Genomic DNA, 114,021 nt, shown 5'->3' on the forward strand with positions numbered 1-114,021 from the left:
AGCCCACACGGCCCATATTGGGAAGAAGGTCAGAAAGTCGGTTATCAGGATGTTGGCTCTTGGACCTTCCTGAAATCCACGCCTTCTGATCGTGCACAAGCGGCATGGCTGTATGCTCAATTCGTGACATCCAAAACCGTTGATGTGAAGAAATCTCATGTCGGTCTGACGTTCATTCGCAATAGCTCGGTGAACCATGACTCCTTCAGCGAGCGCGCTGCTAACCTTGGTGGTTTGGTTGAATTCTACCGCTCACCTGATCGTGTGGCATGGTCTCCAACAGGTGTGAACGTTCCTGATTATCCAAAGCTGGCTCAAATCTGGTGGCAGCAAATTGGTGACGTGAACTCTGGTGCCTTCACTCCACAAGAGGCAATGGATCGTCTTGCTGAAGAAATGGACATCACAATGTCTCGGATGCAGCGCGCAGATGAGCAGGCCAATGTTTACGGCGGCTGTGGTCCTCGTTTGAACGAAGAGCAAGATGCTGAATATTGGTTCGCCAATGGCGGTGCAAAACCAAAGCTCGATAACGAAAAGCCTGCGGGCCAAACCGTTAACTACGATGAGCTGATTGCGCGCTGGGCGGCAAACTAAGCCTCAAGTTCACTACACTTCCCCATGGCCCGCTACTACCTCGGCGGGCCAAAACTTACCCCGGCGTCTTGCCTATTGGATGCCGGGGCCCTTACGGAAAAGCAAATCCATGTCTCTTGAACTAAAGAATGTGTCCAAGCGCGTTGGCGCGCAGGTACACATCAAAGACACAAGCTTGCGGCTAGAAACGGGGCATTTCAATGTTCTGCTGGGTGCAACCGGATCAGGTAAAACCTCTCTGATCAAATTGATGGCGGGCCTTGATCCGTTGGCGTCTGGCCAAGTGATCATTAACGGCAACGACGTCACCAACCTAAGCACCCAAAAGCGAAACATCAGCTTGGTGCATCAGTTTTTCATCAACTATCCGCATATGACGGTTTACGACAACATTGCCTCTCCATTGCGGGTTGCAGGAATGGCAAAGTCGGAAATCCAAGGTCGGGTCGAAGATGCCGCCGATATTCTAAAGCTGCGCCCTATGCTACATCGTCGGCCGCACGAATTATCTGGTGGTCAGCAACAGCGAACCGCTTTGGCGCGCGCGATTGCGAAAGAAAGCCAAGCGGTCTTTCTAGACGAACCGCTGGCCAACCTAGACTACAAATTACGCGAAGAATTGCGTGACCAGCTTCCCGAACTATTCGCCGATCGTGGTGCCGTTGTTGTTTATGCCACGTCAGAACCTGAAGAGGCACTTTTGTTAGGCGGTAAAACCGCGTTGATGGATGATGGTCGTGTCACCCAGTTTGGCGATACTGCCGAGATTTACCGCAACCCAGAAAACGTTTCTGCGGCCAGCGTGTTTTCCGACCCACCGATCAACACTGCTGAGGTTGTGAAACAGGGCGATAGCATCCGTCTAAATGCAGGTGTGGTTTGGCAGGCGTCTGAAGATGCTGCTGGATTGCAAGATGGCCCTTACACAATCGCCTTGCGGCCACACCACGTGATGCCGGTCGCACACTCCGACAGCCAAGTTCGTTTGTCAGGGCAGGTACAGGTTACCGAGCTTTCTGGCTCAGAAAGCAGCGCGCATTTCGACATGGGCGTGGGCAGTTGGGTCTCTCTTAGTGCTGGGGTGCATCCCTATCGCGTTGGCGAAGTGCACGATTTCTTCTTCGATCCACAAGCCTGCTACTTCTTTGCGCCCGATGGCGCTCGCGTTGCGTGAGGACACAATGGCTAAAATAACACTCTCAAAATTACGTCACAGCTATTATCCGAACCCTAAATCGCCCTCCGACTACGCGTTGAAAGAGATTGATTTGGATTGGAAAGATGGCGGTGCATACGCTTTGCTTGGTCCATCCGGCTGCGGTAAATCCACCTTGTTGAATATCATCTCTGGTCTGTTGATCCCGTCAGAGGGGCGCATCCTTTTTGACGGTGATGATGTTACTGAATTGACCCCGGACAAGCGCAACATCGCGCAGGTTTTCCAGTTCCCCGTCATCTACGACACGATGACCGTCTACGATAACTTGGCTTTCCCGCTACGCAATCGCGGCCGGTCTGAGGATGTCGTGCATCAACGCGTTACTGAGATCGCAGAGATGTTGGAGATCAGCGATATGCTGCAAACTCGGGCCGCTAGCCTAAGCCCTGACAACAAGCAAAAGATCTCGATGGGCCGCGGGTTGGTCCGCGAGGACGTGAACGTTGTCATGTTTGATGAACCGCTGACCGTGATTGATCCACATCTGAAGTGGAAACTTCGGTCTAAGCTGAAAGAGCTGCATCAGCGTGTGAATGCCACGATGATTTACGTGACACACGACCAAACAGAGGCGCTGACATTTGCTGATCAAGTTGTGGTTATGCAGGCAGGTGAGGTCGTGCAAATCGGGACGCCGGTTGAGCTATTTGAACGTCCTGCGCATACCTTTGTTGGCCATTTCATTGGCTCACCGGGTATGAACGTATTGCCATGCGAGTTGCGAAACGGAGCGGCCTATTTTGGCGATACTGCTATTCCACTTGAGGGCGCGATAACTGGCTCTCCATCCGGAAAGACCGAGATTGGCGTGCGCCCGGAGTTCGTATCCATTGCCGCTCAGGGACTGCCGGCGAAGGTCACCAAAGTGTCAGACGTCGGCAAGCACATTGTTGTTGAATGTCAAGCCAACGGACAACGGATCAGCGCCGTGACGCATGGCTCAGCACCAGAGAAAGGTGCTGATGTGTTCCTTAACTTCCAGCAAGACCAAACTCGGCTTTATGTCGATGGTTGGCTGGCCACTCAAATTCAGGAGGCCGCAGTATGAAGACGGTCAACCATAAGGGCTGGTTCTTTGTCTTGCCCGTGCTCTTACTCGTGGCATTTAACGCGTTGATTCCAATGATGACGGTGGTCAACTACTCGGTGCAAGAAACCTTTGGGAACAACCAGTTTTTCTGGCAAGGTCTTGATTGGTTTGAGCAAATTCTCCGCTCTGATCGCTTTCACGCGGCACTCGGCCGTCAGTTCCTCTTCACCTTCCTGATCTTGATCATCGAAATCCCGCTAGGTATCGCCATTGCGTTGTCTATGCCGCGCAAAGGGTTCTGGGTGCCGGTATGCCTTGTCACCATGGCATTGCCGATGCTGATCCCGTGGAACGTTGTCGGCGCAATGTGGAATATCTTTACGCTGCCAGACATCGGCCTGCTGGGCTATTTCCTGAACCACACTCTGGGCATTAACTACGATATGACCCAAGATCCATTGGCCGCTTGGATCACGATTATCACGATGGACGTCTGGCATTGGACTTCGCTTGTCGTCTTGCTTAGTTACGCTGGCCTCGTGTCTATCCCAGATGCCTATTATCAGGCTGCCAAGATTGATGGCGCGTCTAACTGGTCTGTGTTTAGGCATATCCAATTGCCCAAGATGAAAACTGTCTTAACCATCGCGATCCTGTTGCGGTTTATGGACAGCTTTAACATCTACACAGAGCCGTTTGTTCTCACAGGTGGTGGTCCAGGCAACTCAACAACGTTGTTGTCTATCGACCTTGTGAAAATTGCTCTTGGTCAATTTGATCTTGGCCCAGCTGCCGCAATGTCGCTCATCTATTTCGCAATCACGCTTTTGGTCTCTTGGCTGTTCTACACGCTGATGACCAAAGACGATTTGAACTAAGGAGACGGTTTGATGCAAAAACGAACCCTCGTCCCGATACTCTACATCTTGTTCTTGCTACTGCCGATCTATTGGCTGGTCGCGATGAGCTTTAAGACAACCAATGAGATCCTTTCAGGCTTCTCGTTGTTTCCTCAGACCTTTACGCTTGAGAACTACACGACAATCTTTACCGATCCGACGTGGTACTGGGGCTATATCAACTCGATCATCTACGTTTCGATCAACACGGTGATCTCTGTCCTCGTGGCGCTGCCAGCAGCCTATGCGTTTAGTCGCTATCGGTTCCTTGGCGACAAGCAGTTGTTCTTTTGGTTGCTGACCAACAGAATGGCACCAGCCGCGGTTTTCGCGCTGCCCTTCTTCCAACTGTATTCAGCAGTAGGCTTATTCGACACCCACTTGGCCGTTGCTTTGGCGCATTGCCTTTTCAACATTCCGCTGGCCGTCTGGATCCTCGAGGGCTTCATGGGTGGTATCCCGAAAGAGCTCGATGAAACGGCTTTCGTCGATGGGTATTCGTTCCCGCGATTCTTTACGACGATTTTTGTGCCGACCATCAAGGCAGGCGTCGGAGTGGCTGCTTTCTTCTGCTTCATGTTCTCTTGGGTGGAATTGCTGCTTGCGAAAACGCTGACCGCCGTTGCCGCAAAGCCAATCGCTGCGACCATGACGAAAACAGCTTCGAGCGCCGGTTACGAGCTGGGCTTACTTGCCGCTGCCGGTACCTTAACAATCATTCCGGGCGCGATCGTGATCTACTTTGTCCGTAACTACATCGCCAAAGGTTTCGCGATGGGGAGGGTGTAATGCTAAGTTGGATGGCATGGACTTGGCCGACGGCCTTGGTTTTTATCGGAATTTTCACTGCAATTGGCGTGTTAACCTACATTGAAATTCGCGACCCCGGTGGGGATGAACGCAAAGGCGTATTGGGGTTAACCACGACACGCGGCGACAGGCTGTTCATCAGCTTACTGGGATCAAGCTATATCTTCTTGGCGTGGCTCGGGTTCGTTGGGACACCACTTTGGGTGCCACTTGGACTGGCAATCGCTTGGGGCATATTTACGTTTCGAAAGGTATAAGACCCAACAAAATAGCATCCTGCGCGATCTAACGCGCAGGATTATGTGATTTAATTTGGACTTACGATAGTTTTAGTATTAAAGCTTTTGAGAGGCCAAAAGTGAAAGTGTGCAACCGTGGTACGGCAAAAGAAAAAAAGCGAATTTCTGACCGAGGTTGAACTCGAATTCATGAGCGTTGTCTGGGAAACCGGCGGCGGCACAGTGCGGGATATTCTGGCAGAGCTGAACAAGGCGCAAGAACGCGCCTATACGTCAGTCGCCACTGTGCTGAAAATCATGGAACAAAAAGGGTTTCTGACAAGCGAGCGCCAAGAGCGTTCGCTGGTGTATCGACCATCTATTCGTAAGGTCGATTATCAGAAAACGTCACTGCGGAACCTATCAAGCAAACTGTTCAACGATACGCCTGCGGCATTAGTGGCGCGCCTTGTGGAGGACGAGGACGTCACAAACGAGATGCTGGAGGAAATCAAAGCACTTCTTGATGAAAGGTTGGGGGAGGAAAATGGAAGCTGATGTACTGCTTAATGCCTATATCGACTTAAATCTTCTATTGGCCGTCTGTGCCGTAATGTGGCTGGGCCTACGCTGGAGTCTGTCTCGCGTTGGTTTGGGGGCCGCTTTCACACAGCAATTGCGCCTGTTGAAAGCCCTGTCGTCCATGCTGTTTGTCGGCCCGATTGTCGCAATCGTGCTGACAACCTGGGTCTGGTCGAATACGCCGAACATTTCTGATATGCTTGTCACACAATTCCTACATGGCAGCATTCAAATGAGCGCGAGTAATTTTGAAACTCTGATCGGTGCACGTGACGCCATTGTACGTGATGCGGTATCACAACAATCAATCTGGTCGCAGTTGGCGTTCGGCTTGTTCGCCGTCGGTCTTGTGGTCGCCGCTGCGCGGGTGACACTGGCCGCTGTACGCCTTAAATCCATACTGAAAGGGGCGCATCCATGGAAGCGTTCCGGCAATCTGCACATTCTAATCAGTGATGTCGCGCGCGTGGCCTTTTCGACCCGTGATTTACGCAACCGCTACGTCATTTTGCCTTCCCATCTATTAACCTCTCCACGTGATTTGCGGTTAACAGTAGCCCATGAAATTCAACATTTCCGTCAACGCGATATTGAATTCGAGTTTCTTCAAGAGGCTCTGCACCCGCTGCTGTTCTGGAACCCGGCTTATTATTTCTGGCGAAACGAAATGCGGCGCCTGCGCGAATATGCGTGCGATCAGTCTGTATTGAAACGTGGTTGGATACAGGCGCGTGCCTATTGCGAGTGTCTGATCCGTGCGAGCCAATTTGCAGCGCAACGCCCTGTGTTATTCGAGGCACGTATCCCCGTCGTTGCCATGGTTGAACGCCGCGGCCGCCGCAGCGGTCTTGCACTACGGAAACGCATTCTTTCGGTTGCAGCTCTGACAGATCGTAACGGTCCGGCTATTCTATGGGCAACGGCTGCGAGTTTTGCGATGGTATCCGTCGTCGCGTCGGCGATCGCTATTCAGCGTCCAGCAGACTGGAGTCATGACCGCATCATGTTATCAACTGTGGTTAACCTCGAACGCCTGGCGAACCGTAACGCGACCCTATTACCACAAAGCCCATTCCAGGGCGGCTTCGTCGCTGCGAACTAAGACTAGCCTGCCCAGTTGCGTGCCACGCGAAAGGGCCGTGTCCAAAAGGCCGATCAGCTTACCCGAAGGCTACGTTTGCGTGCCGCCAAGGACATAGGGAATTGACGAATTTCTGCGAAATTTGCCAACGCATCGCGATTCTAGTTTAGTCTGGGATCGAATTTATCCGATACAAAGGTGAGCCATGCGGAAATTTGGCGCGAGTTTTGCGACAGCGGTATTGATGTCTTCGGTTGCTGCTTGGGCTGAAATCCCTGTTCCAAGTGGAAGCAATCTCTTCCAAGTTGTCAACGACGCGCCAAGTGGTGAAACCCTTGTTCTACAGGGGGGGGGCTTTCCACAATCGGTTGAAGTGATTGGGAAAACACTAACTGTTCAGGGCGCGGAAACCGGCACGTCCATCGGCGGTCCAAACGGCACAAGTATGCTGTATTTGGACAAAGCGTCAGACGTTACACTAAGCGACATTACCTTTAGTTGGGATGATCCAGAACGGGCTGGGATATTCGTCGACGGGGGCACCTTACGCATGACGCGCGGCGGTCTAAACGGCGATTTTCGATTTGCGATCTACGCCACCGCAGGTGCTTCGATCTACATTGACGACGTCAAATTCGAAGGGATGAACAACGGCATCTACCTACTAGATAACGGCACGATCACTGTATCTAACGCCGATTTCACGAACCTCTATGGCCCCTCTATTTCCGGCTTCGGCGCGCCGATCACGGCGGATCTGCAAAATATCACGGTCCAAACGGGTGAAACCACGCCTGACGTATCGGCAATCGTCTTTCGCGAAGGGCCACAACTCTCGATCCGCCAAAGCACGATCCTTGGCCCAAATGCCAATGGTGTTTACGTGGATGACGGAACCCAACTGGCGATGGATGACGTCCTAATCGAAGGCGCAGCAATCGGTGTATTGGCGCTGAACGCAGGCGCGGTAGATATCAAAAACGGCACAGTCGAAGGCTTCACATCCCAAGGCATCGCGGTCGAAGGTGCAAACGATCTACGCATCGAAGGAGTGCAAATCGAAGGGAATGGTCAGGCGTTAGCGGCACGAGGCCAAATCCCGAATGCCCAATTTGACACCCTAGTACTGGCCAACTCGGATCAAGACGTCCCGACCTTTTTCATCAATTCAACAGGGGCTTTCTCGATCAAAAACACATCGGCCAGCGGTGGTTACGCTGCGCTGTATGTCCAAGGCACGGGTCAAGGTACGCGAACCGTCGAACTATCAGATTTCTCCCAAGCCTCCTTTGCAGCCGGTATTTTGCAACAAGCTGGCCCAACTGAAAGCAATCAACCGATCCTCATCCAAGGCTCTTTCTTTCAGGCAAAAGGGGACGCTATTGGCCTCGCACTTGATCAAACATCGCAAGTCAACATTGATACCAGCGCAATCATGGCCACCGATGGTCCAGCACTGTCAGTATATGAAGGGGCAATCATTACAGCTGAAAAGACCATTCTTGCCAGCGGTGGCCCAAACCCTTGGATAGGCGAGTCGTCCCACACATTTGAAAATCCAAGCCGCGCCAATGTGATCGCAACTGATGTCGATTTCACCACCCAATCGGTGGCTGAGGTGTTTGCCGCGCTTCAAACGCGCCGAAATTCCGCTGCCGAAGATGCAAAAGGGATTGGTCAAATCATCACGGTCAACAAAGACGGAATGCAGTTGTTTGGAGAGGCCGCTCAAATCACATTAACCGCCACTAACGGTAACACTTATTCCGTAAGTGCCTTAGGAACCGCGACCGAAGTGCCCTCGGGTGCCTATCAACTCACCATTGATGGCGTTGTCCAAGCACCCGTCGATATCGCTGCTGGGCAGATTGCGGAAATCGAAATACCAGACCCGGCGCACCCCTATTTCATGTTCCAAAGTAAGAATGAATTCTATCGTGGTCCTGCACTTCCGCTGTTGCCGCGCGAAAGAATCCTCAAGAACTACGCAGCGCGCGGCGTACTTCACGACCAAACTGCATTCTGGAACAAAGACATCTACGGCCCGTTGCGCACAAGCCTGACCGCAGAAGATCGCCAATCCATGCTGGATCAAACCCGGCAAATGTTTTTTGCCAACTTCCCAGCAGCTCATGCCGCCTATGCTGCGAATAACTATACGCCCGAAGCCAATCCGCCCAAGCACGTTATGAACTATTCAGCGGGTATACTGGCCGCGTTAGGAACCTTGGAAGATCGTGACCAAATCCTTGCGACGCTGCCTGCCCAATCCTCCTATGCACGCATCGTCGCAATCGAAGTCGCCACATTGATAGAGGCAAGGCTAGATGTTGTATCAGACAGCGCAGCGTTAGAGTTGGCCCGAAGCGTTCAGCAGGATAACCCCAATCTAGCCATCGGACTGGCCGCCCATGTTGGTGCTTTAGGCAACAGCGATGCAATATCGTTGATCCTGGATGCAATGGCGCAGCCCAATTACGATCCGAACGCATTTCAGTTTTCGTCCAAACAACTCATGTTCAACCTGCTGGCGCGCAGCAACGATCCACGCGTTTTAACGCATTTCCGAAAAGCGCTGACTCAATACCGTGCAATGATAGGCGCGCTGACATCCGGAAACCAAATTGCGTACAATAGCCCGGATGGCTTTAGCTACTATATGCTGCCCATCGTTATGGAATATCTGGCCGTCTTCGGAGACGATCAAGATTGGGCCAACTTGGCTATCCCAATCGCGGGTGCAATTGGCTTTCATGATTCAATCGCGGCACTTACACAAGATCCGCTACCGTTGTATTTCGACCGCATTGGCATGTCGCCACGTCCGTCGCCGGCCTACATGCATCCTTCTGATGTGTCCGGTTATGGGCGCTTGATTTGCAGCGCACTTGAGCGCCGATCAAAAACCGACCGTGATCGTATCTTGAGCACGTTAACTGAAACAACAGGCCCCCGATTAAACGCTGAATACTACGGATTACCCGAAGATCGCGCATGGATTGTCGGCGAAGCTGTAACGCTCGTAACTTCAGCCTACTGCAATCCCAACGCCCGTATCGCTAGCGCCTTCCATCGGCGTCCCCACGATTTGGAAGTCTTTCCAATTGGTGATGGCGCACTCTCTTGGGGTTCCCGCCGCGCTCTAGCGGATCAGGCAATCCAAGCCTTTTCGCCGACTGAAAACTGGACGGATATGCGCCAGATGGCCAACATCTCGGTCACTGATCTTCAGGCCGCAATAGCAAACGATTCCCGCTTCACCACCGACGCTGGCCAAGCCATGCTCTTGCATCACCAAGCGATTGATCTTCGCTACCAAGAAGCCACACCAGACTACTACCCATCTGGCACTGTAAGGCGGCTCTTTCTGACACCGCTCACAGCATCCAGAGGCGAAGCAATCCTAACCGGTCGCGTCGATCTGCGCCCAATCATTCAAAATGGCCGCCTTTTGGTCGGCCTGCGCTTGCGGGTTGCCTATGACGAAAACGGCTTTCTTTCTCCGCAAATGTCCAAACGGGATGTAATCATACCAGAGGCCTTGGCCAACGGTGCACGCAACCTCATAAAAGAGGTTCGCATGCGTGTCGGCGACACGGTCATTCCCATGGCATTTGATCAATCCGCTACTGGAAATGTGCACGTCTTTTCAGCCGAATTACCCGACACAGGCCTCGCCAATCTGATCGTGGATGTGGACCTCGAAACATTCCAAGAGACGTGGGATATGCAGTTCCCGCTCTATGCCACCGATTTCGCCTATCGTTACAGAAAGGGTCAGCTATGACGCTCCGCATCAAGCTATTCTCCGCCTTCATGCTCAGCGCGTCGCCTTTGGTGGCCCAAACGGCAGATCACTGTAAATTGGCCGGGAATTATATCGACCTTGGCAACACCACGCTGACCTATGTCCTGAACCAAGATGCCGTGAAACGTTACGCAAACGTCGATGTCGCAGACTTGTTCTTTGACGATGACATCGAAGGCGAGGGCGAAGTTGCGGCTTGCGAAGGTGGCGGCATGGCCGGCGCCATCCGTTGCCAAGTCACCACGCCAATCGAAAACCAATCCGGCACGACCTCTTCGGATGCAAACCCGCTAGAAGCCACGACATTCGCGCCTGAAACATCCCCTTTACAAGACGAAGGCGCGCGCGATCTTATTGGGTCAGACCTAACAATCACGGTGCCCATCACTCGGTTCTACAGTCCGGGCCCACCGGCGCAGGTGTTCACCGTCCCATCTGGTGCGCCGACGTTAAAATCGGACACTCCGATTACAGCAGCGGCCCGTCAGCGCCTTAAGGATGCAATTGGCCGCAACTACCAGACCTTGGCGCAGCAGGGACATCCGGTCAGCCAAATCTCGATGGATCAAATGATGAACGGCGGCACCAGCCTGCCGATCACCGTGGCCCACCAGGCCAAAGACGATCTGCTCCAGACATCGCCCGCCACACCCGGTGTCCGACTGCCAAGCGAATGCGTCTCGCTTCTTCGGCTGCAACAGGAAGAAGCCGCAGCCAAAAGCGCGCTCCAGAAAAAGAGCCGCGAATGCAACATTCTGAAATCAAACATCAAAGCGCGTGAAAAAGAAAATTCCAAAGGCGGTCTTGTTGACAGCCTCGCCGGTTTCTTCGGCCAAGACGAACGCCTGACGCGCCTCACCAATCGGCACAAAGCCTGCGTCAAAGACGCAGCCGTGCTACGAGCATCCTACAACGAACTTAAAAAGCGTGCCAAAGCCCGGCGTGATCGGTTGAACAGTGATCAACACGAGCGTGAAATCGCCGCGATCAAAGCTGATCCCAAGCGTTTGAAAGAAGAAACGAAAATCCGCGAGTCCCGTCTGATCGGCGCGCGCGCCCAATACGAAAAACAAATCGCAAAAATCCAAGACGGGATGAATGCGTATAACAAAAACCTGCTCGCGTTGGACAAGCAAATCGCGGACATGAAGGCCAGCGATGACCCGGAAAAAGAAGCCAAAGTTGCAGCACTTGAACGCGAACGCCAGCGTTACGAAGCAACGTATGACTCTTGGCTAGACCGCATGATTTCAATCAAAGATGTGCGCGAACGCGACTTCAACCGCCTCCTTAAAGAGAACGCCAAAGACGGTATTGGGGCGACATCCAACAAAGAGCTCCGCAACGCGATTTCTGCACGTGGTCTTAATCCAACCGAGGTCATCAGCGCCGAATTCGGCGAAGGTCTGGACCGCGCAGCAATCCAAGCACAGCGCGACCGCGAAACGCTTGGCGGCAGCACCACAACAGGCCAAACCAGTAATGAACTTTTGGCCGAGGTTGTCGAAGACTACTACACAATGTCCCCGGCAGAACGTGCGCGCAGGCTTTGGACCTATGGCCCGGACGCCCTAAAAGGCATCGCCGAAGGCACCTATGAGGGCGGCGAGGGGCTCTTTAAACTGGGTAAAGGCCTTGTCGATCTCGTCCCCGAAGCCGCTGGTTTCGAAGGGTTCGAAGGCAGCACCGTCGACAAACTCGTCGGTGCAGGGTCCAAGCTGTCTGATCAATTCACACGTGGCACGGATGGGCGCGCGAATGATCGCGATGTGTTTGAAAACTTTAGCGATAATATGGGCAAGTATGCTGGCAAATTGGACGACAAATTCAATCGCAGTTTTGAAACCCTTGCAGGATCAGGCGAGAAGGGGATCAAAGAAGGCGTAAAGAAATTCGCCAAGGGTGGCACAATGATTGCCGGCGGTGAAGTCGCAGCGTTACAAACCCTTTCAAAGTTCAATCAAGGTCTCAAAGCCTTACGCGGTCTGGATGCCGCCGGTGACGTTGCACGCGGTGCTGATGTTGCTGCTGATCTTAGTCGGGCCGGGGATGCAGCTACTGATCTGGCCCGCGCTGGTGATGGCCTTAACGATGCCACGCGTACTGTTGATCGCCTAAACGACGCGACGCGTACAACTGATGGATTGAATGATGCAACCCGCACGACCGATGGCTTAAATGATGCCACGCGTACGGTAGAAAACCTTGGCGAAACCGGTGGTACCTTTGGAAAGACACGCACGACCCCTCCGGGCGAAGTGGTTGATCCGAACAAATTCCGACCGATTGATGCTGGTCCGATGCGCAAGTTCCCCGAAAAGTCACCAGCCCGGGCCACCCAAGACGCCCTAGAACGCGCGGGCGTTGATCCAAGTTTCGCACGGGTCTACGGCGCTCGTGCAACAGAACGCTCCGCAGATGCCGCCATTGCTGGCGGCGCGTTCGAGGCAGGCGTATCGCCAAAAACGCTTCTTCGGAATGGATCAACTACCGAAGAGGGGCTTCGCAAAGGCATCAAGTCATATCTAAACGAACGCGGCGTACCTCCGGCTGAACAAGGCGGCATCATAGAGAAATTTATGAACCGCCCCTCGCCGGACCTGCCCTCGCCAACACCTGCAGCGGCCAAAGCGGCTGACCTTCCTAATCCGGCGACAGCTGCTACCAAAAAGCTAAGCCCTGCCGAGGGTGCTGGCCTAAAATCGCCCACTGTCCGCCAGCCCGGCCCAGTAACTAACGCCGAAAGCGCAGCGACCGCTGCCACTAAAAAGCTAAGCCCTGCCGAGGGTGCTGGCCTCAAAGCACCCACAGTCCGACAGCCTGCACCCGTCACACCAATTGGCCGCGATCCATTGTCCCGAAACGCTGGCCGGTTCAGCAAAGAAGAATTGGCAAGACGCTTGGGCGAAAAGACGGCTGAAGCAAATGCGGCAACCAAACGCTTGAGCCCCGCCGAGGGCGCAGGCCTGAAGTCACCCACAGTCCGTCAACCCGGTCCAGTCACCAACGCCGAAAGCGCCGCGACTGCAGCGACTAAGAAGTTGAGCCCCGCCGAGGGCGCAGGCCTAAAATCGCCAACCGTCCGCCAGCCTGGCCCAGTCACAAACGCCGAAAGCGCGGCAACGGCTGCCACTAAAAAGCTAAGTCCCGCCGAAGGCGCCGGCCTGAAAGCGCCCACTGTCCGCCAGCCCGGCCCGGTCACAAACGCTGAAAGCGCGGCGACCGCTGCCACTAAAAAGCTAAGCCCTGCCGAGGGTGCTGGTCTAAAATCGCCCACTGTCCGTCAGCCCGGCCCAGTGACAACCGCCGAAAGCGCCGCGACCGCTGCCACTAAAAAGCTAAGCCCCGCCGAGGGCGCTGGCCTAAAAGCGCCAACCGTCCGTCAACCCGGTCCGGTCACAAACGCCGAAAGTGCGGCGACAGCTGCCACCAAGAAACTAAGCCCAGCAGAGGGCGCGGGCCTAAAATCACCAACCGTGCGCCAACCTGCACCAGTTGCCGCTCTTGATCCGCCAACCAAGCGATTGCCAGCCCCTGTTGGACCCAACCCATCGACGATCACCCGGTCTCCAATCCGTGGTCCCGCTGTTGACCCAGTGCCTGTTGTTGCCCGACCAACACCTGATGGTGGCGTGCACCTTTCGCACAACGGCCGCGAAATCACGCTACCTAAACGACAAGAAATTGGCATCGGCCAGACATCCCGCGTGTACGGATCAGACGAAGGTATCAATGTCGTCAAACTCAGCAAAGAGGATCAAATCGCCCGCCACCTTGATGAACTCGGCCGAAGTGCGATGGAGGGCAAAGTGGCCATTCCAGAAGTTCGCGGTCGCTACAAACTAAGCGATCAGTCACGTCTGCATTCAACGGATGTCACTCCGGGTGGCACAATGACCGTGCTTGAAAAAGGTCCGCCCGTTTTTGCCAAAGCAGCAGAGGCACTACGAGCCGCCGGAAAAGGCATTGGGGCTGAACGCAAAGCTGCCCTTCAATCATTCGCAAAACGCATGAACGATGAAGGCTTCGTTGTCAGCGACCTAAAGGCGGATAACTTTGGCTTCCGCCCATCGGATAAAATGGGCGTCGACAAGGCGCTTGATTTGGTTCCGCTCGACGATGGCATTTTGATCAAGCTCAAAGCGGAATTCGCCCATCGCGCCCCTGAAATGCAAAAAATCATCATGGATCCCGGCGATCTGGCGCGATCCTTCCCTGAGGGGCTTGCCCTCAACGACATCCGTGAACGTCTCTCGCTCTTTGATCACATGGTGGATTGGAAGGCCATGAACGGAGGGCGCGCCAACGGGCCGCTAAACACACTGGGGCAGGGGGCCGGTAACGCGCTGCCCTATACTCCCACCCTTGGTTTACATTTCAAAGGGTTAGCAAACTAAATTTTCACAGGCCCTTTCATTGGGGCCAGAGGGCGCATAGCTCTATCATATGCGAGCATTTTTATTCCTAATCGCCCTTTGGCCATTCCCCGCCATTGCGCAAGACTGTGTCATCTTATTGCACGGTCTTGCCCGAACGGATGCGTCGTTCACCGTGATGGAAACGGTTCTTACGTCAGAGGGCTATCAAACCGTCAGCCCCAGCTATCCGTCTACGGTAGACACCATTGAAACCCTCGCACAAGACACACTGCCCGCAGCCTTCGAGGCCTGCCAATCCGACAGAATCCATGTCGTAACGCATTCCATGGGGGGCATTCTGTTGCGCGCTTGGTTGGCAGACAATCAGCCAGACAAACTTGGCCACGTCGTAATGCTTGGCCCACCAAATCATGGTTCTGAAATCGTGGATACATTTGCAGACATCCCATTGTTTCAAACGATCAACGGCCCCGCAGGCCTGCAACTGTCTACTACCGGATTACCGGAAAACTTGCCGCCCGTTGATTTCTCCCTCGGCGTCATAGCCGGAGACCTTTCGCTAAACCCTTACTTCTCGTCCCTGATCGAAGGCCAAGATGATGGCAAAGTCTCGGTTTCATCCACACGAGTCGAAGGCATGACTGATCACATCACAATCGCGACCAGCCATACGTTCATGATGAACAATCCACTGGTCATTGCACAGGTCAAAACCTTTCTGAAAACGGGCGCGTTTGATCATTCCCAGACGTTGTTGGATGCGGTAATAGCTCCCGTAACAAACGCCGCCAAATCCTTGGCCCAAGAAACGGATGGCACGTTGCAATGAGCATCTCTGCAAGATTAACCGCCGCAACTGTGCTTGGGCCGGATGGTATCTCATCCAGTGACATTGCAATTGCGGACGGCCTCATCACTCCCGATGCTGATGCCCGTTCTGTAGACCTTAGCGGCTATATGATCCTTCCGGCGATGGTCGATATCCATGGCGATGGGTTTGAACGCCACCTCGCCCCACGTCGCGGTGCGATGAAAGACTTGGGGCAGGGCCTTCTTTCCGCAGATGCAGAACTCGCTTCCAATGGCATCGCTACAGCGACGCTTGCGCAATTCTTCAGTTGGGAAGGCGGCATGCGCGGCCCAATCTTTGCCCAGCGCTTTCTCAAAGCGCATCGCGATACACCGTTGTTGACCGACACACTGGTGCAACTGCGGTTTGAAACACATATGCTAGAGGATTACCCAGCCTTCGAAGCGCTCGTCGCTGAATTCTCAGTGCCCTATGTCGTGTTTAACGATCACCTCCCACATGACGCGCTGGCCAAGGGCAAACGCCCCCCGCGCCTGACAGGGCAGGCGTTGAAAGGTGGCCGCAGCCCCGAAACGCATCTGGCGTTGTTGCACTCTCTCCATGACCGCAGTGGCGAGGTACAGGAACATCTCACCGCACTTGCCAGCCGTCTAAAAACGCAAAACATCCAGCTTGGCAGCCACGATGACACAACCGCTGAACAACGCGCAGCTTTCAACGCGATCGGTGCCACGCTCTCTGAATTCCCTGAAACCTACGAAGCCGCGCGCGCCGCACATGACACCGGTGGCCATGTCATCCTTGGCGCGCCAAACGTTGTGCGCGGCGGATCGCACTCTGGCAACGTCGCAGCACAGGATTTGGTTGCCGAAGGTCTGTGTGACGCGCTTGCATCCGACTACCACTATCCAGCCCTGCGTCAGGCCGCGTTTAAACTGTTTGATGACAATATCTTATCGCTGCCAAAAGCATGGCACTTGATTTCACAAGGCCCCGCAGAATTGCTCGGCTTCACAGATCGCGGCACGCTCGCCCCAGGAAAACGCGCTGACCTCATCATCGTCAACGAAAGCACGCGACGGATCGAGGCAACTCTATGCGCTGGGCGCATTACTTATCTGGCCGGTGAGGCCGCGCAACGCTTTCTCGCCTAAACTGCAACGCAAAACGCCCACCAAGCGGCGGGCGTTCTAAACGTCAGCAGGCGCAAACAGTGCCCCGCCGCTTTTCGTTAAGCTTTCGCAGGCAATACAACACGATTGATATGACCCATCTTACGGCCCGGCTTCGTTTCGGTCTTGCCATATAGATGCACAGCAACATGCGGCTCGACCAACAACTCCGGCACCCGATCCATATCGTCACCAATCAGGTTTTCCATCACCACATCCGAATGCCGTTTTCCATCACCCAATGGCAATCCAACAACCGCACGGATATGCTGCTCAAACTGATCAACGGCGCAGCCATTTTGTGTCCAGTGACCAGAGTTATGAACCCGTGGCGCGATCTCGTTCACAATCAGACCTTCAGGCGTGACAAACAATTCCACACCCATGACACCAACGTAATCCAAGGCATTCAAAATCTTAGAAGCCATCAAGACCGCATCCATGCGCAGCGACCCCGCAAGGCGCGCAGGCACAGTGGTTGTCCGCAGAATACCACCGACATGCACGTTTTCACCGGGATCAAAGCAGGCAACCTCACCAGATGCGCCGCGTACTGCAATCACAGACACCTCGTGGGAAAACTTCACAAAGCCTTCCAACACGGAAGGGGAATCCGCCATATCAGCCCAAGCCGCAGATGCATCCGCCGCCGAATTGATCCGCGCCTGCCCTTTACCGTCGTAACCAAACCGCCGTGTCTTCAGAATTGAAGGTGCCCCAATTTCTGTCAACGCAGCCTTTAGGTCATCGGCGCTATCCACCATCGCAAATGGAGCAACCTTCAGCCCCAGACCCGAAAGGAATTCCTTTTCCGTGATCCGATCTTGGCTCACCCGCAACGCTTCGCGACCCGGACGAATCTCACGGTGTGCCTCAAGGATATCCAAAGCCGATGTCGGGATATTCTCAAACTCATAGGTGATGACATCAACTGCTTCGGCAAAGGCTAGCAAAGCCGCCTCATCTTCATAAGCCGCCGTCGTAACCTGATCCGCAACTTCTGCCGCTGGTGGGTTTGCACTTGGTTCAAAAATATGGGTTTTGTACCCCAACCGAGACGCCGCAACAGACAACATCCGCCCCAGCTGACCGCCACCCAAAATGCCGATGGTGCTACCCAGTTTCAATGCGTCACTCATCGACAGGTTCATCCGCAATAGAGGCTGACAGAGCTGCACGCCACGCGTCCAACCGCTCGGCCAAGGCACTATCTTGCAATGCCAAAATACCTGCAGCCATCAAACCGCCGTTCTTAGCACCCGCAGCACCAATCGCCATGGTTGCCACCGGAAAACCGCGCGGCATTTGCAGAATGGAATACAGGCTATCTACACCAGACAACGCTTTGGTCTGTACAGGCACACCAACAACTGGCACGCGTGTCTTGCTGGCCATCATGCCCGGCAAATGCGCAGCACCACCAGCGCCCGCAATAATCACCTGCAACCCGCGGTCTGCGGCAGTCTTACCATAGTCCCACAGACGATCAGGTGTGCGATGTGCTGAAACGATTTTGGCCTCATAAGGCACGCCAAGCTCGTCCAATACGTCCGCTGCTTCTTTCATGGTGGGCCAGTCTGACTGGCTGCCCATGATGATTCCCACTTTGATGTCCGTCATAGTCTGCCTCTGAATAAGGAGCGCGCACTATACCGGTATTGCCTCCTTAGGCAATAATATCTGGGGTCAATCGGTCCTCGATATAGGCGATTTTATCCTTAAGACGCAGTTTCTGCTTCTTAAGGCGCTGAATTGTGAGCTGATCGGCCGTTCCACGCTCCACAAGGGCGCGAATGGCGTCGTCCAGATCGCGGTGTTCTTGGCGAAAAACTTCTAACTCGATGCGCAAGACATCGTCAGTTTTCATCGACAGGTCGCTATGGGCATTCATGAAAATTGGTCCCAACTTACTATTCAGACAGGATAGCCGTTAACGCTGCTTTAGCAAAGCCCTTGCGCTCGTTAGATGCTGTGCCCATATTACTTTTGATCGGGCCGCCAGAACGGGGCCCAAGACAATCACGGTCGCTTTAAGTAAAGGACGTGTCAATGAGCAAACTGACCTTGGGGTCGTACCCCCACATGCTGGGCTTTGAACAGCTAGAACGCCTTCTCGAACGCACGGCTAAAACCGGCAACGAGGGCTATCCCCCTTTTAACATTGAACAAACTTCGGACCTGTCGTACCGCATCACGCTGGCCGTCGCAGGATTCGCCGAAGAAGATTTGTCGATCACTGTTGAGGATCGTCAACTGGTGATCCGTGGTCGCCAAAGCGATGATGACGCAGAGCGCATGTTCCTCCACCGGGGAATCGCCGCACGGCAATTTCAACGATCTTTTGTCCTGGCGGAGGGCGTCGAAGTTGGCGAAGCCGCTATGGAAAACGGCCTGTTGCACGTCGACCTGACGCGCTCGCGCCCCGAAACCGTCGTTCAAACGATCCAAATCAAGAAAGGGTAAGCTATGCACAGCAAATTCGAATTTGAATCACAGGACGAGCGTCTGGTTTACGTGCGCGAAATCGCGGTGGCTGATCTTCCCAAAGACATGCAGGATCAAGCAGACGGCCAAGACACCCTCTTTGCCGTTCATGCCGCTGATGGCGAGCGTTTGGCAATCGTCAAAGAACGCGGAATGGCGTTCCACCTGGCGCGTGAGAATGACTATTCGCCAGTGACTGTACACTAAACGCAGGGGTGCCTTTTCCCTCCCCCACGGGGAGGTCGGAAAAAGGCCGTCGGACAATGCCGACAGTACGCACTCTGCAGAAACGAAAAAGGGCAACTCATAGGAGCTGCCCTTTTGTTTTGTTCTGTCCAAAACTTACGCTTTGATCAGGCCCAAACTTTCCAGCTTCAGCAGCACTTGGTGTGCGCAGTTGTCGACTTCGACGTTTTCAGTCTCAACGCTTAGCTCTGGGTTGGCAGGCACATCATATGGGTCAGAGATACCTGTGAACTCTTTGATTTTGCCTTCGCGCGCAAGCTTATACAGACCCTTGCGGTCACGGCGTTCACATTCCTCGATAGACGTTGCAACGTGAACTTCAACAAACGCGCCAAAGCTCTCAACGTCTTCACGCACCGCACGACGGGTTGTCGCATATGGCGCAATCGGCGCACAGATCGCGATACCACCGTTTTTGGTGATCTCAGAAGCCACATAGCCAATCCGGCGAATGTTCAAATCGCGGTGCTCTTTGCTAAAGCCCAGCTCGGACGACAGGTTCTTACGCACGATATCACCGTCCAACAAAGTCACCGGACGACCACCCATTTCCATCAGTTTTACCATCAAAGCATTCGCGATGGTGGATTTACCTGAGCCAGAGAAACCGGTGAAGAACACGGTGAAACCTTGCTGTGAACGCGGCGGCTTGGTGCGGCGCAGTTCTTTCACAACTTCTGGGAACGAGAACCATTCTGGGATTTCCAGACCTTCAGCCAAACGGCGGCGCAGTTCGGTGCCCGAGATGTTCAGGATCGTGACGTTCTCACGATCTTCGATCTCGTCATTTGGTTCATACTGCGCGCGCTCTTGCACATAAACCATGTGCTTAAAGTCGACCATTTCGATGCCCATTTCTTCTTGATGTTCGCGGAACAGATCCTGCGCATCATAGGCGCCATAGAAATCCTCGCCTTGGCTGTTTTTGCCGGGGCCAGCGTGGTCGCGACCAACAATAAAGTGGGTGCAGCCGTGGTTTTTACGGATCAGGCCGTGCCAAACCGCTTCGCGTGGGCCAGCCATACGCATCGCAAGGTTCAGCAAGGACATTGTGGTCGTCGCGCTTGGATACTTATCCAACACGGCCTCATAGCAGCGTACGCGCGTAAAGTGATCCACATCACCCGGTTTTGTCATGCCAACAACAGGGTGGATCAACAGGTTCGCCTGGGCTTCTTTCGCGGCGCGGAACGTCAGCTCTTGGTGCGCGCGGTGCAGCGGGTTGCGTGTTTGGAACGCAACGATTTTGCGCCAACCCAGCTTGCGGAAATAGGCACGCAATTCGTTTGGCGTGTCGCGACGTGCGCGGAAGTCATAGTGAACCGGCTGTTGAATGCCGATCACCGGGCCGCCCAGATACACTTTGCCCGCTTGGTTGTGCAGGTAGTTCACCGCCGGGTGCGCGTCGTCATCTGCGCCGAATACTTTTTCAGCTTCGCGCGCTTTGTTTGGCACCCAGTTATCTGTCACAGTCATTGTCGCCAGAATGACACCTTCTTGGTCACGCAAGGCGATGTCTTGGCCCAGTTCCAACTGTGCGGCAAATTCTTCAGACACATCCAAGTTGATTGGCATCGGCCACAAAGAGCCATCAGCCAAACGCATGTTTTCAACAACACCGTTGTAATCCTCTTCGGTCAGAAACCCTTTTAATGGGTTAAAGCCGCCGTTCATCAACAGTTCCAGATCGCAAATCTGGCGAGGCGTCAGGTCAAGGCTGATCAAATCGGCTGCCTCAACTTTTAGTTTCTGTGCAGAGTCATATGACACATACAGTTCTGGAATGGGTGCAAAGTTGTTCAACATGCTTGTTGTCCTATCTTTTAAAAGGAAATGACTGCTCGACTTTCCGGTCAGTTCCGCGTGCAACGCGTCATATTCCGCAAATTTTCGGGCTAGGAATTGGTCGGTCAGTTGACGCTTTGTGGCAGCGCCTTTTGACGTCAGTGCGTAGGCGAACCGCTGGCGCTTATCTACGCCTGACCGTTCACTAATCTTGATATATCCGGCCTCGGCCGTTGAGCGTAACAAAGAGTTGAGCCGCCCCAAAGAAATCTCGAGCGCTGACGCAGTTGATCGCTGCGAGGCGTCCGGCGCCGTATCCAGCTGGCGCAGCAGGCGAAAGAGAAGATCATCTTCCGCGATTTCTGATTTGGTCTTTAGCGACATTTCTTCGGCTCAATGTATGTTCACGAATGAACGCATTGCACGAAAAAATATCTGAGCAAAGTGTTTTCTGCATAAAATGCCTGTTTTCTAAGGCTGTGGCATTGCGATCACGCTGGTTTCCCGCGGCTATTTATTCGTAGCTTGCGACAAATAGACGAACCATTTTCTACTGAATTTCTAATAGGCACGCGTTTGTTTGCCGCTTTGCAGCGCAGCCTAAACATCATTCGGATGCAATTTTGTTGAAAATTGAGACCGATGAGCCGGGCAATCTACTGCCAGCCAGCCGCAATCTTCACCAATTCCAAGTCAACCCAGTCTAATCCCCAACTGAGTCGCTCAACAAAAAAGGCGCAGCATCTCTGCTGCGCCTTTCTAAACCTCATCGCATATTCGCGATCAGTCTTCTTGTTCTGCCAAGAAGCGCTCAGCATCCAATGCAGCCATGCAACCCATGCCCGCAGATGTCACAGCCTGACGATACACATGGTCCGTCAAATCGCCCGCAGCAAAAATGCCGGGGATAGATGTCTTGGATGTGCCAGCTTCAACTTTCACATAGCCACCCATATGGGTTTCCAGCTTGTCTTTTACCAACTCGCTGGCAGGGGCGTGGCCAATCGCAACAAAGACACCCGCACAGTCGATCTGCGTGATTTCATCTGTCTTTGTGTGTTTCACTTTGATGCCTGTCACACCCAATGGCGCTTCGGTGCCCAGCACCTCTTGCAGCTCATGGAACCAAAGCGTCTCGATCTTTTCATTTTTCTCAAGACGGTTGATCAAAATCTTCTCGGCGCGCAGCTCATCGCGACGGTGAACCAAAGTCACTTTTGAGGCAAAGTTGGTCAGGAACAGCGCTTCTTCAACAGCAGTATTGCCGCCACCGATAACCACAATCTCTTGGCCGCGATAAAAGAAGCCATCGCATGTCGCGCAAGCAGATACACCAAACCCTTTGAACTTTTCTTCGCTCTCTAGGCCCAGCCACTTTGCACGTGCGCCAGTTGCCAAAATAACCGCATCTGCCGTGTAAACAGTGCCGCTGTCACCCTTGGCCACAAACGGGCGGCTTTCGGTATCCAGCTCGGTGATAATGTCGCCAATGATCTCACAGCCCATCGCTTGCGCGTGTTCCTGCATCTTAACCATCAGGTCGGGGCCCTGAACTTCGGTAAAGCCTGGGTAGTTTTCAACTTCGGTGGTGGTAGTCAACTGACCACCAGGCTCGATACCCTGAACCAAGATAGGGCTTAACATCGCGCGGCTCGCATAAACGCCCGCAGTATAGCCAGCAGGTCCCGAACCAATAATCAGAACCTTTGTGTGTTTCGTATCGCCCATATCCCACCCATGTGCTTGCAGTTCGTTGTTAGACAGGGGATATAGCGACCCAAGGGCCACGTTAAAACCCCCGACATAGGTCATATGCATCACATACATCTGATCGTCTGAGCAAAGGGGAGGCACCGCTCGCTATTCCCCAATGTCATTTCGTGAAATATTATTGCGCATGTAGCGCTTGGTGTTATAACAAACGCAAATTTCACGGAGAATACTGAATGTCCGGCACCCGGCTTGATCCCATTGACCGCAAAATTCTTGCCGAGCTGCAAGCGGACGGTCGGATGACAAACGTTGAGTTGGCGAAACGAGTCGGGATTTCGGCACCTCCGTGCCTGCGCCGTGTGCGAACGCTGGAAGAAGCAGGCTACATTCGCGGCTATCACGCTGACGTTGATTCCCGCGAACTGGGCTTCGAAGTACAGGTCTTTGCGATGGTTGGGCTTGTCAGCCAAGCTGAATCTGATCTCTCCGCATTCGAAGATCGCTGTCGTGAATGGTCCTTAGTCCGCGAATGCCACATGTTGAACGGCGAGGTGGATTTCATCTTGAAATGCGTCGCACCTGACCTGTCTACATTCCAAAGCTTTCTAACCAATGATCTGTTAAAGGCGGACAATGTGGCAAGCGTGAAAACCTCATTGGTGATCCGCGATGCAAAGGACGAGCCGGGCGTGCCGTTCGACGTTCTCGAAGAACGCATCAACCGCATCGCCTAATCAGGCCTGCGGCATCAGCCACGCATTCAAATAAATCCGCAGCTGGTCTTGCATCAGCATTTCATTGTGCAAAGCACAATAATGCAGCGCCATGGCCTGAATTAGAAACGCACCCACGCCGTCTGCCAGCAATTCCGGTGAAATGTCCTTGCGAAATGGTCCCATGGCCAGCCAAGGCCCCAACACCATCCCGGTGCGTTGAAAATTCTGCGCAATTGGGCCAATGGTCTCTTTTGCGGCCGCACCAGAGTGGCGCAGGATCACATCAAACACATAGCGTTCGCTGGTCATGAACCCGACCAATGGCATCAAGGCCTGAACCAGCCCCTCAACATCCTTTGGGGCAGGGAGCGTTTCAATCGCATCAAGGTAGCTATCAACCTTTGGGCCGATCAACTGCTCCATCAGCGCGTCTTTGTCTTTGAAATGTGCAAAGAACGTCCCCTTTGCAACACCTGCGCTTGCGACGACTTGCTCAACCCGCAAGGCCTCATACCCAGCTTCGTCTACTACTACCTGCGCAGCTTCAATCAGCTTTGCGCGGGTTTTCAATGTGCGTGTTTGTACTTTGACCATACCCGTTTTTGGCATGCTTTATGACCGCGGTCAAATTCAATAATTGACCGTGGTCATTTTTTAGGTGTATCAAATTGACCATGGTCATTAATTGGAAAGAATCATGTCACAGAAACGTATCTTCGTCCTAAATGGACACCCCGCAGAAACCTCATTGTCTCGCACATTTGCTGAATCCTATGCCGACGCAGCGCGTGCCTCTGGTCACGACGTGCGCATCGCCCATGTCCGTGATTTAGATTTCGATATGGACTATGAATTTGGCGGCTATAAAAATTCCAAACCGCTAGAGCCTGATCTCGAAACAATCCTGCAAAACATCGAATGGTCCGAACACATGGTCCTTGCCACGCCTATGTGGTGGGGCGGCTTGCCTGCAAAGCTCAAAGGAATGATCGATCGCTCATTCCTACCGGGGCGCACGTTCGACACACGTGGAAAGATGCCAAAACCCATGCTGGGCGGCCGCACGGCGCGGGTCTTTCTAACCTCAGATTCACCAGCTTGGTATTTCCGGCTAATCTTGAAAAATGCTTTGATCTGGCAACTCCGCCGTCAGATCCTTGGCTTTATCGGCCTGAAAACAAAGGTCACAACATTTGCCCAGGCCAGCCATCCCAAAGATGGCCAAGTCGACGGTTGGGTAAAAACCGTAAACACATTCGCAAAACTGGCCGCCTAAAACCAAAAACCCCCGTCGGACATCGTCCGAGCGGGGGCTTTCCGGGGGAAGGAAATTAGATCGGCTTAAGCGGTTTGCTTCAGCGTCAGCGCTGGTTTCAGCGATACTTGGCTAAGACCCATCATCCGCTTTTTAGCCCACGGCAGCACCGGCTGCTCTGCTTTGCTGGTTGCGATGATAGATTTCAAAAAACGTTGTTTACACATGAGGTCTGCTCCGTCTTGCCCATTCGGGATTGTCCTTGGTTCCTGAACAATCTGACCCTGAATTGGGGCATAGTTGCGGCGACAATCGCAAGATTTGACGGAGTTGCAGAGGTAAAACGATGTCAGATTTACTGGGAATTACATCCGAATAACCGAAATCAAACGCCCATAATCGGCTTCTTGCGCATGGGTTGCGCGGCGATATGAAAAGAACCGTTCCGGATCACTATAGGTACAATGCCTGATCCATTCCGCCCCACCAATGCCAGTCTCGCGCAAACGATGCAGGCCAAACGCAGGCAAATCAAACATGTACCGCCCGTTCTGACCTTGGCCAAAGAAACGCGAATTCTCTGTGTCCTCAGTCATAAAGGCATCCAGAAACTCTGGCCCAACTTCATAAGCCCGCTGGCTAATGCACGGCCCAATCACCGCAAAAATCTCATCACGATCAGCACCCAATGCCACCATGCCATCAACTGTCGCATCCAAAACGCCGTCCAGCGCACCACGCCATCCCGCATGGGCCGCACCGATCACACCGTTCATCCGATCCGCAAACAGCACCGGCTGACAATCCGCCGTCAAAATCGACAACGCGATACCCGGCACATTGGTCACCATAGCGTCCGCCTTGCCATGATCTGCCGACGCATCCGTCACTGTGACCACATCCGCCGAATGCACCTGATGCACGCGCGCCAGCTCTTCAACATCCATTGCTTGCGCCACACGAGTGCGGTTGATCTCGACAATCTCGCTTTGGTCAGAGCTGCCAGTGCCGCAATTCAGCCCGTTAAACACCCCGGAAGAGGCCCCGCCTTTGCGGGTAAAGAACCCGTGGCGCACAGGGGAAAGGCTTGCAGAGGATAAAATCTCAAGGGTCATGCTTCTACTCCGGCAGGAGGGGTGGCGCCTTCTGGGTAAAAGGCAACAACTTTGAATAGATTTCCCATTTCGTCAGGGTGGGTCAAGCGCCGATGTGCTGCAATATGCTCTTCCATGGTCACAGGTTCCATCAGTGCTGCCAAGGTTTGCGCCCGCGTTGTGATCCCCAAACGCTCCAAAAACACACCCTGCGGCGTGACCCGCGAAAACTTGCTAGGCGTCGCCATACACAGCGCCTCAAAATCCACATGCGCGGTCAAATCCGCTTCTCCGGGCACATCCAACGCATCAACTTCTTGATGGGCTTTCAACGCCTGAAACGTATCCCCAAGCGAGCGCCAATCCCCGTAGTCGATGATCAAAGCCGCGCCGCCATGCTGCGAAATACGCTTGCCGATCTCGTTTACAATCGGCGCTGCCGCTTCACATATTTCAACCAAGTCACCCTCTTGGGTGTCCTGCAACCGATGCGCCAAGGCCTGCTGCGGCACCGCCGCGCTTAGCCCATAACACAACGTACCATTCTCAAACCCAACCAAGCGTTCACGCCAAACATCGCCCTCGCGAATAAACTGGCGGATCGGCAAGGCGTCAAAAAACTCGTTCGCAATGAAATACAGCGGCATTTCGGGCAGGGTATCAACCGTGTCATGCCACGTCGCATCCCCCAGCAACTCGCGCTGTTTCCGGCGTAGCGCAGGGGATGCTTCAACCAGATGCAATTCCAATGCGTCATGAAATCCCGGCACCCGTCGCGTCGCCCGCAACAGATCAGCCATCAATGTACCGCGTCCCGGACCGGCCTCTGCCAAAGCAAATCGCTTTGGCGCACCTTGATCCATCCAAGCCTGCGCCAAAGACAGCCCCAACAACTCACCAAACATCTGCGTCATTTCGGGCGCGGTGGTGAAGTCACCCTGCGCACCCAGCGGATCGCGCGTTGCGTAATACCCATACTGCGGATGCATCAAACATTCGGCCATATAGTCCGACAGCCGGATCGGCCCAACCGCGCGGATGCGGTCAATCAATACGTCTTTCAAAGGTGTCCCTGTGATCATGCCACCACCTTGGCAGCACGACGCATCAGCCACAACCCAAGGATTATCATTGGCAGGCTCAGAATTTGCCCCATGGTTAATCCAACGCCGCCCATCTGCCACGCCCAGCCAAGCGGATTGCCTTCGCTCACAAACTGCGCATCCGGCTGGCGCACAAATTCAACCATGAACCGCGCAAGACCATATCCGGCAAAGAAAATCCCCGTGATCCGCCCCGGCATCTGAAACGCATCCCGCTTCCAACCCTGCCAAAGCAGGATGGCCAACAACACAACACCTTCCAGAAACGCCTCGTACAATTGGCTTGGGTGGCGCACACAAATGCCTTCAATCTGACCGCAGCTCTGCGCATCCAACCCCGGAAAGGCCACGCCCCAAGGCAGGTCAGTGGCGCGTCCCCATAGCTCTGCATTGATGAAATTCGCAATCCGGCCCAACATCAAACCAACCGGCACGCCCACCGCAATCGCATCCGCCACCGATAGCTTCGGCAACCCGTTCCGCGCACAGTAAATCCAACCGGCCACCACAACGCCCAGCATGCCGCCATGAAACGCCATACCGCCTTGCCAGACCTGCAAAATCTCCATGGGGTGGCTCAGGTAATAGGCGGGCTGATAAAACAACACATAGCCCAACCGGCCACCCAAAATGATGCCGAGAATAACCCAGGTCAGTAAATCCTCGACCTGCACCGCTTCCATCGGCGCTTGTCCATCACGCCATAGTCGCGCGGTTCGGACCGCTCGCACAGAGATGCGCCAAGCAATCAGGATACCGACGATATACGCCATCGCATACCAGCGCAGCGCGAACTCAAAGCCGCCCAGCGATAGGGTGAATATTTCGGGTGAAATCTCGGGGAAGGGGATCAATGCCTGCATGTGCGTCTGTCTGCCTCTGCCTGTGGGGGGAAGTCAACCTTGTGACTCGCCGCATTCCACCCCATATAGGGTCTGAATGTAACGTCACCTAGCCGGAGTGCGAAAGATGCAAACCCGCAACAAAATTATGGACGACTTTTCCCAGCTGATGACCAACGCCATGGGCGTGGCTCAGGGCGCCAAGGATGAGGCAGAGAATGCCATGAAATCCTTGATGGATCGCTGGTTGGCAGATCGAGACTTCGTCACCCGCGAAGAATTCGACGCCGTCCGCGCCATGGCCCAAAAGGCCCGCGAAGAAAACGAAACCCTCAAAGCCCGCCTGGACGCGCTTGAAGGGAAGTAAGCGATTTGGGCAGGTCACAGGATCTGCCCTAAAATAATCAACCTCTGATTGCTTGGCGTTCCTTGATTCAGTCAGGGGTGGTTTATTTAGCACGCATTTCCTGGAAAAACGTCGCAAAACCTTCATGAAGCGCCCCTTTCCAATAATTGGAACGGCGAATTGGGTGCACCCTTGTCTGCATAGATAAGGGAGAAGGAAAATGACGGACAATACTCAGACCGACTACCGGGTCGGTCGCGATAATATCCAAGTCCTAGGGCTGGATATTCACAATCCGGTATTTCTTGTATCAGGCCTGACCATCGTGGCCTTTGTGTTCTTTTCACTGGTATTCAAAGAACAAGCAGCCAGCTTTTTCGGGTGGCTTCGCCCGGCTTTGACCAGTCGCTTTGATTGGGTCTTTATGTTGGCCGGGAACATTTTTGTTCTCTTTTCGCTATTTCTTGTGATTTCACCGTTTGGGTCGATCCGCTTAGGCGGGGCAGAGGCGCGCCCAGATTATGGTTATGGTGGATGGTTCGCGATGCTGTTTGCCGCAGGCATGGGCATCGGCCTTGTGTTCTGGGGTGTGGCTGAACCCATCTCTCACTACGGCGCATCAATAGGCGGCACAGTCGCCGAAGCCGGAGCGCGCACCGATTGGGCACCCCTCGCAGCAGCCGCTGGTGATCCGGCCGCAGCGCGTGATCTAGCCATGGCCGCTACGATCTTTCACTGGGGTCTGCATCCCTGGGCGATTTACGCAGTGGTTGGCCTAGCGCTGGCGTTCTTCAGCTTTAACAGAGGCCTGCCGCTCACCATGCGGTCAGTCTTTTATCCCATCCTCGGAGAGGCGACTTGGGGTCCGCTTGGTCACATCATTGATGTCCTCGCCGTATTCGCCACCATCTTCGGTTTGGCAACCTCGCTTGGTCTTGGCGCCACTCAGGCACTAGCCGGGCTGAACTACCTCTTTGATGTGCCCATCAACGACACAATGAAAGTCCTGCTGATTGTGGCAATCACCGCCTTTGCCTTGGTGTCAGTCGTGGCCGGGTTGGACAAAGGCGTCAAACGCCTCTCAGAACTGAACATGATGTTGGCTGCGGCTCTATTGGTTCTGGTGATCATCGTCGGCCCAACCATCGCAATCTTTACCGGCTTCTTTGACAACATGTGGGTTTACGCCAAAAACTTACCCGCCTTGTCCGGCGTCTTTGGCCGTGAAGATACCAACTTTATGCAAGGCTGGACTGCATTCTACTGGGCGTGGTGGATCAGCTGGTCACCTTTCGTTGGCATGTTCATTGCCCGCATTTCGCGCGGTCGCACAATCCGCGAGTTCGTGATCTGCGTTCTGTTGATACCGACCGTGGTTGGCGCTCTTTGGATGAGCGTCTTTGGAGGAGCGGCGCTTGATCAGGTGATGGCAGGCACAGGCGAGGCCCTACAAGGCGCAGCGCTTGAGCTCAAGATGTTCACCATGTTCGAAGCTTTCCCGCTGACTGGTATTCTATCCTTTGTTGGCATCATTCTAGTGGTGGTGTTCTTTGTCACATCTTCGGATTCCGGTTCGCTCGTGATCGATACGATTACTGCAGGGGGTAAAACAGATGCACCAACACCACAGCGTGTGTTCTGGTGTGTGCTCGAAGGGGCGATCGCGATTGTGCTTCTTCTCGGCGGTGGCCTGGGGGCTTTGCAAGCAGCGTCAATTGCAACAGGTTTCCCTTTTGCAATTGTTTTGGTGCTGATGTGCGGTTCGCTGGCAATTGGCCTGATGCGAGAGCGACGAGAGAACCGCTAACGCCTTCAACAAAGTCAAAGAAGCCCCGGCCATTCGGCTGGGGCTTTTTGCGTTTCTAGAGCGCTGCCAAAATGCCGCCCCGCAGCATCACTGTTTCTTACAGCTCAAAACAATCCACAGCTAATTGCGTTATCCACAAATATTTCTCTTTACTGATTCGCGGCACACCCATACCATATCTAGTATGGGTTGAAGAGTTATCCACAGCCCTTCGAGCAGGCACCAAGCGCTATGACGCTGCCACGTCAAAGCGCATAATAAGAAAGAGGTGGCGCTATGGCATTATCAGAGCAGTATCTCGAAGAAGAGATACATCCGATCGACATCGTCGAACACATTGCCGCAACCCACGACTGGACGTTTGACCGCATCGCCGAAGACCAAATCGCGATGTCCATCGAAGGCCAGTGGCGGACCTATTCTATCACCCTCGCGTGGTCAGGCTTTGACGAAACCCTCAAGATGGTTTGCTCCTTTGAAATGGAGCCTCCGGCAGACAAAATGCCAGAGCTTTACGAAACCCTCAACGCAATCAACGATCAATGCTGGGCAGGCGGCTTTACCTTCTGGGCAGAGCAACAGCTCATGATCTACCGCTACGGCCTTGTGTTGGCGGGCGGGCAGGTGGCAAGCCCAGATCAAGTCGACACCATGATCAACGTCGCGATCATGAGCGCAGAGCGGTTCTACCCTGCGATCCAATTGGCAACTTGGGGCGGTCGCACTGTCGAAGACGCCATGCAAGTCGCCATCGCCGAAGCCTACGGCCGGGCATAACAACTGCGCCCTCCGCAATGGACGGAGGGCTAAATCACCAAATCCAACGGCAAATCTGAAATGTCTTTCAGCCGTTTCCCGTCGATCATGGTTTCGACCAATTCCAAGGTCTCCCGATCCTGCTCACGCAGAACCTCTACCAATTCATGCAGCGCAAAGTGGTAAACACAGTCGATATCGCCTGTGCCAAGCGCAATCGCCGCAATCCGCGACGGTGTGGGCTCCGCCGTTACAGCCGCGATATGCGGCAAGCGCCCCTTACGATTACGGATCAAATTCAATGCCTCAGACCGCGTATTTTGCACCCGATCTGACCGGATCGTCAGCTTACAACTGATCGACGCATGCAATGTCGCCAAGGCCCCATTCGCCTGCCGCAACGACGTATGCCGCGCGACCGATGTGTCGACCAAATCGCGATGTTGGTTAATCGCAGGGTCCGAAACAGCCGTATGCGCCACAACAATATCCGGCTTAATCAGATAATCCGCACCCAAATGCGTCTTTAACGCGCGGTTCTCATTGGCCAATATGCGGATTTCATCCAAATGCGCATATTGATCAAACTGCGTAATCGGCTTGCCGCGTTCCACAGAAAACGTACCGGGCCGCAAATGCGCCAAATGTTCAAAGCTATCGGCCAGAAACTTCTGACACACACTTTCAAACATATGACCCGCCGTTTGCCCGGCTGGTTTTTCCGACATCTGCTGGGATCGCCCAATCTTGGCCACCAAACCCACCGAAATCTCTCGGCTGGCCTTGTTAGACACATCGGCAATACTGGGCACGCCTTTGGTTTCACTGATTGGGCCGTTTAGGCAATCTGCATGAAACTGGCTGCGGGCCTCAGCCAACCAGGCGGTCATCTAAGCCACCGCATAGATTTTTTGCGTGTTTTCAATGGCCGCTCGAATGTTCGTCGCAACTGCTGCCGCAACGGGCGGAGGAAAGGCATTGCCCACCTGACGATAGGCATTCGTCTTTTTCCCGGCAAAGATCCAGTCGTCTGGAAATCCCTGAACTTTCGCCGCCATCTGCACCGTCAACCGTGGCATGCCCACGAAATCGCGCTCTGGCGCCTCTTCGGCTAAGGTCATGCCGTTCACACCCAGTGCGGCCCACGCCTTCTTTGCCCGTGTTGGTCCCAAATCCGGCCCGCCATGTTTCTTTGATCCGCCCACCAATGTCGGCGCAATCTCATCTGCGCCATCGCGCCACTTGGCGGCACCCTTCCAGCCGTTCGCGGCCATCTGCGGGTACAGCAGTTGCCCAACGGTCGGCGGCGTTTCGTGCCCGCCCGTTGGCCATTTGAACGCATCTAAATAGTCATTGTGAATAGCGACAATCACAACACGCGGGCGCAGTTGTGACACGCCAAAATCGCTGGCGTTATACAGGTGCCAATCAACCAATCCGTAGCCCAGCTTTTTCAGCTGTTTCTTTAGGTTAAGCCGATAATCATGAAACACCGCATCCAAAAAGCCGCGCACGTTTTCCAACATCACAGCCTTGGGTCGCGTCTCATCAACAACACGCACTGCATCCGGGAACAAATCCCGCTCGTCATTCGCGCCCAACTGCTTGCCAGCCTTTGAAAACGGCGGGCAGGGCACGCCCCCAGCAACCAAATCAATGCCTTTATAGGGAGTGGGATCAAAGGTGGTCAGATCAGCCTGATCGCCTTCTAACACATTCCACTGCGGGCGGTTCAAATTCAGCGTTTTGCGCGCCCACGGATCGATTTCAACCAAGGCTTCGTGACCAAATCCCGCACGCTCCAGACCCAAGGCTTGCCCGCCTCCGCCTGCGCAAAGCTCAATGGAATTCAGAGAAGTCTTGGACATCAACGTGCTCGCCTATTTTTCGGAGAATAAAGCCAGAACATTGCAAAAGTGTCAACGCGATGCCACCCAATTGACCGCCCTATATGCGCGAAACTCGAAATCAATCTGCATTTCGGCCAATCCCCTCAAGGAATGGCCCTCATCACAAATTTTGCGCGGTTCCGCACTCGACGCCCCGTAAATTTCACGCCACATTGCCCCCAACAAAGAGGTGCGATTATGGACATGCAATATCTGGCCCAACAGGGCCTTGTTCTTTTGGGGTGTGGCAAGATGGGGTCGGCCATGTTGCAAGGCTGGCTGTCTGATGGCCTACCGGCAACATCGGTCTACGTCCAAGATCCCTTTCCCTCTGATTGGGTCAAATCCACCGGCGTTCACGTCAATGCAGAACTTCCGGCAAACCCGGCTATCGTCCTCATTGCCGTAAAGCCGCAAATGATGACCGAAGCCTTGCCTGTCCTACAAAAAATGGGCAACGGCAGCACGCTATTCCTATCTGTCGCCGCAGGCATTTCTATTGCGCAATACCAAGACATCCTTGGCGCGCAGACACCGATCATTCGCGCAATGCCAAACACGCCCGCCGCCGTTGGCAAAGGGATCACAGCGATTGTCGGCAATACCACCGCAACCGCGGCGCACCTTGATCTTGCATCCGACCTGCTAAACGCGGTCGGCCAAACTGTCCGCCTTGATGCAGAAACTCAAATGGATGCGGTCACCGGCCTGTCCGGCTCTGGCCCCGCCTATGTTTTTCACATGATCGAATGCATGGCCGCCGCAGGCGAGGCGCAAGGCCTCGCGCCCGATCTCGCAATGGCACTGGCCAAGGCCACCGTCGCCGGGGCAGGGGCATTGGCCGAACAAGCCGACGAAACCCCAGCGCAGTTACGCATCAATGTCACCAGCCCCAATGGCACCACCCAAGCGGGTCTTGATGTCTTGATGGCGGATCAATCCGGCCTGCCGCATCTGATCAAATCCACAGTTGCCGCCGCCACCCATCGCTCCAAGGAACTATCCAATGGCTGACATCACCTTTGACGATTTCCTAAAGGTCGACATACGCACCGGCACCATCACCGATGCCCAACCCTACCCAGAGGCGCGCAAACCCGCGATCAAACTCTGGGTCGATTTCGGCGGTGATATCGGGGTTAAGAAAAGCTCGGCCCAAATCACCAAACACTACACGCCAGAAGCGCTGATCGGGAAACAAGTGCTGGCCGTGGTCAACTTCCCACCCCGCCAGATCGGCAAATTCATGTCCGAAATCCTTGTCCTCGGCATGCCCGATGACGAAGGCGGGGTTGTCTTGATCACCCCGGATAAACCAGTCCCAAACGGAGGACGCCTGTTTTGAAAACACTGCTCATTACACGCCCGCTGCCCGAAACCGTCATCGCCGCAGCCCAAGCCCATTTCGCCGTCACCGTTCGCCAAGAGACAACGCCGCTTACCTCGGGCGAACTGCGCAGCAGCTTACGTGATTATGATGCAGTCCTGCCAACCTTGGGCGACCTCTACGACGCCCATGTCTTCGCAGATGTCGCCACCCCCCGCGCCCAAATCCTTGCGAACTTTGGTGTGGGCTATAACCACATCGACACCGATGCCGCTAAACAGGCCGGTCTCCAAGTCTCTAACACCCCCGGCGCCGTCACCGACGCCACCGCCGACATCGCAATGACGCTGATGCTCATGTCCTGCCGCCGCGCGGGCGAAGGCGAACGCATCGTCAGAGCAGGTGCGTGGCACGGCTGGCACCCCACCCAATTCCTTGGCATGCATATGTCCGGCAAAACCGTGGGCATCGTCGGCATGGGCCGCATCGGCCAAGCCATCGCCAAACGCTGCCATTTTGGCTTTGGCATGACGGTGAAATACGTGAACCGCTCCGCCAAAACGATGGACTTCCCCGCCGAGCAAATCACCACCCTGCAAGACCTCGCGGCCCAAGTCGACATCCTCGTCGTCGCCCTTCCCGGCGGCGCTGACACCCGCCACTTGATCAACGCCGACACCTTTGACGCCATGCAGCCCCACGCCCATTTCATCAACATCGCCCGGGGCGAGATCGTGGACGAGGCCGCCTTGATCACAGCCCTCCAAACCCAAAAAATCGCAGGCGCTGGGCTGGACGTTTACGAATTCGAACCCAAAGTGCCCGAGGCTCTAATCGCCATGGAAAACGTCACGCTCCTGCCGCACCTCGGCACCGCCGCGCTAGAGGTCCGCACCGACATGGGCCTCATGGCCGTCGACAACCTGATCGCCTTCACCAAGGGAGAGCCGCTACCAAACGGCGTCTAACCCTTAGCCATTTGTCCAATACTTGCGGCGTGCCTCTTCCTGAATAGCGCGCCGCATCTGCACATCCGCCAACTTGCGCATCTCTTCCTTACGCGCCACGGCATCCGTGGTCCCGGCCAGCACCTTCAGCTGGGCTTCTTCCGCCAGCTTTAGCTCCACCTCTTTCGGCAGCGCACCAGCCTCGGCCATAATCCGAAACCCGACGTTCTCGGAAAAGTCGCCGTCATCCGCACGTCCCAAAGGCTTGCCCGCACCTTTCAGATCGTCAAACTGCCCCTCGGCCTCAGCCTTACGGATTTGATACTCGCTCATTCTGGAAAACATAATAACAGCCTCCTTCAGGCCAATACGCTGCGCTCGATCTCTTCACCGACCCAGCCAAACATCTGCAACCCTTCCGGTGCGACCCGCGCAAACGCCACCAAGGACGAGGTGACCATCAACGCTGCAGCCAGTGGGTCCAACGTCGCGCGAAACACACCGTCATCCCGCCCCTTGGTCAAAATCGCGACAAACCGATCCCGCCAATCGGTCGTGAAATCCTCAATCAACGCAGCGATCACCGGGTCTTGCCCTGCCGCATTGGAAATCTCAAAAAACGCCTGCGCCTCATCGGCGTGATGCTCCAAACTGTCGCGATACGAAGCGATCTCCAGCCGCAACATGTCCATCGCATCGCCCGCCACCAGATCAAGCACCGGCAACCGCGCCTGAAAACTCGCAATCGTTTCCTTGGTGATCAACTCCAGCAAACCCGCCTTGCCTTTCACATGAAAATGCAAGGTAGAGACATTAATCCCAGCCCGCTCCGCCACCGCCCGGGTTCGCAAACCGGCCATGCCCTTTTGTGCAATCAACCCCCGCGCCGCCCGAGCAATCTGCCCCCGCCGCGTGTCACCATCACGATAAGTGTGTACTGTTTTATCCATCAATCAATCGTTTGATTGATTTTGTGGCGAGAGTCAAGGAGGCGGTGTTTTGTAGGCTTCATGCAGAGGTAGGCATCAAGAATGTTCTGAAGAAAGTGCGGCGAATGTCCGGTTTGAGTCCACTTTGCAAAATACTGCGTCGAGCGTGAATGACCGGAATGGAACAGCATCTTTTCAGCCGACTGTTGTTCACCGACGCTTTTCACAGTTATTGTTAGAAGCAGAAGTTTGTTGCACTGCGACTTTCAGGAAAGTGATCGATTTTGCGACCAATTTATCATCTGGTCCAATATTGGCACCAATGACGTTCCATCCTCTGACAGCGCGTAAACGACTTTAACCGGGACCTGAGCAATGACCTGGCGCGTGATCAATCCGTCGTCTGCCAATTCGCGCAGAGCGCGGGTCAGCATGCGGTCGGAAACTTTCGGTATGATTCGCTTTAACTCGGAAAAGCGCTTCGAGCCGTCAAAAAGGTTGAACAACACGTAGGGCTTCCATTTGCCCCCGATCAGCGCAACCGTGCTCTCGACCGGACACCGCGTCGAAAGGGGGGGAGGGGTTTTAAAGTTCTCGTCTTTCGCCATGCGCTATCATTTACGTTAGTAACGATCATATGTGCATGTAGAGCGTTTGCGCATCGGTTGCTATGAATTTGTGAAATGGAAATCGTTTTTGCGCAAAGGCTTGGTACCAAATGAACTCAAAAGTTAAGTTAATCTATGCCTATGACCCTCTATGTGGCTGGTGTTATGGACTAATCCCAGCCCTTCGCCACTTTGTCGCGCGGTTTCCTGAAGTCCAGGTCGAGGTTTTGCCTGGAGGTCTCTTTACCGGGACCCCACCCAGACCCTATGCCTCGTTGATCCCACATATCCGTCAGGCAGAAGTCCATTTGGAGCAGGTGACAGGTCGCAAACCAAGCGAGGCATTCCACAGGTTTATTGCTCAAAAGAAGACAGTGGATGCGTCTTCTGAAAGACCCGGACAGGCTGTTCTGCAGGTGAATGAGCTGTCTGTCGACCATGCGCTTGAATTTGCGCACCGGTTGCAAGAGATGCATTACGAAGAGGGTGCGGATCTCAATGAGCCAGAGGTATATGACGACATTACAGAGCAACTTGGATTGCCGAAACTGGATACTCAGAAGATTGTGAATGCAACCTTGAAGGACCCCATGATAGCGAAGGCTTATGCCCGCTGTAACAGCCTACAGCCACGAGGGTATCCCACGGTGTTTGTGGCGTCACCTGAAGACAAGGTTCTTGGCTCTATCCCGTCGACATATGAACCAGATGCATTCCTCAATGAGTTTCGAAGACTAGCGACCGAATGAATATGTGAACTAAATGGAAGCAGTCGTAGGTCCCAACACGGCCAACGGCTGCTCCGTCCACACAGCAGGCCTTGGCGTAAATGCAGAGGTTTCTCACTTTGCCAGCTGACCCAAACCTTAACGCCACCCGTCTTTGTTGCACCAAGCAACACCTAAATTAACCTTTGCCCACCAGATTTTCTCGAATCGTACGTTTCAACGCGCGAAACGTACGAATTTCCACATTTTCAGATTGTGAACTTAGCGCCCTTTGTGGGCGAAATCTCGCAACACCGCTACATGTGGTGGTCATTTTTTGCCTAACCAAGCGTAAGTCACCGGAATCCTAGGATCAGGAGGCGGGTTAACGCGCTGTGCGGTGCTATTCCACGGCCTCTGAAAGACTCGCATCCCCGACCGCCAAACGCCAATGGCGACGGCAGAGAGAGACATAGGATTCGTTGCCCCCAACCTGCACCTGCGCCCCCTCGCGCAGCACGAATCCATCTGCATCCTGACGCACAACCATGGTCGCTTTTTTCCCGCAATGACAAATGGTTCGCACCTCGCGCATTTCATCCGCCAAGGCCAACAAAGCCGCTGATCCGGGGAACAGCTCACCTTGGAAATCCACCCGTAGCCCATAGCACATGATCGGTACTTTTAGATCGTCCACGGCACGGGCGAGCTGCCACACTTGATCCTTGCTTAGGAACTGGGATTCATCAATGAAAATGCAGGCTATCTTATTGTTTTCGATGTGGTTTTTAATGCGGTTGAAGAGATCGCAATCCGGGCTAAACGTCTCGGCCGCGGCCGAAATTCCGATCCGTGAGGCAATGCGTCCTTCGCCCGCACGGTGATCTAATTTCGCTGTCAAAAGGTAACAATCCATGCCGCGTTCACGGTAATTGTGGGCAGCTTGCAGCAAGACAGTCGACTTGCCCGCATTCATGGTGGAGTAGTGAAAATAGAGTTTTGCCATGCCCTTGCTGATAGGATGAGGCAGGCAGGGAAATCAAGTGCACTTTGCATTTCCGCAAAGCCCGGACGACCTGCAGAAGGCCGCCCGGATCTGTTTGAGAACTCGTAAAATAGCGCGCGTAGTGTGGCGTAGCCTCTGGGGATACCGCGAGCCGCTTACCGTGTCCCTCCTCAAACAGAAACTCCAAATCCAAGCACCCGAGGAAGCGCTCTTCAATGTCATTCATCGCTTCAGTGTCGAATTCTGGGGTTCGAACCGAATTCCTGATCTCCGCAGGACAATTTAGAAATGACAAATGCAAAGAATATCTTTAATGGGAAAAGACTTAGTGATTTCCCCGTTTTGGGCGGGGGGCGGTATTGGGGGATGGCTATGCCTGGCAACGGCAGCTACTTGAAGAAACATACAGAAGCTCTGGTAAAAGATGTTGGCATCGAACGGGCCTGCGAACTGACTGGTAAATCAAAAGCAACTTTGGGTCGGTACTACTCTGATCACGAAGAACATGCAGACCGTTTTATGCCGGTTGACGCCGTCGCCGCACTAGAAGCTGCCTCTGGACACCCCCATGTGACCACTGCCTTGGCAGAGCTTAAGGGGATCACACTGTCCTTTGATGAGCGCCGCCGAAATACTGACTCTAAAGGTGGCGTAAATGCAGACGTGATTGCGCTGAGCCAACGGTTTGCGATGTTGATGGCCGAATATAACCAGTCCATCGAGGATGGTGTTATTACCATCAACGAAGCAAAGCGTTTGCTAAAGGAAACGCTGGCGTTGCAACAAGTTCTACTGGATATGAAACTGCATCTCGAAGAGGGACACAGCTAATCCCCGTTCCGCGTTTTTGCTGAGACCCGCGTTAGAACGGCGAATCCGGATAGATAACATCAGCCAAATACAAACCTTGCGGTGGGCTGACCGGCCCACATGCAGCACGGTCTTTGGCTTCCAAGGCGGCGGTAACGTCGTCTGGTGTCCAGTTCCCTGAACCGACACGCTCTAACGTTCCAACGAAGCTACGCACTTGGTTGTGCAAGAAGGATCGCGCCCGCACGTGAAAGTGCACTTCTGGGCCCCAAAGGGTCTCGACCCGTTCAACGCGCAGTTCATCCAATGTTTTTAGGGGGCTTGCCGCCTGACAAATCGAAGAGCGGAAAGTCGTGAAATCGTGGTGCCCCAATAACCGATTTGCGCCTTCTTGCATCGCGTCGACATCAAGTTCGTTCTTAAGGTGCCATACTAGGCCTTGTTGATGCGTGGATGGGGCGCGTCGCATGAGAATGCGAAAAAGATAGCGCCGCTCAACAGCTGAAAATCGCGCGTGCCAATCATCATTGGCAATTGCCGCATCTACAATCGAAATCGGATTGGGTTTGAGATGGTAGTTCAATGCCTCAGACAGGCGAAAAGGGGTCCAGTTCTTTTGTAAATCGCAATGCGCAACCTGCGCCAACGCATGCACACCTGCATCAGTGCGGCCTGCAGCAGCGATGGTGTGCTCGCCTGGTTCTAGCTTGGCCAAAGCGGCCTCAATCGCGCCCTGAACCGAGGGGTGCTCGACTTGGCGTTGCCAGCCCACAAAGGGCGCGCCATTGTATTCTACTTTTAATGCAATCCGGACCATGCCTCGCCATAGCGTTCGACGGGCATGTGGGCAACACTATTTAGGGGGAGGAAATTCACTTTTTCCCTGATTAAACGCGTAAAGCACCTATGGAAAACATTGATTGTCCTGCATATTTGAATGCAAGGACGAAGGGGACCAATGTGATCATCACCGATCTAGCAAACGAAGTATCACGGCGTGTCGAAGCTGTTGGCGATGGTTTGTCAGAAGCCCTGTTTGAACCAGTGATCCGCATTGGCGTTACCGGATTGGCGCGCTCTGGCAAGACAGTGTTCATCACGTCATTGGTGGCCAATCTATTGGATCGTGGCCGCATGCCGCAGGTTGCCGCAATCACCGAAGGGCGTGTCGTGGCTGCGTATCTGCAACCCCAGCCCGATGTGACCGTACCCCGTTTTGATTACGAAAACCACCGGGCTGCTTTGTTAGGCCCAAGCCCTCATTGGCCCGAAAGTACTCGGGCGGTAAGCGAGTTGCGGTTGTCACTAAAGGTGCAGCCTGCGGGCCTGTTAGCAGGCCTACAAAGGCCGCGAACGGTTCATTTGGACATTGTGGATTATCCGGGTGAGTGGCTGTTGGATTTGGGGTTGTTGGACAAAACCTATGCGCAATGGAGCCAAGAAGTTCTGGAACGTTTGGCCAAACGTGAACAGGGCAGCGCCTATTTGCAAGGCGTCGCGGATGTTGATGCCTCGGTGACCTTAGATGAGCCTTTGGCGCAGAGGCTTGCCAAGTCCTTTACGCAATATCTGAATGATGCCCGCGATGCTGGATTTTACGATTGTACGCCGGGGCGGTTCTTGCTACCGGGCGATTTGGCAGGATCGCCCGTTTTGACATTTGCGCCTTTGCCGCCGTTGGAAAAAGCGCCACGTAGATCCTTGGCACGTGAAATGGAGCGCCGCTTTGAAGCCTATAAGGCGCAGGTGATTAAGCCCTTTTTCCGTGACCATTTTGCGCGGATCGATCGGCAAGTTGTTTTGGTCGACGCTTTGGGTGCGATACACCGTGGGCCTCAGGCTGTGGATGATATGCGTTCTGCCATGGCTGAAATTTTGTCGGCGTTTCGCCCGGGTCGAAATGCGTTTCTGAACAGGCTTTTGTTGGGGAAACGGGTTGAGCGCATCCTTTTTGCAGCAACGAAGGCCGATCATATTCACCATCGTCAACACGCGCGCCTAACCAATATTATGGAGGCACTTACGCGCGAGGCGCAGGATCGTGCCAAGTTCGCAGGTGCAAAAACACATTCGCTTGCGATTGCGTCATTGCGGGCCACTGTCGAGGAAACGATGGATCACAAAGGGCGCAGTCTTGATTGCGTGCGTGGTACTTTGTTGGATAGCGGCAAGCAGGCCGCGTTTTATCCGGGCGAATTGCCTAACGATCCGATGCAATTGCTCACTCCAGCGCAACGCGGCGCGGATACATGGTTGGATGACAGCTATCAGTTTATGTCATTTGCACCATCAACTTTGACCATGAAGCCAGGGTTTGGGCCGCCGCACATTCGGCTAGATCGCGCAGCGCAGTTCTTGATTGGGGATCGGCTATGACGATCTTAGTGCGACCAGCTTTGCAGGGTGACGCCGTATGTGCGGGTCAAATTTTAGACCAGTTTATCCAAGACACGATTTGGATGCCCAAGCTACACAAGTTGGCGGAAACAATCGAGTATTGTGAAACGATGATCCGGCGCAATTGGGTGTCTGTGGTTACTGTTGGTCAAGAGGTCCAAGGCTTTTTGGCCAAGAATAATGGCTATGTACATGCACTATTTGTGTCAGAAAAGATGCGAGGTTTGGGGCTAGGTCATCGGCTTTTGCGAGGCGCGCAAATGGAAGAATACGCGTTGGATCTGTGGACCTATCAGGCCAACACCGCCGCACAGCGTTTTTATCTGCGCGAAGGTTTCTGCGAGACTGAACGATCTGATGGTGCAGGGAACGATGAGAAATTGCCGGACATTCGGTTTCAATGGAAAAGGCGGCAAATATGAGCGCGGATGATCATTTAAACGGGCCAATTTTGATTGAATTGGACGAGATCGAAACGCCAAGCGTGACAGATGCGCCCCCGGTGACGGATGAAGAAATGCCCGTCGCACAAGGAATGGCGATGCAGCACATCATGCAGATTGGTGCGCGGCGTCCATCGCGTATCGGCCGATTGTTTTGGGGGCTATTGCTGAGCCTAGTGACAGCTTTCATCTCGATCGCCGCTTGGAATTTCGTGAGTGGTCTGATCACGCAATACCCGCTGCTAGGATTTGGCGTGACGGTATTGTTGATTGCCTTTTTGGCGGTGTCTCTGGCCATCGCTGTGAAAGAGTTATTCGCCTTTTCGCGATTGCGGCGTGTTGATGCTTTGCACCGTGCGGCGGATACGGCTTTGGCCGATGATAACCTTGAAGCCGCGCGAAAGGTGGCGCGTGATCTTGCGGGGCTATATAAAAACCGCCCTGAAACCGCCTGGGGGCGGGATCGTTTGGCGGAACGGTTGCCAGATGTGTTTGACGCGGCTGATGTGTTTTCTGTGGTAGAGCAAGAGCTTTTGGCGCCGTTGGATGCGGCGGCAAAGCGCGAAGTGGAGCAGGCGGCGCGGCAAGTTGCGACGGTTACTGCCTTGGTGCCTTTGGCTTTGGCAGATGTGATTGCAGCATTGGTTTCGAACCTGCGGATGATCCGGCGGATTGCAGAGGTTTATTCTGGCCGTTCAGGAACGCTTGGCAGTTGGCGTCTGACGCGCGCTGTCATGGCCCATCTTGTGACGACAGGAGCAGTTGCCGTTGGTGATGACCTGATTGGGTCACTTGCGGGCGGTTCCGTGCTTGGAAAAATCAGCCGTCGTTTTGGCGAAGGCATGGTGAACGGTGCTTTGACGGCCCGTGTTGGCATTGCGGCGATGGAGGTGTGTCGGCCATTGACCTTTACGAAAGCGACGAAGCCTTCTGTTGGCAACATCGTAAAACGCGCGCTTACTGGGCTATTTGGCGACTAGCGCAAGATTGGGGGCACATCTTTTGGCATGCGAACGTGTTCTAGCCCCAACCGTAAACCGCGGCCGATACGGTGCGCCAATGCCGAAAACGCTTGGGCTTTGTCCGTTTCTAATTGGTCCACAAGCACGTCGTCAAAAAGCGCAAGCCAATCGGTGAAATGCCCCGGCTGCACATCAGAAGTTTGCATATGAACGCGCATAGGATTGCCTGAATAACTGCGTTCTTTCAGGATGGCATTGCGCCAAAAGCTGGCGATCTTTGCCTCGTGAGAAGGCCAGTCGGCATCTGCGATATGTGCGGAGAAAACCGGCCCCAAAACCTCGTGTTTGCGAATACGTGCATAAAACAAGCGCACGATTCGGTCGATTTCCTCGGGTGAAATCTCAAACAACTGCATTGGGTTTGCCATGGTGATATTGCCTTACATTGATAGCACTAAATTGGTCACAGATAGGCAAAGTACAACGTGCTACGACGTCACAGTGATAGGAAAGCCAGTTGCCGCTTTACGCCCATGGCTGGCAGGCCTATAACGCGCATATGACCCATGTGATGGCGATCATTATTCGAATTACCTGCCCGGCGCTCTGAGCAAATCGAGCCGCCGGGACAAGGCGTATGGACCACCGCGCCGCCCCTCACATTTCCCCAAAGATCAGATCATCAAAGGACGCCTGTGATGTGCGCCGACACTCCTGAATATAAACAAACTCTGAACCTGCCAAAAACCAACTTTCCAATGCGTGCGGGTCTGCCCAAACGCGAGCCTGAATGGCTAAAGCGTTGGGAAGAGATTGGTGTTTATGACCGCCTTCGTGAAAAAGAAGGCCGCGAGCCATTCACTTTGCACGATGGCCCTCCTTATGCGAACGGGCATTTGCACATTGGCCACGCGCTGAACAAAACCATCAAAGATATGATCGTGCGCAGCCATCAAATGATGGGCTTTGATGCACGCTATGTTCCGGGTTGGGACTGCCACGGTCTGCCAATCGAGTGGAAAATCGAAGAGCAATATCGCAAAAAAGGCAAAGACAAAGACGCCGTTGATATTGTGGAATTCCGTCAGGAATGCCGTGCATTCGCTGACAGCTGGGTGAAAATCCAGCGCGAGGAATTCAAGCGTCTGGGCATCACAGGTAACTGGGAAGATCCGTATCTGACCATGAATTTCCATGCTGAGGCGGTTATCGCCGAAGAATTCATGAAGTTCCTGATGAACGGCACGCTGTATCAAGGCTCTAAGCCCGTGATGTGGTCGCCGGTAGAAAAGACTGCACTGGCCGAAGCAGAGATCGAATACCACGATCACCAAAGCCACACGATCTGGGTTCCGTTCTCTATTGAGAATGGCACGGGCGACTTGGCCGAGGCGCGCGTTGTTATCTGGACAACCACCCCTTGGACAATCCCATCCAACAAAGCCGTCGCTTACGGCCCTAAGATTTCTTATGGTCTCTATCGTGTTGATGCGACCGAAGAGGAAAGCTGGACCAACCCTGGCGATCTGTATGTGTTTGCTGACACGTTGGCCGAGGATTGCTTGCAGAAATCTCGTGTCACCGAATTTACCCGTGTACGCGATGTTGCTGCGAACGAATTTGATGGCTTGAACTGTAAGCACCCGTTCAACGGCCTCGAAGGGGCCGACGGCTTCTGGGATTATGATGTACCGATGATCGACGGCGATCACGTTACCGATGATGCCGGTACGGGTTTTGTGCATACGGCACCGTCGCACGGTGCAGAAGACTATGAGTGCTTTGTTGCGCGCAACTGGATTGATCGCATGACGCATAACGTGGGTGAGGAATCTGAATTCCTGAATCACGTGCCGTTTTTTGCAGGCCTTCAAGTCTTTGACCGTAAGGGCAAAGAGGGCAAAGCCAACAATGCAGTGATCGCCAAGCTGGTTGAAGCAGGTGGTATCATTGCGCGGAGCCGTGTGAAGCACAGCTACCCACACTCTTGGCGCTCTAAGGCTCCGGTTATTTTCCGGAACACGCCGCAATGGTTCGCAAGTGTGGACAAAGCGGTAGGCGACGGCAAAGACGAGATGGGGACGACCATTCGCGATCGTGCTCTGAACTCGATCGACCAACAGGTAAAGTGGTGGCCTCAAACGGGTCGTAACCGTCTGTATTCCATGATCGAATCGCGCCCTGATTGGGTTCTGTCCCGTCAACGTGCTTGGGGCGTGCCGCTGACGTGCTTCACCAAAAAGGGCCTATTGCCGACTGATCCGGAATTCTTGTTGCGCGATGCGACTGTGAATGCGCGGATCGCTGAGGCGTTTGAAATCGATGGCGCAGACGTTTGGTATTCTGAGGGCTTCAAAGAGAAGATGCTCGATGGTGTTGCGAACCCTGACGATTACGATCAAGTCTTTGATGTCTTGGACGTTTGGTTTGATTCCGGCTCAACTCACTCGTTTGTTTTGCGTGATCGTGAAGATGGCACCAAAGACGGCATTGCAGATGTCTATATGGAAGGTACCGATCAACACCGCGGTTGGTTCCACTCTTCGCTTCTGCAGTCTTGTGGCACCAACGGTCGCGCGCCATACCGCAACGTTGTGACCCACGGCTTTACGCTGGACGAGAAGGGCAACAAGATGTCCAAGTCTTTGGGCAACACGATTGTTCCAGAGAAGATCGTTCAGCAATATGGTGCGGATATTCTGCGTCTTTGGGTGGCTCAGACAGACTATACCGCTGATCAGCGGATTGGCCCTGAGATCCTGAAAGGTGTGGCCGACAGCTACCGCCGTTTGCGCAATACCATGCGTTATTTGCTGGCTGCGTTGGGTGATTTCAACGATGCGGATCGAGTTGAGCCATCGGATATGCCTGAGCTCGAGCGCTGGGTATTGCATCGCATGGCCGAGCTCGATCACAAGGTTCGCGAAGGTTACAAGAGCTTTGATTTCCAAGGCGTCTTTAGCACCGTGTTCAACTTTGCAACTGTTGAACTATCGGCGTTTTACTTCGATATTCGCAAGGACGCGTTGTACTGCGACGGTGATACGCTGCGTAGCCGTGCGGCGCGTACCGTTATGGATTTGTTGTTTGAGCGTTTGACAACTTGGTTGGCTCCGATCTTGGTCTTCACAATGGAAGAAGTCTGGCTGGAGCGGTACACGGACGAAAATGCCTCGGTTCATTTGGTAGACATGCCAGATACCCCAGCGGATTGGCTGGACGAACCGTTGGCCGCGAAATGGGCAAAGGTCCGCAGCGTGCGTCGTGTTGTTACGGCGGCTCTGGAAGTTCAACGGACGGACAAAGTGATCGGTGCTTCGCTAGAGGCCGCACCTGTCGTGCATGTTCGGGATGCTGACGTGCTGGAAGCGCTTAAATCTGTTGCCTTTGATGATATCTGCATCACGTCTGACATTGTGCTTACAGGTGATCCAAGCCCAGCCGAAGCTTTCCGTTTGCCAGAAATCGAAGGCGTGGGCGTTGTGTTTGAAAAAGCTGACGGTGAGAAGTGCCAGCGTTGCTGGAAGATTTTGCCAGATGTTGGTCGTCACGCACATCCAGGTACGTGCGGACGTTGTAACGACGCACTTTCCTAAGACTGATCTTGATTGGCCGCTCTGTTGTTAGGGTGGCCAATCGATACAATTTGTCCGCTCTAGAGATGCTACAATTCAGAGCACGGGATAACGCGGGTTGCGCTTGCCGCAAGCGCTTGGCATCTTCATGCAAATGAACACCACCTCACTTGAAACACCTGTTGGCCCGCTCTCTATCACCGAGGATAGCGGGGCTATTGTTAGTGTTGGTTGGACGTGGGAGGGCGAGAGCCAATCCTTATTGTTGGATCAAGCCGTGGAGCAGCTGAAAGCATATTTCGCTAAAGAATTGAGTGCCTTTGATCTGCCGCTTTCAGTGTCCGGTTCAAAATTTCAGCAAGACGTATGCACCGAAATGTTGAAGATCCCGCTAGGGGAAACACGCACATATGGCGACATTGCCAAGGCACTGAACTGCGCCGCACAGCCTGTTGGCAATGCCTGCGGCGGCAATCCAATTCCAGTTATTATTCCTTGCCACCGCGTCATGGGAGCAGGGGGTAGGCTGACTGGATTCTCGGGATTGGGTGGTGTTGATACCAAAGTAGCGCTGCTGATCCACGAAGGAGCAGCAGGCCTTTTAATCTAACCGCGCTCTGGGATGATTTGCTGAACGACGCCTACAAGAAGTAAGTAGACCGACGTCACGACCAACCCCCAATGCGCCCAGCTGTCTGGGTGGAAATCGACCCAAGCGGCCCAGCCTGCGAAAAACGTCCAAGCCAACGCCATCGGTAGAGAAACCGCGCGCCATCTTTCGGTGCGGACAGGGTGAATGAAGCGTAACGGTAAAAACATAGCGACGGCTAAGGCTGTTACGAGCCCTAAGCTGACCCAAAAGTTTGGTTCTACAGCAAATATGACGAGGATCAGCATATTCCAGCATCCGGGAAAGCCGGAAAAGGAGTTGTCCTTTGTCTTCATGCGGGTGTCCGCGAAATACATCGCCGATGCAAAGGTGATTAAGATGATCGCGACCCAACCAGTCCATCCATCCATTAATCCGGACTTGAAGAGAGCGAAGGCGGGAATGAAAACATAGGTGAGGTAGTCGATGATTAGGTCAAGAAGCACGCCATCAAATTCGGGTGCAAATTTTTTGACGTTGTAACGGCGCGCCAAGGGGCCATCAATTCCGTCAACGGCAAAGGCAACAACAAGCCATAGGAACATCAAGCTCCACTCTTCGTCGACAGCCGCCAGCATGGCGAGCATGGCGAAAACGGCGCCGGTCGCTGTTAATAAATGAACTGAAAGTGCTTTAATTTGAGAGGTCATAAAATCGTCATGACCCAAAATTGCACAGATGGCAATGTGCGCCACCTCAAAGGCGGCGCATTCCTATTATTTTACAATCTGCTCGTCTTTTACAAACATGTTCGCCCAAGCACGATCAATCAGGTCTGGTGACATCTGATTTGGAATGCCCTCGAACTCGCAAATTGAAATCATTTGGTCGATTAAGAAGACTGGCTGATAGTTTGCGTAGATGTTGTCGATCGTAGGGTATTTCTTTTGCAAAAGATGTATCAACGTCGCCTCATCCAACGGCACACCTTTTTTGCGTGCAACCATTGCGAAAATCTTTAGAAAGTCTTCCTGATTTGGGCCGTCGATTTTGATCTTAAAGAAGATCCGGCGTAGGGCCGCTTGGTCAAAAATTTCGTTTGGATGGAAGTTGGTTGAAAAGACGACCAACGTATCAAAAGGCGTTTCGAACTTTTCACCCGATTGCAACGCAAGGATATCGCGGCTTTCCTCTAGCGGAACAATCCAGCGGTTCACAAGCGCCTGCGGAGGCTCTTGTTGGCGACCAAGGTCATCGACAATGAAGATCCCGCCGGCCGCCTTGAGCTGCAGAGGGGCCTGATAGGTGCGGGCGGTTGGGTTGTAGACCAAGTCCAGCATGCTTAGCGTCAATTCACCACCAGTAATAACCGTTGGGCGATCACAGCGGACATAGCGGCTGTCAAAACTACGGATACGACGAAGACTGTTCGGGTCGTCGATTTCTTGCTCCGCTTTGGAATGCACGATGGGGTCGTATACGGTGATAACCTGACCGGCATATTCGATTGCCCGTGGGACATAAACTTTGTCGCCCATCGCGTCACGGATACCGTTTGAGATAGACGATTTACCATTGCCCGGAGGTCCGTACATCAGGATTGAACGCCCGGCAGATACAGCAGGTCCGAGGTGGTCAAGTAAGCTGTCTGGCAAGATCAAATGGCCCATAGCACCGGTCAGTTGCTTGCGCGTGACCTGGATATTTCGAATGGATTGACGTTTGATTTGCTCGCCATAAACGGCCAAGGGCACGGGCATTGCGCCAAAGTACTCGGACTGTGCCAAAGCGTCTAAGGCACGTTGTTTTCCAGCGTCAGTTAGTTGGTAGCCCATCTCATTGCCGTTATTGGCGTTTAAGGTACCTGTTGCCTCGAGAAAGCGCTGCTCGCGGGCCATATCTATAAGTTCTTGTGTCACAGCCGAAGGCAGGCAAATGGCTGCGGCAACCTCTGAAACCATGTCGATGTTTTTGCGGAACATGGTCTTTAACAAGATGTCGCGCATCATAACGATCGGCAATTGCATGTCCTCAAGCCGTTTGGGGACAGGTGGGGCAATGACCGTGGTCGCGGGTTGTTGCATTGGCATGTTCATGGTTAAGCCTTTGGCGTTACGCAAAATGGATTGCGCCCTATGATGCGGATGAACATGGCAGGAATTGGGCAGTACAACGGCCTTTGCTTGCGAAAGCAAATCGCACGTCTCGTTGAGGTGACTAATCTTAAGCGGAGTGCTGCGTTAGGTGCCCTGTAAGACACCTAAGACCAAATAGATGGTCAGTGCGCCACCTAGGGCCAAGCCCATAGGGAATTCTTTCTTTTTCGACCAGCTTTCCCATTCCGGAACGAGGGATCGAATTGGGCTATTCTTGGCGACCCGGTGGGTAACCCATGCCGCTAAGAGTGTCGCGGCAAAGATCAGCGCAACGCGGGAAATGTCTGGGACCGCGATCAATGGTGCCGCCGCCGCTGCAAATTTTGCATCTCCAGCGCCCACAACGCCTGCGGCGTTGAACAGGATACCTATGACAAGCACCGCAATCAGGTGAGTGTAGCGCCAAAGATAAGTTTCAAACGGAAGAGCAATCAAACCAACGATCACGAATACAAGCGTTAAGGCCACGACCGTGTAATTTGGAATGCGCATGGAGCGCATATCGCTCCAGGCAACGTAGAAACAAATTGGCGCGACAAAAGGCAAGAACCATAGCGCCGCCGAAGCAGAGATATGCATTAGGTGGCTTCCAAAGCTCTTAGGCTACGAACAGCCGTTTCAAAATGTTGTGGATGTGTGTCGATGGCTTCGCGCAAAAGCGCCTTGCCAATTTCCACATCGCTTTGCTTGATCGCAGACAGGGCCATCGTGTGCAGCAATTGGGCTTTTTCTGTTTGCTCAAGTGGGATCACTGGCAATGAGTAATTTCGCTGTGCAGCACGTGCTAGGACAAGGTTGTTCTTTGCAGTGAACAAGCTGGTGTCTTGTTTAATGGCATCCAAGAAAAGGCGCTCTGCCGCAGTAAAGTCTCCGCGGGTCAATTTGGAATAACCCCAGTTGTTCAAAACACCTGATGGCCGTGTTGTAAGGCCAACTGCTGTTTCATAAAAGCTATCGGCTTTTTTCCACTCTTTGGCGGAATCCGCGACCATTGCTTCTAAGCGATAGCGCTTGAATGTCTCATGGGTTGGCGCAACTTGATCAAGCTCTGCGTCGGCATCTTCCCAATTTCCAGATCTAATGAGAGCATCTGCAAGGTCAACACGGTCATTGCTGGTTGAGTCTGGGTGCTTAACGACGCGACGCCATGCGCTTACAGCTTCTGTGTGTCGTTTTGCACGGATCAAGGAGATCGCAAGGCCACGCATGATATCAATGCGATCGGGCTTTTCACTTAAAGTCCGAGAGAAGTAGGCCACGGATTCATTCGGGTCCGCAATTGTCAACATGATGTCTGACAGGTTTGCTTCGTCGATGGCATTCACGCTTTCAAGCGCACGATCAACATTCGCGTCGCCAGCTTTTTCGCAAGCGGCAACCAGAAGAGAGGCGCAAAGGCCTAAACTCATCAAAATAGTGTGGCGCATTTTCTGCGTCCTTTACTGCTCTAACCTAGGGTGTCTTCTGGAGCAGGTAATCGTTGCTGCCCCGGCGCACCAATTTGAATTCTTCTTTTAGTTGGGTCTCATCATAGTCTGGGTTTTCGATTTTTGCGAGGGCCAAGCGTAAATTGTCGCGAATTGCGTCACTTTCGCCATTATCGAGCGCGAAAGCTTGTTTGAAAATTTGTGCAGCTTCTGCGATTTTTCCTCGTTCCATTAGAACAACTCCCAAATTGTTCCAAGACTCGGGGCGCGTTTTGTCAGCATCGATGGCTTCGCGTAAGGTCTTTTCGGCCTGCCCCAAACGGCCCAACGCAAGATTTGCACTACCAATTCCAGCAAGAACATCAGATGTAAGCCCTTGTCCAATCGCAGCACGTGAATAGGCACGGATTGCCAACTCGTATTCCCCTGCATCCATCAATCGGTGACCAACGAGTAGCCCGCTTTCTGATTGCGCGCGCGTGTCACGACTTGGGGCGTAAGGGCTGTTCTTAGACGCACTTAGGCCGCCTTGCGAGCAGGCGGCCAAAGTAAAACAGGTTATTGCGGTTACAGCTACAAGAGCTGCGCGTTTAAGCAACATTGTCTGACGCTATTGTCCCATTTGGGTGATGTTAATAACTGATGGTGAAACCAAGATAATCAAAAGTGGCGGTACCGTCAGCATCATTGTTGCAAGGGTCATCTTTGTTGGCAACTTGTTTGCAGCCTCTTCAGCGCGCATCACGCGTTTGTCACGCATCTCTGCAGAATAAACACGTAGTGCATCGGAGATCGGAGTACCAAAAGCTGCCGATTGGTTCATAACGGTTACAAAACTCGACACATCCAACACGTCGCAACGCTCTGCCATGTCGTTCATAACGGTTGTTTTATCTTTACCCGCTTTCATTTCGTGGGCAACGATTTCATATTCTTGCGCCAAAGAGGGATAGCTTGCACGGAGCTCTCCGGCAACGCGCACGATAGCTTGATCCAAAGACTGCCCAGCCTCAACACATACAAGCATCATATCCAAGCTATCTGGGAAACCGTTGATAATTTCTTCTTTGCGCTCTTCGATTCGACGGGTAATCCAGTACTTTGGCAAGAAGTATCCTGCAGCACCTGGGCCAAGAACAAACATCAACGTTTGCTGCGTTGTTGCTGTGTCAGGATCAAGGGCCGTTAGGTAGTATACAACACCCAAAACCAGCCCAATAATACCTAAAGAAAATTGCGCCAAGTAGAACGCACGGACCGCATCTTTTGATTGATAGCCGGCTTTAAGCAGTTTCATTTGAATGGAAGACAGCTCTTCCTCATTCTGAGGTTCCAAAAACGATTTATACTTAGCCAGCTTCTGGTTTTCCGACGCGCGGCGTAGCTTCTCTTTATTTGAGTTCGCCGCGGCATTCGACGTGCCCTCTCGGCCAACTTTGTTCAAGCGTGCCATGGGGTCGTTTTTGTCTTGCATCATTAAGATAATAGCAAACGCTATGATCATGATGCCAATACCACCGACTGCAATGATTGGCCCGAAAGGTCCAAGAGCGCCAGTTAGAAGATCTGCTACCGTATCAAAAAATGCCATCTTTAACGCCTCAAACTTTAATGTTGGTTAGTACACGCATTACGAACAAGTTCGCTGCTAGGAAGAGCCCTACCGCAATGCACCCGGGAATGAACCAAGGATGAGGTGCGACTTCGTCATAGTAGTGTGGGTCTGACAAGTTGATGAAGATCAGAGCAGCCACCGGAAAACCCGATAGGAATTTTCCTGACCATTTCGCCTCGGCTGTGATCGCCTTTACACGGCGGAATAGACGGAATCGTGCGCGAATAACTTTGGATAGACCCGCTAGGATTTCGGCCAAGTTACCACCCGATTGTTGTTGGATTGAAACAGCAACAGCGAGAAAACGCATATCTTGCATGTCTAACCGCTCGGCCATTTCTTTGAGTGATTCACCAACGTCACGGCCATAGGCATTTTCATCGGCGATGATCCCAAATTCGGTTGCCAGCGGATCTGGTGTTTCTTTCGCAACAATTTGAATGGCTGAAGAGAAGGGGTGGCCAACACGTAAACTACGTACCATTAATTCGATAGCATCCGGCAATTGCTCTTCGATCATTGAAATACGCTTGCCCGCTTTGATGCTGATCCACGTGTAAACACCGCCAATTCCCATCACTGCAGAGATCACTGCATTTGTTGCTGGGCCAGAAGCTGTACCAATTGTTAGCCCAACGAAGGCAACGGCTGCGAGAACAAGCATCATCAGCATTAATTGCTTAGGGGAAAACGCGATTGCTGCTCTTTGAGCTTTTGCAGCCAGCATGGAATATAGCGGAATTGAGCGGGATTTGGCGTGTTGCGCCATTTCCTTGCGCAATTGCTCAAGAACATCTTGCCGCGCTGTGCCGCGTTCTAGCATTTCCAAGCGGCGGCTTACTTTGTTGTTTAGACTGATAGATTTACCGAAAATCGTCAGATAAGCGCCTTCGACCAACACGAGGACGCCGACAAAGATCAGACCGTAGATCAGGAGTTCTGGGCTAATGGGCATTGCGCTTATCCTACTGTGGGTTCATAAATGTGAGCTGGCAAGTCATAGCCCCACATGCGGAACCGTTCTGAGAAGTGGCTACGAACACCGGTTGCGGTGTAGTGGCCAATAATTTTGTTTTCAGGTGTTAGGCCGGTGCGCTGGAAACGGAAGATTTCTTGCATGGAAATAACATCGCCTTCCATTCCGGTGATTTCCGTGATCGACGTCATGCGGCGCGAACCGTCCTGCAAACGCGATGCCTGTACAATCAAGTTTACAGCAGAGGAGATTTGAGACCGTACCGCCTTGAGCGGCATCTCAATCCCAGCCATTGCAATCATGTTTTCTAAACGCGAGACGCCATCACGTGCGGAGTTGGCGTGAATCGTTGTCATTGACCCATCGTGGCCGGTGTTCATGGCTTGCAGCATATCAATAACTTCTTCGCCACGGGTCTCACCAACGATGATGCGGTCTGGACGCATCCGCAAAGCGTTTTTCAAGCAATCCCGCGGGGATACTTCGCCTTTTCCCTCGACATTCGGCGGACGGCTTTCCATTCGGCCAACATGCGTTTGCTGCAGCTGAAGTTCCGCTGTGTCTTCGATTGTAAGAATACGTTCGGCGTTGTCGATGAATGAGGACAGAGCGTTTAGAGTTGTGGTTTTACCAGAACCAGTACCACCTGAAACGATGACGTTGAGCCGTGTCGCAACTGCGGCTTGCAGGTATGCTGCCATCTCTTCGGAAAAGGCACCAAAGTTAACCAGGTCATCAATGCCAAGTTTGTCTTTTTTAAACTTACGAATTGAAACCAGAGAACCATCAACCGCAATTGGTGGAACCATTGCGTTGAAACGCGAACCGTCTGCTAAGCGTGCATCGACATATGGATTGGATTCATCAACACGGCGGCCAACTGCGGAAACGATCTTATCAATAATCCGCAAAAGGTGTTTTTCGTCCTTGAACGTGATGTCAGTGAGTTCAAGTTTACCGGAGCGTTCCACGAAAATCTGCTGCGGACCATTCACCAGAATATCGTTCACGGAGTCATCTTGCAGCAAGGTCTCTAGTGGACCTAAACCCGTAACTTCGTTGTAAAGTTCTTTGAAAAGCTGATCGCGCTCTTGACGGTTTAGGACGATTGCACGCTCTTGTAGCACCTCAGTTGAAATCGAAGTGATTTCACTGCGCAAGTCCGCCTCGCTAGCCTTTTCAAGTGCCGCAAGGTTCAAGTTGTCCAGCAACTCGCGATGTAGCTCTAGCTTAATCTCTGCAAGCCGCTCTTTCCGTTTGCGATCTTTATCACTGGCAGAAGCTTTTGCACGCTCCAGCTTTACCGGTTTACGTAGTGTAACGCTTTCGGCTGCGGGAGCCGCAGCTGTTGGCGCAACTGGCGCGGTCTTGGCTTGGACTGGATTGGCCTTTGCGTCTTTTTTGTATCTGCTAAACATTGTTTTTCCCTTAAGCCGCTTGGCTGCTATCTTCGTCGAGCTCAAAGAGGGACTGCGCGAGTTTCGCGATCTCTTTTCGAAGCGGGTTCTTTGAGGCCAGTTGTGCAAGTGGTTGACCGTGATCTTCGCTTTGCATCACTTGCTTTCCACCGTCTGGCAGAAGGACGTCAATCGAGATACCAAGGCTTTCGGCCATGCGTTTTACACGGGCTTTACCGGATAGGTCCGTAAATTTTGGTGCGCGGTTCAAGACGTAGCGTAGCTTTTCAAACGGCAAATCTTCTGCCTGAAGCGCCCGCTTCATCCGCATTGTATTTTGCGCCGAACGCATATCAATTTCGAGCGTTGCGAAATACACATGCGACTTTGTTAGAACGGTTTCTGTCCACTGAACGACCGTGGTAGGCATATCAACCACAACAAAATCAAAGTGTCGGGATGCCACATCTAAGATCCGCTCGACGTCTTCATTGGTGATCAAATCCAGCGGTAGAATGTCGGTTGGCGCGGTTAATACGTTTAGCTTGTCATCATATTTCTGTAGCGCTTGAGCAAAGCTATCGCTGTCCATGCTTTCGGTATCAGTAAGCAATTCGTAAACAGCATCCCGACGAGAAAGATCTAGATAGGTCGACGTCGATCCAAATTGTAAGTCGAAATCAATCAAGCAAACTGACGGTGGCTTATCTTTAGAAACAGTTGCGAGTTCCCAGGCCAGATTTACCGCAAGAGTTGTAGAGCCAGATCCACCTGACAGCCCATGGGTCGCAATGATTACACCTTGTGCATGCGGAGCGCCTGTTGGAATCGTAACTTGTTGCGTCGGCGCTTCTTGCTCAACAGGGGCTGGGGTTTCGGATTCCTCTGCTGTCGGAGCTTTTCGAATAGCCTCTACGACCTCTAGCAGCTCGCCAGATGGGGGTGGGTAGGGGATAAACTCATCCGCACCCATGCGCAGTAGTTGATGCAATAGGGATGGGGTCACGTCTTCAGCAATCAAAAGGGTCCGTATGCCTTTTTCTTTTGCTGCAATAACTATTCTTTTCAGGACTTCTGGATCATCTTCATCCAAGTCATCGATCGCCAAAGCAATGAATTCAAGATCGTTGGCTTCAGGCTGGTCGAAGAACTGCAACGCATCCTCGAAACCAAGGTCGCCCCATTGTTCGCCCATGACCTCTTCCATGTCGACAATCAAAAGATCGAAGTTCTGCACATCACGACAGACCGTGCAGGCCAAGATCGCGTTGGGATCAGTTTCGATTTTCATACTACTCGTCATAGCCTTCACATCCTTAGACGTTGACTGCCCCTATACCGATCTCAGTTTGGCCGGTTTCTTTGGAGCTGCCTGTATCCGACTCGGGTGGGATACAATCATCCTGATGGAAGATTTGTGACGCCCAAGTTGGGCGAGAATTGGGCTAAAAAGCCGTAATTGTGCGGTATGCTGCGACTTTTAGGTGGCAAATGGCTTGTTAGTGCTGATTTGGAGACAATAAACTTCGTTCTAAAACCAAAAAGACCCACAAAGTTGCGGGCCTTTTGTGTGATTATAGCTTGGTAAAAGTCGTTTATTCGCTACTGTTAATCGTAGGAACTGCACCCGTTGGTAGGGGAACGGCACTTGCAACGTATTCGCGGTAGATTACCTGAGCGTACTTCCCATCTAGAACATTTGGATGCGCATCTACGAAACCAGATACCTCTGTAATCGTACGGCGGTTTTTACGCTCACGCTCTTGAGTATTGATCAGCGGCTGTGTTTCACCGAATGAAACAACAGCTTCTAGGCGGCTGCGGCTAATACCCTGGCTGCTTAGATACGCAACAACAGCGCGCGCACGTCTTAGCCCCAATGACTTGTTATACTGTTGGGAACCAACAGCATCAGTGTGGCCAAAGACCCGGAAACGTACTTCTGGGAATTGTTTGATCCAGTCGGCTTGACGGCGAAGTGTGGCCCGTGAATTTTCATCCAGCTGTGCTGAATTGAATTCAAAGTTTACGGTGTTTGTCACTTCGTCAGCAAAACGATTTGCTAGGTTGATCGTATAGCTTTTGCTGCCATTTTGGATCGCTAAGTTGTTTGTTGTCGCCGCACCGAACGTCCCATGTGCATCAACATTTGCTCCAGCTTCTTGAAAGATAGTTGGAAAGGTTGAATTGGCGTCGTCACAGGCCGCTAGACCTGTGCACAAGAGCAGTGCCTTTAAACCATTGTTCATTTGCATACTCCTCAATTACTCCAGCACGTAGCCATATGCGCCGCCAAAGTCTTGTTTGGCTACTTCACCGGCTGCACCGCGCAAGCGCTTATTGTCTTTGGAGATTTGCCCGAATAGGAACAGGTCCTTTTCTGACGGTGGTTTCACACGATCAGTGGGCAATGCAATAGCTTCGCCACGTGTAGGCGTCACAAGGTGAGCTGTAATGATGATGACCAACTCACTTTGGTTCCGCTGATAGTCGGCACTGCGGAATAGCGCACCTAGGACCGGTATGTCGCCAAGCCAAGGGATTTGCGAATTCAGATCTTGGAAGTCGTCCTTTAGCAAGCCCGCAATTGCAAAGCTTTCACCGTCGCGAAGTTCAACGGTTGTTGACGTCTTGCGCGAAGAGAAGGCGTTGATGGTAAACGTGCCGTCTGTAAATCCGTTTGCGACGTCCAGTGCAGATACCTCAGAGTTAAGCTCGAGGTTGATCAGGTCGCCATCGATAACACGAGGAACAAATTGTAAGCTAACGCCAAACGGTTTGAATTCAACGGAGATTTTGCCGTCGTCCTGTGCTACAGGGACAGGATATTCACCACCAGCATGAAAAGTAGCCTGCTGTCCAGAAAGGGCAATCAAGTTTGGCTCTGCTAGTGAGCGAACCATGCCACGTGTTTCAAGCGCTTCCAGAAGTACGTTGAGCTGGATGGCCCCAGCATTAATCCCAAATTGGAATGCGCCAAGCGATCCGGCTTTCAGAGCGATGGGGTCCCCGTCAGCTAAGGCTTGAGCATTTCCAGGGGCAAGATAAGTCCCTGTGCTTAAACCGTTTCCGTTCACGGTACCGTTCAGAGAAGCACCCAGAGCTTTGGAAACAGAACGTTCCATTTCAGCAAACCGGACTTTAAGTTGAACTTGCTGCACGCCGCCGACAGTCATCAAGTTTGAGACCCGCTCAGGAGCATACCGCTCTGCTAAATCAAGCGCCCGCTGCAAGCGCTGCGAACTTGATACTGTTCCAGAAAGAACAATCCCATCGTTCGCTGTCCGCACATCAATCTTCTCGTTCGGAAGAACCTGCTGCAGCCGCTCTTTGAATTCACTGATGTCAGCCGCGACACGAACATTTACATTCGTGATAAGTTGGCCTGACGCATCGAGTAAGGTTAGCGTTGTCGTGCCTGGTGATTTGCCCAGAACGTAGATTGTTCGATCCGACAAAGTCGAGATGTCAGCGATTGCTGGGTTGGCAATGCTCAATTCTGCGAATGGGGTATCACTTTCAACCACAACGGCGCGGTTCATAGGAACACTTAATAGCGATCCTGTTCCATTTCGCACCACGCGCAAGGTTTCTGCTACCAAAAAATTGCTAGCAACTGGTGATACTGCGACGGTCATTCCCAATAGGGCCGCCTTGATAATTCTACGATAATTCATGTGACCTGCCTCTCCGATCACGCCTCGGGTACGGATCTTTTCGTCCGCGTTCCGGTCAATGTGCGCCAATTTACATTTTATTGCAAGAATCAAAGGGTTCGCAGGCCCAATGCATGTGGAAGTCGAGCAACAGTATTTAGAAACGAATATGCGCCCCACGGTGGAGGCGCATCTCTAACCTACTGATTAGGTTTAGTTTGAGCAGGGAATGGCTATCTCTACAACTTCTGCACCACGACGTGTCTTAATGGTGCAAACCTTCTCAACTTCACGTGCTTCGACGACTTTTTCTTCTCGAACAATGCCTAGAAGAGTGGATTGATCAACTTCGATTGCTTCGGCAACGGTGTCATCAAGAGCGCCTACAAGAGCGAGCGACAACCGACCTGAATTCTGGGCTTGAGCCAATGCAGCTACTTGTTGGGGTTCGACCGCCACTGTCACGGTGCGCGCGATTGTTCCATGGACGCCTTCAACATTTGTGTTTTGGTCGATTGCAACTAGGTGGACACCGGCTTGAATAAGTCTTGTGAAGTTATTGCTACCTTCGTCGTCGCTACGTTCGGCCGAGCCTGTCCAATACACGTCTACTCGATCACCCGGGCGCAGAAACCCTGAAACACCACTAGCAACGTCAACTCGGATTGCAAATGCACGCATTCCCTTTTCCAGCTGGGTAGTCAGGCCGGCATTTTCCCCCGGTTCCGTGATTTTTATCGCCATGATTGGCTCGCCAGGTTCCATGGGCCGGATAACAAGACGTGGCTTTGCGTTGTCGCTTGGAAACAGTTCTTCCTTAGTCAAGAAAACGCCTTTTGGCATCGAATTGTTAGGCCACTTGATCGCTACGACCTGTTCTGGATCAAGCTTTTGTCCGTATTTCATCGACGCATTGGCGACAAAAATATCTGTTGTTTCGATCACTGGTTTGCGTGATTGGCGTTCTTTATCCAATGCTGATTGATATTGCCCGACGTAATTTTGCGCCATATGGACGGCGAAACCGGCGAGGCCGAGGCCGACAAGTAAAACGGCTAAAAACATTGCTCGCATGATCTTTACCTCAGTTGTTTCTGTGCATTGCACTAGATTTACTAGCCATTCTAGGTGCGAAGTTTGGCTTAAATAAGATGATTTCTGGGCTTATTCAGAGCTAATATTATGCGACGTTAGCTTCCTGTGGCTTCCGGGATAACGCGAGCAGCATCTTGCGTTTCGATGGCATTGACAGCTGAGCCTGCTAATTGTGCGGTATGCAAGCTAACCGCTGTGCTGACTGCAACGGCCAAGCCAACTAGGGCGGCAACAAGAACTATCCAATCTACAGTGACCGCGCCGTTATCGTCTCTAAGAAATTTACTAAACTGATTACGCATCGGATGACCTCCAATCAACAAGGTGCGACCTAACCATTTTTGCTACTGCGTGTTGTAGAAGCGAATGGGGAGCTACCTGAAAAAAGGCGCACCAATTTAGGTGCGCCTTCTGCTATCTTCGCTATGCGAAGCGGAAATTAAGAGCCGCTTGCAGTCGTTGACAGTGCAGTGATGTCACCGGCGTGGTTTGTGGACTCTGCGCCAACAACGTCATCAATCGTACCTGCAAGTGTCGCAGTCTGTGTTTGGATGCCAGAGTACGCTGCTACTGCAAGACCAACAACTGCCGCTGTAAGAACAACCCAGTCAACTGTTACTGCGCCGTTTTCGTCTTTGCGGAAGTTTTTGATAAAGTTCATCATGGTATGTCCCTCCATAGGATCATTTGAATTTCAGTTTTCACCGTGTCGAGCCCTGAGTGGCCGTCTCTCTCTGTTGGCCTGTTCTCGACTTGGTATGAGCATATATAGCCCTTAGAATGGGGCACGATTTGGGCAGGAATGGTGCGATTTCTAGCGCATTAACTTTTATGGCAAGGAATTTCATAAGGCATTGAAAGTAAATGATTTTAATAATTAATAAATTTGCATTTTATGTTTGGAGCCAAATTATAACAGTAATATTTCCACCCTAAGGAGAGCTTTTTGGGCCTAAAACTGCCTTTGGTGAGAGTGATTTGCAGACATTGATAGTGGAATCCTGTATTTAGCTGGTAGAGCAGTCCAAAAAATGTTGGTTAAAATGACCACTCGTCCTTTTTTAGTAATATGCGTTGCGATTTTCTTAGGATTCGGGCCGTCCAATGCGGTTTCTCAAGAGAAAACGCCAAAGCCTTTCCCGGAATTTGAAGCAAAACGTCTTAAGCCACCTTCAAAAGGGGCGACGAAACGCATTCAGGTCCAAATAAAAGAACGCGCGAATCCTGCCGTTGCGCCTATTCATCCTCAAGCAACAGATGATTCCGAATTATCTAAAGCAATTGCAGAGGCGGGCATAACGAGTGCAACACCAACAGATTGGTTTTGGGCAGAGCTTGACGACTCGCTAGAAAATATGGGCCCCGGCCGTCTTGATGATGCGCTTAGTCTGGTGAATTCCAGCGCAGCGCAGTCTTCTTTATCAAGCCCTCGCCTGCAGGATCTTCAAGACATTGTGCAACGTTTTGGCCGAGATATTTTGATCGCCAGCGTCGGGACAAAGGTATCACCAGCATTAGCGCTTGCCGTTATATATGTAGAGTCTTCTGGCAATCCTTCAGCGGTTAGCTCTGCTGGGGCCCAAGGGTTAATGCAACTTGTTCCCGCTACTGCAGCTCGCTTCGAAGTGGCGAATGCCTTGGATGCTGCGGACAATATTAAGGGCGGTATTCGCTTCTTAGATACATTGATGAGCAAATATAACGATGATCCAATAGTCGTTCTTGCTGCCTATAACGCAGGTGAGGGCGCCGTGCGCGATCATGGCGGTGTGCCGCCTTTTCCTGAAACACGCTTATATGTCCCCAAAGTTCTCAATGCATATAAGGTCGCGCGCGGGCTATGTATAACCCCGCCCTTGCTACTAAGCGATGGATGCGTCTTTGCGGCGATGAACTGATAGATTTAGCAATTCGGAATGTTGACGGCTAAACCTCCAAGAGACGTCTCTTTATATTTCTCATGCATATCAGCACCTGTTTGCCGCATCGTTTCAATAACCGAATCCAATGGGACGAAGTGTTCCCCATCGCCACGCAGGGCCAACGATGCTGCGGAAACGGCTTTGATCGCACCGAGGCCATTGCGTTCGATGCAGGGGACTTGCACCAGCCCTTTAACCGGGTCGCAGGTCATACCAAGGTGATGTTCTAGTGCGATCTCTGCAGCATTTTCAATTTGCGCAGGCGTTCCACCCATCACAGCACAAAGGCCAGCTGCGGCCATTGCTGACGCTGAACCGACTTCTGCTTGGCAGCCTGCTTCGGCGCCAGAAATAGACGCGTTGAATTTGACAAGCCCTCCGATCGCGGCGGCAGTTAGTAGAAATTCGTCAATTCTAGACGTGGTTGCCCCTGGCACATGATCAAGCCAATAACGAATGACAGCTGGTAAAACGCCTGCGGCTCCATTCGTTGGGGCAGTGACCACCTGACCACCTGCAGCATTTTCTTCGTTAACGGCCATGGCATAGGCACTCATCCAATCATTGATGGTGTGAGGGGCCGATAGGTTCATACCGCGTTCTGCCAATAGGGAATCGTAGATCGGTTTTGCGCGACGACGAACCTCTAGCCCGCCTGGCAAAATGCCGTCCGTCCTTAAACCACGTTCGATGCAGGCGTTCATGACATCCCAGATTCGTTTGCAACCCGTCGTCAATTGCGCGGCACCACCGCGTGAGTGCTCGTTCGCGCGTTTCATGTCGGCAATGGATTTGCCGCTTCGCTCGGCCATTTCAAGCATTTCCAGAGCCGATTTGAATGGGTAAGGCACTGGAGGGCCTTCATCCGAAGTCTTCCCTTCTTTCAACTCATCTGCGGTAACAACAAACCCGCCGCCAATTGAATAGTATGTTTCCTGTAATATGACGTCGCCCTGTTTGTCGGTCGCCATTAGGATCATTCCGTTCGCATGCCCTGAAAGTGCGGGGCCAAAATCGAACAGCAGGTCTGTTTTGGGATTGAAGCGTAGTGCGGGTAAGTCGATTGGCCGGACTATGCCCTGCGTGTGAATGTCATTCAGTGCGGCGTTTGCCTTGTCATTATCATATGTATCAGGAGAAAATCCTGCGAGGCCCAGAATGGTTGCGCGATCTGTTGCGTGCCCAATGCCGGTAAATGCTAATGATCCATGCAAGCTTGCTTTTAGCCCGTGAAATTCGAACGGGCTTGCGCGCATGAGGTCTAGAAAACGCGCTGCAGCCACCATTGGCCCCATTGTATGAGATGAAGATGGCCCAACACCCACCTTGAACATGTCAAAGACTGACAAAAACATCCGAGTGCTCCTAACTTGGCGTATCTCTTTGCGTGTTTCCTATAGGAAACACGTGTAACGGTGCAAGAGCAAGAACATAAGCGACATATCTTGATCTATTTCGGGCAGGGTTCGAAAGAAATAGGCGTCCTATTGACGATAACTCATTGTACGTTTGCACTTTGTATAAATGCCCCTCGCGCCGCGCTGATAACTTTCATATAACCCCTGAAACTGGAATTTACGGAGTCGCCCTATGCCCTCAGACCTGTCACCGATTGATAAGGCCAAATTTGTTGCTGCAAAGAAAGCTGTAGAATTCGTCGAAGACGGTATGCGGGTCGGTTTGGGTACCGGATCGACAGCAGCATGGATGGTTCGTTGTCTTGGTGAATTGGTCCGTGAAGAAGGGCTGAAAATCCGAGGTGTTCCTACATCGACACGTACGGCTCAATTGGCTCGCGATGTTGGTATCGAGGTTATCAGCCTGGATGCCGCGAAATGGCTTGATCTAACGATTGACGGCGCAGATGAATTTGACGCCGATTTGAATTTGATCAAAGGCGGCGGCGGCGCTTTGTTACAAGAAAAGATCGTAGCGACCGCATCTGACCAGATGATTGTGATTTCCGATGTGAGCAAAGAAGTTGAAACACTTGGCGCCTTTCCGTTGCCTGTCGAAGTCATCCCATTCGGATGGCAGACAACACAGGCTTTGATCGAAGAAACACTTGTATCTATGGACGTCATGGGACGCTCAGCATCCTTACGTATGAACGGTGATAGCCCGTTTGTGACGGACGAAGGCAATCACATCCTTGACCTGCATCTAAAGCGGATTGGTGACTCGCGTCAAATGGCTATGATTTTGAATCAGATGCCAGGCGTTGTCGAAAATGGCCTATTTATCGACATATGTGACAGAGTTGTGATCGGTTATGGGGATGGTAAGGTCGAGGTTCGAGACATAAATGCGGGAACTATTGAGGAGAACATGGTCGATTTCGTCGAAAACGATAATCTCTTCACAGATCTGACAGATTGAGAGCACTAATGGACTTTGATTTTGATTTATTCGTCATCGGTGGCGGTTCAGGCGGCGTACGTGCTGCGCGTGTGGCTGCACAAGAAGGCGCTAAAGTCGCCCTTGCTGAAGAAGATCGGTATGGCGGTACTTGTGTTATCCGTGGCTGTGTCCCAAAGAAACTGATGGTTTTTGCCAGCGAATATGGTGGAATGGTTGAAGATGCGCAGGCCTATGGTTGGGATATTCAACCTGGTGCATTCAATTGGAAAACCTTCCAAGGCAAAATGTATGCGGAACTTGACCGGCTAGAAAATATCTACCGGGGTATTCTAAAGAATAATAATGTTGAGACCTTCGACCAACGCGCGACCGTAGCAGATGCACATACTGTGCGACTAGCGGATGGTACGGAAAAGACTGCGAAACACATTCTTATCGCTGTTGGTGGTCGCCCGACAAAGCCTGAAATCGAAGGCATTGATCTCGCGATTACCTCCAATGACATTTTCCATTTGGACGCCTTGCCTGAATCAATTTTGATTGTGGGCGGCGGCTATATTGCCAGTGAATTCGCAGGCATCATGAATGGTATGGGTGTGAAAACCACACAATTCTATCGTGGTGAACAGATCCTTCGTGGTTTCGACGATGAAGCCCGGACGCATGTTGCCAACGAAATGATTGAGCGTGGCGTTGACCTTCGTCTGAATACGAATGCTGTTAAGCTTGAAAAAGACGGATCTCAAGTTCGCGTAACAGATACAAATGGCGATACTCAGCTGTTTGATAAAGTCATGTTTGCAACGGGGCGCGCACCAAACACCGATGGTCTTGGATTAGAGGCGTTGGGTGTTGAACTTGGTCGCAAGCGTGAAATCATCGTTTCCGAATACAGCCAGACGGGTGTCCCTTCGATTTATGCTGTAGGTGATGTGACCGATCGTGCAAATTTGACACCTGTTGCAATTCGCGAAGGCATGGCCTTTGTCGAGACTGTATTCAAGGGCAATCCGACGAAACCAGATCATGATTTGATCCCAACGGCGATCTTTACTCAGCCGGAAATGGGGACTGTTGGCCTGTCTGAAGAAGAAGCCAAAGCGCTGGGCCCAATCGAAGTTTACGCAACTTCATTTAAACCCATGCAGCAAAGTTTTGCTGGGCGCAGTGAAAAAGTCTTTATGAAGTTGGTTGTCAGTCAAGCGAACCGCAAGGTTCTAGGATGCCATATCGTGGCACCAGGAGCCGGCGAAATGATCCAGCTTGCGGGTATTGCGGTTAAAATGGGCGCTACCAAAGAAGATTTCGACAGGACGGTTGCGGTTCACCCTACGATGTCCGAAGAATTGGTTACAATGAAAACACCGACCCGTACGGGTTGATTTTCTTCACGCACCACACAGGTTAGTGTGGTGCGTAATTGAATTACGGAAGGGGATATTCCTTTATGGCAGGCAATAGTGGCGGTCCTTGGGGCGGCGGCGGAAATCAGGGCGGCGGCGACGATCGCGGCAAAAATGGCGGTGGCCGTGGTCCTAAGGACGACGGCCCTCAGATCCCTGACATTGATGATCTTATGAAAAAGGGTCAAGACCAGCTGCGCGTTTTGATGGGTGGTCGCGATGGCGGCGGTCGATCTGGTGGCGGTGGCCGTTCTGGCGGTGGTCAGGGGCCAAACATCGGCAAAGGAACAATAGGTCTTGGCGTTTTGGCTGCTGTCGTGCTTTGGGGCATGGCCAGCTTTTATACAGTTAAGCCCGAAGAACAATCTGTTGAGCTATTCCTTGGCGAATACTCAGCGACAGGCAATCCAGGCCTAAACTTTGCGCCGTGGCCATTGGTCACTGCAGAGGTTATTCCAGTGACACGTGAACAGATCGAAGACATTGGCGTTGGCGCCCGTGGGTCTGACGCGGGTCTGATGCTGACTGGTGACGAGAACATTGTTGATATTGATTTCCAAGTTGTTTGGAACATCAATGATCCTGCTCAATTCCTCTTCAACTTGCGCGATGCACAGCTGACTATTCGTGCTGTGTCTGAATCGGCTATGCGCGAAATTATTGCGCAGTCTGATCTTGCGCCGATCTTGAACCGTGATCGTGCGTCCATTGCGGACCGTTTGAAAGATCTTATCCAGTTCACGCTAGATTCCTATAACTCTGGCGTAAACATCGTCCGTGTTAACTTTGACAAAGCTGACCCGCCCACACAGGTCATCGATGCATTCCGTGACGTTCAAGCCGCCGAGCAGGAACGTGACCGGACGCAAAAAGAAGCTGACGCTTATGCAAACGCCCGCCTAGCTGGTGCGCGTGGTGAAGCCGCTCAGATTCTGGAAGAAGCTGAAGGGTACCGTGCTCAGGTTGTGAACCAAGCTGAAGGTGAAGCGAGCCGTTTCACTGCTGTCTTGAATGAATATCGCAAGGCACCTGAAGTGACGCGTAAGCGTCTATATCTGGAAACCATGGAAGAGGTTCTAGGTCGTGTTGATAAAGTCATCATTGATGAGCAGCAATCAGGCCAAGGTGTTGTGCCTTATCTGCCGCTGAATGAATTGAAGAAGGGGAGCAACTAATGAACCGTTCTATGCCTCTACTTGTGCTTCTCGTCGTCGCGATTGCCGCGCTTTTGTCTTCGGTATTTATCGTAGACGAACGTGAAAAGGCTTTGGTTCTTCAGTTTGGCCGTGTTGTTGCGGTTAAGGAAGATCCAGGCTTGGCGTTCAAAATTCCGCTCATTCAAGAAGTAGTCACATATGACGACCGCATCTTGTCACGAGATGTGGACCCACTCGAAGTCACCCCGTTGGATGATCGTCGTATCGTTGTTGACGCTTTTGCACGGTACCGGATTGTGGACGTTAACCAGTTCCGTCAAGCGGTTGGTTCTGGCGGTGAAGCAACAGCTGCACGTCGTCTTGATTCCATCCTGCGGGCGGAAACACGGGAAGTGCTTGGTTCTGTGTCATCTAATGACATCCTAAGCTCTGATCGTGCTGCGTTAATGTTGCGCATTCGGAACGCCGCCATCATCGAAGCTCGTGGTCTTGGCCTTGAGATCGTTGACGTGCGTCTGAAACGCACTGACTTGCCGCGTGAAAACTTGGACGCGACTTTCGGCCGTATGCGTGCAGAACGTGAACGCGAAGCAACGGACGAACGCGCCCGTGGCCAAGAGGCCGCACAACGCATCCGTGCTCAAGCCGACCGTACAGTGGTTGAGCTTGTGTCCGATGCAAAACGTCAGTCTGAGATCATTCGTGGTGAAGCTGATGCGGAGCGAAACTCTGTTTTCGCTGAAGCATATGGTGCGGATCAGGAATTCTTCCGGTTCTACCGCTCGCTTGCAGCGTACCGTGGTGCATTGAAGTCAGATAATTCGACTATGGTGATGTCACCAGACAGCGAATTCTTTGAATACCTGAAATCAGACACTGGGGCACAATGATCGCGACCGCGTTTCTTGCTCTAGGAATTATACTGATCTTTGAGGGGCTGGCCTATGCGCTGGCCCCTTCGCTTATTGAAGAGCTGTTAAAGTCGCTCAAATCTCTGACGTTGAAAAAGCGTCGCGCATTCGGCGCACTCGCATGCGGTCTAGGTATCGTAATGGTTTTGGTTGCACAGATAATTGGTGCTTAGAGATAGCCACTTTGGCTTGTACGCCGTTCTGCATCTGAAAAGTCTAGCCGTACAATGTTTTCAGATGAATTAGGTGTTTCTGCAATGGCAATCGCTGCGCGCTCTAGATGCTTTAAGACCTCTAATTGGCCCTTATCTTTTGCGTCGCTAATGAGCATGGGCAGAATTGTTTCCAAACTATCTGTTTGCTCGGTGGTTTTGCCATAAAGTTCATCTACGGCTTTTTGCGTTAGAACAAAGTGGGCCTGCAAAACCGGGAAATGACAGTATTGTGCCAGTTCCGTCATTTCGCCAATTTTCTTAGAAAACCAACTATGCATGAGACTACCTCCTAAATTTGGAAACGGGTATAAAATTGTGGGCAATAACTCCAAAAATCAAAAGTCTTAAAATGATCCTTCACGAAAGATTTAGTCAAAGCAACCAGAACTTAGTTAAGGTAGTGATTTCACTACCTTTTCATGAGCTTTTCGGAAAATTCAATTTCTTTTTGGAACCGGTTGTCTCAGTATGGCCAGGTAGCTTGATAAAATTTATTCTGACACCTCACGGTTTCATCACAACCAATTGAAACTTTCTTCCTAATGTTGTGACGGGCAAGATACGCCCTATGTTAGAAAGAGACGTCGTGCGTCGGGGGTACGATGACCAGAGGAACACATATCAAAGGAGTTTACGGGTGAAACCAACCGCCGTTTCCGTTCCAGTTATTTCGATAGGCCAGATACGCGCCATTTGGCTGTCAGCTTTGGCCATCATGTTGCTTTTGGCTCAGGCCATTTCCGCGCAGGCCCGGCCAGACAGTTTTGCTGAACTTGCCGAGCAGGTCAGCCCCGCTGTTGTGAACATTACAACATCTACTGTGGTCGCCGGTCGTACCGGTCCACGCGGAGTTGTTCCAGAAGGCAGCCCCTTTGAAGACTTTTTTAGAGAGTTTCAAGATCGCCAAGGCGACGGCGAATCTGACCGACCTCGTCGCAGTTCAGCGCTTGGTTCAGGTTTCGTGATTTCTGAAGACGGTTTCGTTGTGACGAACAATCACGTTATTGATGGTGCCGATGAAATCTTAATTGAATTCTTCTCTGGCGAAGAACTTCCTGCTGTTGTGGTTGGTAAAGATCCAAACACTGATATTGCGCTGCTGAAAGTTGAGAGCGAAGAGCCGCTCGCCTTCGTAAACTTTGGAAACAGCGACACAGCTCGTGTTGGTGATTGGGTCATGGCCGTTGGTAACCCACTAGGTCAGGGGTTCTCGGTTTCAGCTGGGATCGTATCCGCTCGAAATCGCGCCCTTTCCGGCACATATGACGACTACATTCAGACTGATGCTGCCATTAACCGCGGTAACTCTGGTGGTCCTTTGTTCAATATGGATGGTGACGTTGTCGGCGTGAACACTGCAATCCTATCCCCGAATGGTGGGTCGATCGGTATCGGCTTCTCAATGGCATCCAATGTGGTGACGCGCGTCGTGGACCAACTACAAGAATTTGGCGAAACCCGCCGTGGTTGGCTTGGTGTGCGCATTCAAGATGTCACCGAAGATATGATCGAAGCTGTTGAAGGCCTCGAAGCTGCTGCGGGCGCGATGATCACCGACGTGCCAGAAGGTCCCGCAAAGGCAGCAGGTCTAGAAGCCGGCGACATCATTTTAAGCTTTGATGGCAAAGATGTTGCCGATGTACGTGGGCTCGTTCGCGAAGTTGGTAATACGAACGTGGGTAAAGCAGTTCGCGTGTTGATCTTGCGCGAAGGCAAAACACAGACGTTGAAGGTTACTCTGGGACGTCGCGAAGAAGCAGAAGCTGCGGTTCCAGCTGTTGCGCAAGGTACGCCTGATCAGCAAAGCGAAAAGGAACTGCTTGGCTTGACGGTAACACCTGTCACTGACGAGCTTCGGACAGAGCTTGGTTTGGATGCCGAATCCATTGGGCTGGTTGTCCGCAAAGTCGACGAGACGTCTAAAGCCTTTGAGAAAGGCCTTCGTGAAGGCGATCTCATCGTCGAGGCCAGCCAGCAAAACCTGCAGTCTATCGCAGACTTAGAAGCGCGGATTGAAGAAGCCACCGACGCAGGTCGCAAATCAATCTTGCTGCTCGTGCGTCGAGGTGGAGAGCCTAGGTTTGTTGCCTTAGGCCTAGAAGAGTAACACTTAAGAATTAGAGCAAAGGGCGCCTCAGGGCGCCCTTTTTTCATTATAGGCTACTGAACGTCTCGTTCAACGGCGACCAGACCAAGTTGCCGCCCAGTCTCCAAAGCTAAGATACCAGAATCCAGACCTTGAGGCGTTTGATAACGCCGAATGGCCGCGCGTGTTCGTGCATCCATTTCGCCGCTAATCCCACCGCGGAAATGGCCACGTGCTTTTAAGGCACGTTGCAACGACTCTACGAACTCTTCCGTCAAAACATCAGGGCAGGGCGTTTGAAACCATGTCTCGCGCCGCTCTTTGACAATTTGCTGTAATGTCTCTGTTTTATAGATAGCGGGGCTAACGACAGTGCCATCCGCTAATATTTCTGCTGGCTGAACCACAATCTGTTCAGTGACCGTTTCGATAACAGCTGGCGAGACAGTTTTCCCCCAGCATGTTCCCGCAGGTGCACCCGGCGGGCCTTTTTCTTGGCGATGCTGAAGGGCCGGTTCCTTTAACGCTGCGAGATCAGGAGCTGTCACATCAGCCACAGAGCACCCTCCAATGGAGAGCGCCGTTAACGTCATCAAAATAGGGCGCAGTGTCATGCTCGGCCTTGTGTTCGGGCGTTTGTTTTTAATTGTGTAGACGTATTTTAGTTCCGTCAAAAGCCTCTCGGCGGATTTAGGCAACGCTTCATAAGCATCGCGTTCCAGCTGCAACATCTCATGTTTGGCCCGGTGGGATACTTTAGGCCCGCAAATTGACGTGGAAATGCGAAGCAGATGCAGAAAATGTATGTACTGTCGCAACCGTTATCTAAATTCCTTGAAAAGGGGCTGGCAAGAAAAGAGGTGCGCCATTAGGTAGTTTGCAACTTATGCAAGGAAGATACGAACGATGGCAAAAATCACCTATGTCGAATTCGGCGGTACCGAGCACACTGTAGAGGTCGCCAACGGGCTGACCGTTATGGAAGGCGCTCGCGACAATAACATTCCAGGTATCGAAGCTGACTGCGGTGGCGCGTGTGCTTGCTCCACCTGTCATGTCTATGTAGATCCAGCTTGGGTCGAAAAACTGTCGCCTATGGATGACATGGAAGAAGACATGTTGGACTTTGCGTTCCAACCAGACATGAGCCGCTCGCGGCTGACATGCCAGATCAAAGTCAGCGAACAGCTTGATGGTTTGAAAGTCTTTATGCCTGAAAAGCAAATCTGATGATGGGCGGTGTGCAAAGAACAGATATGAAACAGCGTCATTTGGCCTGCTTTGGGTCGAGGCTTGTACGCCGCATTTTACCTATCTCAGGAGCGCTGTTTGCGGGCTTTACGGCGTTTTTTGCGCACGCCGCATCAGCAGAGATCGTTTCGGCGAAGTTTGACGATCCAACAACACGTTATGCACATGGTGTATTGGGCGATGCGATCGAATGGGGCACGCTAGAAATACGAGTGTCAGACGGGAAGCGCCTGCGATTGGTGTTGCCAGAGGATCGTGTCTTTGAAGATCTAGAGCCGCGTCTGGCTGACCTGGATAATGACGGTGACAACGAGGTTATGGTTGTCGAAAGCAGCCAATCTGGCGGTGCGCGCTTATCCATCTATGACGAAAATGGGCTGGTAACCGCAACGCCACATATCGGCCGAACAAACCGCTGGCTTGCACCGATTGGTGCAGCGGACCTAGATGGCGATGGTCACGTCGAAGTCGCCTATATCGATCGTCCGCACTTGGCCAAGACATTGCGGGTTTGGCGATTTGAAAAGGGTGCTTTGACAGAAGTTGCCTCAAAACCTGGTCTGACAAATCATAGAATTGGGGATGATTTTATCATCGGTGGCATTCGTACATGCGACTCGACACCTGAAATGATTACAGTCGATGCAAATTGGCAAACAATTATTGCCAGCACTTACAACGGCCAAACCATAGAATCCAAAAGCATAGAAGGTTTTTCATCTAAGGCACTCGATCAAGCGATGAAATGTAAATAGCGTTTTTTCTTGATCGAAATACCTTGGGGAGCGCGAGGGGTGAAACCCCTCGCATACTGGTGTTCAATCAAAGCGCGCGCCAGCCAATATCACGACGATAAAACCCGCCAGGCCAGTCAATCGCTTCTACCATTTCATAAGCTCTATCGCGTGCGTCTTGCAGTGTTTCTCCGCGCGCGGTGACGTTCAAAACACGCCCACCCGTTGCCAAGGTTTTACCGTCCGCAGATTTGGTTCCGGCATGAAAGACAACATTCATGCTATCATTTGGCAAGCCTTCCAGGCCCTTGATCTCTGAACCCTTCTCATACGCACCCGGATAACCGTTAGCTGCCATAACAACAGTTACCGCATGATCATCTGCCCAATTCACTTGCGCGTCTGAAAGGCGACCTTCAGCAGCCGCATGGATGAGATCAAAGGCTTGTGCACCCAAACGCAGCATCAGGACTTGGCACTCGGGATCGCCGAAACGCACGTTGTATTCAACCAAACGCGGCTGGCCATCTTTGATCATCAAGCCTGCGTATAGAATACCTTGAAACGGTGTTCCGCGCTTTGCCATTTCAGACATTGTTGGCTTAACAATCTCGTCCATCGCCTTGCGTTCGATTTCAGCTGATAACACTGGAGCTGGAGAATACGCGCCCATACCACCTGTGTTGGGGCCAGTGTCGCCTTCGCCGACGCGCTTATGATCTTGCGCCGTGCCGATGGAAAGAACCTCTTCTCCGTCAACCAAAACAAACAACGATGCTTCTTCGCCGTCCATAAACTCCTCAATGACGACTTCTGCACCAGCACCGCCGAATGCACCACCAAACATGTCATCAATCGCGTCGAGCGCTTCTTGTTCTTCCATCGCAACAATCACGCCTTTGCCCGCAGCAAGGCCATCTGCCTTAACAACGATAGGCGCACCGTTGGCGCGGATATAGGCCTTGGCTGCTTCAGCGTCTTTAAAGTGGCCATAGCCAGCAGTTGGCGCATTCGCTGCCGCGCAAATCTCTTTGGTGAAGAATTTCGAAGCTTCTAGGCGAGCAGCCTCTTCAGATGGGCCAAAGACCAGGAGTCCCGCTTCACGCAGGCGATCTGAAACACCCTTTGCCAACGGAGCTTCCGGGCCGATGATCACAAAATCAATTGCATTCTCTTCCGCGAATGCTGCGACTGCACCGCCATTCTCAATATCCAGATCAGCACACTCAGCAATTTGCGCAATACCTGCGTTGCCTGGTGCCACGATCAGCCGGTCGCACTTTGGGTTTTGCTTTACCGCCCATGTCAAAGCATGTTCGCGCCCACCGCTACCTAGAATAAGAATGTTCATGATCGCCCTTCCGCTTGGCCTTCTGTTGTAGGCGTTCTAAGCTGGGAACGCACATTCATCAAGCGAGGCCAGATGTCTGATCTGATCGACGACCCAAGAGAGGGCGAAAACGCCCCAGAATTTTCAGTAACAGAGCTTTCTGGCGCCATTAAAAAGGTGATCGAAGGCAACTTTGGCCATGTGCGAATCCGTGCAGAGCTTGGCCGAGTGTCTTTTCCACGCTCGGGCCATGTCTACCTTGATCTAAAAGACGATAAATCAGTGATTTCTGGGGTTATTTGGAAGGGCGTGGTGTCCAAGCTACCCATGCGCCCCGAAGAAGGCATGGAAGTCGTCGCAACAGGTCGAATCACGACCTTTGGCGGGCAATCCAAATATCAGATTGTTATCGAAGACATGAAGCCCGCGGGTGTCGGTGCATTGATGGCTATGCTAGAGAAACGCAAAGCGCAGATGGCTGGCGAAGGCCTGTTTGATCCGTCGCGCAAAAAAGCGATTCCTTACTTGCCCGAAGTGATCGGTGTTGTGACCTCTCCCTCAGGTGCAGTTATTCGCGATATTCTTCACCGCCTGCGTGACCGGTTTCCCCGCAAGGTGTTGATTTGGCCGGTTGCTGTGCAGGGCGACAAATGTGCACCCGAAGTGGTGCGCGGCATCGAAGGGTTTAACAATTTTACGCCCGGTGGTGCGCTGCCGCGTCCTGATCTGATCATTGTGGCACGCGGTGGTGGTAGCCTCGAAGATTTGTGGGGGTTCAACGAAGAAGCGGTCGTTCGGGCGGCGGCGGCCTCTGATATTCCTCTGATTTCTGCCGTTGGGCATGAAACAGATACCACTCTAATTGATTTCGCCTCCGACAAACGTGCCCCAACGCCAACGGCCGCCGCAGAGCTGGCCGTTCCTGTACGCCTGGAATTGCTCAGTTGGGTCGATGATCAAGGAGCGCGTCTAACGCGAGCTTTGACTTACGGAATTTCGCAGCGCGGCCAACGCTTGCGTGATTTGTCGCGTGCGATGCCGCGTGCAGATACGCTGCTTGAAGGCCCTGCACAAAGATTAGATCGCGCGGCGGAGAAACTTCCGAATGCGCTGCGCCGTTCGGTTGATACCCGTCGCCTAAAGCTAACTGAAGCTGCAGCAAGCCTGCGCCCAAACAACCTGCGCCGTGCGGTTGATGCAAAGCGCGAAGCCCTTGGTCGTCGATCCGATCGTTTGTCTATTCGGCCAATTCAGCGGGACATTGAACAAAAGAAAAAGAATCTAGATGCGTTGAACCGCCGTTTTGTGACGGCCGCAAATGCACAGACGGGAATCTGGAAAGATCGCCTTGAGAGCCTTGAACGTTTGCGTAAAACGCTAGGATACGAGGCAACATTGGACCGTGGGTATGCTGTCATCTGGGATGGTGATCAGGTTGTGAAAACCGCAAAGGCGGCAAAGAAAGCAGGGGCTTTGGAAATTCAATTTGCTGATGGCCGCCACGCCACTGATGGCACCGGATCGCCAGCACGCAAAGCGCCAAAACCCAAACCGCCGATGCCTGATCAGGGCAACTTGTTTTAGGATCAGGCACCTACTTTGGGACCGAGGCACTGCATCTTTTCGCCTTCGCTACCAACTTCGTACAGGACATCTCCACCACCTTCGCCGGTAAACTGGGCGCTTAATCCGCCCGGTTCCAGAAAAAACTGCCAGCATTGTGGGTTTGGATCGTCTTCGTAGACAAAGCAAATATCCGCACCGGACTGGTACCAAGATCCTTCTTTGCAGTCTCCATCAAGAAAAGACCAACGCACACGTTGGTTTCTTAGATATTGCTCTGCGCCATAACGGGCGCCATCCGCCGCATAAAACATTGTTTTGCCGCGGGTGTACTCATCGAACTCCGCAGCGCTTAGCGGTGTTTCGGCAGAAGCTGTGCTCGCAATTCCAATAAGAAATAGGGGAATGAAACTAAATCGCATAGGGCCATGCTGCCAAAGCATCGGGTGTTAATCTAGTCCCTAAGCGTTAGCTCGCCGACGAAGAGACCCCGGTGACAGCTTTTACGCGCTCATCCATCATGTAACGCCACAGCGGTGGTACTAACGAGATTATCCCCATAGCTGGCAGTGATTTCGGCAACATGGGTACATCTTCTTCGTCCAACCGCAGCTCGGTAAACGGGCGGGTTGGTGTCATATGATGATCCGAATGGCGCGGCACGTTGAGCATCATGGCTGACGAAAACGTATGGGGCGAATTCCAAGAGTGCTTTGGGCCAACCGGCTCTAACCGGCCATTGTGCAATTTCCGGCGCTGTAGGCCATAGTGTTGGATGTAGTCGCTCGCGAGATGCTGCAGCGTTGCATATACGCAAACCGCAAGAAGGGCAGCCAATCCCATCCAACCAGCAATCAGCATTGCGCCAATCAACGTCAGTCCAGAGCCCAATAAATAGCTCCAATATGGATGCGTCCACCAGGGCTTAGGCGTTTGGGAACGTTTGCGAAACTCGTTTTCCGCCTCAAGTCCGCTCATGAATGATCCGTACCACGCACGAGGCCAAAAACGGTACACGCTTTCACCCAATCGTGCGGTATTCGGATCACGCCAGCTGCCAACAAAAACATGATGTACTTTTGTATGCGCAGATGCGTGATGCCCAAAAAGTAAGGTTGTATAAACGGCAACACCCAAACGGCGCATCCAACGTGATCCTTTGTGAATCAACTCATGCGCATTCGCATTGGAGACCTGGCCGAAAAACTGCCCAAACAGAATGAAACACATTCCACGTTCAATCCATGTCAGCCCAGTAACGCCTGACAATGCCATAACTGCAATGACAACAAGAGCAATGTGCGACAGGCCCAAGAATACCAGAAGCCCTTCCCCCGCAGGAAATTCGTTGTCTGAATTTTTACGCGCAGCGGCACCTTTAATCAGGCGGTCCATCGTGAAAACAAACACGGTCATATAGGCGAGGGCAAGGAGGGCCCATGTCCCACCAAAGAAACCTGCAAGTACCAACAGGCAAACCGGAACGACCGTTGCTAAGTTAAACCACAACATATTTTGTTGTCTCCAAGAGAAAACGCGTTTCCGTATAGTTTTGTCGCGCAATTTAGGAGTTTTTGCGACGCCCTCATGTCTCATACAAGGTAATTAAGCGGAACTGCGCCCGTGAATGTCGTTTTTGACGCAGTCCTGATTGTGGTAGCCTCTTAAAACCATAACAAGAACGAGGGTTAGGGGAAAAACCGTGCAGAAAAACCAAAAGGGTGTTTGGAAGTCGGGCAAGGGCAAGGGTCGTCACACGCCAAAAGGGCGCCAGTTGGATGATCAAGCCCAAACCGAAGTTCAATCTCTGCTAGGTGACGCACCTATCAAACGTGACATGTTGATCGAGTATTTGCATCTCATTCAGGATGAATATGGTCACCTCTCTGCCCCTCACATTCGTGCGCTTGCTGAAGAGTTACGCATTTCCCAGGCCGAAGTGTATGAAGTTGCAAGTTTTTATGCACATTTCGATGTCGTCCGTGAGGGTGAAACACCTCCGCCCGCTCTGACAATCCGTGTGTGTGATAGTCTGTCGTGTGAATTGGCCGGGGCACAACAATTAAAAAACGCGCTAGAAGATGGTCTGGACGCCAGCAAAGTACGCGTTGTTCGAGCGCCTTGCATGGGCCGCTGCGATACTGCGCCAGTTTTAGAAATTGGCCATAATCATATCGACAATGCCACTCCAGAAAAGGCCGCTAAGGCAATCGAAACGAATGATGCGCATGCTCATATTCCAGAATATCAGGCGCTCTCGGATTATTTGAAATCTGGTGGCTATCAAACACTCAAACAGTTGCAGACGTCTGGTGATTGGGAAGCCGTTCAGCAAAGCATGTTGGACGCAGGCCTTCGCGGTCTAGGCGGCGCGGGCTTTCCATCTGGCAAGAAATGGGGCTTTGTGCGCGCCAATCCCGGTCCACGCTATTTGGCCGTCAACGGTGACGAAGGCGAACCGGGCACATTCAAAGACCGCTTTTATCTGGAACGTACACCGCACTTGTTCCTAGAGGGCATGTTGATCGCCGCATGGGCGGTCGAAGCTGAAAAAGCGTTCATTTACATGCGTGATGAGTACCCAGCTGTGCTCGAAATACTGCGAGCGGAAATTCGAGCGCTCGAAGCAGATGGAATTGTTCCAAAGGGATTTATAGATCTGCGTCGTGGCGCTGGCGCCTATATCTGCGGCGAAGAAAGCGCGATGATTGAATCCATCGAAGGCAAGCGCGGTGAACCACGTCATCGCCCACCTTTCGTGGCGCAGGTTGGTATTTTTGGACAGCCAACCTTGGTGCATAACGTCGAAACGCTGCTTTGGGTCGCGCGCATTTCTCGCGAGGGCCCGGCATGCTTGAATTCGGTCGAAAAAAACGGCCGTACCGGTTTACGTAGCTATTCAGTGTCCGGACGCGTCAAGAACCCTGGCGTACATTTGTTGCCTGCTGGTTCAACGATTGATGACATTATCGAGGCTTCTGGCGGGATGTTGGATGGCCACATATTCAAGGCTTACCAGCCTGGTGGGCCTTCATCCGGTCTTTTGCCGGCGTCCATGAATGATATCCCGCTCGACTTTGATACGCTTCAACCGCATGGGACATTTATCGGCTCCGCAGCAGTGGTGATCTTGTCTGATCAGGATAGCGCAAAAGACGCAGCCCTGAACATGCTGCGGTTCTTTGAGGACGAAAGCTGTGGACAATGCACGCCGTGCCGGGTCGGCTGCGAAAAAGCAGTCAAACTAATGTCCAAAGAAAAATGGGACACGGGGCTGCTCGAAGAGTTATCGGAAACTATGGTGGATGCTTCCATCTGTGGCTTAGGGCAGGCGGCGCCTAATCCGATCCGGTTAACGATCAAACACTTCGCCGATGAAATCTAAGCGGGCGAATCTGATCCGTTTATCATAGGGTGGCGTCAAAAGTGACCAGAGGCCCTCTATGACTCTCATGCAAGAAATCGCATTGCGCCAATCTTTGATGTTTGGCGGATTGGTAACGGGCCTTGTTCTGGGCCTGATCTTCGCGGTGTTTCTATGCTACCGGCAACCGTCTTGGATAAAAACTGGATTTAAGCCCCTCCCAATTATCGCTTTCTTTGTGGCCGGGATCGCGAATTTCGCGGCCCCTGCCGTATTGGCGGCCTTGGCTTTTTCAGGGGGTGGAGGCATTGCATTTTCGCGCAAAGGGCGTCGCGCAATCCTGATTGGGTTATTTGCCTTCGCAATTACCCACTTAATCTATGGGCTACACTTCGTATCACAAATAGAGGGCGATACCGCGCCTTGGTGGATCATCGTTGCTATCTTGGGTGTGGCCATATCTACCGAATTCTGGCTCACACCCCACGTAGAACGCATGAAATGGCCTGTTCGGCTTTATGTCTTGTCGCTCACATTCATGGCGACAACCGCCCTGATGATCCCAAACAGTGTCCTCCCGACTGTCGGCGCCCTAGCATTCATTGCCTCAAGCGTGCTGTTTGGCTTGCGCATTTTTCGTCTGGATGAAACGTCACGCTGGGCTTGGGCCGCCGACGTGGCCGCTTGGCTATTTTACCTGATCGCACAAGCCGCAATCCTTGCTGGCACTGGCTTTGCGAACCCACTCTTTTCAATCTAGGCAAAGCACATTAGGTGAGGATAAGGAATTCCGGAGGCCCAAATGGCGTTTTTCTCAAAGCTCAAGGATCGTTTGCTAAAATCATCCTCTCGTATCGAAGAGGGGCTGGACGCAATTGTAGAAGATGGCGGTGAGGAAATCGCTGCTGAGACGGTTGAGCAATCTGTCCCTGCGTCGCCAGAGCCAGAAGCTGAGCAGCTTAAATCTGAATCGCCAACCGAAGTAACCGCGCCAAAGCCCGAGACTGCGAAACCGGCAGCGGCCCCATCTCCGAAACCGAAGAAACCCGGCTTGATTGGTCGCCTCACTGGACGTGCTCCAGCAGCGCCGGTCGTTAAACGTGTACTGGACGACGAGATGCTAGAGCAGCTCGAAGAGCTGCTTATTGCCTCTGATATGGGTGTTGATACCGCTTTGCGTGTGACCGCCAATATTGCTGAGGGCCGATTTGGTAAGCGCCTCTCAACACAGGAAATCAAAACCCTGCTGGCCGATGAAATCTCGCGCATCATGGACAGCGTGGCTAAGCCGTTGCCGCTATACCCTCAAAAGCCGCAAGTCGTATTGGTCGTTGGCGTAAATGGGTCGGGTAAAACGACTACGATTGGCAAACTGGCGAGCCAGTTCAAAGACGCCGGAAAATCCGTGGTGATTGCCGCAGGCGATACCTTCCGCGCTGCTGCAGTGGAACAACTTCAAGTTTGGGGTGATCGCGCCGGGGTTCCGGTTTTGACTGCGCCAGAAGGGTCTGATCCTGCAAGCCTTGCCTACGATTCCATGACCAAAGCACAAGAACTTGGTGCAGACTTGCTCATGATTGATACGGCAGGCCGTTTGCAAAACCGTGCTGATTTGATGGAAGAGCTGTCTAAAATCGTTCGGGTTATCCGCAAGAAGGATGAAACAGCACCGCACAACACTTTGCTGGTTCTCGATGCGACAACCGGCCAAAACGCATTGAACCAAGTTGAAACTTTTCAAAAGTTGGCGGATGTGTCTGGTCTCGTCATGACAAAACTAGACGGTACAGCCAAAGGCGGTGTTCTCGTCGCCCTAGCGGATAAATTCGGATTGCCTATCCACGCCATTGGCGTTGGCGAAAAAATTGACGATCTCTCTCCGTTCGATCCCCAAGAATTTGCCAAGGCCCTTACAGGTTTGAAAGATGATTAAGCCCACAGGCATGTGCCCGTGAGCGAATGGCTTATTTCCCTAGAAGGTACCGAGGCCGGGCATAATTTAGCGCTGGTTCTTGCATTGAGTGCCGCTTTTTTGCACGCCATATTTGGTGCTTTGCAAAAGGGGCGTCATGACCCTTGGTTAACGCGCGGCGCAATTGACATCAGTTACGCCGTCATGGCGGCACCCTTTGCCCTTTTTGTTGTGCCTTGGCCAGAGCCACATATGTGGCCGATCTTCTTCGGGGCTTTTGTCATCCACATTGGCTACAAGCTGTTGCAAGCATTTGCCTACACAAAAGGCGCCTATACAGTCGTTTACCCTGTTGTCCGCGGTACTGGCCCTTTGATCACTGTAATCGGCGCCTATCTCATCTTCCAAGAGACGTTTACCTTGATCCAATGGCTTGGCATCGCTGTGTTGTTGGTGGGTATATTCGGCCTTGCGCTGTATAACATGGTTTTCTTGAAAGCCGACCGAGCCACGCTACCTGCAGCGCTTATGCTGGCGTTTTTAACTGGCGTCTTTGTCGCTTTTTACACCACCTACGATGCCTACGGAATCCGCGCGACTGCGGACCCTTTCACCTTTTTAGCTTGGTTCTTCTTGATTGATGGCCTCGTTATGCCGTGCATCGCATTTGTGCGCTATCGGCGCATGATTGCTCCTCCGTCCATTGGTCCTCTTATGCTGCGCGGTGTGATTGGCGGGTTGGTTGCATTTGCCTCATTCGGATCAGTGATGATGGCCACGCGCCTTGATAAAGTCGGTGAGGCTGCCGTCTTGCGCGAAACCTCAACCGTTTTTGCCGCTTTGATCGGCTGGCTGGTTCTCAAAGAAACTGTTGGCCCCCGTCGCATTGCATTGATGGCTTTGATCGCAATCGGCGCCGTGATAGTTGAACTGGGCGGTTGAGACCCCACATGAGCAGAACACCAGAAGGAGCCCGAAATGGCCGGTAAAAAGATCAATCCGATGTTAAAAACCGTGCTGGAATTCGGCCCCATAATACTTTTCTTCATTGGGTATCTAAAACTGCGGGAGCAGACGTTCACTTTCGGCGGGACGGAATATGATGGTTTCATCATAATCACCGCTGCATTTGTACCCTTGCTGGCGCTCACGACATTCATTCTATGGCGCCTAACAGGGCACGCCTCTCGGATGCAAATCGCGACGCTCGTATTGGTAACGATCTTTGGTGGTCTTTCGGTTTGGTTTAATGATGACCGGTTCTTCAAAATGAAGCCGACAATGATTTACCTATTGTTTGGCGGTATGTTGGGCTTTGGATTATTGCGCGGTCAAAGCTATCTAAAATACGTCATGGAAGAGATGCTCCCTCTGAAAGATGAGGGGTGGATGATCCTCACAAAACGCCTCACAGCCTTTTTCCTAGGGCTTGCCGTGCTCAACGAAATCATCTGGCGCACGCAATCAACGGATACATGGGTCTATTTCAAAACCTTTGGCTTATCGGCTGCGGTGTTCGTTTTCTTTATGACCCAAACGGGCGTGTTTTCTCGGTACGGCCTTGAAGAAGACAAAGAGACTTAGACTCAAAGACCGGAGTACTTCCTTCGATTTACGGGGAAAGTTGCTGACCTAACATCACCTCTGACGATTTGGAATATGGCGGGCTATACCCGCCGCAATTCTGTGTCTAGGCTCATGATATTGATAATAAATGCGGCTCGGATAGGGCCCTGTTTCATGAGGTGAGTTATGAGTAAATTCGCAAAAACGGCGATAGTGATCGGGTTTGCAGCAACCTTATCGGCGTGCGACCGCACTCCATATGAATCCACTCCGGTTAAAGTCAAAAGCGAAAGTGGGACGGTGACGTGTCAGCTGTATACCGCCGAAAGAGTTATGTGGGATGAATCCATCGCGCATCCAGAGAGCATGACCAAAAGTGATGCCGATAATATTTGCCAAGCCAAGGGTCTTGAGCTTCAAGCGCAAGCCCGTTCCGCAAAGTAGAATTCGATCGCGGAAGCATCCCAAGCCTTCAAATCCAGTAGCCCGTAGTATTGCCTAAAGCGTTTGGTGAATTACGGGCTGAGGCTCTATTTACCCCCCAATCAGCGTAAACGAGTACCTCGGTGTTGACCAAACAACGGGTGCACAGTAAACCACACATCAGTGGCGATTTGTTTACCGGATTGCGGGCCACGTGGTTTTAACACCCGAATTCCGCTAAAGAGGTCAGGACGAGAGGGACCCCCTTACGCTTGGCCGTTGGGGGTTTTTTTATGCGCATTGGATCTGCGTGAAGGAGTAAGAGATGGATAACTGGAACACACGCACAAAGCTCGTGCACGGCGGTACCCGCCGGAGCCAGTATAATGAAGTCAGCGAAGCAATCTTTCTGACGCAGGGTTTTGTCTACGATAATGCAGAACAAGCCGAGGCACGGTTCATCGAAACTGGCCCGGATGAGTTCATCTACGCCCGTTATGGCAATCCAACCGTCTCTATGTTTGAACAGCGTATCGCTCTTCTAGAAGGTGCGGAAGACGCGTTTGCAACAGCTTCCGGTATGGCTGCGGTCAACGGTGCCCTGACATCGGTGTTGAAAGCCGGTGATCACGTCGTTTCCGCCAAAGCACTCTTTGGCTCTTGCCTACATATCTTGGAAAACATCCTTTCGAACTTTGGCGTCGAAGTTACTTTTGTGGACGGTCCAAACCTTGACGAATGGCGCGCCGCTGTTCGCCCAGATACAAAGCTGTGCTTCTTCGAATCCATGTCCAACCCGACCCTCGAAGTCATCGACATTAAAGGTGTGTCCGAAATCGCGCATTCTGTTGGTGCGTTGGTGGTGGTGGATAATGTGTTTTCAACACCAGTCTTTTCTAAAGCAATCGAGCAGGGCGCTGATGTTGTTGTCTACTCAGCAACAAAGCACATCGACGGCCAAGGCCGCGCGCTTGGCGGTGTTGTCTTGGGAACCAAAGATTTCATCCGCGGCACGCTTGAGCCTTACATGAAGCACACTGGTGGCTCTCTTAGCCCGTTCAATGCGTGGATCATGCTGAAGGGTCTTGAAACCATTGATCTACGTGTGCGCGCACAAGCGGACGCAGCTCTTAAGCTTGCGGAGGCTGTGCAAGGCCATCCAGCGTTAATCCGCGCGATCTACCCTGGTCTGAAAAATCACGCCCAAAATGCGCTGGTGCAAACTCAGCTTGGCGGCAAGGGCGGCACGGTCCTTTCGCTGGACATCAAAGGCGGCAAAGAGGCTGCATTCAAGTTCTTGAACGCAATGACGATTGCGGTGATTTCAAATAACTTGGGTGATGCAAAATCCATCGCGACCCACCCTGCCACCACAACCCACCAGCGCCTAAGCGACGAGCTAAAAGATGAGCTTGGCATAAGTCCGGGCCTCGTTCGCTTTTCTGTGGGCCTAGAAGACGCTGATGATCTCATTGCCGACCTCAGCGCGGCATTGGATGCGTCACAGCTCTAAGGCTTCACAATATCAATATGAAAACCGCTCGCGTTTATAACGTGGGCGGTTTTTTTGTGGATAGCACAGATTATTGGTGAATAAGTTGGTTGCAAATGATACCAATGGGCATGACCCAAGATTATTCAAGCCTTGATGCGACCGCCGTTATTGCAGGATTTCAGTCAGAAACTCTTTCGACCGAAGCCTATGCTGAATTTATTACCGACCAGGTTCAAGCCCATAGCGCCCTGAACGCAATCAGCTTCTTTGATGCATCTACGTTAAAAAGCCGGATGAGCAGCGCGTTGTCTAACCATCCGAAGGGTGCATTGGCTGGATTGCCTATCGTGGCTAAAGACAACATTAACACCACTTGTTTTCCGACCTCTGCAGGCACTCCTGCGTTGCTAGATCATGTACCAGAAAGTGACGCACCTGTGGTCAAAATGATCGACAGCGCTGGAGGCCTTATTGGTGCAAAGGCCGGAATGCACGAGTTGGCCTTTGGTATCACATCAAACAACGCGGCAACTGGTGCAATTCATAATCCAGCAGCCCCTGATTTGATTCCTGGTGGTTCTTCTGGCGGCACTGCCGCTGCCATTGGCGCGGGTATATTCCCTATGGGCTTAGGCAGCGACACGGGCGGGTCATGCCGAATTCCTGCTGCCTTGTGCGGAACAGTCGGGTATCGACCATCCAGCGGCCGGTATTCGCAAAATGGGGTGATACCTATTTCGCGTACCAAAGATACAGTCGGAAGCCTTGCGCGGTCTGTGCGTGACATTGCATTGATGGATAGCGTTTTGGCCGCTGAATCCAGCCCGATTTCCGGGGTTGATCTTGGTAACATCCGGTTAGGTGTGCCGACAAAGGGATATTACGACACGCTAGACCCAGAAGTAGAAGCCGTCATTGAAAGCGCTCTAAACGCATTGGTTAAGGCAGGTGTGACGCTTGTCGAAGTTGATGCGTCTGAACTGCTTGAGCTGAACAAAGTCACCAGTTCTCCTCTCGTCGCGGTCGAGAGCAAAGAAGGTTTGGCGCAATACCTCAAGGAGTATGCGCCGCACATTTCGTTTGACCAGCTGGTGTCACAGATTAAATCACCCGACGTTGCCAGAGTATTTGCAGCGATTGGACCAGATAGCGCACAACAGCTTTCAGCCTACCAAGAGGCCATCAACACACATATTCCAGCGATGAAGCAAAAGTATCATCAGCTATTTAACGATAATGATCTAACGGGTATGATATTTCCCACTACCCCCATAACCGCACGACCCATTGGTCAGGATGAACAGGTTTCAATTAACGGCCAGAACTACGGTACGTTTCCAACCTATGTGCGCAATACCGATCCAATTACCAACATTGGCGCGCCTGGTATCTCAATCCCTTGTCCTGTTGGGGGTGGATTGCCTGTTGGTCTAGAGTGCGATGCCTTGCCGGGACAAGATCGCGTTCTGTTGGGAATAGCGCAGGCAATCGAGCAAGCCCTTCGATAGACTTTAGCCGTTATCGCAGCGCAAACATATAGAGACCCGGACCCGGATCGTACAATTCTTGCCTATTCGCCTTTTCTTGCGACGCAATAGTACGTATTTGAGGCGTAATTGACGTTTGCGACGATAACTCGCTAAGCTAAAGTTAAAGCCTGATGCGAATGGGAATGGGTATGAATATTCAACGGTCAAAAACCGATCTGCCGGTCTCTCGCGAGGACGCAGAAAAGGCGCTCAATGACCTGCGCAAATGGGCGAAGTCCGTATCTGCGACTGAAGTTGCGGAACTTAATCCGGCGATCTCACGTCTTCTTCCCGGATTTGAGCTGACAAATTACCCGGATCTTAACCGCGAGTATCCAACAGATTTCGTAGTTGATGAAGCCTATAAGGCGACATTGCCAGACTTGCAAAACGGCCCGACAAGCTTAATCAAAGGTGCCAAAAAACAAATTCAACACGTTGGGATCTCCAACTTCCGTTTGCCGATTTCCTACCGCACCCGCGAAGGCGGGGATGTCACACTGGAAACCTCTGTTACCGGCACTGTGAGTCTCGAAGAGGACAAAAAAGGCATCAACATGAGCCGCATCATGCGCTCGTTTTACAAACATGCCGAAAAGACCTTCAGTTTCGAAGTGCTGGAACATGCGCTCGCTGACTACAAAGCCGATCTTGATAGTTTCGATGCCCGCATCCAAATGCGCTTCCGTTACCCGATGAAAATCGCTTCGCTTCGGTCTGGTCTGGAAGGGTATCAGTACTACGACATTGCGATGGAAAAGGTCGAAATGGGCGGTAAGTCCCTCAAGATCATGCATCTGGATTACGTCTACTCTTCCACATGCCCATGCTCGCTAGAGCTTTCCGAACACGCCCGCCAATCCCGCGGACAGATGGCAACACCACATTCACAACGCTCCGTCGCGCGGATTTCTGTTGTAACCAAAACCCTAAGCCGCCTTTGGTTCGAAGATTTAATTGATATGGCTCGCCGGGCCATTCCTACCGAAACACAGGTCATGGTGAAACGCGAAGACGAGCAAGCCTTTGCAGAGCTTAATGCCGCAAATCCAATCTTTGTCGAAGATGCTGCACGCTTATTTTGCCGCGAGTTACAGCAAGATGACCGCATCGGTGATTTCCGTGTCATTGCCAGCCATCAAGAAAGCTTGCACAGCCACGATGCCGTTTCGATCCTGACAGAGGGCGACACTTTCGTTTCAGGGTCAATCGATCCAAAGCTATTTACCACGTTATTCCACGTCGGATAATCGCCGCGTGGCGATCCGTGGCCTGTTTCACACGCGCACCAATTGTGTCGCCATGCCTCCGAATGTGATTTGTCAGCAAGCGCAAGTGCTTGACACGGCCTCGCGCTCGGGCCAACCCTGCCACAATGCTTGATTTTAGACCCGTCGGATATGTGATCGGCCTGTTGGTGGCCATGCTTGGGCTCACCATGTTGATCCCCATGGCGCTTGATATTGCCGAAGGCAACGGCCACTGGCCCGCCTTCTTAGAAAGTGCCTTGCTGACTGTTCTTGTCGGTGGCCTTGTCGGGCTGTCTTGTCAAAGCGGGGGCAATCGCCCCGGCCTAACACTGCAACAAACCTTTCTTCTAACAACCGGAGTCTGGCTGGCGCTTCCGTTGTTTGGCGCGTTACCCTTTGTGCTTGGAGCCACCGAAGCGCGCTTCGTCGATGCGTTTTTTGAGGCGATGTCAGGCCTCACCACAACTGGGTCCACCGTTATTTCTGGCCTCGATACGCTGCCCAAAGGCCTATTGCTGTGGCGTGGTATTCTTCAGTGGCTCGGTGGCATCGGCATCATTGTTGTAGCGATGGTATTCCTTCCGGAACTCCGGGTTGGTGGGATGCAGATCTTTCGATCCGAAGGCTTTGATACCATGGGTAAAATTCTACCCCGCGCCACTCAGATTTCGTCAAGTATTTCAACCATCTACATCAGCCTAACCATCGTCTGTGCGATTTGTTACCTGATGACCGGCATGAGCACGTTTGACGCGCTGGTCCATGCAATGACCACCGTCTCTACAGGGGGCTTTTCAAATTACGACGGATCATTTGGCACATTTTCAGGCGTGGCGGAATATGTCGCCACCGTCTTTATGATCCTCTCGGCACTCCCATTCGTACGCTACGTTCAGCTGATCAACAACAATGGCCACGCCTTAATACGCGACAGTCAAATTCATGTTTTTCTGATCACGATTGGGGTCTTGGTTGTCATTTCAACAATGGTTCTGTCGGCAAACGAAATCCAACTACCTGAACAAGCCTTCCGCGAAAGCCTGTTCAATATTACCTCCATTATTTCCGGCACAGGCTACGCCAGCGCGGATTACATGCTGTGGGGACCATTCCTCATTGCAGTCTTTTTCTTCGTGGGGTTGATCGGCGGTTGTGCGGGGTCTACGGCCTGCTCAATCAAGATTTTCCGTTATCAGCTTTTGTTTGCAACGATCAAAGTGCAGCTCCAAAAGATTCACACTCCCAGTGGTATCTTCACCCCTCGCTATCAAGGTCGCCCAGTATCCGAAGATGTCCTGAATTCTGTCATGGTCTTCTTTGTGTTCTTCATTGTGACGTTGGGCATTCTGGCCGTTTTGCTTGGTATGACCGGCCTGGATTTCATAACATCGCTTTCTGGCGCCGCATCTGCGATAGCCAATATAGGCCCGGGTCTTGGCGATACCATCGGCCCAGCGGGCCACTTCGGCTCGCTCAACGACACGGCCAAATGGCTCTTGGCAATTGGGATGCTGATTGGACGGTTAGAGCTTCTAGCGGTCTACGCGATGCTCACGCCAAACTTCTGGCGCGCCTAAGCTAAGTCGCTCAAAATCTTTAAAAACTGATCTATATGCGCGTCTTTTAAGGCCCAATCACAAACCAGCCGTATTGATACGCGTTGATCGGCCTCTCCGATAACGCTGTACATGGCACCTGCATCAACTAACCGTTGATGCGCGTCGACTGAGATATTGCAAAAGATCACATTCGCCTGTGGCTCAGAGTCAAATTCGACCTCATCAATGGATCGCAATGCTTTGACCAACCTCGCGCACGTCGCATTCGAACGCGCTGCAGAACGAGTCCACAGATCATTCGCCAAGTAACCCTGCATCTGAGCGGCCAAATAACGGTGCTTGGACATCAAATGCCCACCACGTTTGCGTCGAGCCTCAAACTCAACCGCTTTTGCCGGATCAAAAAGAATAACGGCTTCAACCCCAAAACAACCGTTCTTAGTTGCCCCAAAACTGACTGCATCTACTCCAGCTTTCCAAGACATCTCAGCTGGCGATACATCCAACGCAACCATCGCATTGGCAAACCGCGCTCCGTCCAAATGCACGCCCAACTGATGTGCATGCGCAATGTCACTCAGGGCTTTTATTTCATCAACGGAATAGATCTGCCCGAATTCCGTCACTTGTGACAAGGACAAGGCACCGGGCTTTATCCCCTGAAACCCCCGCGCCAAACTACGCTCAATTTCCGCTGTGAAATCATCCGGCTGGATTTTATCGGTATTCCCAACAAGGCTGAGCTTTGCACCTGAGTAGAATTCAGGCGCACCACATTCATCCTCTTGAATGTGGGCCATTGGCGCGCAAAATATTGTCTCATAAGGCTGAGCCAAACACGCCAGCGCCAAAGCATTCGCGGCAGTCCCAGTCGGCACCAAATAGACCAATGCTTCAGGCGCTTCGAAAATTGCACGAATTTGCGCAACAGTGTCTTGCGTCAGGTTATCTAGGCCATACCCTAACGCATAGCCCTTGTTTGCGTCATTAACGGCAGCCATAACTTCCGGGTGAGCAATCCCCGCATTGTCCGATGCGAAATACATCAGCTTGGTTCCTCGATGATGTAGTCCTCCCACTCTTCCAGTGGGACTTCGAATTCAGAAACAGTAATGTCTTTCACAGAGACCCCCGCTTTATGCACGGACTCAGCAGAGCCCGAAATCAACGGGTGCCAGTCAAATAACGGTTTGCCTTCCCATAACAGACGATACGCACAGGTGCGCGGCATCCAATAGGCGTGGGTGTCCAGATTGTCGGGCTTTAGAACGATGCATTCGGGGATGAATTCATGGCGAATATCATACTGGGCACAGCGGCAGTTGCTGTCATCCAGTAGGCGACATGCCACGCGGGTCAGTGCAACTTCACCGCTGTCTTCGTCTTCAAGTTTGTTCAGGCAGCATTTCCCACAACCATCACAAAGAGACTCCCATTCCTTCTGGTTCATCTTGCCCAAGGGCTTTCGTTCCCAGAACTTTGGTGCAAGCCCCTGACGGTCGATTGGATCTTTGCTCATAGGGCTGCCAATATTTCACGGCATTGCTGGCAATCCGCGTCCATTTGTTTAATCAGCGCATCAAGGCCGTCAAACTTGAGTTCCGGTCGCAGGTAATCAACCAAGCCAACGGATAGGTGGGTGCCATACAGGTCACCGGAAAAATCAAATAGGAAGGTTTCGATATTAGCTTGGTTTTCGCCAAACATCGGGCGCACCCCGATAGAGCTCGCTCCATGATAGGTGCCTTTGTGTGGCCCCTCTAGAATATCCACCAAAACTGCATAAACGCCAAATTTAGGCGGATGAAGCCCCTCAATCGACATATTCGCCGTTGGGAACCCCAGTTCGCGCCCACGTTGCTCGCCGCCAATCACAGGGCCATCTATGCGATGCCAATGCCCTAGCATCGCTGCAGCATCCCGAGGGCGCCCATCACTTAACGCATTTCGGATGTTGGTGGACGAGACTTGGCCTTCACCACCGGTTATCAATGGTGCAATTGTCACGCCAAATCCAAGCTCTTCGCCAAAGGCTTTCAAATCCTCGGCCGTCCCTGCACGCCCTTTACCAAAGCAAAAATCAGCCCCAACTACAACATGGGTCAATCCCAATCCCTTAACGATCACCGCTTCTGCAAACTCGCGGGGTGCGAGCCCAGCCAAAGCCGCGTTAAAGGGCAGCTCATAAAGCCGCTCAATTCCCAGCTTTTCCAGACGATGCGCGCGCGCTTCAGGGCCGGTCAGGCGAAAGGGCGGGGCGCTAGGGGCAAAATAGGACCGCGGATGTGGCTCAAAGGTCATCACACCCAGAGGCGCTTCAGGCGCAGCTTTACGGGCCAATTTAATGACGGATTGATGCCCGATATGCACGCCATCGAAATTTCCGATGGCCACACTGGCACCCTGATCCTTAGGGTTCACAAATTGATAATCTCGCACGATCCGCATGGCGAAGGGTTAGCGTCCCCAGTCAAAGCATGCAAGCCACATCACAACGTCAGCTGTGCCCTATGCTTGTTCTTGATCAAAATACCTTGGGGGTGAATTGGCCAAAGGCCAAGAGGGGGCAAAGCCCCCATCTGTTCACACCAGATCAGTCGAACTTACGCGATGGCGCCATAACCATTGCTTCGCCAATCAGAACCTTCTTACCATCCACCATGCAGCGGCAATCCAGCTTCACACGGCGACGATCCACTTCGATGCCGGTGACTTCAACCTCTGCACGCACCAGATCGCCTGGGCGCACAGGGGCTAAAAATTTCAAATTCTGGCTCATGTAGATAGTGCCGTGACCCGGAAGTTGCTCGCCAATAACGGCAGAAACCAAGCCAGCGGTTAACATGCCATGTGCAATCCGACCTTCAAAGATCGTGTCTTGCGCATAGTCATCATCCAGATGAACCGGATTGCAGTCGGTCGAGACCTCGGCAAACATCTCAATGTCTTTATCGGTTACAACCTTTTGGACATAACGCATCATGCCCATTTCAATGTCTTCGATACAGATTGTACCACGTGGCAGATTATCCAACATTCGACCTCCGATTCATCGGGCATGAAAGAATTGAGCTACGATTCACTCATTTGAGCAACTTTATTACTTCGCAACTGCAGAAAATCAAGCCCTAATTAGGTCAGCGAAGATGTCCTATTGTGAACGTTGGGTTGGATTTTTCCTTTTTAAGGTAGCCGGTTAGTGCCTTTTCATCCGGTTGGTGCGACGTTTCGGTTTCTGCAGCTGCAAGACCACCAGAAATGAACAATGAATCGATATCTTCACCCATTGCGCCGCGAATGTCGGTCAACACGCCATCGCCAATCGCCAAAATACGAGAATCGGTAATATCTGGATTGATCGCGGCCAGACGGCGGCGGGCCAGATCATAGATCGGCGGATGAGGTTTCCCGAAATACAGGCTTTCACCACCCATCTCAGTATAAAGCTGTGCCAAAGCACCCGCGCACCATTCCCGAACCTCGCCGCGATCCACGACAATATCAGGGTTGGCGCAAAGCAGTTTCATGCCCTTCGTCTTGGCATATAAGAAATCCGCACGGTTCACGGCAGGATCTGCCATCGGATCATTCGGACCACAGCACACTATGCCTTCGGCCTCTGCTAATGGCACCTTTTGAATGTGAACCGGGCTGTCCAAAAGACTGAGCGGTTCAAAAAATCCTTCGTCACGCGCCCAATCACCCATGAGGTAGACTTTTTCACCAATGGCACCCTGAAACATCGCTGACCGTGCGCTGTCGCCAGAAGTCGCGATGGTGTCATAGGCATCAACGGGCACGCCAAATTGCTCCAGCTGCTCCATTACACCTGCGCGCGGTTTGGGAGAATTTGTCACCAAAACCACAATCCCACCCTTTGCGCGGTAATCTTGCATGGCTTTCACAGCACTTGGAAAGGCGTCGATGCCGTTGTGCATGCAGCCCCAAAGATCGACAAACAGAGCGTCATAGCGGTCAGATATTTCGGAAAGCTGAGTGATGATTTTGGTCATTTTACAAGGTCCCATGGGTGTACTAGCGGGCGAATACCACATTGATCGGAATTTGTGCCAACCTTGCTGGCAACGAAAGAGAAGGCAATGGGAAAAGCCATTTATTCTTTATGAACAAAAAAGGCGCCCACTGTGGGGCGCCTTCATAACAATCTGTCGAGTGGATTAGACTTTCAGATTTGGGATGATTTGCTTTTTCCGCGACATGATGCCCGGCAGAACCACCGCATCACCAGTCACTGTCGCCCCAAAGGATTTTTCAGCGACTGTTTTCACCAGATCGTTTGGTACAAACAGTGTCGCCTCTTCGTTCAAGATGTCGACAACAAACAATAGAACCTGATCAACACCATCTTCGGCGGCAACCGCTGTCATGCTCTCCATGATGGAGGCTTGGCGATCCAGAACAATCGCTGGCGCAGTGGTTTCCAGAACCGACACGCGGAACTTTGTTCCCTCAACGGCATATTCCTTGGAATCCATACGGATCAGCTCTGCGTCAGAAAACGCGGATACGTCGGATTTTGCTGCAAACATCTCAGCCGCATAGGCTGTAATGTCCAAACCAAGATCAGCCGCCAGTTTCTCTGCCAAGGCTTTGTCGTGGTCTGTTGTGGTTGGGCTGCGGAATTCCAAGGTGTCAGACAGGATGCAAGACAGTGTCAAACCTTTGACCCATGCTGGCATTTTTGCTGCGTCGTCACCCATAAGATCATGCATGATTGTCGCGGTGCAGGCCAACGGGCGGATTGTAATATCAATCGGACCTTTGGTTTCCAGGCCACCCACCAGTTTGTGGTGGTCGATGATCGCAAGAACGTCGAGCGCATTTACGTTGTCTGGCAGTTCCGCGGGGTTGTTGGTGTCAACAATCACAGCCTGCTGACCTTCAGCGAACTCAGTCACGATACGTGGTTTTGGGCAGTCCCATTTGTTGATAACAAACAGCGCCTCTGTGTTTGGCTCGCCCAATAGGACTGCCTCGGCCGCTTGGCCTTTGATTTCGTTCAGGTACCAAGCCCAGATGATTGGGGAACCGGTGGAATCTGTGTCAGGTGATTTATGGCCGAAAACTTGGATCGTCATGATCTGTCCCTCATGCGAGAAATTGCGAATTTGCGGCGGTTATATGTGTGTCCGTGGGGGTTGTCACCCGTCAATGCTGTCCTGCGACGACAGGTCAAAGAGGGGCTTTGCCCCTCGCGCCGAAACTGCGTTTCACCGCTCACCCCAGAGTATTTAATGAAAGGTGATTGGGGTGGCGGTTCTGCGACTGGACCGTTAAGTTTTAAGTAGCAGGAGGCGCGATGAAAGAGACTGACTTATACGGGCCGGTCAAAACTTGGTTGGAAGGGCAGGGCTTTGAAGTGAAGGCCGAAATCGGTGCGGCTGATGTTGTGGCCTGTCGCGCAGGCGAAGACCCCGTGATTGTCGAGTTGAAGGTTGGGTTTTCATTGACGCTTTTGCAGCAGGCTGTCGCGCGTCAGCGGGTGAGTGATTGGGTCTATGTTGCAGTTCCTCGTTGGAAGGGAAAATCCGGTTGGCGGACCTTCAAGGGAAATGTCGGTCTGTGTAAGCGGCTAGGCATTGGCGTGATGTCCGTTCACCTTGGTGAAGGTACTGTTCAAGTTCATGCGGACCCCGCCGAATTCAAACCGCGAAAGTCAAAGCCCCGCAAGGGCGCACTGCTTAAGGAATTCGAACGCCGGGTTGGAGACCCGAACAAAGGCGGCACCCGTGGCACTGTAGTTACCGGGTATCAGCAAGAGGCCGAGCGCTGCGCTGTTTACTTGGCAGAGCATGGCGAGTGCCGGGGCAGCGATGTCGCCAAAGAAGCGGCTGCGCCTAAGGCCACGAACATTATGTACAACAATCACTACGGCTGGTTTGAAAAGCGCGCGCGTGGTGTTTATGGACTAAGCCCTGAGGGGCAAAAGATCGCTGCCGATTTGTTACGTGAATAAAATTTGAACGTTCGTGTTGACTCCCGTGAATTCCAACCCTAGCTATTTCGCTGTTAGCACTCGCCGGTAGGGAGTGCTAATCGCTCCGCTCGGAGTGAGGGAGAAACTTAATAGGGAAACCTACACCATGGCATTTACACCGCTGCATGACCGCGTTGTTGTTCGTCGCACTGAAAGCGAAGAGAAAACATCTGGCGGCTTGATCATTCCAGATTCCGCAAAAGAAAAGCCTGCTGAAGGTGAAGTCATCGCTGTTGGCGAAGGCGCACGTAAAGACAGCGGCGAGCTGATCACACCAGCCGTTTCCACAGGCGACAAAGTTCTGTTCGGCAAATGGTCCGGCACTGAAATCACCATCGACGGTGAAGAGCTGCTGATCATGAAAGAGTCCGACATCATGGGCATCCTAGCCTAATCGTCGACCCTGAACTAACTTACAGAATTTTTAAGAATTAGGAGCTATTACAATGGCTAAGGAAGTCAAATTTGACACCGACGCGCGTAATGCAATGCTGCGCGGCGTCAACGTTCTTGCAGACGCAGTTAAAGTAACACTGGGCCCAAAAGGCCGTAACGTTGTTCTTGATAAATCTTTTGGCGCACCACGTATCACCAAAGATGGTGTTTCCGTTGCGAAAGAGATCGAACTTGAAGACAAGTTCGAGAACATGGGCGCACAAATGGTTAAGGAAGTTGCTTCCCGTACCAATGACGAAGCAGGCGACGGTACAACAACCGCGACTGTTCTGGCACAAGCCATCGTTAAAGAAGGTCTGAAGCAGGTTGCTGCTGGCCTGAACCCAATGGATCTAAAGCGCGGCATCGACCTGGCGACTGCAAAAGTTGTTCAAGGCCTGAAAGACGCGTCTCGCGAAGTAAAAGACTCTGCTGAAGTTGCTCAGGTTGGTACAATCTCTGCAAACGGCGAATCCGCAATCGGCCAGCAAATCGCAGATGCGATGCAAAAAGTTGGCAACGAAGGCGTTATCACCGTTGAAGAGAACAAAGGTCTGGAAACAGAAACTGATGTTGTTGAAGGCATGCAGTTCGACCGTGGCTTCTTGTCCCCTTACTTCGTGACGAACCCTGACAAAATGATCGCAGACCTCGAAGACTGCATGATCTTGTTGCACGAGAAGAAACTGTCTTCTTTGCAGCCAATGGTTCCACTGCTCGAGCAAGTGATCCAGTCTCAGAAGCCTCTTCTGATCATCGCAGAAGATGTTGAAGGCGAAGCGCTTGCAACTCTGGTTGTGAACAAACTGCGCGGCGGTCTGAAAATCGCAGCTGTTAAAGCACCTGGTTTCGGCGATCGTCGTAAGTCCATGTTGCAAGACATCGCGATCCTGACTGGCGGCCAAGTGATTTCCGAAGACATCGGCATGAAGCTTGAGAACGTCACAATGGACATGCTGGGTACTGCGAAAAAAGTTACCATCACCAAAGACGAAACAACTGTTGTTGACGGTGCAGGCGATAAAGCAGAGATCGAAGCACGTGTTGCTCAGATCCGCACTCAGATCGAAGAAACAACATCTGACTACGATCGTGAAAAGCTGCAAGAGCGCGTTGCCAAACTGGCAGGCGGTGTTGCTGTTATCCGCGTTGGCGGCATGACTGAAGTAGAAGTTAAAGAACGCAAAGACCGCGTTGACGATGCACTGAACGCGACCCGCGCAGCGGTTCAAGAAGGTGTTATCGTTGGTGGTGGTGTTGCTCTGGTTCAAGCTGGTAAAGCACTTGCCGGCCTAGAAGGCGCAAACGCTGACCAAAACGCAGGCATCAAAATCGTTTCTAAAGCAATCGAAGCGCCTCTGCGTCAGATCGCTGAGAACGCCGGTGTTGACGGTGCGGTTGTTGCTGGCAAAGTTCGCGAAAGCGACGACGTGTCCTTCGGCTTTAACGCACAGACTGAAGAGTATGGCGACATGTTCTCCTTTGGTGTTATCGACCCTGCAAAAGTGACACGTACTGCGTTGGAAGACGCGGCGTCTATTGCAGGTCTGTTGATCACAACAGAAGCGATGATCGCTGACAAACCATCCAAAGACGGCGGCGGCGCACCTGCAATGCCTGACATGGGCGGCATGGGCGGCATGATGTAATCATCGCCTTCCATTTGGAAGACATTGGGGCTGCGCTTTGCGCGGCCCCTTTTTTGTTTGCGCTGCAAACAAGCCTTCGGCGAAGGTATTTTGATCAGGAAAAGACCAGATGCCTCGCGCAATTGTGGGCGATGGATTGGTAATTTCTGTTGCGCCTTGAAATGCGATAGATCAGTGTCGCGCGAGTCTGCCCCAACTTGAGTTTGCGATGCGCATTTTACTTTTGACAATATTGACCATGCTGGCCTTTGCGGCCAATTCCGTTTTGAACCGTATGGCTATTGTTGATGGCGGAATGGATGCCATCCTCTTTGCTGTCGTGCGTTTGGCCGCGGGCGCTTTGGCCTTGGCTGCACTTGTCGCATGGCAAAGACGAGGCTTTCAGATTGGCGGCGCTAACCGGTTTTTTGGCGTCGCAAGCCTGTTGATTTATCTCTTTGGGTTTTCCATTGCCTATCAATCGCTTGATGCAGGTGTTGGCGCGCTTTTGTTGTTCGGGACGGTACAGATCACGATGTTCATGTCCGCTGTTCTGGCGAAAGAAGCCATACCCAGCAATCGCTGGGCTGGGGCGGCATTGGCCTTTGCGGGCTTGGTCTGGCTCTTATGGCCGGGGCAAGGTACGGCCCTATCGGTCCCGCATATGACCGCCATGATCTTCGCGGGTTTCGGTTGGGGCGTGTATTCTCTGGTTGGACGTCATGAAAGCGATGCGACACAGGCGACGGCCATGAACTTTATTCTGGCGGTGCCATTTGGCGTGATGGCCTTGGGATTTCTGACTACGGATACTCAGGCCTACACCGGGACAGGCGTGTTTCTTGCTGTGGTGTCAGGCGTAGTAACATCTGGCTTGGGCTATGCTCTATGGTATGCGGTTTTACCGGCCCTTGGCGCCAGCCGCGCAGCCGTTGCGCAATTGACGGTCCCGATTATCGCGACGGCCGGGGGGCTTATCTTTTTGGATGAGCCGATCACATTTAAGTTTGCCATAGCAGCGCTTTTGGTTCTTGGTGGCGTTTGGCTATCTCTGCGCCGCGCATAGTGCTGACACACAAAGTTTTTTCGGTAGCACGCGCATTTCAGTCTATGCTGGTCCAATGAAAAGACATTGGATCTGGGGCGCTCTGTTTTACGCGCTGTTATTGGGTAGTGGATTCTTGCTGGGAAAAACCATTCCGCAATGGGTCCATGTCCCCGGAGGCGCGGCGCAGCCCTTTAGTTTGATGGTGCTTGCCGTTGCAGCAATTTACATGCTGGCTTCGGCATTGCCCTTCGTGCCCGGAGCGGAAATTGGCTTTGCCTTGATGATGGTCTTTGGCGGGCGGATCGCTGTGCTTGTCTATCTGTGTATGGTGCTTGCCCTATGGATCGCCTTTGGCGCGGGCCAACTGGTTCCCAAGACCACCTTAATTCGCCTCTTTGTGGCGTTGCGGATGAAACGTGCCGCAGTATTGGTGCGCCAGACGGATGAAATGACGCCCAACCAACGCCGCGACTACCTGCTCAGTCGATCCTCGGGCAGGGTTGTCTCATTTCTATTAAAGAACCGGTATTTGGCGATGATTGTCGTGCTGAACATGCCCGGCAACGTCGTCTTGGGCGGCGGTGGCGGCATCGCGCTTTTTGCCGGGATGAGCCGACTCTTTTCGCCATTGGGATTCTGCATCGCCACAGCGCTCGCCGTCGCGCCGGTGCCCGTTATCGTCATGTTGCTTGGCTATCAGCCATAAACGAAAAAGGGAGGCCGAAGCCCCCCAATTTCAATCACTATGTCAAAGCGCTTAGCCCTGTAGGGCACGCACTTCGATCTCACCTTCGTTGCGCGCTTTGATCGCCAATGCCGCAGCATGAGAGGCCGCAGCCGTCGTGAAATACGGGATCTTGTCGTTCAAAGTCACCGCACGGATATCGCGGCTATCTTCGACAGCTTGTGCGCCTTCGGTGGTGTTCATAACCAAGGCGATCTCGCCGTTTTTCAACATATCAACGATGTTCGGGCGGCCTTCGTAGACCTTGTTGACCCGTTCACAGGCAACGTTCTGCTCGCTCAGCCAATTCGCCGTGCCAGCCGTCGCGACCAGTGTGAAGCCCAAGCCAACCAGGATTTGCGCGGCTTCCAACATCATCGGCGTTTTGTCTGCATCTTTGATTGATACGAACACTTTGCCTTCACTCGGAAGAACCATGCCAGCGCCCATTTGCGCCTTTAGGAACGCTGTCGCAAAATCGCGATCCCAACCCATGACTTCGCCGGTTGACCGCATTTCTGGGCCAAGGATCGTATCGACACCCGGGAACCGGTTGAATGGCATCACAGCTTCCTTGACAGAGAACCAAGGCATCATCGGATCAGCCAAAGTCATTTGATCTGCAATCGGCTGTGGCGCGCTGATGTCTGCACCTTCGTCATATGGTGGACGCTCTGGGAAGTTGCTGAGTGGCTCACCCGCCATCAAGCGCGCAGCAATCGACGCAATCGCGCTATCAGTGGCTTTCGCAACAAACGGTACAGTCCGCGACGCCCGTGGGTTCACCTCGATCAAGAAGATTTCGTCATCTTTAACCGCAAACTGGATGTTCATCAGACCAACAACATTCAGCGCCAGCGCCAAAGCGTTGGTTTGTGTTTTGATCTCTGCGATGATCTCGTCAGACAGGCTGTATGGCGGCAAGGAACACGCAGAGTCACCAGAGTGAACACCGGCTTCTTCGATGTGCTGCATGATGCCCGCGATGTGCACGTTTTTGCCGTCACACAATGCGTCCACATCCAGCTCCGTCGCGCCTGCTAGATAGCTATCCAGCAGAACTGGGCTATCACCAGAAACAACAACCGCTTCGTTGATGTAACGTTCCAACTGACCCATATCGCGCACGATTTCCATCGCGCGACCACCCAGAACATAGGATGGGCGAATAACCAGCGGGAAGCCAATTTCTTCCGCAATCTCTAACGCTTGTGCGTCAGTGGATGCGATACCGTTATGCGGCTGCTTCAGGCCAAGGTTGTTCACCAACTCTTGGAAACGCTCACGGTCTTCGGCCAGGTCAATCGCATCTGGAGTTGTACCCAGAATTGGAATGCCCGCCGCTTCCAGCGAGTTCGCCAGTTTCAGTGGTGTCTGACCACCGAACTGAACAATCACACCATGCAGCGTGCCGTTTTCTTGCTCAACACGTAGGATTTCCATGACGTGTTCGTAGGTCAGCGGCTCAAAGTACAACCGGTCAGAGGTGTCATAGTCGGTCGACACTGTCTCTGGGTTACAGTTGATCATGATGGTTTCATAACCCGCATCTGTCAGCGCATAGCAGGCGTGGCAGCAGCAGTAATCAAACTCAATCCCTTGGCCGATCCGGTTTGGACCGCCGCCCAGAATAACCACCTTTTTGCGATCAGATGGGCGTGCTTCACACTCCACTTCGTCAAACACAGGCGCTTCGTATGTGGAATACATATACGGAGTTTGCGCTTCGAATTCAGCGGCACAAGTATCGATCCGTTTGAACACGGCCTTAACACCAAGGTTCCGCCGCGCGCGTGCTACGTTGTCTTCGTCACGGCCCGTCAGGGTCGCCAAACGTGCATCGGTAAAGCCCATCATCTTCAGATGACGCAGGCCTTTTTCATCCAGCGGTAGGCCGTTCTTACGCACACCTTCTTCAGCATCAATGATCTCGCGAATACGCTCAAGGAACCACGGGTCAAACATGGTGACCTTGTGGATTTCATCGTTGCTTAGACCCAAACGCATTGCTTGTGCGATCACACGGATACGATCCGGTGTTTGCTTGGACAGCGCTTTCACAATTGCGGAATGCTCTGGCGCGCCTTCGATTTCAATCTCGTCAAAACCGGTCAGGCCAGATTCCATAGACGCCAATGCTTTTTGCAATGACTCATGGATCGTCCGGCCAATCGCCATAGCTTCACCAACAGATTTCATCGCTGTTGTCAGATATGGTTCAGAACCCGGGAACTTCTCGAATGCGAATTTCGGGATTTTAGTGACCACATAGTCAATCGACGGCTCAAAGGACGCAGGCGTCACTTTGGTGATGTCGTTGTCCAACTCGTCCAGTGTAAAGCCAACCGCCAGCTTCGCCGCGATCTTCGCAATCGGGAAACCAGTCGCTTTAGACGCCAACGCAGAAGAGCGTGACACACGTGGGTTCATCTCAATAACGACCATACGACCATCAGCCGGGTTCACAGCCCACTGCACGTTTGAACCACCGGTCTCAACCCCGATCTCGCGCAGAACAGAGATAGAGTGATTCCGCATGATCTGATATTCTTTGTCAGTCAGCGTCAGGGCAGGGGCCACAGTGATCGAGTCACCGGTGTGCACACCCATCGGATCAATGTTTTCAATCGCACAAACGATAATGGCGTTATCCGCTTTATCGCGGACCACTTCCATTTCGAATTCTTTCCAACCCAACAGGCTTTCGTCGACCAGAATTTGGTTCACTGGTGACGCATCCATACCTGTGCGGCAGAAGTGCATGTAGTCTTCGCGGTTATACGCAACACCGCCGCCTGTGCCGCCCATGGTAAAGGCTGGGCGAATGATGGCTGGCAGACCGATGTCTTCCAGCTCTTCCAATGCCAAACGAACGCCTTCATCCAAATCGGCTTCGCCATTGTCTTTCTTCGGCGCGGTCACAATAGACGCACGCGGGTTTTCGATGCCCAGACGATCCATCGCTTCGCGGAACAATTTGCGGTCTTCGGCCATTTCGATCGCGTCGCGTGTCGCGCCGATCATCTCTACGCCGAATTCTTCCAGCACACCCATTTCTTCCAAAGCCAAGGATGTGTTCAGGCCCGTCTGACCACCCATGGTTGGCAACAACGCATCTGGGCGCTCTTTTTCGATGATCTTCGCCACAACTTCCGGCGTGATCGGCTCGATGTATGTGGCATCCGCCAAACCAGGGTCGGTCATGATCGTCGCTGGGTTGCTATTCACCAGAATGACACGATAGCCTTCTTCGCGAAGCGCTTTACACGCTTGGGCACCGGAATAGTCAAATTCACAAGCCTGGCCGATAACAATAGGGCCGGCTCCGATAATCATGATGGATTGGATGTCAGTTCTTTTTGGCATGGCAGACCTCAGAGGTAGGGGTGAGCAGACTCACCGCGGGCGCAAATTGTCGTGGGTTATAGACATCAGAAGGCAAGGTGCAAGGGGGTCTACGCGAATTCTGGACGCTTCGCCGCTCTGCAGCGTCATAACACAACTTTGGCTAGCAAATTTTATGCGCGTTTTCCCTGCTGCATAGATATTGCGGGCAGAGTATATCAATTTCACGACGAACAACAGGAGCACCGCGTGCAGATTCGCTTTGATCAGGGCCCGATGGGGGCAGGCACTTGGTTTGATGCGCCCAGCGACATGATCATGGCGCATACCGCCGCCGAGGTGCCCGCCGCATTGGATGCCATGCAAGCCATCCGCGACTCGGGACGCTGGCTTGCGGGTTACGCGACCTACGAACTTGGCTACGCGCTGGAACCGAAACTCGCGCCGCTCATGCCAGAAAACCGCCGTCTGCCGCTGATCTGCTTCGGCGTCTACGCAGGTCCGGGTGTCCGCGCGCTAACGCATGGGGACGCTAGCCTAACACAACCCCAACCACGCTGGGACCAGCCCCGTTACGAACAGGCCTACGAAATCGTCAACGCCTTCATCGGCGCAGGTGACATTTACCAAGCCAATCTAACATTCCCGATGGATGCCGAATACACTGGCACATCCCAAGCCCTCTATTCCGCCCTCACCACCCGCCAACCCGTCGGGCAGGGTGCCATGGTGCTACAAGACAACCTGCCAGATTTGCTCAGCCGGTCACCCGAGTTGTTCTTTCGCACCAACAGTTCAGGCATGATCGAAACCCGCCCGATGAAGGGCACGCAACCCCGATCCGAAGACCCCGAAGAAGACGCGCGTTTGATCGCTTGGTTGCAAGCTGACGAAAAAAACCGCGCCGAAAACCTGATGATCGTGGACCTCTTGCGCAACGACATCAGCCGTGTGGCCGAACTCGGCTCGGTCAAGGTGCCAGAGCTTTTCAAAATCGAAAGCTACGCAACCGTGCATCAAATGGTTTCGCTCGTGCGGGCCCAACTGAAACCAACCGCCACTGTCGGCGACATTTTCCATGCACTCTTCCCATGCGGCTCAATCACCGGCGCACCGAAACTGCGCGCCATGGAAATCCTCCGTGATCTCGAACCTTGGCCGCGTGACATCTATTGTGGCTCTATCGGTTGGCTCGCCCCAGATGGCCGCAGCGATTTCAATGTCGCGATCCGCACCCTGATGGTAGAGAATGGCAAAGCCACCCTAAACGTCGGTGGCGGTGTTGTCTGGGACAGCACCGGCCCATCTGAATACGAGGAAGCCCTATGGAAAGCCCGCTACGCGACAGCATTCCAAGTGGAACGCAACTGATCGAAACCTTTGGCTGGACGCCAAAGGACGGCTTTCGCCACCTCGATCTCCACCTTGCCCGGATGGCGCGTTCCGCATTTTTGCTGGGCTTTGCCTACGACGAAGCCCACGCGCTTTACGAACTCCAAGTCGAAGGCGACCAACCACTTCGTTGCCGTCTCACCCTCGGCGAAGAAGGCTTTGCATTCACCAGCACCCCTATGACTCCGGTCGCAGGCACATGGACGCTCGCAATCGCTGACACACGCCTTGCCTCAACCGACCCGTGGCTTGCCCATAAATCCACCCAACGCGCGATCTATGACGATGCTCGCGCCAAGCTCCCACAAGGCATCGACGAATTATTGTTCCTCAACGAACGTGATGAACTCTGCGAAGGCACGATCACCAACCTTTTCGTCACCCAGCAAGATGGCCAAATCATCACCCCACCGCTCTCCTGCGGACTGCTACCCGGCATCTTACGTCAAAGCCTGTTGGACCAAGGCAAAGCGACCGAGGCCCCAATCTCTTTAGAAACCCTAGGCCGTGCCCATGCCATCCATGTCGGAAACTCTCTGCGCGGCCTGATCGGGGCCAAACTGGCCTCGTCGTAACTTTCGTAACAAACCGCACGGCAACGTGTCCGCCCCACACCTTGAGCCAGCATCGCCAATGCCTAAGTCATGCCGGAACAAGGAAACTGACTTATGCCCAAAGCTACTCTCTACCGGATGGATTTGCCTGACTACACTTGTGGATACGGCACCGCAGCGCGTGATCTTTTGAAAAGCAATGGCTTTGAGATTGATGAACACATCTTGCGGTCACGCAAAGCGACGGATGCCTTCAAAGACAAGCACCACATCACCACCACCCCATTGATCTTTATCGACGGTGAAAAAATCGGCGGTTACACGGAACTGAAAAAGCACCTGAAGGCGCAAAAGCCCAAATCCAAACGTTTCTGGAAACGCTAACCGGCTACTGCGCGGCTTCCTGTCGCGCAGCATCCATTTGGCCGCGATACAAGTAATCTCGGGTCAAAGGCACCGCATCTTGCCGCCGTGTCAGTTGAAACTGAAACACGCATTGCCGGTGCAATCGAAACGTCAGCTCGCTGCCAACCAGATAATACCGCCACATCCGGCAAAACCGATCATCATAAAGCTCGCGCGCCTCATCAATGCGCGCCATGAACCGGTCATGCCAATGCTTCAACGTTTCTGCGTAATGCAGCCGCCACACCTCAACATCGGTCACCCACAAACGCTCTTTTTCAATCGCCTTGGTGCATTCTGACATCGACGGAATATACCCGCCCGGAAAGATGTATTTGTTGATCCACGGGCTGGTCCGCGCAGGCGGTGCTGCGCGTCCAATTGTATGGATCAATGCCACGCCATCTTTGGTTAGCTTACGCCGCACATGGTCGAAATACTCGCGATAATGCGGCACGCCCACATGCTCAAACATCCCAACAGACACAATCCGATCAAACCGCTTATTCAACTCGCGATAATCCTGCAGACGAATATCAACACGCCCCTCCAGCCCGGCTTCTCGCACCCGTGCCATCGCCACAGCTTGTTGTTCTTGCGACAGGGTCACGCCCGTCACCCGCACACCGTAATCCTGCGCCAGCGTCAGCGCCATCCCGCCCCAACCACAGCCAATATCCAAAACATGCATATCCGGCTCTAGCATCAGCTTACCTGCAATATGCGCTTTCTTGGCAACTTGCGCCTCTTCCAAAGTCATCGCCGGATCGCGGAAATAGGCGCAGGAATATTGCTTATCCATATCCAGAAACAGATCATACAACTCACCTGACAGGTCATAATGATGCGCCACGTTCTGCCGGGCACGTCCAATCGGGTTGAACTGATGAATGTATTTCAGAAACGGCCCAATAAACCGCTCCGCGCCATGTCCGGTACCTAGTGAAAAGTTGCGCACCCCCAAGGTGATCAACCCGTATAGGTCATCGCCCTCAATCGTCAGGGTGCCATCTGTATATGCCTCACCCACAGCCAATTCAGGGTTCAGCACAATGCGCCTCGGCAAACTCGGGTCCTTCAGCGCAATCCGAACCGGATCACCGCTGCCAAACCGTTCAATACGCCCATCGGGCAAGGTGATTTCTAATGCGCCGCGTTTGATCAAACGCCTCATCATGCGCAGAAATAACGTCGTCCACATACGTTCCCTCCGAACAAAACAACCGACCTGTCGCGCGTCCCGTCGGCTCTCTCCCAACAGTAAGTCTGCAAAAAATAAACCGCTTTTGTAAAGTTTTTCGCGATTTAGCCCCCAAATCGGCGCGCATTCACGCGGTCATAGGGCCATTTTAGTGGCCAAACCCCATACACCGCTTGACTTCGCCGCGTACAAAAGGTGTATCACCCCAGACTGATTTTGCGCGTTTTCGACGCGCCTTCCGAGATGCCCGATGAAAGGCCCAGACGCATGGCAGACCTGACACACGCCTACCGCAGCCACACCTGCGCAGAGCTGAACAAATCTAACGTAGGCGAAACCGTTCGCCTGTCTGGTTGGGTGCACCGTGTACGCGACCACGGCGGCCTGCTGTTCATCGACCTGCGCGACCATTACGGCATCACCCAAGTCATGGCTGACCCAGATAGCCCAGTCTTTGCAGAGCTTGAAAAAGTGCGCTCCGAATGGTGCATCAAGATCGAAGGCAACGTGCTAGCCCGTGACGAAAGCCTTGTGAACAAAGCCATCCCAACTGGCGAAGTCGAAGTCTTTATTCGTGGCCTCGAAGTTCTGGGCGCAGCGGACGAACTGCCGTTGATGGTCTTTGGTGATCAAGAATACCCAGAAGAAACGCGCCTGAAATACCGCTTCCTCGACCTACGTCGCGAAGCGATGCAGGAAAACATGAAGCTGCGTTCAGACGTTGTAATGTCCATGCGCAAACGCATGTGGGAAAAAGACTTCCGCGAGTATCAAACACCAATCATCACAGCATCGTCCCCTGAAGGCGCGCGTGACTTCCTCGTGCCATCTCGTCTGCACCCGGGCAAATTCTACGCCCTGCCACAGGCCCCACAGCAGTTTAAACAGCTGATGATGGTTGCGGGTTTTGACAAATACTTCCAAATCGCGCCGTGCTTCCGTGACGAAGACCCACGCGCTGACCGTTCCCCAACCGACTTCTACCAGCTCGACCTCGAAATGAGCTTTGTAGAACAACAGGACGTCTTCGACACCATCCAGCCAGTTCTACAAGGCGTGTTCGAAGAATTCGGTGGCGGTCGTAAGGTCGATAGCGAATGGCCACAGATTTCCTACAAAGAAGCAGCGCTGAAATACGGCTCTGACAAGCCAGACCTGCGGAACCCAATCGAAATGCAGGTTGTGTCCGAGCATTTCGCAGGCTCCGGCTTTGCCATCTTCGCTAAACTGCTGGAACAAGAAGGCACGCAAATCCGCGCCATCCCAGCCCCAACAGGCGGCTCCCGCAAATTCTGTGACCGCATGAACAAATTCGCCCAACAAGAAGGCCTGCCTGGCATGGGCTACATCTTCTGGCGCGAAAAAACAGCGGACTCTGTTGCCCAAGAACTTGGCATCAAAGTCAAAGAAGCACAGGCCTTGCTGAAATCCGGCGAAGTCGAAGGCGGCATGGAGGCAGCCGGTCCTCTGGCCAAAAACATCGGCCCAGAGCGCACCGAAGCCATCCGTCAGCAGCTTGGTCTAGGTGTTGGCGATGCGGCCTTCTTCCTTGGCGGCAAACCAAAAGCCTTCGAACCCGTTGCAGGCCGCGCCCGTAACGTGATCGGCGACGAATTGGGCCTGACTGACAAAGATCGCTTTGCCTTCGCATGGATCGTGGATTTCCCAATCTACGAAAAAGACGAAGAAACCGGCAAAATCGACTTTGAACACAACCCATTCTCAATGCCACAGGGCGGTATGGACGCACTCAACGGCGATCCACTCGAAGTCCTAGGCTACCAGTATGATCTGGCATGTAACGGCTACGAACTCGTCTCTGGCGCGGTACGTAACCACAAACCAGAAATCATGTTCAAAGCCTTTGAAATCGCGGGCTACGGCAAAGAAGAAGTTGAAAAACGCTTTGGTGCCCTTGTGAACGCATTCCAATACGGCGCTCCACCACACGCAGGTTGTGCCGCAGGTGTGGACCGCATCGTGATGTTGCTGGCCGATCAGCAGAACATCCGCGAAGTGGTCATGTTCCCAATGAACCAACGCGCCGAAGACCTAATGATGAACGCTCCATCCGATCCACACAGCGATCAGCTGATGGAATTGGGCTTGCGGGTTATCCCACAAGACTAAGCGCATCACATAATGACGAAATCGGGGGTCTTCGCGGCCCCCTTTTTTGTGCGCTCGGCAAACCCTCGCCATCTTCCTAAAGTTTTCGACGGAAATTCGACGCCCACGCGTATAACCGCGTATACTCAGCGAAAACAAAGCAGCAGAGGCGTCAATGTTCGAACCAGAGATAGCAGATATCCGCTTTGGCACAGGTCTATCGCCAAGCATCGCGCCACCCGCATCAGTGGCTGACATGCTGTCCGGCCTGACAGGCCCAGACGCGATGGCCGCCCGCTTTCCAATCGAGTCCTTTGACGAATTCCGCCCCCGCATCACAGCCTTTAATCTGGCCCGTCGGACCCGCAACAAAAACCGCGGCACGCCCGTTGGCGATAAAGCAGACAAAGAACGCAAAGCGCTCGTAAAATCCGCGCGCTCTGCCTATGCTGACTTTTTCCGCAACGCGCTCTTGCGCCGCATCCACACAGAAACCGGCCTACGCGAACGCCTCGCCTTTTTCTGGGGCGATCACTTCACCGCCCATGGCAAAGTGATGATCATCAAATGGTCCACCTCGCCTTATATCGAAAGTGCAATCCGCCCGCACATCACCGGTAAATTCGAAGACCTCCTGATCGCCGCCGTCACACACCCGTTGATGCTGCATTACCTTGATCAGAATATCTCAATCGGCCCCAACAGCCCCGCGGGCAAACGCGCGCAGAAAAAAGGCCAAACCAAAGGCCTTAACGAAAACCTCGCCCGCGAAGTGCTAGAGCTGCACACATTGGGCGTCGGCGGCCCCTACAGCCAAGACGACGTACGCCAATTGGCCGAACTTTTCACCGGCATGACCTACAACAAAGAGGGCGCGTTTAATTTTAACAAAAACCTCGCTGAACCGGGTGCCGAAACCGTCTTAGGCTCCGCATATGGCAGCGACACAGCCCAAGTCGAAGACATCCACGCAGCCCTGCGCGCCCTCGCGCGCCACCCCGTCACAGCCCGCCACATTGCCTCAAAACTGGCCCGGCATTTTATCAGCGACACACCTGATCCGGCGCTAATCGCAGCCATGGAAACCGCCTATCTGGACAACGACGGCGCATTGATGCCCGTCTACGAGGCAATGCTCACACATCCTGCTAGCTGGCAAACCACCGCGCAAAACGTCAAACTGCCACTCGATTTCATCGCCACGGCCCTGCGTGCGCTAGAGATCAACGATCAATACCTTGGCCGCACCCGCGAAAAAGAGCTGCGCAATGCGCTCTACATTCCTCTGCAAATTATGGGCCAACCTTGGGAAAAACCAACCGGCCCCGATGGCTGGCCCGAGGAAAACAACCACTGGATCACCCCGCAATTCATGGCCGCGCGCCTGCAATGGGCGCTGGCCGCCCCACAGGCGCTGCGTCGCACGTTACCCGATCCGCGGGCCTTTGCCTCCGCAGCGCTGGGCAACCGTCTGCCCCAGGATGTCCGTTTCGCCGCCGAAGCCGCCGAAAACAGGTGGGAGGGCATCGCCCTTGTCCTGTCCTCCCCAGCCTTTCAACGCCAATAGGAGCCGACCATGACAAAGACCTTATCGCGCCGTGGTTTCCTAACCAAAGCTGCCGTTCTGGGCTGTTCCGCCGCCGCCAGCCCCTTGCTAACACCCGTCACCATGGCCTCGGCCCCCGGTGATCGCCGCCTTGTGGTGATCATCCTACGCGGCGGGATGGATGGCATTGACGTTCTGCGCCCTTGGGGCGATCCGCATTTCAAAGCGCTGCGCCCGAACCTTGCCGCAGACCAGAAAAACAACGTCCAACTCACCGATTTCCACGGCATGCACAAAGGGCTCAAAGACCTCATGCCACTCTGGAAAAAGGGCGAGCTTGGCTTTGTCCAAGCCACATCGACCCCATACCGTGACAAACGAAGCCACTTTGATGGCCAAGACCTGCTAGAGGCCGGCACCGCCGAACTTGCTCACCTTGGCGACCGCACCGGATGGCTCAACCGCATGTTGCCCCATCTCCCCGGCGCGCAAGAACGCACCGCATTCGCCCTTGGCCGCGAGGACATGTTGCTGCTCACCGGCGACGCCCCCGTGTCCAATTGGTCCCCCGAAGTGGACCTAACCCTCAGCGCCCAAGGCTTGCGATTGCTAGAACTGACCATGCAAAGCGATCCCGCGATGGGCGCCGCCATGGCAGAGGCAATTGCCCTTGCTGGATCAGATGGCGACTCCGTCACCTTTGACATCGAAGGCGAAGGTATGCGCGGCATGATGGATGAAATGCAATCCGATGCCCAAGCCGCCCGCAAAGGCAAACCGCATTTAAAAATCGCTGACTTTGCCGCTGAACAATTGCAACAAGAAACCCGCATCGCGTCTTTTTCCATTGGCGGATGGGACACCCACGCCAACCAACATCGCGGGTTAAACACGCCACTCAAACGGCTATCTGAAACCATCCTGCAACTGCGCGACAAAATGGGCCCGCGCATCTGGCAACAAACCACGGTTCTATGCATGACCGAATTTGGCCGCACCGTGCGCGAAAACGGAACCAAGGGAACAGATCACGGCACTGGCGGCACGATGATCATGGCAGGCGGCGCGATCAAAGGGGGCCGCGTCTATGGCCAATGGTCAGGCCTTGGTCCAACCGACCTTTACCAAGATCGAGACCTCATGCCGACAAGCGACGTGCGCACATGGGCCGCTTGGGCCATGCATGACAGCTTTGGCATCCCGCAATCCGCACTCGAGCGAGATGTCTTTGCAGGTCTGGATATGGGCAGCAGCCCGGGTCTTTTGCTTTAGACCGCCTGACGATTGTCCAGCCGGTCTTGCACCATACCTGCCAAACGTTGCAAACTCGCGCGCCCCAAATCGCCACGCGCCCGCCTTTGTATCAACTCTTCGGTTGCAGCATGCAGCGTCCGATCCCCCGCGCTAGAGGCGACACCGGACAGAAACTGCGTCACATAGGCGATAGATTTGTCCGTCTGGCTGTCGCCCAAAACATCCGCGGCATGGGCCAAGTCATCCACATATGAAATCGGGTCCGGCGAGACCTCGTCATGCGTCATCGGTCGCGGCCCCGATGGGCGACGATCCGCAGGCAGTTGCGACAACACAGCCGTTTGAAACGCCGCCAAAGAGGTCAGCGGCTTGGCCAGAAACCCATCCGCCCCCGCTGACCGCGCCGCATGGGCCAAATGCGTGTCACCCGACATGGCCAATATAACCGAAACCCGTGGCGAGACCTGATTCAGATCGCGAATTAAATCCAGCCCCGACCCATCCGGTAACCCCAGATCGATAATCGCAATCGTTGGCCGATACACCTTCAAATGCCGCCGCGCAGAATTCAGACAATCCGCCCGCCGTATCCGTGCCCCACTTTTCAAACATATCAATCGCAACGCATCGCTGGCATATCGGCTGTCCTCAACCGCCAAGACAGTCAGACCCAATAAGGGACGACGTGCCGTTGGGGTAGTGGCAGGGGTGAAAGGCGAAAACTCATCCATAGCGACCTCCAGTTCTAACGATCAAGTGTGTCGGTTTAGACGTAACGTTAGACCGCGTTTGGCTAACAGTTCCTTAAAGCCGCGACGCCCTGTCGCTTGTCAGGCCTTCGACGCCAGCCCATAACAAGCGCACTTAAGGATTACGTTAGGAGAGCCAGATGATTGGCCGTTTGAACCACGTTGCGATCGCCGTCCCGGACCTTGATGCCGCGATTGCGCAGTATAAAAATGCCCTAGGTGCCAATGTCGGCGCCCCACAAGACGAACCTGATCACGGCGTGACCGTGGTGTTCATCGAATTGCCCAACACCAAGATCGAATTGCTGTACCCACTGGGGGACGATAGCCCGATCAACGGTTTTCTGGAAAAGAACCCAGCCGGCGGCATTCACCACATCTGCTACGAAGTGGACGACATCCTTGCCGCCCGCGATCACCTGAAATCCACAGGCGCGCGCGTTCTAGGCAGCGGTGAACCAAAGATCGGTGCCCACGGCAAACCCGTTCTGTTCCTGCACCCAAAGGACTTCAACGGCTGTCTTGTCGAGCTAGAACAGGTCTGATCTGACCAACCTGTGACAGGCTGCCCCTTGCCGGGGCAGCCTTTGCCCCGTAGGGAAGAAGCGCAACTTCAGGAGCGCTTATGTCGATCACCTCAGCCATCGTTTTATATGCCGTGCTATGGTTCTTGACCTTTTTGATGGTCATCCCGGTCCGTTTGCAAACCCAAGGTGACGTGGGCGAGATCGTGCCCGGCACACATGCAGGCGCGCCAGCGCATCACAACCTCAAGAAAAAAGCCCTAATCACGACCGGCATTGCGGCTGCAATTTGGGGCATCTTGGTCTGGATCATCCTAAGCGGCGCGATCGAAGTGCGCGACTTTGATTGGATGAACCGCCTACCGCCCGTCAGCGAGTAAAGCGGGGCAGGGGCTTTGCCCCTCTTGAGCCGATGGCTCAATTCACCCCAGAGTATTTTTAGAAAGATGAAGAGGGGGCGTAGCGCGCCGACTTCTGACCATCAAGCCTATGGTAGATGTGGGTGAAGGTCGCGGCACCCAAGATGGGCACCAACAAGTTGATCAACGGGATCGACAGCGGAACAGCCATCAAAATACCCGCAGCCCAGATCGTGGCCGCATGTTTGCGGCGCAGCACCTTGGCGTTTTCACGGCCTACACGACGCATGGCAGCAAGGGTGTAATACTCTCGACCCAGCAGAAAACCGTTTAGGCCCCAAAAGATCAGGGGGGCGAGCGGCGGCATCAGCACATAGAGGATTAGTGCCAATAGGTTGGCGACAATCAATAGCCCTAGAAAGCTGATCGTATCCCGCACAGCCTCTGCAAAGGGCACATTCATGGCCTCTGGCAAATGCGGGTAGTGGCGGTCTTCGACGGCTTGCGCCACTTCGTCCAAGAACATCGAGGTGATGGCCGAAGCCACAGGCACCATCAGGAACACCGACATAAACAGCATGAAAAAGAACGAGGTCAGGTTGATCACATCGCCCAACCAGCTTGCATCGCCAACGACACCCGCCAAGATGTCACGTGCGCCGATCCATTGCAGAAACCCCAATAACCCCGCATAGGCGGCGATTAGCAGTGCAAAGGTCAGCATGATGCCCAGCCAAAAGACTTTGCGAAACCGCTTGTCACCGATTTGCCCCAGCGCTTTGAAAAAGCTCGTGAAAATCACGCTGATTGCCATGTGATCTTATCCTCTGGGTTCGGGCGTGGACGTTCCGGAGGGGCCATTTTTTCAGTGCCAATGTGGATGATACCCGCGACACGTTCGTGCGCGGCCAATCCCAATCCCTCTTGGACAAAGCCGCGATCATGGGTGGCCCAACCGGACAACCAATTCGCACCCCATCCCGCCGCCAAAGCAGCATTCAGCAGGGCCAAACACACAGCACCCGCCGAATAGGTCTGTTCAATCGCAGGCACTTTGTCCGAAGCAACCGGGCTTTCGACGACCACAACCGCAAGGTTCCCAATATCAAACTGATTTCGCGCCTTGGCAATTTGGGCGTCGCCCAGGTTGGCAGCCGCGGCTTGAACACCCGCAACATCGCCCAACCGCGCCAATGCATCCCGTTCCAGCACAATCAGGCGCCATGGCTCCAACTTGCCATGATCAGGCGTGCGCAGCGCGGCGGTTAAAATGGGCTCCAGCTCTGCGCGATCTGGCACAGGTGTCGTAAGTGTCTTAGCAGGGCGAGAGCGACGGTTGAGCAAAAACTCTAAAGCCGCCGGATTGCGTTCAGGCATAGTGTCCTCCGGTCATTGCCCCTAAGTCAGGTCAAATCCACGTGATTTCAACCACCAATGCAAAGTTTCTGCCCATTTTGGCACACAGTCTACCCAGCCGCGCCCACAGGTGGCGCGGGGCAAGGTCATTCTTGTCGATAAAGCGTTAGGTCTTATCGCGGGCAATGCGATAGACACCTTCCGGTAAATCCAAGGCGGCGCTTAGATCATCGGTTTGAGAGATCGATAGCGTGATCTTTTGCACGGTATCGGTTCTTGGGTCTAATTGTTCCAACGTGATGCAATCTTCGAAAAGATTGATCGTGATATCCTCTTGCAGATGGGCTGCGCCTTCATCCACCAGAGTAACGACGGTTGCGTCAAACTCGTGCTCGATTGTGAACATAGGTTTAGCCTAACGCCGGTTGCAAAAATCGCAAGCCCCAGTGCGCCGACAGCATCTGACGCGATTGTAATCGCATGTGTGTCATGCACCCTTTCTTAATCACGATAGGCGACCTAGACTTCGAACAAAGGGGTTTCGCGTTATGCGACGTTTTCGATTGATCTTGCTCTCTGTGGTGGCCGCGACGTTAGCCGCCTGCGCAGAGCTGCCCAGCCCTGATACTTCCCCAGCCACATTGCCCCCAGCGACCGAATTCGCAGGTATCGTCGCGCGATTGGCCCCCGTGGTGCAGGACACCTGCGAAAGCACCGGCATCGCCCGCAACTGCAAAATCCGCCTCTATGTGGCCCAAACCGAAGAAGGCGAAGTCAACGCCTTTCAATCCGTCGACGGATTTGGCCGCCCCTTTGTGATCGTCACCCCCCAGCTATTGGATGCCGCACAAAGCCCCGACGAAGTCGCGCTGGTGCTGGCTCATGAGGCAGCGCATCACATCCTTGGCCATCTCTCCCGCCAACAAGAAGACGCGGTGTTTGGCGCAACCCTTCTGGGTGCCGCCGCCGAAGCAGACGGGGCCACACGCGAACAAATCCGCGAGGCACGCAAAATCGGCGCTTTTGTTGGCGCGCGTACCTTTTCGCAGGAATATGAGCTAGAGGCCGACGCGCTGGGCGCCTTGATGGTGCGTGACGCGGGCTATGATGCCCTCAAAGGCGCGCAGTTCTTTTACCGCATTCCTGATCCCGGCCAACATGCCCTGAACACCCACCCATCCAATGCCCAGCGGCGCGCTGTTGTCCAGCGCGCCCTGCGCAATGGGCAACGCCCTGCCACCTGACTGGCGTCGCGCGATAATCTTGGCTAGAACATCCTTAACCGATGTTGATTAAAAGTGTTGACTGCTTCCATGACCCAATTGCTAAAACGCGCCACCACGATCCTTGCACTCACTGCACTGACCGCCTGTATTGAGCCGGGCGACACAACCAGCAGCACCTCTGCCCCTAGCGCCACGCAGCCCACCGCACCTGTGGCGGGCACCAGTGGATCAGTGCAGCGGTTCAACCGCATCGTCGCACGCATGGAGCCTATCGCCGAAAACGCCTGCCGCTCCCGGGTCCGCGCTGGGGTGAATTGCGATTTCAAAGTGGTCTTTGACAGCAACCCGCGCAAACCGTCCAACGCCTATCAATCCCAAGACAGCACTGGCCGCCCTGTGCTGACCTTCACCGCAGCGCTTGTTGCCGAAACCAAGAACGATCACGAGCTGGCCTTTATCTTTGGTCACGAAGCAGCCCATCACATCCGCGGCCACCTGACGCAAACACGCCAATCCGCAACCATCGGCGCGCTCGCCGGGGGCACACTTGCCGTGTTGCTTGGCGGTGGACAAAGCGCGGTTGACCTTGGTGCGGACCTTGGCGGAACCGTCGGCGCACGCGCCTATTCCAAAGACCATGAACTCGAAGCTGACGCGCTGGGCGCCCGCATCACCCAAAACGCGGGCTATGATGCAATCAAAGGCGCGGCTTTCTTCCAACGCATTCCAGATCCGGGCGACCGCTTCCTTGGCAGCCATCCACCCAACGGCCAGCGCATCGAAACCGTCCGACGCACAGTCGCGTCGCTGTAAATGCGGCAAATCCTGAATGTCGTCACCGACCGTGGCAGCAAATACGCGGTGACGGGTTGC

At 53.0% G+C, this 114,021-nt stretch carries 115 protein-coding genes (2 of these 115 running past the window's edge); 65 read left to right on the forward strand and 50 right to left on the reverse strand.

Annotation, left to right across the window (positions count from 1 at the left end; genetic code table 11):
• The 12 genes from Q4544_RS03260 to Q4544_RS03315 all read left to right on the forward strand — a co-directional run.
• Positions 1-597: the final stretch of an ABC transporter substrate-binding protein gene (locus Q4544_RS03260; protein ID WP_303504052.1), read on the forward strand. Its footprint begins 1,137 nt before the window's first position; 597 of the gene's 1,734 nt are visible here — the last part of the coding sequence; the start codon falls outside the window, past its left edge; its stop codon occupies positions 595-597.
• A 109-nt stretch (positions 598-706) separates the two neighbouring features.
• Positions 707-1,771 (forward strand): ABC transporter ATP-binding protein, encoded by a 1,065-nt coding sequence (locus tag Q4544_RS03265; RefSeq protein WP_303504053.1) that lies wholly within the window; start codon positions 707-709, stop codon positions 1,769-1,771.
• A gap of 7 nt (positions 1,772-1,778) precedes the next feature.
• Entirely contained in the window at positions 1,779-2,864 is a 1,086-nt protein-coding gene (locus Q4544_RS03270; protein WP_303504054.1) for an ABC transporter ATP-binding protein, read from the forward strand.
• Complete coding sequence (locus tag Q4544_RS03275; protein ID WP_303504055.1) at positions 2,861-3,724, forward strand: carbohydrate ABC transporter permease; 864 nt, start codon at positions 2,861-2,863, stop codon at positions 3,722-3,724. Before Q4544_RS03270 ends, Q4544_RS03275 begins: the two co-directional genes overlap by 4 nt.
• 12 nt (positions 3,725-3,736) lie before the next feature.
• The gene (locus Q4544_RS03280; RefSeq protein ID WP_303504056.1) at positions 3,737-4,534 is read left to right on the forward strand and encodes a carbohydrate ABC transporter permease; all 798 of its coding nucleotides are present in this window, start codon (positions 3,737-3,739) and stop codon (positions 4,532-4,534) included.
• Entirely contained in the window at positions 4,534-4,812 is a 279-nt protein-coding gene (locus tag Q4544_RS03285; RefSeq protein WP_303504057.1) for a DUF2160 domain-containing protein, read from the forward strand. The genes Q4544_RS03280 and Q4544_RS03285 overlap by 1 nt, the downstream gene beginning before the upstream one ends.
• 117 nt (positions 4,813-4,929) lie before the next feature.
• Positions 4,930-5,331, forward strand: a complete 402-nt coding sequence (locus Q4544_RS03290; RefSeq protein WP_303504058.1) for a BlaI/MecI/CopY family transcriptional regulator — start codon at positions 4,930-4,932, stop codon at positions 5,329-5,331.
• Positions 5,321-6,457, forward strand: a complete 1,137-nt coding sequence (locus tag Q4544_RS03295; RefSeq protein ID WP_303504059.1) for a M56 family metallopeptidase — start codon at positions 5,321-5,323, stop codon at positions 6,455-6,457. Before Q4544_RS03290 ends, Q4544_RS03295 begins: the two co-directional genes overlap by 11 nt.
• 184 nt (positions 6,458-6,641) lie before the next feature.
• Positions 6,642-10,223, forward strand: a complete 3,582-nt coding sequence (locus Q4544_RS03300) for a right-handed parallel beta-helix repeat-containing protein (protein WP_303504060.1) — start codon at positions 6,642-6,644, stop codon at positions 10,221-10,223.
• A complete protein-coding gene (locus Q4544_RS03305) occupies positions 10,220-14,641 on the forward strand; it encodes a hypothetical protein (protein ID WP_303504061.1) in 4,422 nt (1,473 codons plus the stop codon). The genes Q4544_RS03300 and Q4544_RS03305 overlap by 4 nt, the downstream gene beginning before the upstream one ends.
• Before the next feature lie 49 nt (positions 14,642-14,690).
• Positions 14,691-15,452, forward strand: a complete 762-nt coding sequence (locus Q4544_RS03310) for an alpha/beta fold hydrolase (protein ID WP_303504062.1) — start codon at positions 14,691-14,693, stop codon at positions 15,450-15,452.
• Complete coding sequence (locus tag Q4544_RS03315; RefSeq protein WP_303504063.1) at positions 15,449-16,588, forward strand: alpha-D-ribose 1-methylphosphonate 5-triphosphate diphosphatase; 1,140 nt, start codon at positions 15,449-15,451, stop codon at positions 16,586-16,588. Before Q4544_RS03310 ends, Q4544_RS03315 begins: the two co-directional genes overlap by 4 nt.
• Positions 16,589-16,665: 77 nt before the next feature.
• On the opposite strand, the gene Q4544_RS03320 is transcribed toward Q4544_RS03315, so the two are convergent.
• Genes Q4544_RS03320 through Q4544_RS03330 form a run of 3 tightly spaced genes read right to left on the reverse strand, consistent with a single transcriptional unit; the run spans position 16,666 to position 18,497 of the window.
• Complete coding sequence (locus tag Q4544_RS03320) at positions 16,666-17,745, reverse strand: 5-(carboxyamino)imidazole ribonucleotide synthase (protein ID WP_303504064.1); 1,080 nt, start codon at positions 17,743-17,745, stop codon at positions 16,666-16,668.
• Positions 17,738-18,226, reverse strand: coding sequence for a 5-(carboxyamino)imidazole ribonucleotide mutase (gene purE / locus Q4544_RS03325; RefSeq protein ID WP_303504065.1), 489 nt, complete (start codon positions 18,224-18,226; stop codon positions 17,738-17,740). The genes Q4544_RS03320 and purE overlap by 8 nt, the downstream gene beginning before the upstream one ends.
• A 46-nt stretch (positions 18,227-18,272) precedes the next feature.
• Positions 18,273-18,497 (reverse strand): YdcH family protein, encoded by a 225-nt coding sequence (locus tag Q4544_RS03330; protein ID WP_303504066.1) that lies wholly within the window; start codon positions 18,495-18,497, stop codon positions 18,273-18,275.
• Positions 18,498-18,655: 158 nt separating this feature from the next.
• Here Q4544_RS03330 and Q4544_RS03335 point away from each other — a divergent pair, with 158 nt between their 5' ends.
• Positions 18,656-19,069: an Hsp20 family protein gene (locus Q4544_RS03335; RefSeq protein ID WP_303504067.1), complete on the forward strand. Its 414-nt coding sequence runs from the start codon at positions 18,656-18,658 to the stop codon at positions 19,067-19,069.
• A 3-nt stretch (positions 19,070-19,072) separates the two neighbouring features.
• Positions 19,073-19,297, forward strand: a complete 225-nt coding sequence (locus Q4544_RS03340; protein WP_303504068.1) for a DUF1150 family protein — start codon at positions 19,073-19,075, stop codon at positions 19,295-19,297.
• A 135-nt stretch (positions 19,298-19,432) separates the two neighbouring features.
• Here Q4544_RS03340 and Q4544_RS03345 read toward each other — a convergent pair whose 3' ends face one another.
• A complete protein-coding gene (locus Q4544_RS03345) occupies positions 19,433-21,505 on the reverse strand; it encodes a bifunctional sulfate adenylyltransferase/adenylylsulfate kinase (RefSeq protein ID WP_303504069.1) in 2,073 nt (690 codons plus the stop codon).
• Between the two features lie 399 nt (positions 21,506-21,904).
• On the reverse strand, positions 21,905-22,849 hold the full coding sequence (gene trxB / locus Q4544_RS03350) for a thioredoxin-disulfide reductase (protein ID WP_303504432.1): 945 nt from the start codon (positions 22,847-22,849) through the stop codon (positions 21,905-21,907).
• Positions 22,850-23,067: 218 nt separating this feature from the next.
• Here trxB and Q4544_RS03355 point away from each other — a divergent pair, with 218 nt between their 5' ends.
• On the forward strand, positions 23,068-23,568 hold the full coding sequence (locus Q4544_RS03355; protein ID WP_303504070.1) for an Lrp/AsnC family transcriptional regulator: 501 nt from the start codon (positions 23,068-23,070) through the stop codon (positions 23,566-23,568).
• Here the strand turns inward: Q4544_RS03355 and Q4544_RS03360 are convergent, their stop codons facing one another.
• Positions 23,569-24,159 carry a TetR/AcrR family transcriptional regulator gene (locus Q4544_RS03360; RefSeq protein WP_303504071.1) on the reverse strand — a complete coding sequence of 197 codons (591 nt, stop codon included), beginning with the start codon at positions 24,157-24,159 and terminating at the stop codon, positions 23,569-23,571. It lies immediately after the preceding gene.
• Positions 24,160-24,247: 88 nt separating this feature from the next.
• On the opposite strand from Q4544_RS03360, the gene Q4544_RS03365 reads away from it, so the two are divergent.
• Positions 24,248-24,826 carry an NAD(P)H-dependent oxidoreductase gene (locus tag Q4544_RS03365; RefSeq protein WP_303504072.1) on the forward strand — a complete coding sequence of 193 codons (579 nt, stop codon included), beginning with the start codon at positions 24,248-24,250 and terminating at the stop codon, positions 24,824-24,826.
• A 65-nt stretch (positions 24,827-24,891) separates the two neighbouring features.
• Here Q4544_RS03365 and Q4544_RS03370 read toward each other — a convergent pair whose 3' ends face one another.
• The 4 genes from Q4544_RS03370 to lgt all read right to left on the reverse strand — a co-directional run bounded on the left by Q4544_RS03370 (position 24,892) and on the right by lgt (position 27,865).
• Positions 24,892-25,032, reverse strand: coding sequence for a hypothetical protein (locus Q4544_RS03370; RefSeq protein ID WP_303504073.1), 141 nt, complete (start codon positions 25,030-25,032; stop codon positions 24,892-24,894).
• 138 nt (positions 25,033-25,170) lie between these two features.
• Positions 25,171-25,920 (reverse strand): peptidoglycan editing factor PgeF, encoded by a 750-nt coding sequence (pgeF, locus tag Q4544_RS03375; protein ID WP_303504074.1) that lies wholly within the window; start codon positions 25,918-25,920, stop codon positions 25,171-25,173.
• Positions 25,917-26,981, reverse strand: coding sequence for a class I SAM-dependent methyltransferase (locus Q4544_RS03380; RefSeq protein ID WP_303504075.1), 1,065 nt, complete (start codon positions 26,979-26,981; stop codon positions 25,917-25,919). The genes pgeF and Q4544_RS03380 overlap by 4 nt, the downstream gene beginning before the upstream one ends.
• Entirely contained in the window at positions 26,978-27,865 is an 888-nt protein-coding gene (gene lgt, locus Q4544_RS03385; protein WP_303504076.1) for a prolipoprotein diacylglyceryl transferase, read from the reverse strand. The genes Q4544_RS03380 and lgt overlap by 4 nt, the downstream gene beginning before the upstream one ends.
• 106 nt (positions 27,866-27,971) lie before the next feature.
• Between lgt and Q4544_RS03390 the strand changes: the two genes are divergently transcribed.
• From Q4544_RS03390 to Q4544_RS03400, 3 genes are all read left to right on the forward strand, one after another.
• Entirely contained in the window at positions 27,972-28,211 is a 240-nt protein-coding gene (locus Q4544_RS03390) for an accessory factor UbiK family protein (protein ID WP_303504077.1), read from the forward strand.
• 199 nt (positions 28,212-28,410) lie between these two features.
• On the forward strand, positions 28,411-29,997 hold the full coding sequence (locus Q4544_RS03395) for a BCCT family transporter (protein WP_303504078.1): 1,587 nt from the start codon (positions 28,411-28,413) through the stop codon (positions 29,995-29,997).
• 276 nt (positions 29,998-30,273) lie between these two features.
• Entirely contained in the window at positions 30,274-30,774 is a 501-nt protein-coding gene (locus tag Q4544_RS03400) for a YbjN domain-containing protein (RefSeq protein WP_303504079.1), read from the forward strand.
• 29 nt (positions 30,775-30,803) lie between these two features.
• Here Q4544_RS03400 and Q4544_RS03405 read toward each other — a convergent pair whose 3' ends face one another.
• Both Q4544_RS03405 and Q4544_RS03410 read right to left on the reverse strand, forming a co-directional pair.
• On the reverse strand, positions 30,804-31,643 hold the full coding sequence (locus Q4544_RS03405) for an NgoMIV family type II restriction endonuclease (RefSeq protein WP_303504080.1): 840 nt from the start codon (positions 31,641-31,643) through the stop codon (positions 30,804-30,806).
• Positions 31,644-32,621 carry a DNA cytosine methyltransferase gene (locus Q4544_RS03410; RefSeq protein WP_303504081.1) on the reverse strand — a complete coding sequence of 326 codons (978 nt, stop codon included), beginning with the start codon at positions 32,619-32,621 and terminating at the stop codon, positions 31,644-31,646. It lies immediately after the preceding gene.
• A 219-nt stretch (positions 32,622-32,840) separates the two neighbouring features.
• Between Q4544_RS03410 and proC the strand changes: the two genes are divergently transcribed.
• From proC to Q4544_RS03425, 3 genes are read left to right on the forward strand one after another with little or no spacing between them, the layout of a single operon-like run.
• Positions 32,841-33,656 (forward strand): pyrroline-5-carboxylate reductase, encoded by an 816-nt coding sequence (gene proC, locus Q4544_RS03415; RefSeq protein WP_303504082.1) that lies wholly within the window; start codon positions 32,841-32,843, stop codon positions 33,654-33,656.
• Positions 33,649-33,987, forward strand: a complete 339-nt coding sequence (locus Q4544_RS03420; protein WP_303504083.1) for a tRNA-binding protein — start codon at positions 33,649-33,651, stop codon at positions 33,985-33,987. The genes proC and Q4544_RS03420 overlap by 8 nt, the downstream gene beginning before the upstream one ends.
• Entirely contained in the window at positions 33,984-34,937 is a 954-nt protein-coding gene (locus Q4544_RS03425) for a D-glycerate dehydrogenase (protein ID WP_303504084.1), read from the forward strand. The genes Q4544_RS03420 and Q4544_RS03425 overlap by 4 nt, the downstream gene beginning before the upstream one ends.
• Before the next feature lie 3 nt (positions 34,938-34,940).
• On the opposite strand, the gene Q4544_RS03430 is transcribed toward Q4544_RS03425, so the two are convergent.
• The 3 genes from Q4544_RS03430 to Q4544_RS03440 all read right to left on the reverse strand — a co-directional run bounded on the left by Q4544_RS03430 (position 34,941) and on the right by Q4544_RS03440 (position 36,453).
• The gene (locus tag Q4544_RS03430; protein WP_303504085.1) at positions 34,941-35,261 is read right to left on the reverse strand and encodes a DUF1992 domain-containing protein; all 321 of its coding nucleotides are present in this window, start codon (positions 35,259-35,261) and stop codon (positions 34,941-34,943) included.
• 14 nt (positions 35,262-35,275) lie between these two features.
• Entirely contained in the window at positions 35,276-35,866 is a 591-nt protein-coding gene (locus tag Q4544_RS03435) for a TetR/AcrR family transcriptional regulator (RefSeq protein WP_303504086.1), read from the reverse strand.
• 245 nt (positions 35,867-36,111) lie between these two features.
• Positions 36,112-36,453 carry a helix-turn-helix domain-containing protein gene (locus Q4544_RS03440; protein ID WP_303504087.1) on the reverse strand — a complete coding sequence of 114 codons (342 nt, stop codon included), beginning with the start codon at positions 36,451-36,453 and terminating at the stop codon, positions 36,112-36,114.
• Positions 36,454-36,563: 110 nt separating this feature from the next.
• On the opposite strand from Q4544_RS03440, the gene Q4544_RS03445 reads away from it, so the two are divergent.
• Positions 36,564-37,202: a DsbA family protein gene (locus Q4544_RS03445; RefSeq protein WP_303504088.1), complete on the forward strand. Its 639-nt coding sequence runs from the start codon at positions 36,564-36,566 to the stop codon at positions 37,200-37,202.
• A gap of 361 nt (positions 37,203-37,563) precedes the next feature.
• Here Q4544_RS03445 and Q4544_RS03450 read toward each other — a convergent pair whose 3' ends face one another.
• Positions 37,564-38,166, reverse strand: coding sequence for a thymidine kinase (locus Q4544_RS03450; protein ID WP_303504089.1), 603 nt, complete (start codon positions 38,164-38,166; stop codon positions 37,564-37,566).
• Positions 38,167-38,538: 372 nt separating this feature from the next.
• Here Q4544_RS03450 and Q4544_RS03455 point away from each other — a divergent pair, with 372 nt between their 5' ends.
• On the forward strand, positions 38,539-38,997 hold the full coding sequence (locus Q4544_RS03455; protein ID WP_303504090.1) for a hypothetical protein: 459 nt from the start codon (positions 38,539-38,541) through the stop codon (positions 38,995-38,997).
• Between the two features lie 31 nt (positions 38,998-39,028).
• On the opposite strand, the gene truA is transcribed toward Q4544_RS03455, so the two are convergent.
• Complete coding sequence (gene truA / locus Q4544_RS03460; RefSeq protein WP_303504091.1) at positions 39,029-39,793, reverse strand: tRNA pseudouridine(38-40) synthase TruA; 765 nt, start codon at positions 39,791-39,793, stop codon at positions 39,029-39,031.
• Positions 39,794-39,936: 143 nt separating this feature from the next.
• On the opposite strand from truA, the gene Q4544_RS03465 reads away from it, so the two are divergent.
• Genes Q4544_RS03465 through Q4544_RS03475 form a run of 3 tightly spaced genes read left to right on the forward strand, consistent with a single transcriptional unit; the run spans position 39,937 to position 42,796 of the window.
• The gene (locus Q4544_RS03465) at positions 39,937-41,352 is read left to right on the forward strand and encodes a YcjX family protein (RefSeq protein ID WP_303504092.1); all 1,416 of its coding nucleotides are present in this window, start codon (positions 39,937-39,939) and stop codon (positions 41,350-41,352) included.
• Positions 41,349-41,795: a GNAT family N-acetyltransferase gene (locus Q4544_RS03470; RefSeq protein WP_303504093.1), complete on the forward strand. Its 447-nt coding sequence runs from the start codon at positions 41,349-41,351 to the stop codon at positions 41,793-41,795. The genes Q4544_RS03465 and Q4544_RS03470 overlap by 4 nt, the downstream gene beginning before the upstream one ends.
• Positions 41,792-42,796, forward strand: coding sequence for a YcjF family protein (locus tag Q4544_RS03475; RefSeq protein ID WP_303504094.1), 1,005 nt, complete (start codon positions 41,792-41,794; stop codon positions 42,794-42,796). The genes Q4544_RS03470 and Q4544_RS03475 overlap by 4 nt, the downstream gene beginning before the upstream one ends.
• On the opposite strand, the gene Q4544_RS03480 is transcribed toward Q4544_RS03475, so the two are convergent.
• Positions 42,793-43,206, reverse strand: a complete 414-nt coding sequence (locus Q4544_RS03480) for a group III truncated hemoglobin (RefSeq protein ID WP_303504095.1) — start codon at positions 43,204-43,206, stop codon at positions 42,793-42,795. The genes Q4544_RS03475 and Q4544_RS03480 overlap by 4 nt on opposite strands.
• A gap of 270 nt (positions 43,207-43,476) precedes the next feature.
• On the opposite strand from Q4544_RS03480, the gene ileS reads away from it, so the two are divergent.
• Both ileS and Q4544_RS03490 read left to right on the forward strand, forming a co-directional pair.
• Complete coding sequence (gene ileS / locus Q4544_RS03485; RefSeq protein WP_303504096.1) at positions 43,477-46,374, forward strand: isoleucine--tRNA ligase; 2,898 nt, start codon at positions 43,477-43,479, stop codon at positions 46,372-46,374.
• Positions 46,375-46,507: 133 nt separating this feature from the next.
• Positions 46,508-46,963, forward strand: a complete 456-nt coding sequence (locus tag Q4544_RS03490) for a methylated-DNA--[protein]-cysteine S-methyltransferase (RefSeq protein WP_303504433.1) — start codon at positions 46,508-46,510, stop codon at positions 46,961-46,963.
• Here Q4544_RS03490 and Q4544_RS03495 read toward each other — a convergent pair.
• The 14 genes from Q4544_RS03495 to Q4544_RS03560 form a co-directional block, all read right to left on the reverse strand.
• Positions 46,960-47,652: a phosphatidylcholine/phosphatidylserine synthase gene (locus Q4544_RS03495; RefSeq protein WP_303504097.1), complete on the reverse strand. Its 693-nt coding sequence runs from the start codon at positions 47,650-47,652 to the stop codon at positions 46,960-46,962. The genes Q4544_RS03490 and Q4544_RS03495 overlap by 4 nt on opposite strands.
• Positions 47,653-47,718: 66 nt before the next feature.
• Entirely contained in the window at positions 47,719-49,026 is a 1,308-nt protein-coding gene (locus tag Q4544_RS03500; protein ID WP_407063030.1) for an ATPase, read from the reverse strand.
• Between the two features lie 156 nt (positions 49,027-49,182).
• Positions 49,183-49,677 carry a prepilin peptidase gene (locus Q4544_RS03505; RefSeq protein ID WP_303504099.1) on the reverse strand — a complete coding sequence of 165 codons (495 nt, stop codon included), beginning with the start codon at positions 49,675-49,677 and terminating at the stop codon, positions 49,183-49,185.
• Positions 49,677-50,525, reverse strand: a complete 849-nt coding sequence (locus tag Q4544_RS03510) for a lipopolysaccharide assembly protein LapB (protein WP_303504100.1) — start codon at positions 50,523-50,525, stop codon at positions 49,677-49,679. Before Q4544_RS03510 ends, Q4544_RS03505 begins: the two co-directional genes overlap by 1 nt.
• 25 nt (positions 50,526-50,550) lie before the next feature.
• Positions 50,551-51,126, reverse strand: coding sequence for a tetratricopeptide repeat protein (locus Q4544_RS03515; protein WP_303504101.1), 576 nt, complete (start codon positions 51,124-51,126; stop codon positions 50,551-50,553).
• A gap of 9 nt (positions 51,127-51,135) precedes the next feature.
• Positions 51,136-52,116, reverse strand: a complete 981-nt coding sequence (locus Q4544_RS03520) for a type II secretion system F family protein (RefSeq protein ID WP_303504102.1) — start codon at positions 52,114-52,116, stop codon at positions 51,136-51,138.
• A 10-nt stretch (positions 52,117-52,126) separates the two neighbouring features.
• Entirely contained in the window at positions 52,127-53,095 is a 969-nt protein-coding gene (locus tag Q4544_RS03525; protein ID WP_303504103.1) for a type II secretion system F family protein, read from the reverse strand.
• 5 nt (positions 53,096-53,100) lie between these two features.
• A complete protein-coding gene (locus Q4544_RS03530; RefSeq protein ID WP_303504104.1) occupies positions 53,101-54,534 on the reverse strand; it encodes a CpaF family protein in 1,434 nt (477 codons plus the stop codon).
• 10 nt (positions 54,535-54,544) lie between these two features.
• Entirely contained in the window at positions 54,545-55,816 is a 1,272-nt protein-coding gene (locus tag Q4544_RS03535; protein WP_303504105.1) for an AAA family ATPase, read from the reverse strand.
• A gap of 292 nt (positions 55,817-56,108) precedes the next feature.
• Positions 56,109-56,762 (reverse strand): OmpA family protein, encoded by a 654-nt coding sequence (locus Q4544_RS03540; RefSeq protein ID WP_303504106.1) that lies wholly within the window; start codon positions 56,760-56,762, stop codon positions 56,109-56,111.
• Positions 56,763-56,777: 15 nt separating this feature from the next.
• A complete protein-coding gene (locus Q4544_RS03545) occupies positions 56,778-58,190 on the reverse strand; it encodes a type II and III secretion system protein family protein (RefSeq protein ID WP_303504107.1) in 1,413 nt (470 codons plus the stop codon).
• A 192-nt stretch (positions 58,191-58,382) separates the two neighbouring features.
• On the reverse strand, positions 58,383-59,243 hold the full coding sequence (gene cpaB / locus Q4544_RS03550; protein WP_303504108.1) for a Flp pilus assembly protein CpaB: 861 nt from the start codon (positions 59,241-59,243) through the stop codon (positions 58,383-58,385).
• 116 nt (positions 59,244-59,359) lie between these two features.
• Complete coding sequence (locus Q4544_RS03555; protein ID WP_303504109.1) at positions 59,360-59,566, reverse strand: hypothetical protein; 207 nt, start codon at positions 59,564-59,566, stop codon at positions 59,360-59,362.
• Positions 59,567-59,703: 137 nt separating this feature from the next.
• Complete coding sequence (locus Q4544_RS03560) at positions 59,704-59,928, reverse strand: hypothetical protein (RefSeq protein WP_303504110.1); 225 nt, start codon at positions 59,926-59,928, stop codon at positions 59,704-59,706.
• A gap of 367 nt (positions 59,929-60,295) precedes the next feature.
• Between Q4544_RS03560 and Q4544_RS03565 the strand changes: the two genes are divergently transcribed.
• Complete coding sequence (locus Q4544_RS03565; RefSeq protein ID WP_303504111.1) at positions 60,296-61,162, forward strand: lytic transglycosylase domain-containing protein; 867 nt, start codon at positions 60,296-60,298, stop codon at positions 61,160-61,162.
• A 5-nt stretch (positions 61,163-61,167) separates the two neighbouring features.
• Here Q4544_RS03565 and Q4544_RS03570 read toward each other — a convergent pair whose 3' ends face one another.
• Positions 61,168-62,541, reverse strand: coding sequence for an L-serine ammonia-lyase (locus Q4544_RS03570; protein WP_303504112.1), 1,374 nt, complete (start codon positions 62,539-62,541; stop codon positions 61,168-61,170).
• A 235-nt stretch (positions 62,542-62,776) separates the two neighbouring features.
• Between Q4544_RS03570 and rpiA the strand changes: the two genes are divergently transcribed.
• From rpiA to Q4544_RS03595, 5 genes are all read left to right on the forward strand, one after another.
• The gene (rpiA, locus tag Q4544_RS03575) at positions 62,777-63,565 is read left to right on the forward strand and encodes a ribose-5-phosphate isomerase RpiA (RefSeq protein WP_303504113.1); all 789 of its coding nucleotides are present in this window, start codon (positions 62,777-62,779) and stop codon (positions 63,563-63,565) included.
• 8 nt (positions 63,566-63,573) lie between these two features.
• Complete coding sequence (gor, locus tag Q4544_RS03580) at positions 63,574-64,929, forward strand: glutathione-disulfide reductase (RefSeq protein ID WP_303504114.1); 1,356 nt, start codon at positions 63,574-63,576, stop codon at positions 64,927-64,929.
• Between the two features lie 65 nt (positions 64,930-64,994).
• Positions 64,995-66,125 (forward strand): FtsH protease activity modulator HflK, encoded by a 1,131-nt coding sequence (gene hflK, locus Q4544_RS03585; protein ID WP_303504115.1) that lies wholly within the window; start codon positions 64,995-64,997, stop codon positions 66,123-66,125.
• Entirely contained in the window at positions 66,125-66,997 is an 873-nt protein-coding gene (gene hflC, locus Q4544_RS03590; RefSeq protein WP_303504116.1) for a protease modulator HflC, read from the forward strand. Before hflK ends, hflC begins: the two co-directional genes overlap by 1 nt.
• A complete protein-coding gene (locus Q4544_RS03595) occupies positions 66,994-67,191 on the forward strand; it encodes a DUF2065 family protein (RefSeq protein ID WP_303504117.1) in 198 nt (65 codons plus the stop codon). The genes hflC and Q4544_RS03595 overlap by 4 nt, the downstream gene beginning before the upstream one ends.
• On the opposite strand, the gene Q4544_RS03600 is transcribed toward Q4544_RS03595, so the two are convergent.
• Positions 67,188-67,511: a hypothetical protein gene (locus Q4544_RS03600; RefSeq protein WP_303504118.1), complete on the reverse strand. Its 324-nt coding sequence runs from the start codon at positions 67,509-67,511 to the stop codon at positions 67,188-67,190. The genes Q4544_RS03595 and Q4544_RS03600 overlap by 4 nt on opposite strands.
• Before the next feature lie 437 nt (positions 67,512-67,948).
• Here Q4544_RS03600 and Q4544_RS03605 point away from each other — a divergent pair, with 437 nt between their 5' ends.
• Positions 67,949-69,340, forward strand: coding sequence for a Do family serine endopeptidase (locus tag Q4544_RS03605; protein WP_303504434.1), 1,392 nt, complete (start codon positions 67,949-67,951; stop codon positions 69,338-69,340).
• Between the two features lie 53 nt (positions 69,341-69,393).
• Here the strand turns inward: Q4544_RS03605 and Q4544_RS03610 are convergent, their stop codons facing one another.
• Complete coding sequence (locus Q4544_RS03610; RefSeq protein WP_303504119.1) at positions 69,394-69,933, reverse strand: peptidoglycan-binding domain-containing protein; 540 nt, start codon at positions 69,931-69,933, stop codon at positions 69,394-69,396.
• Between the two features lie 292 nt (positions 69,934-70,225).
• Between Q4544_RS03610 and Q4544_RS03615 the strand changes: the two genes are divergently transcribed.
• The gene (locus tag Q4544_RS03615; RefSeq protein WP_303504120.1) at positions 70,226-70,549 is read left to right on the forward strand and encodes a 2Fe-2S iron-sulfur cluster-binding protein; all 324 of its coding nucleotides are present in this window, start codon (positions 70,226-70,228) and stop codon (positions 70,547-70,549) included.
• 26 nt (positions 70,550-70,575) lie between these two features.
• A complete protein-coding gene (locus tag Q4544_RS03620; RefSeq protein ID WP_303504121.1) occupies positions 70,576-71,325 on the forward strand; it encodes a VCBS repeat-containing protein in 750 nt (249 codons plus the stop codon).
• Between the two features lie 67 nt (positions 71,326-71,392).
• On the opposite strand, the gene purD is transcribed toward Q4544_RS03620, so the two are convergent.
• On the reverse strand, positions 71,393-72,655 hold the full coding sequence (gene purD / locus Q4544_RS03625) for a phosphoribosylamine--glycine ligase (RefSeq protein WP_303504122.1): 1,263 nt from the start codon (positions 72,653-72,655) through the stop codon (positions 71,393-71,395).
• A gap of 72 nt (positions 72,656-72,727) precedes the next feature.
• Here purD and xseA point away from each other — a divergent pair, with 72 nt between their 5' ends.
• Positions 72,728-74,218 (forward strand): exodeoxyribonuclease VII large subunit, encoded by a 1,491-nt coding sequence (xseA, locus tag Q4544_RS03630; RefSeq protein ID WP_303504123.1) that lies wholly within the window; start codon positions 72,728-72,730, stop codon positions 74,216-74,218.
• Between the two features lie 2 nt (positions 74,219-74,220).
• Here xseA and Q4544_RS03635 read toward each other — a convergent pair whose 3' ends face one another.
• Both Q4544_RS03635 and Q4544_RS03640 read right to left on the reverse strand, forming a co-directional pair.
• Positions 74,221-74,619 (reverse strand): hypothetical protein, encoded by a 399-nt coding sequence (locus Q4544_RS03635; protein ID WP_303504124.1) that lies wholly within the window; start codon positions 74,617-74,619, stop codon positions 74,221-74,223.
• Between the two features lie 46 nt (positions 74,620-74,665).
• On the reverse strand, positions 74,666-75,709 hold the full coding sequence (locus Q4544_RS03640; protein WP_303504125.1) for an alkane 1-monooxygenase: 1,044 nt from the start codon (positions 75,707-75,709) through the stop codon (positions 74,666-74,668).
• 190 nt (positions 75,710-75,899) lie between these two features.
• On the opposite strand from Q4544_RS03640, the gene Q4544_RS03645 reads away from it, so the two are divergent.
• The 10 genes from Q4544_RS03645 to Q4544_RS03690 all read left to right on the forward strand — a co-directional run bounded on the left by Q4544_RS03645 (position 75,900) and on the right by Q4544_RS03690 (position 87,313).
• Positions 75,900-77,582, forward strand: coding sequence for an NAD(P)H-dependent oxidoreductase subunit E (locus Q4544_RS03645; protein ID WP_303504126.1), 1,683 nt, complete (start codon positions 75,900-75,902; stop codon positions 77,580-77,582).
• A 58-nt stretch (positions 77,583-77,640) separates the two neighbouring features.
• Positions 77,641-78,321: a lysoplasmalogenase family protein gene (locus tag Q4544_RS03650; protein WP_303504127.1), complete on the forward strand. Its 681-nt coding sequence runs from the start codon at positions 77,641-77,643 to the stop codon at positions 78,319-78,321.
• 42 nt (positions 78,322-78,363) lie between these two features.
• Entirely contained in the window at positions 78,364-79,494 is a 1,131-nt protein-coding gene (gene ftsY / locus Q4544_RS03655) for a signal recognition particle-docking protein FtsY (RefSeq protein ID WP_303504128.1), read from the forward strand.
• A gap of 18 nt (positions 79,495-79,512) precedes the next feature.
• Entirely contained in the window at positions 79,513-80,415 is a 903-nt protein-coding gene (locus tag Q4544_RS03660; protein WP_303504129.1) for an EamA family transporter, read from the forward strand.
• Between the two features lie 36 nt (positions 80,416-80,451).
• On the forward strand, positions 80,452-81,057 hold the full coding sequence (locus tag Q4544_RS03665) for an inner membrane-spanning protein YciB (protein WP_303504130.1): 606 nt from the start codon (positions 80,452-80,454) through the stop codon (positions 81,055-81,057).
• A gap of 168 nt (positions 81,058-81,225) precedes the next feature.
• Positions 81,226-81,483 carry a hypothetical protein gene (locus Q4544_RS03670; RefSeq protein WP_303504131.1) on the forward strand — a complete coding sequence of 86 codons (258 nt, stop codon included), beginning with the start codon at positions 81,226-81,228 and terminating at the stop codon, positions 81,481-81,483.
• 304 nt (positions 81,484-81,787) lie between these two features.
• Entirely contained in the window at positions 81,788-82,975 is a 1,188-nt protein-coding gene (gene metZ / locus Q4544_RS03675; protein WP_303504132.1) for an O-succinylhomoserine sulfhydrylase, read from the forward strand.
• A gap of 110 nt (positions 82,976-83,085) precedes the next feature.
• A complete protein-coding gene (gene iaaH, locus Q4544_RS03680) occupies positions 83,086-84,465 on the forward strand; it encodes an indoleacetamide hydrolase (RefSeq protein ID WP_303504133.1) in 1,380 nt (459 codons plus the stop codon).
• Between the two features lie 170 nt (positions 84,466-84,635).
• Positions 84,636-85,736: a GTP cyclohydrolase FolE2 gene (gene folE2, locus Q4544_RS03685; RefSeq protein WP_303504435.1), complete on the forward strand. Its 1,101-nt coding sequence runs from the start codon at positions 84,636-84,638 to the stop codon at positions 85,734-85,736.
• 125 nt (positions 85,737-85,861) lie between these two features.
• Positions 85,862-87,313, forward strand: a complete 1,452-nt coding sequence (locus Q4544_RS03690; RefSeq protein WP_303504436.1) for a TrkH family potassium uptake protein — start codon at positions 85,862-85,864, stop codon at positions 87,311-87,313.
• Here the strand turns inward: Q4544_RS03690 and Q4544_RS03695 are convergent.
• The 6 genes from Q4544_RS03695 to Q4544_RS03720 all read right to left on the reverse strand — a co-directional run bounded on the left by Q4544_RS03695 (position 87,310) and on the right by Q4544_RS03720 (position 92,394).
• The gene (locus Q4544_RS03695) at positions 87,310-88,341 is read right to left on the reverse strand and encodes a low specificity L-threonine aldolase (RefSeq protein WP_303504134.1); all 1,032 of its coding nucleotides are present in this window, start codon (positions 88,339-88,341) and stop codon (positions 87,310-87,312) included. The two genes, Q4544_RS03690 and Q4544_RS03695, sit on opposite strands and share 4 nt — an antisense overlap.
• Positions 88,341-88,814, reverse strand: a complete 474-nt coding sequence (locus Q4544_RS03700) for a YcgN family cysteine cluster protein (protein ID WP_303504135.1) — start codon at positions 88,812-88,814, stop codon at positions 88,341-88,343. The genes Q4544_RS03695 and Q4544_RS03700 overlap by 1 nt, the downstream gene beginning before the upstream one ends.
• The gene (locus Q4544_RS03705; RefSeq protein ID WP_303504136.1) at positions 88,811-89,743 is read right to left on the reverse strand and encodes a bifunctional riboflavin kinase/FAD synthetase; all 933 of its coding nucleotides are present in this window, start codon (positions 89,741-89,743) and stop codon (positions 88,811-88,813) included. The genes Q4544_RS03700 and Q4544_RS03705 overlap by 4 nt, the downstream gene beginning before the upstream one ends.
• A gap of 145 nt (positions 89,744-89,888) precedes the next feature.
• Positions 89,889-90,332 (reverse strand): MaoC family dehydratase, encoded by a 444-nt coding sequence (locus tag Q4544_RS03710; protein WP_303504137.1) that lies wholly within the window; start codon positions 90,330-90,332, stop codon positions 89,889-89,891.
• A gap of 100 nt (positions 90,333-90,432) precedes the next feature.
• Positions 90,433-91,308: a TIGR01459 family HAD-type hydrolase gene (locus Q4544_RS03715; RefSeq protein WP_303504138.1), complete on the reverse strand. Its 876-nt coding sequence runs from the start codon at positions 91,306-91,308 to the stop codon at positions 90,433-90,435.
• Between the two features lie 165 nt (positions 91,309-91,473).
• The gene (locus tag Q4544_RS03720) at positions 91,474-92,394 is read right to left on the reverse strand and encodes a manganese-dependent inorganic pyrophosphatase (protein ID WP_303504139.1); all 921 of its coding nucleotides are present in this window, start codon (positions 92,392-92,394) and stop codon (positions 91,474-91,476) included.
• 221 nt (positions 92,395-92,615) lie between these two features.
• Here Q4544_RS03720 and Q4544_RS03725 point away from each other — a divergent pair, with 221 nt between their 5' ends.
• The 5 genes from Q4544_RS03725 to Q4544_RS03745 all read left to right on the forward strand — a co-directional run bounded on the left by Q4544_RS03725 (position 92,616) and on the right by Q4544_RS03745 (position 97,110).
• Positions 92,616-93,272: a DUF2161 domain-containing phosphodiesterase gene (locus Q4544_RS03725; protein WP_303504140.1), complete on the forward strand. Its 657-nt coding sequence runs from the start codon at positions 92,616-92,618 to the stop codon at positions 93,270-93,272.
• Between the two features lie 127 nt (positions 93,273-93,399).
• Positions 93,400-93,687 carry a co-chaperone GroES gene (locus Q4544_RS03730; protein WP_303504141.1) on the forward strand — a complete coding sequence of 96 codons (288 nt, stop codon included), beginning with the start codon at positions 93,400-93,402 and terminating at the stop codon, positions 93,685-93,687.
• 52 nt (positions 93,688-93,739) lie between these two features.
• On the forward strand, positions 93,740-95,377 hold the full coding sequence (gene groL / locus Q4544_RS03735; protein WP_303504142.1) for a chaperonin GroEL: 1,638 nt from the start codon (positions 93,740-93,742) through the stop codon (positions 95,375-95,377).
• Between the two features lie 208 nt (positions 95,378-95,585).
• Positions 95,586-96,422: a DMT family transporter gene (locus Q4544_RS03740; RefSeq protein ID WP_303504143.1), complete on the forward strand. Its 837-nt coding sequence runs from the start codon at positions 95,586-95,588 to the stop codon at positions 96,420-96,422.
• Between the two features lie 55 nt (positions 96,423-96,477).
• Positions 96,478-97,110, forward strand: coding sequence for a hypothetical protein (locus Q4544_RS03745; protein ID WP_303504144.1), 633 nt, complete (start codon positions 96,478-96,480; stop codon positions 97,108-97,110).
• A 51-nt stretch (positions 97,111-97,161) separates the two neighbouring features.
• Here the strand turns inward: Q4544_RS03745 and carB are convergent, their stop codons facing one another.
• Entirely contained in the window at positions 97,162-100,494 is a 3,333-nt protein-coding gene (carB, locus tag Q4544_RS03750) for a carbamoyl-phosphate synthase large subunit (protein WP_303504145.1), read from the reverse strand.
• Between the two features lie 228 nt (positions 100,495-100,722).
• On the opposite strand from carB, the gene Q4544_RS03755 reads away from it, so the two are divergent.
• The 3 genes from Q4544_RS03755 to Q4544_RS03765 all read left to right on the forward strand — a co-directional run bounded on the left by Q4544_RS03755 (position 100,723) and on the right by Q4544_RS03765 (position 102,803).
• Positions 100,723-101,844, forward strand: coding sequence for an aminodeoxychorismate synthase component I (locus Q4544_RS03755; protein ID WP_303504146.1), 1,122 nt, complete (start codon positions 100,723-100,725; stop codon positions 101,842-101,844).
• Positions 101,799-102,440: an aminotransferase class IV family protein gene (locus Q4544_RS03760; RefSeq protein WP_303504147.1), complete on the forward strand. Its 642-nt coding sequence runs from the start codon at positions 101,799-101,801 to the stop codon at positions 102,438-102,440. Before Q4544_RS03755 ends, Q4544_RS03760 begins: the two co-directional genes overlap by 46 nt.
• A 93-nt stretch (positions 102,441-102,533) precedes the next feature.
• A complete protein-coding gene (locus Q4544_RS03765) occupies positions 102,534-102,803 on the forward strand; it encodes a glutaredoxin (RefSeq protein ID WP_303504148.1) in 270 nt (89 codons plus the stop codon).
• A gap of 4 nt (positions 102,804-102,807) precedes the next feature.
• Here the strand turns inward: Q4544_RS03765 and Q4544_RS03770 are convergent, their stop codons facing one another.
• Entirely contained in the window at positions 102,808-104,025 is a 1,218-nt protein-coding gene (locus tag Q4544_RS03770; RefSeq protein ID WP_303504149.1) for a cyclopropane-fatty-acyl-phospholipid synthase family protein, read from the reverse strand.
• A gap of 267 nt (positions 104,026-104,292) precedes the next feature.
• Here Q4544_RS03770 and aspS point away from each other — a divergent pair, with 267 nt between their 5' ends.
• The 3 genes from aspS to Q4544_RS03785 all read left to right on the forward strand — a co-directional run bounded on the left by aspS (position 104,293) and on the right by Q4544_RS03785 (position 108,952).
• Positions 104,293-106,155 (forward strand): aspartate--tRNA ligase, encoded by a 1,863-nt coding sequence (gene aspS / locus Q4544_RS03775; RefSeq protein WP_303504150.1) that lies wholly within the window; start codon positions 104,293-104,295, stop codon positions 106,153-106,155.
• Between the two features lie 154 nt (positions 106,156-106,309).
• Positions 106,310-107,701: a DUF1800 family protein gene (locus Q4544_RS03780; protein WP_303504151.1), complete on the forward strand. Its 1,392-nt coding sequence runs from the start codon at positions 106,310-106,312 to the stop codon at positions 107,699-107,701.
• Between the two features lie 9 nt (positions 107,702-107,710).
• Positions 107,711-108,952: a DUF1501 domain-containing protein gene (locus tag Q4544_RS03785; protein ID WP_303504152.1), complete on the forward strand. Its 1,242-nt coding sequence runs from the start codon at positions 107,711-107,713 to the stop codon at positions 108,950-108,952.
• Here the strand turns inward: Q4544_RS03785 and Q4544_RS03790 are convergent.
• Positions 108,949-109,665 carry a response regulator gene (locus Q4544_RS03790; RefSeq protein ID WP_303504153.1) on the reverse strand — a complete coding sequence of 239 codons (717 nt, stop codon included), beginning with the start codon at positions 109,663-109,665 and terminating at the stop codon, positions 108,949-108,951. The two genes, Q4544_RS03785 and Q4544_RS03790, sit on opposite strands and share 4 nt — an antisense overlap.
• 158 nt (positions 109,666-109,823) lie before the next feature.
• Between Q4544_RS03790 and mce the strand changes: the two genes are divergently transcribed.
• Positions 109,824-110,228, forward strand: coding sequence for a methylmalonyl-CoA epimerase (gene mce / locus Q4544_RS03795; RefSeq protein WP_303504154.1), 405 nt, complete (start codon positions 109,824-109,826; stop codon positions 110,226-110,228).
• A gap of 80 nt (positions 110,229-110,308) precedes the next feature.
• Complete coding sequence (locus Q4544_RS03800) at positions 110,309-110,587, forward strand: DUF1467 family protein (protein WP_303504155.1); 279 nt, start codon at positions 110,309-110,311, stop codon at positions 110,585-110,587.
• 58 nt (positions 110,588-110,645) lie between these two features.
• Here the strand turns inward: Q4544_RS03800 and Q4544_RS03805 are convergent, their stop codons facing one another.
• The 3 genes from Q4544_RS03805 to Q4544_RS03815 form a co-directional block, all read right to left on the reverse strand.
• Positions 110,646-111,368 (reverse strand): EI24 domain-containing protein, encoded by a 723-nt coding sequence (locus tag Q4544_RS03805; protein WP_407063031.1) that lies wholly within the window; start codon positions 111,366-111,368, stop codon positions 110,646-110,648.
• Complete coding sequence (locus Q4544_RS03810) at positions 111,365-111,943, reverse strand: nitroreductase family protein (protein ID WP_303504157.1); 579 nt, start codon at positions 111,941-111,943, stop codon at positions 111,365-111,367. The genes Q4544_RS03805 and Q4544_RS03810 overlap by 4 nt, the downstream gene beginning before the upstream one ends.
• Before the next feature lie 145 nt (positions 111,944-112,088).
• Positions 112,089-112,328, reverse strand: a complete 240-nt coding sequence (locus Q4544_RS03815) for a hypothetical protein (RefSeq protein ID WP_303504158.1) — start codon at positions 112,326-112,328, stop codon at positions 112,089-112,091.
• 142 nt (positions 112,329-112,470) lie between these two features.
• On the opposite strand from Q4544_RS03815, the gene Q4544_RS03820 reads away from it, so the two are divergent.
• From Q4544_RS03820 to Q4544_RS03830, 3 genes are all read left to right on the forward strand, one after another.
• A complete protein-coding gene (locus tag Q4544_RS03820; RefSeq protein WP_303504159.1) occupies positions 112,471-113,166 on the forward strand; it encodes a M48 family metallopeptidase in 696 nt (231 codons plus the stop codon).
• A gap of 69 nt (positions 113,167-113,235) precedes the next feature.
• Positions 113,236-113,961, forward strand: coding sequence for a M48 family metalloprotease (locus Q4544_RS03825; RefSeq protein WP_303504160.1), 726 nt, complete (start codon positions 113,236-113,238; stop codon positions 113,959-113,961).
• Positions 113,962-114,021 carry the 5' portion of a YigZ family protein gene (locus Q4544_RS03830; protein WP_303504161.1) on the forward strand. The gene runs 291 nt beyond the window's last position, so the window shows 60 of its 351 coding nt (coding positions 1-60); the start codon lies at positions 113,962-113,964; its stop codon lies off the right edge, out of view.

The organism is Cognatishimia sp. 1_MG-2023 (assembly GCF_030548175.1).
In the GTDB taxonomy this organism is placed as follows: Bacteria; Pseudomonadota; Alphaproteobacteria; order Rhodobacterales; family Rhodobacteraceae; genus Cognatishimia.

Coding starts and splice junctions, on each gene's coding strand:
- Q4544_RS03450 (WP_303504089.1), bottom strand. CDS start 38,166: ATGGCAAAACTCTATTTTCACTACTCCACCATGAATGCGGGCAAGTCG.
- Q4544_RS03815 (WP_303504158.1), bottom strand. CDS start 112,328: ATGTTCACAATCGAGCACGAGTTTGACGCAACCGTCGTTACTCTGGTG.
- Q4544_RS03300 (WP_303504060.1), top strand. CDS start 6,642: ATGCGGAAATTTGGCGCGAGTTTTGCGACAGCGGTATTGATGTCTTCG.
- Q4544_RS03535 (WP_303504105.1), bottom strand. CDS start 55,816: ATGACGAGTAGTATGAAAATCGAAACTGATCCCAACGCGATCTTGGCC.
- Q4544_RS03265 (WP_303504053.1), top strand. CDS start 707: ATGTCTCTTGAACTAAAGAATGTGTCCAAGCGCGTTGGCGCGCAGGTA.
- Q4544_RS03430 (WP_303504085.1), bottom strand. CDS start 35,261: ATGTTTTCCAGAATGAGCGAGTATCAAATCCGTAAGGCTGAGGCCGAG.
- Q4544_RS03475 (WP_303504094.1), top strand. CDS start 41,792: ATGAGCGCGGATGATCATTTAAACGGGCCAATTTTGATTGAATTGGAC.
- Q4544_RS03600 (WP_303504118.1), bottom strand. CDS start 67,511: ATGCATAGTTGGTTTTCTAAGAAAATTGGCGAAATGACGGAACTGGCA.
- Q4544_RS03720 (WP_303504139.1), bottom strand. CDS start 92,394: ATGACGATCCAAGTTTTCGGCCATAAATCACCTGACACAGATTCCACC.
- purE (WP_303504065.1), bottom strand. CDS start 18,226: ATGACGGACATCAAAGTGGGAATCATCATGGGCAGCCAGTCAGACTGG.
- Q4544_RS03695 (WP_303504134.1), bottom strand. CDS start 88,341: ATGTATTTCGCATCGGACAATGCGGGGATTGCTCACCCGGAAGTTATG.
- Q4544_RS03490 (WP_303504433.1), top strand. CDS start 46,508: ATGAACACCACCTCACTTGAAACACCTGTTGGCCCGCTCTCTATCACC.
- Q4544_RS03280 (WP_303504056.1), top strand. CDS start 3,737: ATGCAAAAACGAACCCTCGTCCCGATACTCTACATCTTGTTCTTGCTA.
- Q4544_RS03790 (WP_303504153.1), bottom strand. CDS start 109,665: ATGGATGAGTTTTCGCCTTTCACCCCTGCCACTACCCCAACGGCACGT.
- Q4544_RS03355 (WP_303504070.1), top strand. CDS start 23,068: ATGTCCGGCACCCGGCTTGATCCCATTGACCGCAAAATTCTTGCCGAG.
- Q4544_RS03470 (WP_303504093.1), top strand. CDS start 41,349: ATGACGATCTTAGTGCGACCAGCTTTGCAGGGTGACGCCGTATGTGCG.
- Q4544_RS03745 (WP_303504144.1), top strand. CDS start 96,478: ATGAAAAGACATTGGATCTGGGGCGCTCTGTTTTACGCGCTGTTATTG.
- Q4544_RS03335 (WP_303504067.1), top strand. CDS start 18,656: ATGAGCAAACTGACCTTGGGGTCGTACCCCCACATGCTGGGCTTTGAA.
- Q4544_RS03810 (WP_303504157.1), bottom strand. CDS start 111,943: ATGCCTGAACGCAATCCGGCGGCTTTAGAGTTTTTGCTCAACCGTCGC.
- Q4544_RS03365 (WP_303504072.1), top strand. CDS start 24,248: ATGTCACAGAAACGTATCTTCGTCCTAAATGGACACCCCGCAGAAACC.
- purD (WP_303504122.1), bottom strand. CDS start 72,655: ATGAACATTCTTATTCTAGGTAGCGGTGGGCGCGAACATGCTTTGACA.
- Q4544_RS03635 (WP_303504124.1), bottom strand. CDS start 74,619: ATGCGATTTAGTTTCATTCCCCTATTTCTTATTGGAATTGCGAGCACA.
- Q4544_RS03710 (WP_303504137.1), bottom strand. CDS start 90,332: ATGTTGGATAATCTGCCACGTGGTACAATCTGTATCGAAGACATTGAA.
- Q4544_RS03595 (WP_303504117.1), top strand. CDS start 66,994: ATGATCGCGACCGCGTTTCTTGCTCTAGGAATTATACTGATCTTTGAG.
- Q4544_RS03690 (WP_303504436.1), top strand. CDS start 85,862: ATGCTTGATTTTAGACCCGTCGGATATGTGATCGGCCTGTTGGTGGCC.
- Q4544_RS03740 (WP_303504143.1), top strand. CDS start 95,586: ATGCGCATTTTACTTTTGACAATATTGACCATGCTGGCCTTTGCGGCC.
- truA (WP_303504091.1), bottom strand. CDS start 39,793: ATGGTCCGGATTGCATTAAAAGTAGAATACAATGGCGCGCCCTTTGTG.
- groL (WP_303504142.1), top strand. CDS start 93,740: ATGGCTAAGGAAGTCAAATTTGACACCGACGCGCGTAATGCAATGCTG.
- Q4544_RS03650 (WP_303504127.1), top strand. CDS start 77,641: ATGACTCTCATGCAAGAAATCGCATTGCGCCAATCTTTGATGTTTGGC.
- Q4544_RS03620 (WP_303504121.1), top strand. CDS start 70,576: ATGAAACAGCGTCATTTGGCCTGCTTTGGGTCGAGGCTTGTACGCCGC.
- Q4544_RS03420 (WP_303504083.1), top strand. CDS start 33,649: ATGGCTGACATCACCTTTGACGATTTCCTAAAGGTCGACATACGCACC.
- ftsY (WP_303504128.1), top strand. CDS start 78,364: ATGGCGTTTTTCTCAAAGCTCAAGGATCGTTTGCTAAAATCATCCTCT.
- Q4544_RS03760 (WP_303504147.1), top strand. CDS start 101,799: ATGGAAAGCCCGCTACGCGACAGCATTCCAAGTGGAACGCAACTGATC.
- Q4544_RS03380 (WP_303504075.1), bottom strand. CDS start 26,981: ATGATCACAGGGACACCTTTGAAAGACGTATTGATTGACCGCATCCGC.
- gor (WP_303504114.1), top strand. CDS start 63,574: ATGGACTTTGATTTTGATTTATTCGTCATCGGTGGCGGTTCAGGCGGC.
- ileS (WP_303504096.1), top strand. CDS start 43,477: ATGTGCGCCGACACTCCTGAATATAAACAAACTCTGAACCTGCCAAAA.
- lgt (WP_303504076.1), bottom strand. CDS start 27,865: ATGCAGGCATTGATCCCCTTCCCCGAGATTTCACCCGAAATATTCACC.
- Q4544_RS03545 (WP_303504107.1), bottom strand. CDS start 58,190: ATGAATTATCGTAGAATTATCAAGGCGGCCCTATTGGGAATGACCGTC.
- Q4544_RS03800 (WP_303504155.1), top strand. CDS start 110,309: ATGTCGATCACCTCAGCCATCGTTTTATATGCCGTGCTATGGTTCTTG.
- Q4544_RS03565 (WP_303504111.1), top strand. CDS start 60,296: ATGTTGGTTAAAATGACCACTCGTCCTTTTTTAGTAATATGCGTTGCG.
- Q4544_RS03445 (WP_303504088.1), top strand. CDS start 36,564: ATGAACTCAAAAGTTAAGTTAATCTATGCCTATGACCCTCTATGTGGC.
- mce (WP_303504154.1), top strand. CDS start 109,824: ATGATTGGCCGTTTGAACCACGTTGCGATCGCCGTCCCGGACCTTGAT.
- Q4544_RS03395 (WP_303504078.1), top strand. CDS start 28,411: ATGACGGACAATACTCAGACCGACTACCGGGTCGGTCGCGATAATATC.
- Q4544_RS03340 (WP_303504068.1), top strand. CDS start 19,073: ATGCACAGCAAATTCGAATTTGAATCACAGGACGAGCGTCTGGTTTAC.
- hflK (WP_303504115.1), top strand. CDS start 64,995: ATGGCAGGCAATAGTGGCGGTCCTTGGGGCGGCGGCGGAAATCAGGGC.
- Q4544_RS03610 (WP_303504119.1), bottom strand. CDS start 69,933: ATGACACTGCGCCCTATTTTGATGACGTTAACGGCGCTCTCCATTGGA.
- Q4544_RS03440 (WP_303504087.1), bottom strand. CDS start 36,453: ATGGCGAAAGACGAGAACTTTAAAACCCCTCCCCCCCTTTCGACGCGG.
- Q4544_RS03400 (WP_303504079.1), top strand. CDS start 30,274: ATGGCATTATCAGAGCAGTATCTCGAAGAAGAGATACATCCGATCGAC.
- trxB (WP_303504432.1), bottom strand. CDS start 22,849: ATGGGCGATACGAAACACACAAAGGTTCTGATTATTGGTTCGGGACCT.
- Q4544_RS03285 (WP_303504057.1), top strand. CDS start 4,534: ATGCTAAGTTGGATGGCATGGACTTGGCCGACGGCCTTGGTTTTTATC.
- Q4544_RS03700 (WP_303504135.1), bottom strand. CDS start 88,814: ATGAGCAAAGATCCAATCGACCGTCAGGGGCTTGCACCAAAGTTCTGG.
- Q4544_RS03705 (WP_303504136.1), bottom strand. CDS start 89,743: ATGCGGATCGTGCGAGATTATCAATTTGTGAACCCTAAGGATCAGGGT.
- iaaH (WP_303504133.1), top strand. CDS start 83,086: ATGACCCAAGATTATTCAAGCCTTGATGCGACCGCCGTTATTGCAGGA.
- Q4544_RS03570 (WP_303504112.1), bottom strand. CDS start 62,541: ATGTTTTTGTCAGTCTTTGACATGTTCAAGGTGGGTGTTGGGCCATCT.
- Q4544_RS03360 (WP_303504071.1), bottom strand. CDS start 24,159: ATGCCAAAAACGGGTATGGTCAAAGTACAAACACGCACATTGAAAACC.
- Q4544_RS03305 (WP_303504061.1), top strand. CDS start 10,220: ATGACGCTCCGCATCAAGCTATTCTCCGCCTTCATGCTCAGCGCGTCG.
- Q4544_RS03725 (WP_303504140.1), top strand. CDS start 92,616: ATGAAAGAGACTGACTTATACGGGCCGGTCAAAACTTGGTTGGAAGGG.
- Q4544_RS03765 (WP_303504148.1), top strand. CDS start 102,534: ATGCCCAAAGCTACTCTCTACCGGATGGATTTGCCTGACTACACTTGT.
- Q4544_RS03480 (WP_303504095.1), bottom strand. CDS start 43,206: ATGGCAAACCCAATGCAGTTGTTTGAGATTTCACCCGAGGAAATCGAC.
- Q4544_RS03560 (WP_303504110.1), bottom strand. CDS start 59,928: ATGATGAACTTTATCAAAAACTTCCGCAAAGACGAAAACGGCGCAGTA.
- Q4544_RS03785 (WP_303504152.1), top strand. CDS start 107,711: ATGACAAAGACCTTATCGCGCCGTGGTTTCCTAACCAAAGCTGCCGTT.
- Q4544_RS03555 (WP_303504109.1), bottom strand. CDS start 59,566: ATGCGTAATCAGTTTAGTAAATTTCTTAGAGACGATAACGGCGCGGTC.
- Q4544_RS03345 (WP_303504069.1), bottom strand. CDS start 21,505: ATGTCGCTAAAGACCAAATCAGAAATCGCGGAAGATGATCTTCTCTTT.
- Q4544_RS03330 (WP_303504066.1), bottom strand. CDS start 18,497: ATGAATGCCCATAGCGACCTGTCGATGAAAACTGACGATGTCTTGCGC.
- Q4544_RS03615 (WP_303504120.1), top strand. CDS start 70,226: ATGGCAAAAATCACCTATGTCGAATTCGGCGGTACCGAGCACACTGTA.
- Q4544_RS03670 (WP_303504131.1), top strand. CDS start 81,226: ATGAGTAAATTCGCAAAAACGGCGATAGTGATCGGGTTTGCAGCAACC.
- rpiA (WP_303504113.1), top strand. CDS start 62,777: ATGCCCTCAGACCTGTCACCGATTGATAAGGCCAAATTTGTTGCTGCA.
- Q4544_RS03320 (WP_303504064.1), bottom strand. CDS start 17,745: ATGAGTGACGCATTGAAACTGGGTAGCACCATCGGCATTTTGGGTGGC.
- Q4544_RS03515 (WP_303504101.1), bottom strand. CDS start 51,126: ATGTTGCTTAAACGCGCAGCTCTTGTAGCTGTAACCGCAATAACCTGT.
- Q4544_RS03505 (WP_303504099.1), bottom strand. CDS start 49,677: ATGCATATCTCTGCTTCGGCGGCGCTATGGTTCTTGCCTTTTGTCGCG.
- Q4544_RS03640 (WP_303504125.1), bottom strand. CDS start 75,709: ATGTTGTGGTTTAACTTAGCAACGGTCGTTCCGGTTTGCCTGTTGGTA.
- cpaB (WP_303504108.1), bottom strand. CDS start 59,243: ATGCGAGCAATGTTTTTAGCCGTTTTACTTGTCGGCCTCGGCCTCGCC.
- Q4544_RS03820 (WP_303504159.1), top strand. CDS start 112,471: ATGCGACGTTTTCGATTGATCTTGCTCTCTGTGGTGGCCGCGACGTTA.
- Q4544_RS03510 (WP_303504100.1), bottom strand. CDS start 50,525: ATGCGCCACACTATTTTGATGAGTTTAGGCCTTTGCGCCTCTCTTCTG.
- Q4544_RS03500 (WP_407063030.1), bottom strand. CDS start 49,026: ATGCAACAACCCGCGACCACGGTCATTGCCCCACCTGTCCCCAAACGG.
- Q4544_RS03730 (WP_303504141.1), top strand. CDS start 93,400: ATGGCATTTACACCGCTGCATGACCGCGTTGTTGTTCGTCGCACTGAA.
- aspS (WP_303504150.1), top strand. CDS start 104,293: ATGGCAGACCTGACACACGCCTACCGCAGCCACACCTGCGCAGAGCTG.
- Q4544_RS03780 (WP_303504151.1), top strand. CDS start 106,310: ATGTTCGAACCAGAGATAGCAGATATCCGCTTTGGCACAGGTCTATCG.
- carB (WP_303504145.1), bottom strand. CDS start 100,494: ATGCCAAAAAGAACTGACATCCAATCCATCATGATTATCGGAGCCGGC.
- metZ (WP_303504132.1), top strand. CDS start 81,788: ATGGATAACTGGAACACACGCACAAAGCTCGTGCACGGCGGTACCCGC.
- Q4544_RS03540 (WP_303504106.1), bottom strand. CDS start 56,762: ATGAACAATGGTTTAAAGGCACTGCTCTTGTGCACAGGTCTAGCGGCC.
- Q4544_RS03525 (WP_303504103.1), bottom strand. CDS start 53,095: ATGCCCATTAGCCCAGAACTCCTGATCTACGGTCTGATCTTTGTCGGC.
- Q4544_RS03605 (WP_303504434.1), top strand. CDS start 67,949: ATGTTGCTTTTGGCTCAGGCCATTTCCGCGCAGGCCCGGCCAGACAGT.
- Q4544_RS03770 (WP_303504149.1), bottom strand. CDS start 104,025: ATGTGGACGACGTTATTTCTGCGCATGATGAGGCGTTTGATCAAACGC.
- proC (WP_303504082.1), top strand. CDS start 32,841: ATGGACATGCAATATCTGGCCCAACAGGGCCTTGTTCTTTTGGGGTGT.
- Q4544_RS03390 (WP_303504077.1), top strand. CDS start 27,972: ATGCAAACCCGCAACAAAATTATGGACGACTTTTCCCAGCTGATGACC.
- Q4544_RS03405 (WP_303504080.1), bottom strand. CDS start 31,643: ATGACCGCCTGGTTGGCTGAGGCCCGCAGCCAGTTTCATGCAGATTGC.
- Q4544_RS03495 (WP_303504097.1), bottom strand. CDS start 47,652: ATGACCTCTCAAATTAAAGCACTTTCAGTTCATTTATTAACAGCGACC.
- Q4544_RS03530 (WP_303504104.1), bottom strand. CDS start 54,534: ATGTTTAGCAGATACAAAAAAGACGCAAAGGCCAATCCAGTCCAAGCC.
- Q4544_RS03435 (WP_303504086.1), bottom strand. CDS start 35,866: ATGGATAAAACAGTACACACTTATCGTGATGGTGACACGCGGCGGGGG.
- Q4544_RS03275 (WP_303504055.1), top strand. CDS start 2,861: ATGAAGACGGTCAACCATAAGGGCTGGTTCTTTGTCTTGCCCGTGCTC.
- Q4544_RS03270 (WP_303504054.1), top strand. CDS start 1,779: ATGGCTAAAATAACACTCTCAAAATTACGTCACAGCTATTATCCGAAC.
- Q4544_RS03370 (WP_303504073.1), bottom strand. CDS start 25,032: ATGTGTAAACAACGTTTTTTGAAATCTATCATCGCAACCAGCAAAGCA.
- hflC (WP_303504116.1), top strand. CDS start 66,125: ATGAACCGTTCTATGCCTCTACTTGTGCTTCTCGTCGTCGCGATTGCC.
- xseA (WP_303504123.1), top strand. CDS start 72,728: ATGTCTGATCTGATCGACGACCCAAGAGAGGGCGAAAACGCCCCAGAA.
- Q4544_RS03715 (WP_303504138.1), bottom strand. CDS start 91,308: ATGACCAAAATCATCACTCAGCTTTCCGAAATATCTGACCGCTATGAC.
- pgeF (WP_303504074.1), bottom strand. CDS start 25,920: ATGACCCTTGAGATTTTATCCTCTGCAAGCCTTTCCCCTGTGCGCCAC.
- Q4544_RS03410 (WP_303504081.1), bottom strand. CDS start 32,621: ATGTCCAAGACTTCTCTGAATTCCATTGAGCTTTGCGCAGGCGGAGGC.
- Q4544_RS03315 (WP_303504063.1), top strand. CDS start 15,449: ATGAGCATCTCTGCAAGATTAACCGCCGCAACTGTGCTTGGGCCGGAT.
- Q4544_RS03825 (WP_303504160.1), top strand. CDS start 113,236: ATGACCCAATTGCTAAAACGCGCCACCACGATCCTTGCACTCACTGCA.
- Q4544_RS03455 (WP_303504090.1), top strand. CDS start 38,539: ATGCCTGGCAACGGCAGCTACTTGAAGAAACATACAGAAGCTCTGGTA.
- Q4544_RS03665 (WP_303504130.1), top strand. CDS start 80,452: ATGGCCGGTAAAAAGATCAATCCGATGTTAAAAACCGTGCTGGAATTC.
- Q4544_RS03310 (WP_303504062.1), top strand. CDS start 14,691: ATGCGAGCATTTTTATTCCTAATCGCCCTTTGGCCATTCCCCGCCATT.
- folE2 (WP_303504435.1), top strand. CDS start 84,636: ATGAATATTCAACGGTCAAAAACCGATCTGCCGGTCTCTCGCGAGGAC.
- Q4544_RS03520 (WP_303504102.1), bottom strand. CDS start 52,116: ATGGCATTTTTTGATACGGTAGCAGATCTTCTAACTGGCGCTCTTGGA.
- Q4544_RS03295 (WP_303504059.1), top strand. CDS start 5,321: ATGGAAGCTGATGTACTGCTTAATGCCTATATCGACTTAAATCTTCTA.